The sequence below is a fragment of the Streptomyces sp. NPDC096013 genome (assembly GCF_044763565.1).
In the GTDB taxonomy this organism is placed as follows: domain Bacteria; phylum Actinomycetota; class Actinomycetes; order Streptomycetales; family Streptomycetaceae; genus Streptomyces.
Window position 1 is genome coordinate 169,979 of the sequence record NZ_JBIWGK010000012.1, and the last position, 114,976, is coordinate 284,954.

90 protein-coding genes and 11 pseudogenes (2 of these 101 cut by a window edge) are annotated in these 114,976 nt (G+C 68.4%); 41 read left to right on the forward strand and 60 right to left on the reverse strand.

From position 1 onward, the window contains the following. A protein-coding gene (locus ACIRB1_RS33830) for a RiPP maturation radical SAM C-methyltransferase (RefSeq protein ID WP_403468083.1) crosses the window boundary here: on the forward strand, positions 1-1,174 show its 3' portion. It extends 791 nt beyond the left edge of the window; only the last 1,174 of its 1,965 coding nucleotides appear in the window; its start codon lies off the left edge, out of view; its stop codon occupies positions 1,172-1,174. Continuing rightward, on the forward strand, positions 1,171-1,818 hold the full coding sequence (locus tag ACIRB1_RS33835; RefSeq protein WP_403468084.1) for a DUF5825 family protein: 648 nt from the start codon (positions 1,171-1,173) through the stop codon (positions 1,816-1,818). Before ACIRB1_RS33830 ends, ACIRB1_RS33835 begins: the two co-directional genes overlap by 4 nt. Here ACIRB1_RS33835 and ACIRB1_RS33840 read toward each other — a convergent pair. The 10 genes and pseudogenes from ACIRB1_RS33840 to ACIRB1_RS33885 all read right to left on the reverse strand — a co-directional run bounded on the left by ACIRB1_RS33840 (position 1,783) and on the right by ACIRB1_RS33885 (position 8,471). Further along, positions 1,783-2,550: a Stf0 family sulfotransferase gene (locus ACIRB1_RS33840; RefSeq protein WP_403468085.1), complete on the reverse strand. Its 768-nt coding sequence runs from the start codon at positions 2,548-2,550 to the stop codon at positions 1,783-1,785. The genes ACIRB1_RS33835 and ACIRB1_RS33840 overlap by 36 nt on opposite strands. A 127-nt stretch (positions 2,551-2,677) precedes the next feature. Continuing rightward, on the reverse strand, positions 2,678-2,983 hold the full coding sequence (locus ACIRB1_RS33845; protein WP_201106393.1) for a putative quinol monooxygenase: 306 nt from the start codon (positions 2,981-2,983) through the stop codon (positions 2,678-2,680). A gap of 329 nt (positions 2,984-3,312) precedes the next feature. Continuing rightward, positions 3,313-3,876, reverse strand: a complete 564-nt coding sequence (locus ACIRB1_RS33850) for a type 1 glutamine amidotransferase domain-containing protein (RefSeq protein ID WP_403468086.1) — start codon at positions 3,874-3,876, stop codon at positions 3,313-3,315. A 40-nt stretch (positions 3,877-3,916) separates the two neighbouring features. Beyond that, complete coding sequence (locus ACIRB1_RS33855) at positions 3,917-4,762, reverse strand: aldo/keto reductase (RefSeq protein ID WP_403468087.1); 846 nt, start codon at positions 4,760-4,762, stop codon at positions 3,917-3,919. Positions 4,763-4,807: 45 nt separating this feature from the next. Continuing rightward, positions 4,808-6,001, reverse strand: a complete 1,194-nt coding sequence (locus ACIRB1_RS33860) for an alcohol dehydrogenase catalytic domain-containing protein (RefSeq protein WP_403468088.1) — start codon at positions 5,999-6,001, stop codon at positions 4,808-4,810. A gap of 58 nt (positions 6,002-6,059) precedes the next feature. Beyond that, a pseudogene (locus ACIRB1_RS33865) lies at positions 6,060-6,185 on the reverse strand (DJ-1/PfpI family protein); the annotation flags it as partial. A 133-nt stretch (positions 6,186-6,318) separates the two neighbouring features. Beyond that, the gene (locus ACIRB1_RS33870) at positions 6,319-6,732 is read right to left on the reverse strand and encodes a heme-binding protein (RefSeq protein WP_403468089.1); all 414 of its coding nucleotides are present in this window, start codon (positions 6,730-6,732) and stop codon (positions 6,319-6,321) included. Positions 6,733-7,002: 270 nt separating this feature from the next. Then, a pseudogene (locus ACIRB1_RS33875) lies at positions 7,003-7,331 on the reverse strand (transposase); the annotation flags it as partial. Between the two features lie 276 nt (positions 7,332-7,607). After that, on the reverse strand, positions 7,608-7,928 hold the full coding sequence (locus ACIRB1_RS33880; RefSeq protein WP_403468090.1) for a hypothetical protein: 321 nt from the start codon (positions 7,926-7,928) through the stop codon (positions 7,608-7,610). A 258-nt stretch (positions 7,929-8,186) separates the two neighbouring features. Beyond that, positions 8,187-8,471, reverse strand: coding sequence for a hypothetical protein (locus tag ACIRB1_RS33885; RefSeq protein ID WP_403468091.1), 285 nt, complete (start codon positions 8,469-8,471; stop codon positions 8,187-8,189). A gap of 79 nt (positions 8,472-8,550) precedes the next feature. Here ACIRB1_RS33885 and ACIRB1_RS33890 point away from each other — a divergent pair, with 79 nt between their 5' ends. Continuing rightward, positions 8,551-8,868, forward strand: a complete 318-nt coding sequence (locus tag ACIRB1_RS33890; protein WP_403468092.1) for a histidine phosphatase family protein — start codon at positions 8,551-8,553, stop codon at positions 8,866-8,868. 323 nt (positions 8,869-9,191) lie between these two features. Here the strand turns inward: ACIRB1_RS33890 and ACIRB1_RS33895 are convergent. After that, positions 9,192-9,521: pseudogene (locus tag ACIRB1_RS33895) on the reverse strand (hydroxymethylbilane synthase); the annotation flags it as partial. Between the two features lie 239 nt (positions 9,522-9,760). On the opposite strand from ACIRB1_RS33895, the gene ACIRB1_RS33900 reads away from it, so the two are divergent. The 5 genes from ACIRB1_RS33900 (at position 9,761) to ACIRB1_RS33920 (ending at position 15,911) form a co-directional block, all read left to right on the forward strand. Next, on the forward strand, positions 9,761-10,900 hold the full coding sequence (locus ACIRB1_RS33900) for a TetR/AcrR family transcriptional regulator (protein ID WP_403468093.1): 1,140 nt from the start codon (positions 9,761-9,763) through the stop codon (positions 10,898-10,900). Positions 10,901-10,908: 8 nt separating this feature from the next. Next, positions 10,909-11,529 carry a transcriptional regulator gene (locus ACIRB1_RS33905; protein ID WP_403468094.1) on the forward strand — a complete coding sequence of 207 codons (621 nt, stop codon included), beginning with the start codon at positions 10,909-10,911 and terminating at the stop codon, positions 11,527-11,529. A gap of 45 nt (positions 11,530-11,574) precedes the next feature. Then, entirely contained in the window at positions 11,575-13,218 is a 1,644-nt protein-coding gene (locus tag ACIRB1_RS33910) for a pyruvate, phosphate dikinase (protein WP_403468095.1), read from the forward strand. A gap of 318 nt (positions 13,219-13,536) precedes the next feature. Next, positions 13,537-15,033, forward strand: coding sequence for a ricin-type beta-trefoil lectin domain protein (locus ACIRB1_RS33915; RefSeq protein WP_403468096.1), 1,497 nt, complete (start codon positions 13,537-13,539; stop codon positions 15,031-15,033). Positions 15,034-15,137: 104 nt separating this feature from the next. Then, positions 15,138-15,911: a DUF5995 family protein gene (locus tag ACIRB1_RS33920; protein ID WP_403468097.1), complete on the forward strand. Its 774-nt coding sequence runs from the start codon at positions 15,138-15,140 to the stop codon at positions 15,909-15,911. Positions 15,912-16,235: 324 nt separating this feature from the next. Here the strand turns inward: ACIRB1_RS33920 and ACIRB1_RS33925 are convergent, their stop codons facing one another. Then, on the reverse strand, positions 16,236-16,679 hold the full coding sequence (locus ACIRB1_RS33925) for a hypothetical protein (protein ID WP_403468098.1): 444 nt from the start codon (positions 16,677-16,679) through the stop codon (positions 16,236-16,238). A gap of 692 nt (positions 16,680-17,371) precedes the next feature. Here ACIRB1_RS33925 and ACIRB1_RS33930 point away from each other — a divergent pair. Beyond that, positions 17,372-17,539 carry a hypothetical protein gene (locus ACIRB1_RS33930; RefSeq protein ID WP_403468099.1) on the forward strand — a complete coding sequence of 56 codons (168 nt, stop codon included), beginning with the start codon at positions 17,372-17,374 and terminating at the stop codon, positions 17,537-17,539. Here the strand turns inward: ACIRB1_RS33930 and ACIRB1_RS33935 are convergent. Then, complete coding sequence (locus tag ACIRB1_RS33935; RefSeq protein ID WP_403468100.1) at positions 17,521-18,324, reverse strand: hypothetical protein; 804 nt, start codon at positions 18,322-18,324, stop codon at positions 17,521-17,523. The two genes, ACIRB1_RS33930 and ACIRB1_RS33935, sit on opposite strands and share 19 nt — an antisense overlap. Before the next feature lie 663 nt (positions 18,325-18,987). After that, the gene (locus ACIRB1_RS33940; protein ID WP_403468101.1) at positions 18,988-19,905 is read right to left on the reverse strand and encodes a ribosome-inactivating family protein; all 918 of its coding nucleotides are present in this window, start codon (positions 19,903-19,905) and stop codon (positions 18,988-18,990) included. Positions 19,906-20,141: 236 nt separating this feature from the next. Between ACIRB1_RS33940 and ACIRB1_RS33945 the strand changes: the two genes are divergently transcribed. Both ACIRB1_RS33945 and ACIRB1_RS33950 read left to right on the forward strand, forming a co-directional pair. Next, the gene (locus ACIRB1_RS33945; protein WP_403468102.1) at positions 20,142-23,885 is read left to right on the forward strand and encodes a hypothetical protein; all 3,744 of its coding nucleotides are present in this window, start codon (positions 20,142-20,144) and stop codon (positions 23,883-23,885) included. Positions 23,886-24,126: 241 nt separating this feature from the next. After that, positions 24,127-24,648, forward strand: a complete 522-nt coding sequence (locus ACIRB1_RS33950) for a hypothetical protein (RefSeq protein WP_403468103.1) — start codon at positions 24,127-24,129, stop codon at positions 24,646-24,648. A 293-nt stretch (positions 24,649-24,941) separates the two neighbouring features. On the opposite strand, the gene ACIRB1_RS33955 is transcribed toward ACIRB1_RS33950, so the two are convergent. Together ACIRB1_RS33955 and ACIRB1_RS33960 are read right to left on the reverse strand one after the other, a co-directional pair. Then, positions 24,942-26,537, reverse strand: coding sequence for a phospholipase D family protein (locus ACIRB1_RS33955; protein WP_403468104.1), 1,596 nt, complete (start codon positions 26,535-26,537; stop codon positions 24,942-24,944). A 974-nt stretch (positions 26,538-27,511) separates the two neighbouring features. Continuing rightward, the gene (locus tag ACIRB1_RS33960) at positions 27,512-27,937 is read right to left on the reverse strand and encodes a hypothetical protein (protein ID WP_403468105.1); all 426 of its coding nucleotides are present in this window, start codon (positions 27,935-27,937) and stop codon (positions 27,512-27,514) included. A 210-nt stretch (positions 27,938-28,147) separates the two neighbouring features. Here ACIRB1_RS33960 and ACIRB1_RS33965 point away from each other — a divergent pair. Further along, positions 28,148-28,696 (forward strand): annotated as a pseudogene (locus ACIRB1_RS33965) (IS5 family transposase); the annotation flags it as partial. Between the two features lie 169 nt (positions 28,697-28,865). Here ACIRB1_RS33965 and ACIRB1_RS33970 read toward each other — a convergent pair. From ACIRB1_RS33970 to ACIRB1_RS33980, 3 genes are all read right to left on the reverse strand, one after another. Further along, positions 28,866-29,945, reverse strand: a complete 1,080-nt coding sequence (locus ACIRB1_RS33970) for an LLM class flavin-dependent oxidoreductase (RefSeq protein WP_403468106.1) — start codon at positions 29,943-29,945, stop codon at positions 28,866-28,868. Then, positions 29,945-30,469 carry an SRPBCC family protein gene (locus ACIRB1_RS33975; protein WP_352182973.1) on the reverse strand — a complete coding sequence of 175 codons (525 nt, stop codon included), beginning with the start codon at positions 30,467-30,469 and terminating at the stop codon, positions 29,945-29,947. Before ACIRB1_RS33975 ends, ACIRB1_RS33970 begins: the two co-directional genes overlap by 1 nt. A gap of 107 nt (positions 30,470-30,576) precedes the next feature. Beyond that, a complete protein-coding gene (locus ACIRB1_RS33980) occupies positions 30,577-31,074 on the reverse strand; it encodes a winged helix-turn-helix transcriptional regulator (RefSeq protein WP_403468107.1) in 498 nt (165 codons plus the stop codon). A 292-nt stretch (positions 31,075-31,366) separates the two neighbouring features. Between ACIRB1_RS33980 and ACIRB1_RS33985 the strand changes: the two genes are divergently transcribed. Beyond that, on the forward strand, positions 31,367-31,483 hold the full coding sequence (locus tag ACIRB1_RS33985; protein WP_403468194.1) for a helix-turn-helix domain-containing protein: 117 nt from the start codon (positions 31,367-31,369) through the stop codon (positions 31,481-31,483). A gap of 192 nt (positions 31,484-31,675) precedes the next feature. Then, positions 31,676-32,059: a hypothetical protein gene (locus ACIRB1_RS33990; protein WP_403468108.1), complete on the forward strand. Its 384-nt coding sequence runs from the start codon at positions 31,676-31,678 to the stop codon at positions 32,057-32,059. Between the two features lie 414 nt (positions 32,060-32,473). Here ACIRB1_RS33990 and ACIRB1_RS33995 read toward each other — a convergent pair whose 3' ends face one another. The 3 genes from ACIRB1_RS33995 to ACIRB1_RS34005 all read right to left on the reverse strand — a co-directional run bounded on the left by ACIRB1_RS33995 (position 32,474) and on the right by ACIRB1_RS34005 (position 35,848). Next, complete coding sequence (locus tag ACIRB1_RS33995; RefSeq protein ID WP_403468109.1) at positions 32,474-32,965, reverse strand: hypothetical protein; 492 nt, start codon at positions 32,963-32,965, stop codon at positions 32,474-32,476. A 514-nt stretch (positions 32,966-33,479) separates the two neighbouring features. Then, positions 33,480-34,172 carry a response regulator gene (locus ACIRB1_RS34000; protein WP_403468110.1) on the reverse strand — a complete coding sequence of 231 codons (693 nt, stop codon included), beginning with the start codon at positions 34,170-34,172 and terminating at the stop codon, positions 33,480-33,482. Next, positions 34,166-35,848, reverse strand: a complete 1,683-nt coding sequence (locus ACIRB1_RS34005; RefSeq protein ID WP_403468111.1) for an ATP-binding protein — start codon at positions 35,846-35,848, stop codon at positions 34,166-34,168. Before ACIRB1_RS34005 ends, ACIRB1_RS34000 begins: the two co-directional genes overlap by 7 nt. Before the next feature lie 235 nt (positions 35,849-36,083). Here ACIRB1_RS34005 and ACIRB1_RS34010 point away from each other — a divergent pair, with 235 nt between their 5' ends. From ACIRB1_RS34010 to ACIRB1_RS34020, 3 genes are all read left to right on the forward strand, one after another. Next, entirely contained in the window at positions 36,084-36,944 is an 861-nt protein-coding gene (locus ACIRB1_RS34010) for an ABC transporter ATP-binding protein (RefSeq protein WP_403468112.1), read from the forward strand. Further along, positions 36,941-37,825 (forward strand): ABC transporter permease, encoded by an 885-nt coding sequence (locus ACIRB1_RS34015; protein WP_352182965.1) that lies wholly within the window; start codon positions 36,941-36,943, stop codon positions 37,823-37,825. Before ACIRB1_RS34010 ends, ACIRB1_RS34015 begins: the two co-directional genes overlap by 4 nt. 71 nt (positions 37,826-37,896) lie before the next feature. Continuing rightward, positions 37,897-38,991, forward strand: coding sequence for an ABC transporter substrate-binding protein (locus tag ACIRB1_RS34020; RefSeq protein WP_403468113.1), 1,095 nt, complete (start codon positions 37,897-37,899; stop codon positions 38,989-38,991). Between the two features lie 46 nt (positions 38,992-39,037). Here the strand turns inward: ACIRB1_RS34020 and ACIRB1_RS34025 are convergent. Further along, a pseudogene (locus ACIRB1_RS34025) lies at positions 39,038-39,580 on the reverse strand (transposase); the annotation flags it as partial. A 181-nt stretch (positions 39,581-39,761) separates the two neighbouring features. Between ACIRB1_RS34025 and ACIRB1_RS34030 the strand changes: the two are divergent. Further along, on the forward strand, positions 39,762-43,490 hold the full coding sequence (locus ACIRB1_RS34030; RefSeq protein ID WP_403468114.1) for a carboxypeptidase regulatory-like domain-containing protein: 3,729 nt from the start codon (positions 39,762-39,764) through the stop codon (positions 43,488-43,490). A 787-nt stretch (positions 43,491-44,277) separates the two neighbouring features. Here the strand turns inward: ACIRB1_RS34030 and ACIRB1_RS34035 are convergent. The 6 genes from ACIRB1_RS34035 to ACIRB1_RS34060 form a co-directional block, all read right to left on the reverse strand. Continuing rightward, positions 44,278-46,362, reverse strand: coding sequence for a beta-glucosidase (locus tag ACIRB1_RS34035; RefSeq protein WP_403468115.1), 2,085 nt, complete (start codon positions 46,360-46,362; stop codon positions 44,278-44,280). A 263-nt stretch (positions 46,363-46,625) separates the two neighbouring features. Next, a complete protein-coding gene (locus ACIRB1_RS34040) occupies positions 46,626-47,525 on the reverse strand; it encodes an AraC family transcriptional regulator (protein ID WP_403468116.1) in 900 nt (299 codons plus the stop codon). A gap of 158 nt (positions 47,526-47,683) precedes the next feature. Then, positions 47,684-50,275 (reverse strand): family 78 glycoside hydrolase catalytic domain, encoded by a 2,592-nt coding sequence (locus tag ACIRB1_RS34045; RefSeq protein ID WP_403468117.1) that lies wholly within the window; start codon positions 50,273-50,275, stop codon positions 47,684-47,686. Between the two features lie 53 nt (positions 50,276-50,328). After that, positions 50,329-51,228 carry a carbohydrate ABC transporter permease gene (locus tag ACIRB1_RS34050; RefSeq protein WP_403468118.1) on the reverse strand — a complete coding sequence of 300 codons (900 nt, stop codon included), beginning with the start codon at positions 51,226-51,228 and terminating at the stop codon, positions 50,329-50,331. 5 nt (positions 51,229-51,233) lie between these two features. Next, complete coding sequence (locus ACIRB1_RS34055; protein WP_403468119.1) at positions 51,234-52,118, reverse strand: carbohydrate ABC transporter permease; 885 nt, start codon at positions 52,116-52,118, stop codon at positions 51,234-51,236. 79 nt (positions 52,119-52,197) lie between these two features. Beyond that, on the reverse strand, positions 52,198-53,514 hold the full coding sequence (locus tag ACIRB1_RS34060; protein WP_403468120.1) for an ABC transporter substrate-binding protein: 1,317 nt from the start codon (positions 53,512-53,514) through the stop codon (positions 52,198-52,200). A gap of 243 nt (positions 53,515-53,757) precedes the next feature. Between ACIRB1_RS34060 and ACIRB1_RS34065 the strand changes: the two genes are divergently transcribed. The 5 genes from ACIRB1_RS34065 to ACIRB1_RS34085 all read left to right on the forward strand — a co-directional run bounded on the left by ACIRB1_RS34065 (position 53,758) and on the right by ACIRB1_RS34085 (position 56,128). Beyond that, entirely contained in the window at positions 53,758-54,798 is a 1,041-nt protein-coding gene (locus ACIRB1_RS34065) for a LacI family DNA-binding transcriptional regulator (RefSeq protein ID WP_403468121.1), read from the forward strand. 35 nt (positions 54,799-54,833) lie between these two features. After that, positions 54,834-55,169, forward strand: a complete 336-nt coding sequence (locus ACIRB1_RS34070) for a LacI family DNA-binding transcriptional regulator (protein ID WP_403468122.1) — start codon at positions 54,834-54,836, stop codon at positions 55,167-55,169. Between the two features lie 164 nt (positions 55,170-55,333). Beyond that, positions 55,334-55,747, forward strand: coding sequence for a substrate-binding domain-containing protein (locus ACIRB1_RS34075; protein ID WP_403468123.1), 414 nt, complete (start codon positions 55,334-55,336; stop codon positions 55,745-55,747). Further along, complete coding sequence (locus tag ACIRB1_RS34080) at positions 55,744-55,911, forward strand: hypothetical protein (protein WP_403468124.1); 168 nt, start codon at positions 55,744-55,746, stop codon at positions 55,909-55,911. The genes ACIRB1_RS34075 and ACIRB1_RS34080 overlap by 4 nt, the downstream gene beginning before the upstream one ends. Positions 55,912-55,945: 34 nt before the next feature. After that, a complete protein-coding gene (locus ACIRB1_RS34085; RefSeq protein ID WP_403468125.1) occupies positions 55,946-56,128 on the forward strand; it encodes a hypothetical protein in 183 nt (60 codons plus the stop codon). Positions 56,129-56,439: 311 nt separating this feature from the next. Here the strand turns inward: ACIRB1_RS34085 and ACIRB1_RS34090 are convergent, their stop codons facing one another. From ACIRB1_RS34090 to ACIRB1_RS34100, 3 genes are all read right to left on the reverse strand, one after another. Further along, positions 56,440-57,177 (reverse strand): YybH family protein, encoded by a 738-nt coding sequence (locus ACIRB1_RS34090; RefSeq protein WP_403468126.1) that lies wholly within the window; start codon positions 57,175-57,177, stop codon positions 56,440-56,442. 188 nt (positions 57,178-57,365) lie between these two features. Continuing rightward, positions 57,366-57,743 carry a fic family toxin-antitoxin system, toxin component gene (locus ACIRB1_RS34095; protein ID WP_403468127.1) on the reverse strand — a complete coding sequence of 126 codons (378 nt, stop codon included), beginning with the start codon at positions 57,741-57,743 and terminating at the stop codon, positions 57,366-57,368. Continuing rightward, a complete protein-coding gene (locus ACIRB1_RS34100) occupies positions 57,743-57,985 on the reverse strand; it encodes a hypothetical protein (RefSeq protein WP_403468128.1) in 243 nt (80 codons plus the stop codon). Before ACIRB1_RS34100 ends, ACIRB1_RS34095 begins: the two co-directional genes overlap by 1 nt. Positions 57,986-58,027: 42 nt before the next feature. On the opposite strand from ACIRB1_RS34100, the pseudogene ACIRB1_RS34105 reads away from it, so the two are divergent. The 4 genes and pseudogenes from ACIRB1_RS34105 to ACIRB1_RS34120 form a co-directional block, all read left to right on the forward strand. Further along, a pseudogene (locus ACIRB1_RS34105) lies at positions 58,028-58,183 on the forward strand (transposase); the annotation flags it as partial. A 69-nt stretch (positions 58,184-58,252) separates the two neighbouring features. Then, positions 58,253-58,849, forward strand: coding sequence for a hypothetical protein (locus ACIRB1_RS34110; RefSeq protein ID WP_403468129.1), 597 nt, complete (start codon positions 58,253-58,255; stop codon positions 58,847-58,849). A 536-nt stretch (positions 58,850-59,385) separates the two neighbouring features. After that, a complete protein-coding gene (locus ACIRB1_RS34115; protein ID WP_403468130.1) occupies positions 59,386-59,910 on the forward strand; it encodes an AAA family ATPase in 525 nt (174 codons plus the stop codon). Positions 59,911-60,070: 160 nt separating this feature from the next. Then, a complete protein-coding gene (locus ACIRB1_RS34120; protein WP_403468131.1) occupies positions 60,071-60,295 on the forward strand; it encodes a hypothetical protein in 225 nt (74 codons plus the stop codon). 29 nt (positions 60,296-60,324) lie between these two features. Here the strand turns inward: ACIRB1_RS34120 and ACIRB1_RS34125 are convergent, their stop codons facing one another. Beyond that, positions 60,325-61,662 (reverse strand): hypothetical protein, encoded by a 1,338-nt coding sequence (locus ACIRB1_RS34125; RefSeq protein WP_403468132.1) that lies wholly within the window; start codon positions 61,660-61,662, stop codon positions 60,325-60,327. Positions 61,663-61,832: 170 nt separating this feature from the next. On the opposite strand from ACIRB1_RS34125, the gene ACIRB1_RS34130 reads away from it, so the two are divergent. The 3 genes and pseudogenes from ACIRB1_RS34130 to ACIRB1_RS34140 all read left to right on the forward strand — a co-directional run bounded on the left by ACIRB1_RS34130 (position 61,833) and on the right by ACIRB1_RS34140 (position 63,270). Further along, positions 61,833-62,255, forward strand: coding sequence for a DUF6325 family protein (locus ACIRB1_RS34130; protein WP_403468195.1), 423 nt, complete (start codon positions 61,833-61,835; stop codon positions 62,253-62,255). Positions 62,256-62,310: 55 nt separating this feature from the next. Beyond that, positions 62,311-62,595 carry an SHOCT domain-containing protein gene (locus ACIRB1_RS34135; RefSeq protein ID WP_352182947.1) on the forward strand — a complete coding sequence of 95 codons (285 nt, stop codon included), beginning with the start codon at positions 62,311-62,313 and terminating at the stop codon, positions 62,593-62,595. 148 nt (positions 62,596-62,743) lie between these two features. Beyond that, positions 62,744-63,270: pseudogene (locus ACIRB1_RS34140) on the forward strand (hypothetical protein). A gap of 61 nt (positions 63,271-63,331) precedes the next feature. Here ACIRB1_RS34140 and ACIRB1_RS34145 read toward each other — a convergent pair. Beyond that, a pseudogene (locus ACIRB1_RS34145) lies at positions 63,332-64,632 on the reverse strand (DUF2252 domain-containing protein). 784 nt (positions 64,633-65,416) lie between these two features. Between ACIRB1_RS34145 and ACIRB1_RS34150 the strand changes: the two are divergent. After that, the gene (locus ACIRB1_RS34150; RefSeq protein ID WP_403468133.1) at positions 65,417-68,110 is read left to right on the forward strand and encodes a LuxR C-terminal-related transcriptional regulator; all 2,694 of its coding nucleotides are present in this window, start codon (positions 65,417-65,419) and stop codon (positions 68,108-68,110) included. A 113-nt stretch (positions 68,111-68,223) separates the two neighbouring features. Here the strand turns inward: ACIRB1_RS34150 and ACIRB1_RS34155 are convergent, their stop codons facing one another. Then, the gene (locus tag ACIRB1_RS34155; RefSeq protein WP_403468134.1) at positions 68,224-70,071 is read right to left on the reverse strand and encodes a glycoside hydrolase family 15 protein; all 1,848 of its coding nucleotides are present in this window, start codon (positions 70,069-70,071) and stop codon (positions 68,224-68,226) included. Between the two features lie 266 nt (positions 70,072-70,337). On the opposite strand from ACIRB1_RS34155, the gene ACIRB1_RS34160 reads away from it, so the two are divergent. The 3 genes from ACIRB1_RS34160 (at position 70,338) to ACIRB1_RS34170 (ending at position 72,100) form a co-directional block, all read left to right on the forward strand. Further along, positions 70,338-70,547, forward strand: coding sequence for a hypothetical protein (locus tag ACIRB1_RS34160; protein ID WP_352182943.1), 210 nt, complete (start codon positions 70,338-70,340; stop codon positions 70,545-70,547). A gap of 281 nt (positions 70,548-70,828) precedes the next feature. Beyond that, positions 70,829-71,491: an HdeD family acid-resistance protein gene (locus ACIRB1_RS34165; RefSeq protein WP_403468135.1), complete on the forward strand. Its 663-nt coding sequence runs from the start codon at positions 70,829-70,831 to the stop codon at positions 71,489-71,491. 144 nt (positions 71,492-71,635) lie between these two features. Continuing rightward, a complete protein-coding gene (locus ACIRB1_RS34170) occupies positions 71,636-72,100 on the forward strand; it encodes an SHOCT domain-containing protein (RefSeq protein WP_403468136.1) in 465 nt (154 codons plus the stop codon). A 437-nt stretch (positions 72,101-72,537) separates the two neighbouring features. Here the strand turns inward: ACIRB1_RS34170 and ACIRB1_RS34175 are convergent, their stop codons facing one another. Beyond that, a complete protein-coding gene (locus tag ACIRB1_RS34175) occupies positions 72,538-74,139 on the reverse strand; it encodes a helix-turn-helix domain-containing protein (RefSeq protein ID WP_403468137.1) in 1,602 nt (533 codons plus the stop codon). Positions 74,140-74,544: 405 nt separating this feature from the next. On the opposite strand from ACIRB1_RS34175, the gene ACIRB1_RS34180 reads away from it, so the two are divergent. Continuing rightward, positions 74,545-74,730: a hypothetical protein gene (locus ACIRB1_RS34180; protein WP_403468138.1), complete on the forward strand. Its 186-nt coding sequence runs from the start codon at positions 74,545-74,547 to the stop codon at positions 74,728-74,730. A 352-nt stretch (positions 74,731-75,082) separates the two neighbouring features. Then, positions 75,083-75,508, forward strand: coding sequence for a Pycsar system effector family protein (locus ACIRB1_RS34185; RefSeq protein ID WP_403468139.1), 426 nt, complete (start codon positions 75,083-75,085; stop codon positions 75,506-75,508). Positions 75,509-76,644: 1,136 nt separating this feature from the next. On the opposite strand, the gene ACIRB1_RS34190 is transcribed toward ACIRB1_RS34185, so the two are convergent. From ACIRB1_RS34190 to ACIRB1_RS34200, 3 genes and pseudogenes are all read right to left on the reverse strand, one after another. Next, positions 76,645-78,480, reverse strand: coding sequence for an arabinofuranosidase catalytic domain-containing protein (locus ACIRB1_RS34190; RefSeq protein ID WP_403468140.1), 1,836 nt, complete (start codon positions 78,478-78,480; stop codon positions 76,645-76,647). A gap of 212 nt (positions 78,481-78,692) precedes the next feature. Beyond that, on the reverse strand, positions 78,693-81,080 hold the full coding sequence (locus tag ACIRB1_RS34195; protein ID WP_403468141.1) for an RICIN domain-containing protein: 2,388 nt from the start codon (positions 81,078-81,080) through the stop codon (positions 78,693-78,695). 723 nt (positions 81,081-81,803) lie between these two features. Next, positions 81,804-82,203: pseudogene (locus ACIRB1_RS34200) on the reverse strand (hypothetical protein); the annotation flags it as partial. Between the two features lie 141 nt (positions 82,204-82,344). On the opposite strand from ACIRB1_RS34200, the gene ACIRB1_RS34205 reads away from it, so the two are divergent. Continuing rightward, entirely contained in the window at positions 82,345-83,610 is a 1,266-nt protein-coding gene (locus ACIRB1_RS34205) for a YncE family protein (RefSeq protein ID WP_403468142.1), read from the forward strand. A 72-nt stretch (positions 83,611-83,682) separates the two neighbouring features. Here the strand turns inward: ACIRB1_RS34205 and ACIRB1_RS34210 are convergent, their stop codons facing one another. The 17 genes and pseudogenes from ACIRB1_RS34210 to ACIRB1_RS34290 all read right to left on the reverse strand — a co-directional run bounded on the left by ACIRB1_RS34210 (position 83,683) and on the right by ACIRB1_RS34290 (position 106,828). Further along, the gene (locus tag ACIRB1_RS34210; RefSeq protein ID WP_403468143.1) at positions 83,683-84,039 is read right to left on the reverse strand and encodes a hypothetical protein; all 357 of its coding nucleotides are present in this window, start codon (positions 84,037-84,039) and stop codon (positions 83,683-83,685) included. Positions 84,040-84,110: 71 nt separating this feature from the next. Beyond that, positions 84,111-86,093, reverse strand: coding sequence for an alpha-L-fucosidase (locus tag ACIRB1_RS34215; RefSeq protein WP_403468144.1), 1,983 nt, complete (start codon positions 86,091-86,093; stop codon positions 84,111-84,113). Positions 86,094-86,143: 50 nt separating this feature from the next. Next, on the reverse strand, positions 86,144-88,549 hold the full coding sequence (locus ACIRB1_RS34220; RefSeq protein ID WP_403468145.1) for a ricin-type beta-trefoil lectin domain protein: 2,406 nt from the start codon (positions 88,547-88,549) through the stop codon (positions 86,144-86,146). 46 nt (positions 88,550-88,595) lie between these two features. Continuing rightward, on the reverse strand, positions 88,596-90,428 hold the full coding sequence (locus ACIRB1_RS34225; protein ID WP_403468146.1) for an RICIN domain-containing protein: 1,833 nt from the start codon (positions 90,426-90,428) through the stop codon (positions 88,596-88,598). A gap of 69 nt (positions 90,429-90,497) precedes the next feature. After that, positions 90,498-92,057, reverse strand: a complete 1,560-nt coding sequence (locus tag ACIRB1_RS34230; protein WP_403468147.1) for an arabinofuranosidase catalytic domain-containing protein — start codon at positions 92,055-92,057, stop codon at positions 90,498-90,500. Positions 92,058-92,096: 39 nt separating this feature from the next. Further along, the gene (locus ACIRB1_RS34235; RefSeq protein WP_403468148.1) at positions 92,097-93,728 is read right to left on the reverse strand and encodes a glycoside hydrolase family 27 protein; all 1,632 of its coding nucleotides are present in this window, start codon (positions 93,726-93,728) and stop codon (positions 92,097-92,099) included. A gap of 42 nt (positions 93,729-93,770) precedes the next feature. Further along, positions 93,771-94,736 (reverse strand): annotated as a pseudogene (locus tag ACIRB1_RS34240) (arabinofuranosidase catalytic domain-containing protein); the annotation flags it as partial. Between the two features lie 480 nt (positions 94,737-95,216). After that, a complete protein-coding gene (locus ACIRB1_RS34245; protein WP_403468149.1) occupies positions 95,217-96,686 on the reverse strand; it encodes an endo-1,4-beta-xylanase in 1,470 nt (489 codons plus the stop codon). A gap of 72 nt (positions 96,687-96,758) precedes the next feature. Beyond that, positions 96,759-97,898 carry a ricin-type beta-trefoil lectin domain protein gene (locus tag ACIRB1_RS34250; protein WP_403468150.1) on the reverse strand — a complete coding sequence of 380 codons (1,140 nt, stop codon included), beginning with the start codon at positions 97,896-97,898 and terminating at the stop codon, positions 96,759-96,761. A gap of 414 nt (positions 97,899-98,312) precedes the next feature. Beyond that, the gene (locus ACIRB1_RS34255; protein WP_403468151.1) at positions 98,313-99,911 is read right to left on the reverse strand and encodes an arabinofuranosidase catalytic domain-containing protein; all 1,599 of its coding nucleotides are present in this window, start codon (positions 99,909-99,911) and stop codon (positions 98,313-98,315) included. A 997-nt stretch (positions 99,912-100,908) separates the two neighbouring features. After that, positions 100,909-101,313: a type II toxin-antitoxin system PemK/MazF family toxin gene (locus tag ACIRB1_RS34260; RefSeq protein WP_403468152.1), complete on the reverse strand. Its 405-nt coding sequence runs from the start codon at positions 101,311-101,313 to the stop codon at positions 100,909-100,911. Between the two features lie 162 nt (positions 101,314-101,475). After that, positions 101,476-101,868 carry a hypothetical protein gene (locus ACIRB1_RS34265; RefSeq protein ID WP_403468153.1) on the reverse strand — a complete coding sequence of 131 codons (393 nt, stop codon included), beginning with the start codon at positions 101,866-101,868 and terminating at the stop codon, positions 101,476-101,478. A 508-nt stretch (positions 101,869-102,376) separates the two neighbouring features. Then, on the reverse strand, positions 102,377-102,499 hold the full coding sequence (locus ACIRB1_RS34270) for a hypothetical protein (protein WP_403468154.1): 123 nt from the start codon (positions 102,497-102,499) through the stop codon (positions 102,377-102,379). A 63-nt stretch (positions 102,500-102,562) separates the two neighbouring features. Continuing rightward, complete coding sequence (locus ACIRB1_RS34275) at positions 102,563-103,483, reverse strand: LysR family transcriptional regulator (RefSeq protein ID WP_403468155.1); 921 nt, start codon at positions 103,481-103,483, stop codon at positions 102,563-102,565. A gap of 477 nt (positions 103,484-103,960) precedes the next feature. Beyond that, positions 103,961-104,869 carry a PDR/VanB family oxidoreductase gene (locus tag ACIRB1_RS34280; RefSeq protein ID WP_403468156.1) on the reverse strand — a complete coding sequence of 303 codons (909 nt, stop codon included), beginning with the start codon at positions 104,867-104,869 and terminating at the stop codon, positions 103,961-103,963. A gap of 11 nt (positions 104,870-104,880) precedes the next feature. Further along, positions 104,881-105,543 (reverse strand): MSMEG_1061 family FMN-dependent PPOX-type flavoprotein, encoded by a 663-nt coding sequence (locus tag ACIRB1_RS34285; protein WP_403468157.1) that lies wholly within the window; start codon positions 105,541-105,543, stop codon positions 104,881-104,883. Between the two features lie 1,162 nt (positions 105,544-106,705). Further along, entirely contained in the window at positions 106,706-106,828 is a 123-nt protein-coding gene (locus ACIRB1_RS34290; RefSeq protein WP_403468158.1) for a hypothetical protein, read from the reverse strand. A 171-nt stretch (positions 106,829-106,999) separates the two neighbouring features. Between ACIRB1_RS34290 and ACIRB1_RS34295 the strand changes: the two genes are divergently transcribed. After that, positions 107,000-107,807 (forward strand): IS5 family transposase gene (locus ACIRB1_RS34295; protein WP_403468159.1). Its coding sequence is split into 2 segments (ribosomal slippage): positions 107,000-107,314 and positions 107,316-107,807, totalling 807 coding nucleotides; the frame shifts between segments, so codons are not numbered across the junction. A 132-nt stretch (positions 107,808-107,939) separates the two neighbouring features. Further along, positions 107,940-108,248: a putative quinol monooxygenase gene (locus ACIRB1_RS34300; protein ID WP_403468160.1), complete on the forward strand. Its 309-nt coding sequence runs from the start codon at positions 107,940-107,942 to the stop codon at positions 108,246-108,248. Between the two features lie 639 nt (positions 108,249-108,887). On the opposite strand, the gene ACIRB1_RS34305 is transcribed toward ACIRB1_RS34300, so the two are convergent. Both ACIRB1_RS34305 and ACIRB1_RS34310 read right to left on the reverse strand, forming a co-directional pair. Further along, on the reverse strand, positions 108,888-109,271 hold the full coding sequence (locus ACIRB1_RS34305) for a hypothetical protein (RefSeq protein WP_352182923.1): 384 nt from the start codon (positions 109,269-109,271) through the stop codon (positions 108,888-108,890). 198 nt (positions 109,272-109,469) lie between these two features. Further along, positions 109,470-109,862, reverse strand: a complete 393-nt coding sequence (locus ACIRB1_RS34310) for a hypothetical protein (RefSeq protein ID WP_403468161.1) — start codon at positions 109,860-109,862, stop codon at positions 109,470-109,472. Positions 109,863-110,444: 582 nt separating this feature from the next. Between ACIRB1_RS34310 and ACIRB1_RS34315 the strand changes: the two genes are divergently transcribed. Beyond that, positions 110,445-111,386 (forward strand): helix-turn-helix domain-containing protein, encoded by a 942-nt coding sequence (locus ACIRB1_RS34315; protein ID WP_403468162.1) that lies wholly within the window; start codon positions 110,445-110,447, stop codon positions 111,384-111,386. 639 nt (positions 111,387-112,025) lie between these two features. Here ACIRB1_RS34315 and ACIRB1_RS34320 read toward each other — a convergent pair. Beyond that, complete coding sequence (locus tag ACIRB1_RS34320; protein ID WP_403468163.1) at positions 112,026-112,736, reverse strand: N-acyl homoserine lactonase family protein; 711 nt, start codon at positions 112,734-112,736, stop codon at positions 112,026-112,028. A gap of 110 nt (positions 112,737-112,846) precedes the next feature. Next, positions 112,847-113,585, reverse strand: a pseudogene (locus ACIRB1_RS34325) (ATP-binding protein). A 1,210-nt stretch (positions 113,586-114,795) separates the two neighbouring features. On the opposite strand from ACIRB1_RS34325, the gene ACIRB1_RS34330 reads away from it, so the two are divergent. Beyond that, positions 114,796-114,976, forward strand: the start of a protein-coding gene (locus ACIRB1_RS34330; RefSeq protein WP_403468164.1) for a DUF4328 domain-containing protein. 422 nt of this gene lie beyond the right edge of the window; only the first 181 of its 603 coding nucleotides appear in the window; its start codon is at positions 114,796-114,798; its stop codon lies beyond the right edge, outside the window.

The following is a 114,976-nucleotide window of genomic DNA, read 5'->3' on the forward strand; positions in this document are numbered from 1 at the left end:
CTGGGTGGAACCACGACTCGTGGTGGAGGCCTCGCGCGGCTGCTGGTGGGGCGAGAAGCACCACTGCACCTTCTGCGGTCTCAACGGCTCGTTCATGGAGTTCCGCAGCAAGAACCCGCGGGATTTCGTGGAGGAGATCCTCAGCCTGGTCGAGCGCCATCGCGTGCTCGACGTCTGGGTCACCGACAACATCCTCGACATGGCCTACCTCAACTCCATGGCCCCGCTTCTCCAGGAGTCCGGGTACGACCTGCGATTGTGCTACGAGATCAAGTCAAACCTGCGGCGCGAGCAGCTGGCGACGCTGTACGCGGCGGGAGTCAGCTATGTGCAGCCCGGCGTGGAGAGCCTCAGCACCCGAGTGCTCAAGCTGATGGACAAGGGAGTGACCGGCTGCCAGAACGTACGGCTGCTGCGGGACGCGGAGACCGTCGGCGTCAACCTCAGCTGGAACTACCTCTACGGCTTCCCCGGCGAGACCGAACAGGACTACGACGCGATCGTCGACCAGCTGCCCGCGCTGCACCATCTCGGACCGCCGGCCAATTCCACCCGCCTGAAGGTCGAACGGTTCAGCCCCTACTTCGACCGGCCGGAACTGGGCTTCGACGATCTTCGGCCGGCCTCGCACTACCACCACATCTACGACCTGCCGGAGGCCGAACTCGCCGACCTGGTGTACATCTTCGACTCCGCAAACCAGGGCATCGCGGGCGCCTGTCTGGACCGGCTGCGCACGGCCGTCGCCGACTGGACACGGGCGTACCCGCGCAGCCGCCTGACCCACTGCGACCTCGGCACGCACATCGTCCTGGTCGACACCCGGCCGGGCTTCACCTGGCGGCTGCTCGACCTCACCGACCCGCTCGAAGTGACGGTGTTCCGGCTGCTCGACACACCGCACAGCCTGCCGGCCCTGCTGCGCAAGACCGCTGCCCGGCTCGCGGACACGCCGGAGTCGCCCGGAGAAGTGACCCAGGAGCGAGTCAGCGACCTGCTGACCCACTGGCTCCGCCTCGGCCTCGTCTTCGCCGAGGGCGGCCAGTACGTGCACGTCGCACCCACCGTGGCCAACCAGGACCTGCTGCGCCTCGACGGCGCAGGACTGCACGGGGACGACACGTCGCTGGTCCCCGCCCTGGCCGCCACCGGCGCGGCAGGAGACACCCGATGACGACGGAACTGACGCTGTGGAAGGACCGCGACCCAGCGGCCATGCGCCTGCCGGGCATCTACCACGGCACCCTCGACGCGCCGCCGGACAACCCGGTGCACGCCGTCGGACAACTCGCCGCCGAGGGCGTCCAGTTCGTCCGGGTGACCGAGCCCGTGGACCTCACGGATCCGGACGGCGCATCCGCGGTCGCCGTCCTCCTCCTCGTCCGGGAACTCACCGGCCACGGCATCGCGGTGGACTGGACACTCCGTACGGCCGAACCGGCCCAGTGGAAGGCGCTGAGCCATCTGTACCCTCCGGTGGCCGTCCTCCGCGGCTCCTCGGGAGAGGAGAACGACGCCGGCGTCGTCACCGCGTGGCGCGGCTCCTTCCACATCGCGAAGTGCGGTTACCGTCGCGGTCCCGGCTTCCTGGAGATCCGCGACCATCGCTGGGGCTCCCTCCGCCGCCTGGTCGTCAACGCCCCCCGCAGCACGGCTTTCCAGAGGCTGCTGGACGGCGTGCCAGCGGTGGCGTCGGCGTCGACGGAGCGGGTTCTGGATCGTCACCTGCGCGAGCACCTGGTCCATCGCGCCGGGCGTTACGTGTGGTGGACGCCCTACCGGCTACGGCGCTGGCCACTCAGCACGACCATCCCGTAGGAACCTCTCGACCCACTGTTCCGTCAGCTCGTCGGCCTGGCGCCTGATTCCCGGAGCCGGCAGCGACGCGGGCGCGCTGACGCCGAGGAAGTCCAGACAGCCGCGCAGTCCCGCTTCGTAGTCGGTGACGAGGTCCTCGTAGACGACGGTGTGCGGGGTGACTCCGTGCCGCCTGAAGTAGTCCTCCCAGACCGCGGCGTCGCGGTCGAGCATCCGCAGATGCCGGCGGATGTCCTCATAGCCGTACCGGGCAGCGGCACGCGCGCGCCCCTCCGGCAGAAAGGTCCCGTCAAGGATCCAGACGCCGGTCTGCTCGGCCATCGTGTACGACACGGCCTGCCGTAACCGGTCCTTGCGTTGGATCCAGATGTACCGGGGTGCTTGGAGGATGTCGTACGGGTCGGCCTCCAGGCTTCCGAGGTGGCCCGCGTGGATCCGCAGCCCGAAGACGCCATTGGGGCTGGTCCTGCATGCCATCAGCCGCCGCACATAGCTCGCTGCCAACTTCTGCGGATCGTCGGAGTCGAACCCCCACCGCTCGAAGTAGTCCAGCACGAAGGCGTCGGCGAAGTAGTCCTCGGCGAAGCCGGCCAGCCCGGTGTGCCACAGGGCACGCCCGAGCATGTTGCTGCCGCACCGGGGCGTCGACGCGAGCACATAGCGGACCGGCGGCAGTCCGGTGAAGTGAGGGAAGTCGAACTCCGGGCCGTTGATCCGATAGCGCAGCACCATGGGAACACCTTCGCGCCCGGCACCGGTCGTTGTCATCGGTGTTGCCGGGTGCTCGTCCCCCGGCCGTGTGGCCATAGGGGCGGAGGCGGACGCGCGGGCCGGCCGGCCGCCCGGCCGCAGACGGTCTTCAGGGGAGTTTGTGGGCCAGGACGTCGAGTTGCTGGACGGAAGGCGGTTGGGCGAACAGTTCGCCGGCTCGTTCCGTCAGGGCACTGCCCAACCGGCCTGCGAGGTGTGTCTGACGTGCGTCGTCGTCGGGAAAGGCGTCGAAGATCGCGAAGGTGGACGCGTTCAGGCGCACGGCGAACCACGCGATGGTTCCGGGCTCCTCCTGCACGAGGGCAAGGCCCTCACGAAGAAAGGCGGCGACTTCTTCCTCCTTGCCAGGCAGCGCCTCGACCTGTACGTGCAGCGCGACGTTGATGTCGGCCATGATGGGACTCCTTTCCGGTGCCCAGCCGCTCGAGACGGCCCGGACACTGCTGTGACCGGTTGGGATCGAACGGGTCCCCGACCCCACTGATGCTGCTTTCGTTTCTTTTTTGTCACTTTGCCCGGATGGGTGTGCCTGATGGATGTGCAAGACATCGTCCCGTCCGTGCCGAGCCCCCACGTGTCCCCGCCGATGGCGGGTGCCGCCTGCCGGGCTGAAGCGCTCAGTGATGTTCAGAGTGACGGGCCTGTGGGGAGTGCGGCGCGCGACCACGTGCCGCCTGTGTCCCGCCGATGACGAGAGGGAACCCGTGGGCCTAATCCACCGGATCAGCTGGGCGCGGGGTGGTGTGCCCGCGCGAACTGTTCCACGATGGCGGCGCAGAAGGCGGGCAAGTCGGCGGGACTGCGGCTCGTGACCAGTTGCCCGTCGACGACCACCTCTTGGTCGACGACCTCCGCGCCGGCGTTGCGCAGATCGGTGCGGATACTGGGCCAGGACGTCAGGCGGCGGCCGCGCACAGCGTCGGCTTCCACCAGGGTCCACGGGCCGTGGCAGAGCGATGCGACCGGTTTCCCGCTGGCCATGAAGTTCTTGACGAACTGCACAGCGTCGCGGTCCATCCGCAACTGGTCGGGGTTCATGGTGCCGCCGGGCAGGAGCAGAGCGTGGTAGTCGTCGGCGGAGGCGTCGGCGACCATGCGGTCCACGGGGAAAGTTCCGGCCGCGTTCAAGTCGAACTGGCGGGCCTGGATCTCGCCGGGGTGGAGCGAGACAATCTCGGTCTTCGCGCCTGCGCCCTGCAGCGCACCACGCGGTTGGTCGAGTTCCACGCGCTCTACGCCGTCGGTGGCCAGAATCCCCACCAACATCCCCCGGAGTTCCTGTGTCATGGTTCGGCTCCCTTCACGCTTGCTGGTTGTGAGGTGACTTTCAGAGCACCTCCAGCGGCGTGGGGCCGCCGGGCGGTCGGAACGCCTTGTCCAGAGCGTCGAGCGCCTCGGAATGAAGATGGAGGTCCATTGCGCCGCGGATCTCCCGAATGTGGTCGGGTGATCCGGAACGCGGGATCGCGGCTGCCCCTTGTGCCAGCACCCAGGCGAGTGCCACCTGGGCCGGCGTGGCTCCCAGGGATCGGGCCACGGCACCCAGGCCTTCGGCCTTCAGCAGCCGGCCCTGCTCGATCGGGGAGTAGGCCATGACCGCCACCCCGGCCTCGCGGCACCAGGGGAGCAGGTCCCACTCGACGCCGCGCCGGGAGAGGTTGTACAGCACCTGGTCGACAGCGACCGCGTCGCCGCCGGGGAGGGCGGTCAGCTCGACCATGTCGTCGACGTCCAGATTGCTCACGCCCCAGTAACGGATCTTCCCGGCGTCCATGAGGTCAGTGAAGCCCGCAAGGGTCTCCTCGAGTGGCCACCGTCCCCGCCAGTGCAGCAGGTAGAGGTCCAGTTGTTCCGTGCGGAGGCGGCGTAGGCTGTCCTCGCAGGCGGCGACGGTGCCCTGCCGGTCGGCATGGCCGGGCAGCACCTTGCTGACGAGGAAAATCTCCTCCCGGCGTCCCCGGAGGGCCTCACCTACGAGCTCCTCGGCTGCGCCGTCGCCATACATCTCCGCCGTGTCCACGACGGTCATGCCCAGGTCCACACCCAGCCGCAGTGCGGCGATCTCCTGTTGACGCCGGGCCGGTTCCTCGCCCAGGTACCAGGTGCCCTGACCCAGCGCCGCGATCTCCTCACCGGAGGGGAGCGCAAGCTTTCTGGCCGATTCCGCGGACATCTTTGGCCTCCCGTCTGTAGTGCTGGTGGCCGCGCGCGTGCAAACTCAGGCGGGAATGAGCCCGTGTGGGTCGATGATGAACTTTTCGGACACTCCCGTGTCGAAGGTCGCGTAGGCGTCGGGGGCGTCGTCGAGGTTGATCACCTTCGTGTTGAGCATGGCGCTCAAGTAGGGCATGCGGTCCCACAGGATCGCCATCATCAGCTCGCGGTTGTAGTGCATGATCGGTGCCTGCCCGGCGGCGATCCGCGGCGACTTGATCCAGGCCTTGCCGAAGTCGATCGGGTACGTTCCCTCTTGCTCGGCCTTCGACTTCGCGAGCGGGTCGGGGCCGTAGACGCCGATGACTCCGGTGGCTCCGCCCGCGCGGGTGGCGTCGATCACCTGGTTGAGGGCGTAGGCCGGGTCCATGTCGTCGGCCTCGCGGCCGATGCCGTGCGCCTCGGTGCCGACGTAGTCGACTGCGCAGTCGACCATGGGTTCGCCCAGGATGGCCTCGATCTGGTCGGTGAGCGCTGCGTCCTGGTTCAGGTCGATCGTCTCGCAGCCGTTCTTCTTCAGCAGCTCCAGGCGGTCCTTGTTGTAGTCGCCGACGATGATGCAGGACGCCCCGAGGAGGCGTGCTGCTGCTGCGCCGCAGCGGCCGACGGGGCCGGCGCCGGCGAGGTACACGGTCGAGCCCGGTTTGGCACCGGCCTCCATGAGACCGTGGAACGCGGTGGGCAGGATGTCCGAGAGCAGCGCGAGGTCACGGATCTTCGCCATGGCCTGGTCCCTGTCCGGGAAGGTCAGGAGCTGGAAGTCGGCGTAGGGGACGAACAGGTACTCGGCCTGGCCGCCGGTCCAGTCACCCAGGTTGAAGCCGTACGCTCCGCAGGCCACCTTGGGGTTCGTGGTCTCGCAGACGTCGGTCCGGCGTGCCCTGCAGTTGCGGCATCGTCCGCAGGCGACGTTGAACGGGACGGAGACGAGGTCGCCCTCGCCGAGAAACTCGACGTCGGGTCCGACCTCGATGACCTCCCCGGTCATCTCGTGCCCCATCACCATGCCCTGGGGCACCGGGAAGGACCCGCGGTAGATATGCAGGTCGCTCCCGCAGATGTTGGTGGCGACGATTCTGAGGATGACTCCGTGCGGGGCCTTCTTCCCGTTCGGCATCTGGAGCTTCGGGAAGTCGAGGGACTCGACGCGCATGTCCTTCGGGTTCTGGAAGGTGACGGCGCGGTTGCTGCTTGCCATGACGATCTCCTCTGCTGATCCACGGGGACTCGGTCGTGGGAGTGCCGGATGTCATTTCGAAGGCGGGGAGGTCCTGCGGGCTGCGGCCGGAGAGCAGCCGGCGGTCGATCACGACCTCCTCGTCGACGATCTCGGCGCCGGCGTTGCGCAGGTCAGTACGAATGCCGGGCCAAGAGGTGAGGCGGCTGTGCCGGTACCGGACGTCATGTATGCGGACCTGGTAGTCGTCCAGCCCGGTTTGTTCTTGGCGAACGGAAAGTCTCCAACGAGCGGCCGCGCTGATGGCTCCGCTGATCACGGCATGGCGGGGCCAGTCCTCAGAAGGCCTTCGCCGCAGCCTCGGCCACGGTCTGGTCCTGCTCACCGCTGCCGCCGCTGACGCCCACGGCGCCGACGATCCGGTCGCCCTGCCGCAGCGGAACACCGCCCGCGAAGATCATGACGCGTCCGTTGTTGGATGCGTTGATCCCGAAGAACTGGTCACCGGGGCCCGCGTTGGCGGCCAGGTCGGCGGTACTGATGTCGAAGGCCCGGGACGTGAAGGCCTTGCTGATGGAGATGTCGACGCTCCCGATCCAAGCCTCGTCCATCCGGATGTGTGCGACGAGGTTGCCGCCGACGTCGACAACAGCGATGTTGCTCGGCGAGCCGATCTCGTCGGCCTTGGCCTCCCCCGCAGCGACGACTCTCCGGGCGTCCTCCAGGGACACGGACTCCGTCTTGATGGTCACGGCAAGGTTCTTTCTGCTGTGGGTACGCGACTGTACTCACAGCCTGGTGCACTCCGACCCTGCACGCCTCCGCCTACCGGGCCGAACCTCGCGTGCTCCGGTGCGCACGGCAGGACCACCCCGAGGAGCGATCCAAGCACCCGTGGCTGCGCAATGGATCCCCAGCCCGGGTAGCCAGGCAGGGCCCCGGGAAGGTTTCGGAGTGGACGACCGCGAGCTACCGATCCGCACCCTGCGCGATGTGGACTTCCCAGCCGACGGGAGCGAGTCACGGTGGTACTTGTCGTGGTCGTACCCGCGATCAGCCAGGACAACATCCGGCCGCCGACGTGGCCGGCCGCGCTTGCCCCGCACGGACGGCACGGCCTGAAGCAGCGGGATGAGCTGGGGGACGTCGTTGCGGTTGCCGCCGGTCAGGGTGACCGCGAGCGGGACGCCGGTGGCATCGGTGATCAAGTGATGCTTGCCGCCGCTTCCGCCCCGGTCAACAGGGCTTCGTCCCGTCTTGGAGCCCCTTTTGACGCGCGGATGTGGGAGCCGTCGACGGCGGCTCGGGAGAAGTCCAGGGGGTCCGCGCTGCGAAGCCTGGCGAGGAGAACAAGGAGTCCCACGTTCATGCGAGGCTCTGGTCGTTGCTTCCGGCCGTCTCCATCCGCAGGCGATTGCTCATCGTCAAACGCGTTGCGCGTCTCGCGAATCCGCGACACACCTACGGACGAGGCAGCTGGTCAATTCCGGGCACCGACGGTTGGCGTAGGACCGGGCCGAAGAGATCGATGACGCCTGACCACTCCATGATCGGACGGCGACGGCCGTGGCCGCGCACCCGCCGTCGGCCCCAGGGGCGCGCGGCGGGTTGGACCGCCTCCTGCAAGTCAGGCGATCTCGGAGTCGATGCCGGTGATCACTGCGGGACCGAGCGGCACGTCTTCCGCGTCGAGTCCGGCCTCCCGCAGCGCGGTGTCCGCGAGCCTCCGGGCCTCGCGCTCCGCGTCGGCGTTGGTGTCCGCCTCCACGGTGAGCCGGAGGGCGAAGGTGTTGTCGTCGTTGACGGAGAGCACGTCCAGGTCCTCGGCACTGCCCATCCTCGTGCCGTGCGGATCCGCGGGCCGCAGCGCCCGCCCAAGCCGCTGCCTCGCCGCGTCGTCGACGCCCGCCGTGAAGGTGCCGGGCACGGTGATCACGTAGGTGGTCATGAGAATCCTTCCGTCGGGTGCAACATCGCATACCCCACATCACGACGAGGATGACGATCTCCCGCCGAAGGGCGAAACGTTGGCGGTCGCGGGACGCGTGATGAGAGGCGAACCTCGCCGCCGCCCGCCACTCTCATACACGGGAGGGACGTGGTCCCTCGACCCCACGCGAAGATCACGCTAAGCAGTCAGACAAGCACGATCGACAGGTCCGCGCCGTAAATCATCCGAACCGGTGCCAGGGGAAGCGCGGTTGGCCTACGGCAGCTCGGCGAGCCAGAACTCGTACCCGGCGTCGCAGTTGATCTGGCCCTTGGTGTGGTCGATGGACGGTTCGGAGCCGTCGGTGGAGTTGGCGTCTCCGCGCCAATCTCCAGCTTGAGCAGCTGGAGGTTCGCACCGTAGCCCGGCTTGGACAGGTAGTCCGGGATCTGCGACTACTGGGCGGGCGGATAGTCGCGCAGCACACGGGAGGTGAACAGTTCGGCGAGGAGCGACGCACCTCCGCCTCCCCGCACTCTCCCGGCGCGGGCTCATCCCCATAGGTACTGGAATGTTGATAACATCCAGATGCTATTGTCATTTTAAATGGGAATCGCCCTGCTGGGGGAAGGGGTCTGGGATGGCGGCTCAGCGGCTGTATGTGGTCAGACATGGTGCGGCGGACGCGTTCGGCGCGCTGACCGACGTCGGACAGCGACAGACGCACCTTCTCGCGGAGCGCCTGTCCCGGCTGCCGGTCGCCGCCGTGTGGCACTCGCCGCTGCCCCGGGCCGTGCGGTCGGCTCAGCTCATCGGCGAGCGTCTGCGCGATGTGCCGGTGCAGGAGGCGGCCGAGCTGGTCGACCACGTTCCTCATGTGCCGGCGGCGTGGGCGCCGATCTTCGACGGGTACGACCCCTCCAAGCAGCCGAGGGAGAACGCCTCGCGGACGCGCTGACCAAGCGGTTCGCATGCCCCGCGCAGACCGAGACGCACGAGGTCCTGGTCACCCACGCCTATCAAGTGGCCTGGCTGGTCCGGCACGCGCTGGACGCGCCGCGGGGCAGGTGGCTGGGGATGAGCTACGGGAACGCGGCGGTGACGGCGATCGAGTAATACGACGGCGCGGCACCGACGCTGCTGCTGTACAACGACATGAGCCATCGGCCGTCGGACCTTCGCTGGACGGGGTTCGGGCCCGGCATCCGGCCCTGAGCACGCGTGCCGGGCGGGTGGACGGGTGGCGGCGTCTGGCAGCAGGCGTTGCCTGTTCCGCGCCGTTCACCTGTGGGCGATGCCGTCGATCAGGTCCCGTGCCCCCTGGCGGAGCAGTGCAACGCCGACCGACGTGCCCAGCACCTCGGGCTCCAGAGGGCCTGCCCACTCGTGGGCGCGCAGCACTGTCTTGCCGTCGGCGCTGAAGACGCAGGCCCGCAGGGAGAGAGCGCCGTCCCGGGCCACCCGGGCGGACCCGGCGATCGGGCTGTTGCAGTGGCCTCGGAGGACGTTCAGCAGCATCCGCTCGGCGGTCACCTCCCGTTGTGTGGCTGGATCGCCGAGGGCGCCCGCGGCCTCGATCCGCTCGGTGTGGTCCCCGCGGCACTGCAGGGCTCCCAGCACCTCCTGAGTACGGCAGGGATTCATCGAGAAAAGACCTGGAGGGCACCCTCAGAAGCTTCCCGGCAATACGCCGTTCGCGCACTGAACCGGTTTCACCCGGTCCGCCCCGCGCTCCGGGCGGACCGGGCGGTGCCCTCTACCCGCACGGAACTCGGATGGGCACATCATCGGGATGGTCTCTGTATCCTTCCTGTGCAGACGCCGACAGCGACAGGACCAGGAAGGGGCGGATGATGGTCCGGTTGACCCGGGCCCAGCAGCAGGAGCGCACACGCGCGACCGTGCTGGCTGCGGCGAGGACGGAGTTCACCGAGCGCGGATACGGCGCGGCGAAGGTCGACGCGATCGCCGAGCGCGCGGAGCTGACCCGTGGCGCGGTGTACTCGAACTTCCCGAGCAAGCGCGCCCTCTATCTCGCAGTCCTGCTCGACATGGTCGAGCACGGCGACACCGACGGGACCGAACGCGCGGTCCCACCCTCCCCTCCCCCGACTCTCACCGAGGCGCTCCGCTCATTCGCCCGCAGCTGGCTGGAGCAGCAGCCCCTGGCCGGTGGCGGACCCGCTTTCGGCACGGTGCAGCCGCGCTCCTTGGCCGGTGTGCTCGACGAGGAACCGATCCGCACCGCGTTCGGCCAGGTGACCCGGCTGGAGGCACTGCTGCTGGCGCTCACCCTGGAGTCGCTGGCCCCGGAGCAGACCCGGCCCGCGCGGCAGGTACGGCGGGCCGAGCTGGTCCTGAGACTGCTGGACGGACCCGGCGCGTCGGTGGACCCGGCGCTCGTGTTCGGCGACCCCTTCGACGTCGCCGAGGCCTGCGCGCACCTGGGCGCACTCGCCCTCGCGGACACCTGGGACCCGCCGCACCTGCCCTACATCCCGCCGGCCCAGGTCTGCCGGGAGCCGTGGGCACCGCCGGAGCATCTGCGTGACCTGATCACCGGCCGGCCGGTCGGATTCGACGAGGACGGAGTGATCGTGGTCCTCGGCAGCCACCGTCTGGACGCCGCCGAGGAGAGCGTCCGCGCCGCCGGGGACGGAGACCGGGTCACCGTGGCCGTGGCGACGGCCGATCCGGCCGAGATCGGACGCCTCGTGCAGCTCCGGATCAGTGACTTCACCCGGTGCCTGCGTCGCGTGTTCACCCCGGACACCTGGCCGCGCCTCCAGCTCGTCCTCGACGATCGCGGCCTGCTGGCCTCGGCCGTCGGCGTACCCGGTGCCGACGACACCGCCGAACACGCGGTGCGCGTCCGGCAGGGCCTGCTCGTCGCCCGAGCCCATGGCCAGGGTGCCGCACACGCCGCGGCGACCGTCGGCCGCACCACCTCGGACATCTCCCACACCGCACCGGATGGGGCCGCACCATGACCCAGCCCATGTCATCCCACCCGACCAGCACCGACCTCCTGGTGCTCCATGCCCTGCGCTGCACCGGCTTCTCGGGCCCCGCCGCGGTGTCCGCGGTGACCGGGCTCTCCGTGTCCGACGTGGAGTCGGAGCTGATCGACCTCGCCGTGGCCAGACTCGTCACCCGCACCCCGGGCGACTTCGGCGGCTGGGGCCTCACGGACGCCGGCCGGGCCGCGGACGCGGAGCGGATCGCCGACGAGCTGGACACGGCCGGCGCCCGAACGGCCGTGACCGCGGCGTTCGATCGGTTCCTCGTGCTCAATCCCGAGCTGCTTGACCTCTGCACGGCCTGGCAGCTGCGCCCCGCCGACGGCGCCATGACGATGAACGACCACAGCGACCGCGCCTACGACGACCGGATCCTGGGCCGGTTCAGTGAATTCCACCGGCGCGCCAAGCCCGTCTGCACGGATTTGTCCGCCGCCCTGCTCCGCTTCCAGGGCTATCCGCTCCGACTCGCCGCCGCGCTCGCCCGCGCCAAAGCGGGTGAGCTGGAGTACGTGACGGACAGCACCACCTCGTATCACACGGTGTGGTTCCAGCTCCACGAAGACCTGCTGGCCACGCTCGGTATCCCGCGCCATTGAACCCCTCTGCCGAACCAGCAACAGCGACGCGAAGATGGCAATGCGATGACCTGGATTCACCCGCTTTCGGCCGAGGTCGAGGAATCGGTTGAGGTTCTCGGAGGCAAGGCCCACGGCCTTGTCGTGCTCCAGCGCCTCGGACTGCCCGTGCCCCCGGGGTTCGTCATCAGCACGGCGGCCTGCCGCGCCTACTTCCAGGCCGGGCAGTTGCCGGGCGGCCTCGCCTCCGAACTGACGGCTGCCGTCGCCGGCCTCGAAGCCGTCACGCACCGCAGACTCGGCGGACCCGAGCGCCCGTTGACGGTGTCCGTCCGCTCCGGTGCAGGCGTGTCGATGCCCGGCATGATGAGCACGGTCCTCAATCTCGGCCTCACCCCCGAGGCCGCCACCGCACTGGCCGACGAGACGGGCGACCCGCGGTTCGCACTCGACTCCCGGTTGCGCTTCCTGACCAGTTTCGCCTCCGAGGTCCTGGGCGTCGGCCAGGAGAGCCTCAGGTTCGCAGACCGTGCGACCGCAGGGCCGGACACCGACGCGAGCCGTCTCGCCGAGGTGATCGAAGAGGTCGAGCAGCTCGTCCGGGAGCGGAGCGGCGAGCCCGTACCCGAGGACGCAACGCGGCAGTTGGAACTCGCGATCGCGGCCGTGTTCTCCTCGTGGCACACACCGCGTGCGAAGACCTACCGCGAGTTGCACGGCATCCCTGACGACCTCGGCACGGCCGTGACCGTACAGGCGATGGTGTACGGGAACCGCGACCGGCACAGCGGGACGGGAGTGGCGTTCAGCCGCGATCCCAACACCGGTGAGCAGGTCCCGTTCGGTGAGGTTCTGTTCGGCCGCCAGGGCGAGGACGTCGTCTCGGGCCGGTCCCTGACCGGGCCCCTGCACGAACTGGCCGACCGGGAACCGGGCGTGTGGGCCGGCCTGTTGGACGCCCTGGACCGACTTGAAGGGCACTACCGCGACGCGTGCTACGTGGAGTTCACCTTCGAGGCGGGCAAGTTGTGGGTCCTCCAGGTGCGCCCCGGGCGGTTCGTGGGACGCGCCGCGGTCCGGGTCGCGGTCGACCTCGCCGACGCGGGCGCGATCGGGCGCGACGAAGCGCTCCTGCGGGTTTCCCCACAGCATCTCCAGCATGTGCGGACGCCGCGCATCGCGGTGGGCGACGCGTCGGACGTCCTCACCCGCGGGCTGGGGGCGTCTCCCGGTGTCGCCGTCGGCAGGGTCGCGACCACGGCCGACAACGCGGCGCGGCTGGCCGCGCAGGGGCCGGTCGTCCTGCTGCGCCCGGAGACCTCACCGCTCGACATGCACGGCCTGGCCGCGGCCGCGGGAGTCGTCACCGCTCGCGGCGGGCCGACCAGTCACGCGGCCGTGGTGGCGCGGGCGATGGGGAAGCCCGCCGTGGTGGGGGCCGCGAGCCTCGTCGTCGACGACGCCGCGGCCTGCGTCCGGGTAGGCGGCCGTTCGCTGCCCGAGGGCACCCTCATCGCCATCGACGGCACAAGCGGGGAGGTCGTTGTCGGTGATCCTCGCATCGTTGTGGCCACGACCGACCCGCATCTGCACCAACTGCTCGGCTGGGCCGACGAGATCGCGGGCGACGCCACGGACCGCGACGAGACACAACGCCTCGCCTCGGCACGGGCCGTCCTCCTCCGGCGTCAAGATCCGGCCCGCACCTGACGAACCCACCCCCGCGTCACTCCACGACCCACCCGTTCTTCCGCACCAGATCGATGACACACGCCCTGACGTCCCTGAGCTGACCGGCCGTCAGTCTCTCCACACCGTCCATCAGGGCTTCGGTGAGACAGACGCAATCACCAGGATGCCGATTGCGGGGACTTGGTAGTTGACACAAGTACGCCCCGCTCAGGCGTTCCCTGGCCTGAGGCTGACTGGGTTACCCGCAGAAACCTCTTTCCCCACCGGCCCCCTTCCACCACTATGGTCACCCGACAAACTGGCCGGTACGTCAGCACGGGTGCGAGGAGGCGGTGCATGGTTCACTCCGAGGAGTACGGCGGCACACACGCCCATGCGTCCGACGCACGCCTCACGGAACTGCTGCGCGCCGACACGTCCAGGCTCTACCCGGCCCTCCAAGAACTCCGCGCCCGGCACCAGCCGTCCGTCCTGTCCTACGCCCGCCTGTGCACCACGAGTGAGCCCGCGGCACGGCAGCTGGCGGCGCAGGCGTTCACGCTCGCGGCCCGTGAGACGGCACGCGGCGTGGATCCGGGGGTTCCCTGGCGCCACCAACTCCTGCTCCTGGCAGGGCGGGTGGCCCAGTCCTGGTCCCTGGACGACCGCTCGGCCGGCCTCGACGCCGGCCTCCTCCTGCTTCTCAGCACGGCGGCCCCGAGGCCCACCATGCTCCCGGCCTTCCAGTCCCTCCCCTCCCGCACACAGGGCCTGGTCTGGTACGGCGTCGTCGAGCAGGAACCGCCGACTGTGACCGCCATCTTCCTGGGCCTCACCCACGAGGACGTCGTCCACGGCACCGAACAGGCCCTCCAGGCCATGGCCCAGGCCTGTCTGAAGTCCCGTCTGGCCGCGTCCGACGATCCGCGCTGCGGGGACTTCCGACGCCTGATCGAGGAGTCGGTGCGTCCCGACACCCCTCGGGACAGCGCCGACCTGCACGCCCACATGGCGCACTGTGCCCACTGCACGGGCGCCTACGAGGAACTGACGGCACTGCGGGACGCGCCGCGGGCGACGCTGGCAGAGGGCCTGCTGCCTTGGGCGGGATCGTCGTACGTGCTGCGGAACCGTTCGGAGACGGCGGGCAACCCCCTGGGAGCTCCCACGACTCGGTCGCCCTCCCGCCGGCTGGTGCTGGCCTCGGCGGCGCTGGGTGTGGCGCTGGCGCCGATGCTGTTCTTCCTGCTGCTGCCGGGGGACGCGCCGCGCCCCGGGGCGGCGGCGGGCACGGTGGCGGTGCCGTCGGCTCCCACGGAAGTCACGGTGACGGCGACGATCCCGGTGACGCAGTCGCCGACGCCTCCCAAGTCGCACCCCCCGAAGCGGAGTTCAAAGCCGACCAGGTCCGCAGGCCCCACGCCGACTCCCTCCCCCTCCCCCACCGCTCACGCGCCCAACGGCACGTATGCGCAGGTGGTGAACGTCTCCACGGGCCGGTGCCTGGACATCCGGGACGGTGACCTGACGGAGGGCACGGATGTGATCACGGCCCCCTGCACCTCGTCGGCCACCCAACTGTGGCGGGTCGATGCGGCACGCGGGGTCGTGCAGTCGTCCGCCGACTCGGACCTGTGCCTGGACAGCCGGGGGTCGGTGGAGAAGGGGGTCGGTGTCTGGGAGTGCGACTCGGTGGACGGCGGCCACGGGGACAACCTGAGGTTCACGGTGGACTCCGACGGCGTGATCCGCCCGGCGATCGCGATCGAGACGGGGGTGACACCGGAGGGGGCCGAGGGGGTGTCGCTGGTGCCGTTGAGCGGGGGCGCGGAGCAGCGGTGGCGGGCGGGGTGAGGGCAACCGCCGTCGGACGCGGCCTGGCGTGAGGCCTGCCGGAACGGCCGGTACCGGTGACACTGAACAGTCCGAAGTGTGGTTCCGGCAAAGGGGAGTTGGGCATGACGGCACAGAACATCGACGAGGTCGTGGACGGGCTTGCCGAGATCGTGCGGGAAGCGACCCGCACCGGTGACAGGATCGGGTACTTCGCGGCCCTGTACCGGCAGGTGACCGTCGAAATCCGTACGGCCATCCATGAGGGGCAGTTCGAGGACGGTGCCCGCATGGACCGCTTCGACACGCTCTTCGGGAACCGTTACTTCGCGGCGCACGACGCCTGGCGCCGCGACCGGAGCGGGCCGCGCTGCTGGCGCGAGACGTTCGGCCTGCTCGACGACTCGGACACCGTGATCGTCCAGCACCTGATACTCGGCGTGAACGCGCACATCAACCTCGACCTGGCCGTCGCCGCCGCGGGGACGGACCCCGGCCGGGACATCCAGGCGCTGCGGCACGACTTCCTGCTGATCAACGACATCCTGGCGCGGGTGGTGCTGGCGGTACAGGACTCGGTCGACGCCGTGTCACCGCTCCTTTCCCTGCTGGACCGGGTCGGCGGCCGCACCGACGAGCAGATCCTCGACTTCAGCATCGTGCAGTCCCGCGCGGAGGCCTGGCACAACGCGGTCCTTCTGGCCGGCCAGCGTGAACAGGACCGCGAGACCATCATCGACCGCCTGGACATCCGGGCCGCGGTCCTGGCCCGGCTGATAGCCCGCCCGACCGCCTTGGTCCGCCCGGCCCTGGAATTGATCCGCCACACCGAGAGCGACGACGTGGCGAGGGTCATCGCCCATCTGGACAACGCGGTACGGGGGACGACGGCGGCTTGAGGGCGCCCCCGTTGAGCCCTTTCGTACGGGGCTTCCAGTCCGGACACGGACCACGGGACGCTCGGGGCCATGACGATGGGTCCGCGAACTGAAGCGACACTTTGGCCCCGTACAGCTGCGAGATCTTCCCTACTCCGGCAGAAGCCGTGTAGCCGACCACGGCCATGATCAGCATCACCCATCCCGGCTGCCCACCACGCTCCACGCCGTCAACCGGCGTAGCGAGCTGACCGGCTGGACCAAAATGTTCGCAATCAGGCGAGACAGCAACTCGGTTTCTCACCCAGCTTTTGGGGGCAGCGGTTCGGCCCTGGGCAAGGGAATTCAGGCCACCGGGATCGCTGTGAAGCGATTGCGAAGCTCGACGCTGGGGTGCGCTTCGATCACATAGTCGCCAGCCCTTTGGTCGTTGGACAGGAACAGGAAACGGCTGTAGGTGGGGTTGAGGAACATAAAGGACCCGGGTTCCGGTTCGAGCGGGATGAAGCTGTTGCGGGGCTCGTCGCGGTAGGGGTGCCCCTCAACGATGTTGTCTCCCTCTGCGTCGTCGTTGGAGACGAAGAGGTAGTAGCCGGTCGCAGGGTTGTAGAGGCGGACGCCGCCATTGCCGTCGCTCTGTGCCTCGAACCGGTTACGGAATTCGCCAGCCGGGGGGTGAGCTTCCACGACCTTGTCCGGGCCCTCCAAGTCGTTGGAAACGAAGAGGAACTGCCCATTGTGCTGGTCGCTGTGGAGCAGGATCTGCGTTGGAGCCATCGGGAGAGACATGGCCACGACTCCTTCTCATCAAGGTGCGCGACAGATCGGGTGGGAGGGCTCGATGCGCGAAAGGGCAGCTATCCGGGCCGCGGTGACATGTGCGCCAGCGATCCACCTGAGCCAAGTGCGCGGTGTTACAAGCGCGTTGACTCGCTCGCTTTTCCGTGGTCGGGCCTGGGGCGCCATGTTCTCGGCGTTCGAGGCCCCGCTCGCGAACGGGTTGTATTGTCGCGACGCGTGCGTTCGACACAGCGCACGCGTCGCCAACCGCTGAGGCTGCTCCGTCGATCGCAATACGGCACGACGCTCAACTGTGCTCATCGGCCTACGGGGTGGGAGTCACGCGCCGCGTTCAACGCCCCGCCGAACGCCCCTTCAGCATCACTTCACCCTCTTTCATCCATTAGGCCACCACGGGACACATCTCGCAACAGCGGATGCACTGATGGAGCGCCACCCAAGCGGCGCTAGAGCAAACGAACTGCCCGCAAAACGCCACGACTTGAAACACAGATGCCGTGAGCGGGGACTCACACGCGCCCAGTTGGCCTCCGACATCTCCTAAAGACCGATGGAATATCTTCAGGCATGTTTTTGACTTCGCGCTTGCCCGGGGGCAGTTCCTGGGCCGTTCGGCCAGACTCTCCCCGGCGACGATCACGCGGCTGGCCCAGCGGTGGCAGGCCGACCACGCCGCATTCATGGACCGCCACCTCGCCCACATCGACTCCGCGTACGAGGAACTGGTCGCGCTCAAGGACGGCTACCGCGAATCGGCCGAGTCCTGGGCGGACCTGCTGCACGACTGCGCCCGGCCAGTACTCGATGCGTGCGGGCTCGGTGTCGCGCGTCAGCGATGGCCGACGTAGGCGACGAGTCCACCGACAGTCAGACCCACTGCGCATCCGTAACGGAAGCATTCGTTGCGCATGCCCGGCGTGTACTGCTCGTCGGTCATCCCGTACGGGAAGCGGACCCCCAGATCCACGCCGCACAGGCATACGACATATCCGTGACGCAGGGCGGCAGCCTCCCACTCGGGGTCGTGCGGCACCCAAGTCCGGGAGTAGATGTTCCCGTCGGGCGTCCGCAGTTCCAGCCGGGAGTAGGTGTGTCCGAAATCCTGCCACGGTCCTGGCTGGTCATCGGCCATCTCGTGCAGTTCCCAGCCAGGGATCGAGTGCAGGTCGGCGTAGCCGGGCGGCCTGCGTCTCATACCGAAGTAGACCTCGTCGGGATCGCGTCGCGGTGGTTCCCGCATTCGCAGCTCGTCGAATATGGTGGGCCGCTTCTCGTCGGGGCAGCCCCCGTCATCGTCGGAACGTGGCGTTTCGGGCAGGCGCAGATCGGAGAACTCGGGCGGCAGGCGCCTCATGCCGAACAGAATGGCGCCTTCGATCTGCGGCTCTTTGGGTACGTCGGCGAGCGAGGCAGCCTCCGGTACGGCGTACTTGATCCCGTAGCCGCGCACTCTCAGCGAATGCCTGAACTCGAAGAGGGCGGCGGGCATGTGACGTGTCTGTGTGTGGTGGAGGGTGACGGTGCCTTCCGCGGTCTCCAGACCCATCAGGACGGCCTCGAGCCCCAGCGCGGGGTCGTCGCTGAACAGGATGTGCCCATGGTCGTCCACATCTTCGAACTGACGTCTGCTCATGTCCCGCAGCCCTCCGGTTGGTTACCGTTCCGCATCTGCACTACTGGACGCCGATCCTTCAACAATCCTATTGAAGGATCGTTGAACAATCCAGACTCTGGGGCAAATGAGCTGCCAGGCAGCGGTTTGATCGAGAGCGGGAGCCAGGTTGACCGCGGAGGAAGTGCGCAGAGGCGGGACAGGCATGGGGCGTCAGGTACCGGCGGGCGCCGCAAGCACCGGCGCGGCGTTGGCGCTGTAGGCGACCACCGTCTGATCGCGCGCACAGCCTTCGTCACGCACACCCAGTGACATGGCCAAGTCCGCCGACCTGGTCGTGGCCCTGTTGGGCAAGTGGCGCCGCTGAGCTGCGCAGGTGCCTGTGTTCACCGTCTTCGCGCCGTCCGCCGTGGCCCTGCGATTCGGCGCGAGCGGGGCGAAGGCCGTCGTGGCCGACGCGGACCAGCGGGGCAAGCTCGCGCCCGGAGAGGACATGCCCGACGATCAGCACAGATGGTGTGGTGGGCCGCCACGATCAGGCTGTCCCGGCGCCCGGCCGGCGACGCCCCGCGCCGGCGACCGGTGCGGGGCGCGGACGATGGAGTCGTCGGCGAGGTGGGCACCTCCATGGGGGGGGCGTCGTCCGACACCCACCCCGCCCGGCGCGGTTGAGGGCTCGCCGTGTCACAGAGAGTGGTGAAGAGCCACTGCCAACTGAGCGTCGATGGCCGACAGCGTCCAGAGGGTGCCGTCGCCTATCCGGTAATTCGGGTGGGTGCCGTTCTGGGTCGCGTTCTGGGCGGCCCTGGAGATGCCGTCCCAGTTGTTCTCGAATTCAATGCCGGTCACATCGATGTTGCTGCCGCTCGACCCGTTGCTGCTGACCCTCGACGACGTGCCCGGGTACCACTTCTGGCTGCCTCTGATTGCCTGGCTGATGCGGTAGGAGATGAAGTCGAAGCGGGCGCCTTCGGCGAGGGCCTGGGTGAGGATCAACAGGGACCGCGCCTCGTTCCGGCCGGCTGCCGTGCTGTTAGGGCTGCCCAGGTCACTGATCGCGCCCTGGATGGTGCCCATGGAGATGCCCAGGCTGTCCCGACCGACACCGGCCGCTCTCTCCATGTCGTTGTAGTTGACCCATTCGAGGTTCCGGTGACGCGCACCGCCGTAGGTCGTGGGCCCTGTGTTCAGCCGGTAGTACGTGTCCGTGCCGTCATTGCGCCAGCCGACGACGTACAGGTTCCTCGCGTTGATCACCAGGGTGACCTGGCTGCCACCCATGGCCAGGGTGACGGGGAAGTAGTCGTCCACTGCCCTGGTCAAGATGATGTTGCCGTAGAGGTGGGTGCCCCTGAGCCGACCGCGGATGTCGTTGATGATGGCGTCGTAGCGGTTGGCGAAGTCCTTGTGGACGCCGACGGTCATGTCGTAGCTCATGCCGTCGGTCGGAACGTCCTTGCCCGCCAGCTGGACCTGCGCTCCCAGGGAGGACGGGTGGTTGCCTGACGTGAGCCCGCTCACGCCGGTGACGGCGACAGCGACGAGCGCGGCCGACGCGACGGCCGTGGTGGACAGGTTACGGATGGCTTGGATGCGGGACATGGCGCTGTTCTCTCCAGGTGTTCAGTGTGCCGGGATCCGGCCTTGCCTCATTGAGATTCGCCACCGGAGAGTTGGCAGGCACCTCCCTTCCGTCACACAAATCAACCCCGTCGGAGCCGAAGGATCGATCGGATTCACCTGGCCGTCACCCGGGGGCAATTCAGACGTCGTCGGGCCACTCGTATGGTCATCGCTCCTGATGTCTCTTTTCGCCAGGTGCATGGAGGTACGAGCGCATGGGGCGTCCGGAGAGACCCCTGGACCCGACGGCCGGTCCGGTGCAGCGGCTCGCCTGCGAGCTGCGGGAGCTGCGCAGGGACGCGGGCAGTCCCTCCTACCGGACGATGGAGAGGACGGCGGGGTTCTCGTCGGCAACGTTGTCCGAAGCCGCCAGGGGCAAGCGACTGCCCTCGCTCGCCGTCGTCCTCGGATATGCGCGCGCCTGCGCGGGCGACCCCGGCGAGTGGGAAAGCCGGTGGAAGGAGGCCGAGGCGGAGCTGGACCGAGCCCCCACCGAACTTCCCGAGGACGCTCCGTCCCCATATCGCGGCCTCACCCGGTTCGAGCCGTCCGACCGCCATCTGTTCTTCGGGCGGGACCAAAAGGTGACCGAGGTCAGTGACCTCTTGTGCCGGCAACGGTTCGCCGTGCTGTTCGGCCCCTCGGGGAGCGGGAAGTCGTCCCTGCTGCGGGCCGGCCTGATCCCCCGGCTGCAAGAGATGAGCGCGGAGCGCGACCACCCCGTGAAGCTGCGGATCATGACCCCCGGGCCCACACCCGCCACGACTTACGGACACCTCTTCACCCCGGCCGAGGACGAGCCGGAGAGCTGGGTCGTCGTGGACCAGTTCGAGGAGGTCTTCACCCTCTGCCGCGACCCGCATCAGCGCTCGCGCTTCATCGATCTGCTGCTCGCCGCCCGCGACCCTGGCAACAGAGTGCTGGTGCTGGTCGCCGTACGCGCCGACTTCTATGCCCGCTGCGCCGAGCACAGGGGCCTGGCGGACGCCCTGCGAGGTGCCGCGCTGCTGCTGGGACCGATGGCGGCCGACGAACTGCGGCAGGCGGTGGTCGGCCCGGCCCAGGCGGTCGGCTGTCTCGTCGAACGGACACTGACCGCCCGTCTGATCGACGAGGTCCACGGCGAACCCGGCGCCCTGCCAATGCTCTCGCACGCCCTGCTGGAGACCTGGCGGCGTCGCAGGGGACGGACGCTCATGCTCGCCGCCTACGAGGCCGCAGGCGGGGTGCGCGGCGCGATCGCGGCGACCGCCGAGAAGGTGTACGCCGGCCTGTCGCCGGAGCAGGCCCGCACCGCACGGCACCTGATGCTGCGGATGGTCGAGCCAGGCCAGGGCACCCCCGACACCCGCCGCCCCCTCGCCCACTCCGAACTGGAGGAGTGGGCGACCCTGGACGCGACGGTCGTGGTGGAACGGCTGACCCGTGCCCGGCTGCTGACCGCCGACGAGGACGGCGTCCAACTCGCTCACGAGGCACTCATCACGTGCTGGCCCCGGCTGCACGAGTGGATCGAGCAGGACCGCGAAAGGCTGCGCCACCACCGGATGCTCGCGGACGCGGCCCGCACCTGGCTGGAGCACGACTGCGACCCCGGCGCGCTGTACCGAGGCACCCGGCTGACCCGCGCCGAGGAGCTGTTCCCCGGCCACGAGCGGGACCAGGCGCTGACCGTGTCGGAGCGGACGTTCCTCACCCGCGCGCTCGAGGCCCGCGCGTCGGAACGCCGGGCAGCCGCTCGCGCCGGCCGCAGGTACCGCTTCCTGACCGTGTCACTGTCCGCCGTCCTGGCGGTGGCCCTCATGACGGGCTTCGCCGTCTGGCGCGAGTACGACGACAACCGGACCCAGCGCACCCAGAACACGGCCCGCCACGTGGCCGACGTCGCCGACGCACTGCGCACCACCGACCCGCGTGCCGCGCTGCTGCTGGGCGTGGCCGCCTGGCGGACGGCCGCACTTCCTGAGACCCACCGGGCCCTGCTCGGCTCCCTCGCCCAGCCGGAGACGGATGCCTTCACCGACCCCGAACCCGGTGACGACTCCGATCGCTTCCTCGCCGACTCCGGCCGTACGCTGCTCAGCGTCGAGGGCCGCACCTGGCGCACCTGGAACGTGACCAGCCACCGGCACATCGCGTCGGGGCGGCTCCCCGCCGGACAGACGGCGGTCGCGGTAAGTGAGGACGCACGTGTGCTGGCGCTCTCGGCGAGCGACGGTGTACGGCTGTGGGACACGGCCACCGGAGCATGGACCGGCGACCCGGCGCATCCGGAGAAGCCCTACTCCATCGTCGACTTCACCGGTGCCGGCTATCTGGTGACCTCCGTGGACGGCGACGACCGGGTACTGCTGCGTTCCGTCCGGGACGGCCGTCTGCTGTTCACCGCACGGTCGCCCAGCGGCGACGTGGCCGCGGGCCGGGGTCCCGGCGGTCCGCTGATGGTGGCCTGCTCCTCCGCCTCGGCCGCACCACGGGTGTGGGACACCGCCCGCCATAGCGCAATGTCCGGAGACTGGACGAAGGCAACGGACGTCTGCGGAGACGACGAGGCCCCGCCGGTGCTGGCCTCCGGGCGGCTGGCCGCGTTCACCGCGAACGGCGTCCGCGTCTGGGACATCCGGACGGGACACCAAGTGGCCGAGCTCTCCCAGCCGGGCGTGGACTACGCCTCCTTCAGCAAGGAAGGAGACTTTCTGGCGACGGCCGACAGCACGGAGATCACGGTGTGGCGGCTGTCCTCCCCCGACGCCCCCGTTTTCCGTCACGCCCTCGACGGCCAGCACCTGTACCGGGGCCTGTACTGGGATCCCGGCCACCCGACCCTGCGCTACCTCGAAGGCGGCGCCGTCCACACACTCGACCTCACCCGGACCGTCACCCCCGCCTGGCTCGGGCACCCCCTGGACGAGGCACTGCTCAGCCCGGACGGCCGTTCCCTGGCCACCGCCGAACGCGTCGGCGGCAACTACCGCTTCCAGCTCCGTGACACCCGGGACGGCCACGTCGTACGGACGCTGCCGTCTTCTCCTCTCCCCGTCTCCCGTGATCCCGCACGCCCGGTCGACCCGAGCGACACCACACCCCTGATGGCGTTCGACCCGGACAGCGGCACACTCGCCTACGGCATCTACGCCGCCGGCTACGAGGCCGCCCCCCAGCTGATCACGCTCTGGGACGTGTCCCACCACCGCGTGCGTACCACCCTGGACCTTGCGACCGGCGACTCCGCCGGGGCCGTCATCGGCCTGGCCCTCGACTCCGGCGGCCTCAGGCTGTATGGCGTCCGCACGCCCGCCGTCGGCGAGCTGCGCGACGAGGTGTGGGACACCGCGCGCCACCGACCGGTCTTGACCCTTCCCGGTCTGGCCAGCGGCAACCTGGCCGTGCGCCCCGACGGCCGGCTCCTGGTCGGTGACAACCGCCTCGCGCGGCTCCCTGGCGGCTCCGTCACCGGACGCAATCTCGTCCAGGGAGACCAGGTCGGCGCCTTCGCCTTCGACACCGATGGCTCCCTGCTGGCCGTGGGCGACCAGACCGGCAGGGTCGCGCTGTGGGACGGGGACGTGCAACACCGGGCCGGCATGCTGCGCAACGCATTCCCCGCCGTGCACGACACCACCCCCGAGGCGGTCAGCGCGCTGGCCCTGAGCCCGGACGGCCGCATCCTCGCCGTCGGCGGCGACGCGGGCAGCCTCCAGCTGTGGGACGTGGCCGCCCGGCAACCCCTGGGCGGACCGCTGACCACGTCGGGCGAACGTCTCGACTCGCTCGCCTTCGGCCCGGACGGCACGACCCTGTACGCGGGCAGCGCGCATGTCCCGCTCCAGCGGTACGTGGTCGATCCCGAGCAGGTCGTGGCACAGGTGTGCGCGCGGGCGGGTGGCAGCGGGCTGACGCGGGCGCAGTGGCGGACCTACCTTCCAGACGCCCCGTACCGGAGGGTGTGCGGGGGTTGATGTCCCTGCCGAAGGATTGACAGCCCTGATGAAACGGGTGGTCGGTCAACTCCTGGGCTCCAAGGATCGTCCTGTCGCTGCTTCGACCGACCCGATGGGAGAAAGCCCCCATGCGCCTGAAGAAGACCGGCCGCAGAAAACTGGCCGTCCTCACCTCCGCCCTCGCCGTCCTCCTGATCCCGTTCTCTGCCGGATCGGCCAGTGCCAAACCAGCCCCGGCTGGGGTGACGACCGGCCGGACGTGGTCTGGGACTGCAACCACGGCAAGGCCAAGTGCTGGTACCACGAGGTCAACGCGTGGACCGCGCTGGGCAAGCGCCGGGAGGTGGGAAACCCGATCTACAACTGCTCGGGCAGTCAGACCGTCGACCAGACCCTCACCTGGCGCACCGACCGCACCACGTCGTACTCCTTCGAGCAGTCGACGTCGGTGGAGGTCTCCGCCGGCCTCGCGCAAGAGATCGAGGCGGGCATGTCCACCAGCTCGACCCAGACCGAGACCTGGCAGGTGGGGACAACCCTCAGCGCCAGCCAGTCGCTCGAGAGCCACATCGGTCCTGGTGAGGCCGGCGGTTGGTGGTTCGCGCCGTACTGGCGGCACTCGCAGGGCTGGATCGAGGCCCACTACGGCAAGCGCAACCACGGCCACTACTACTGGTACTACCCGGGCCAGGGCTCCACGGGCGTTCAGACCACCACGCCGGTGAGGCTGTCGGACGGCCAGATGAAGGGGAAGTGGTACTGGGCCACCTGGAAGTGCTGAACGCAGTTCCGATAGGTCGCCGCCTCCCGTTGTTTCCTCCTGTTTTCTTCTGGAATACGGACTTCGCCATGCGGAGTCGGGTTGCGCCAGGAGAAGGTGGACGCGCCGGTGAGGCGGCGGCGGGTCATCCCTCCCGAGGCCGCGAGAATGACGCAATGCCTTTGAGCCGCTTGTCAGAGCCCGCCGACCGCACGGTAATTGCCGCGCAATACGGCGTGACTTCACAAGGAGCGCTCTGCGCTTCGGTTCACCCACCGCTGACGTCCTCAATGGTCAGGGGCAGAAGAGGGCGTTCAGTACGAGTCGGTACGGCGCAGCGCCAGGGGGCGGCCGTCGGGGTCGGCGAGCAGGCGGTAGAAGGGGGTGACCAGGGCCGTCATGGCGGGCGACAGTCGCGGGGTGCGGTAGGTGCGCAGACGGCCGGGAGGCCGGGGGCCCTGGCGTCCGCCGTCGTACCACGCGTCCAGCGCGGCGGCCGACTCCGCGAAGGCGCGGAACGCCTTCACCGGGTCGCACAGCTCCGACGGGTCTGCGCGGTCCAGATGCTCGCAGGCCAGTTCGAGTCGCAGGTCGCGGGCGTAGGCGCGGGCTCCGTCGCCGAGGCCTCCAGGGTCGCGTGGCTCACGAGGGTCGAGCGCCTCGTCCACGACGGCGCAGCTCAACTCGGAATCGTGCGTCCAGGAGCGGCGGTTGACGTTGTCCGATCCGACAGAGGACCACACGTCGTCGATGACGCAGACTTTCGCGTGGACGTACACGGGAGTGCCGGCATGGTTCTCCGGTGCGTAGACGGCGACCCGGTCACCGCCCGCGCGGCGCAGCAGGTTCAGTGCGCTGATCCGCCCGACGAGGTTCATCGCCTGCGTCATCCGCCCGTCCTCGTCGGGCTGGGCCGGGATGACCGCGATGAGTCGGAGCTCGGGGTGAGCGGCCAGCGCCTCGGCGAAGCACCTGACGACCTGGGCCGACCACAGGTACTGGTCCTCCAGGTAGACAAGAGAGCGGGCCCGGCGCAGGACCTTTCGGTAGGCGCGGGCGATGCTGCGCTCGCCGTGCGGGGCGAAGTCGTAGCCGTGGATACGGGATGGGTAGGTGCGCAGTAGTTGCACGGCGTGTGTGCCGCAGGGCTCCGGGTCGTCCAGCTGTGGGGGAAGCGGGTCTGCTGTGGTGTCCTCATGGTGCATGAGCTCTCGCAGCCGTCCCAGCGGGCTGCGGCTGAGCGGGGCCGGGTCCTCCCAGCGTTCGCGGAAGGTGGCTTCGACATCGCCGACGGCAGGGCCGTGGATCGCGAGTTGGACGTCGTGCCAGGGCGGGCGCGGCCCGTAGGCCGCGGCGAACGGCTGGCTGAGCGGGTCGCCGTGGTGTGTGGTGTCGTCGCGACGGCTGTGGCACAGGTCGATGCCGCCGACGAAGGCGACGTCCTGCTCGGGCCGTCCCGGGTGACGCAGTATGACGGCCTTCTGGTGGTGCGAGCCGCCGGGGCGCACCCGCATGTCGAGCAGGCATTCCCCGCCCGCCGCTCTGATCTCATCACCCAGGTGACGGTTCTCGCGTTCGCTGAACTGGAAGCGGTCCAGGTGAGAACGCCAGATCAACCCCTTGACGATGACTCCGCGTTCGGCCGCCGCACACAGCACCTTTCCGATCTCGCTGCCGGGGCCGTCGAGCCGTTCGTCGGGATCGCCGCGCCAGTCGGTGAACAGCAGCAGGTCGCCGGGCTGTTGGGCGCGGACGGCCTTGAGCAGTTCACCGAAGTACACCGCGCCGTGAACGAGGGGTCGTACCTGATTCCCCGTCGACCACGCCGCTCCCCCGGGTCGGCGGCTCTCCAGACGGGTCGCGGGGTTGCCTCGCTCGCCGGGCGCGAGCAGCCAGTCGGCCAGTCTCATGGCCCCTCCCAGGGACAGCGCCCGGCACAGCAGGCACGTCCATCAGTCATCTGTGTCCGGGCGGCCATCAGAAGCACCGGGCTGGACATCCCGGCACCATGGTTCCGTGGTGTCCGCGACGCGGAGAATCCCGTCCCTACAGGGATACGGCCATAGCGTCTGGACATATCCCACGAGTAGCCCGGGCAGACGTGCTGAAACCTCGCCTCTCCGGCACGGGGCCACTGCTGCGCAGACGATGCCGACGCGGCGACGCGAAGCCACCGGAGAGAAAAGTGGCCGATCAAGAGCCACGGCCCCATAAGAATCCGTGCGCCGGCCGGATGCCCCCGGCCGACCCATGTCCCGCTGATTCGGTCGAGGCGATGATGAGGCGTTCGTTGATCGTCAGCTGTGCTGCGGGCAGGGTGTTTCATCCGCATGGACATGGCGGCTTTTCGGCGCGGTGGTCGGCGCGCGTAGGCCTGCGGCGAGCGGTCTTCACCGAGTGGCGTGCCCACACCGGCGTGTATCGCCTCCGGCCTCCCGGAAGCCCGGGCCTGCCCTGCCGGGTCGCCCGGCAGGAATCCGATCGGGATCGGAACTGCCCATGACCATCAACCCTCTCCCACCTGGGGGTGCGACAGCCTCCACCTGTCCGCGCTGCTCCTGGCGGTCGCGGCCGGCCGCCGGCCTTTCCGCGCAGAGCGAGGCGTGGGCGAGCGCTCTGGGAAGGGCAGCCCCCGTCTACACCGTCATCGCCACCGGCAACCGTGACCACAGGAGCTGACCATGCCTCGGACGAACCTCTCCGCCCTCGTACGAGCCCTCATTGCCGCGGTCGGTCAGGGCGGATTCACCATCACACAGACCCAGTTGGACCGGTGGCAGCGTGGTCGGGCTGCTGGTGTCTAGTCGGTAGCCGGGTCATCGATGTCTACTGGCATCGACTCCTCACGCCGTCTGCCAATTCGTCCGAGCAGCTTCGTGGGCGGTCAGGCGGGCGACGGAACGAGAGTCGTGGCCACGGACCGCTTGCGAAGTCCATCCGCCAGGTGCGCCATTTCCACGGACGTGCCGACCACGCCGGCTCCGCTGAGCTCGGCGGCCATCAGCCGGGCTCCGCCCAGCGACAAGCGGTGCATCTCGCGCAGAGCGCGCAACACGGGAACGAGACTGACTTCCTCGGTCGCCAGGCGAAGCCGAGTCGCCCCGTGCTCGGCCAGCAGTGCCTGCCTGATCTCTTGGGGTGCGGGGCCTGCGCCCGTCTCGCACCACGCGTTGGGACAGGCTTGGCATCGCCCTTCAATGCCCCAGCACAGCTGGCCCCGTTCGATGAACTGACCGAGATCGCGGACCAGCACGCCACCGCAGGCCACGCAGGTCGAGGTGACCTTCCCTCCCTGGGTGACGGTGATCATCGATATTTCTTCCCCCCGTGTCGTCCTGCCTGATACTGCCGCCAGCATTGCAGCCCGGCGACTGGGTTATCAGCGGATCAGGGTTCGGCACCGGGGCGTCCTGCGGCGAGTGAATACGGCGGGGGCGGTCCGGGGTAGCACCGTCCATCACGGAGGAGGGCCCAAAGGACTCGACGCGGCGGCGCGCGAGGGCGAGCACGGCCTGAGGATGGCGCTTACGGGGTGTTGCGGAAGCTCGGCTTACGGGGGCACGGCCACCTCGCCTGCGACGGACGTGGACGGCCCGTCGCCATCCTGCTGACCCCCGGCCACTGCCACGACAACATCTGCGTACGCCCCCTCCTGGAACGGATCCGAGTCCCAAGCGCTGACCTCGGCCGCCCCCGCTGCCGACCCGTCCAGGTCGTAACCGACAAGGCCTACAACTCCCGCGGCTTCCGCGCCTGCCTACGCAAACGCGGCATCACCCGCACCATCCCGGAGAAGAAGGACCAGCAGCGACACCGGCACGACCGCGGCCATCGTTGCGGACGGCCACAGGCACTCGACCACCACATCTACCGCCGACGCAACGTAGTTGAGCGCTGCTTCGACCGCCTCAAGGGCTTCCGCGGCATCGCCACCAGATACGACAGGACCGCCACCTCCTGCGAAGCAGCGTTCGCCCTGGCGCCATTCCTGCTCGGGGCAAGCTCCCTTCGAAGACGGACCTTCGTTCCGCATCCGCAAGGAAGTCGTGCGCGACGGAGCTCGCAATGATCCGCATGAACGTCGGGGACCGGTCGCGTACCGGTTCCGCCCTCCCTCGCGCACCGGCCACAGCAGCACGTGAACAGCGCTGTGGCCCTGCGGACGGAGGATTCCGCAGGGCCACGTCAGTCTCGTTCCGTCCCGTCCGTCTGTGGGCTGCACGGAACTTACGCTCGGCTCAACGCGGAACCGCGGGCTGCGACCGGGCCGCTTCGTCGTCTACTTCACGGACCAGGTCGATGGCCCTGCCGAGGGTGCTGAGCCGGGCGTCCAGGGTCTCGCCGGCGGGGTAAAAGCGGACGACGTCGACTCCGGCGTCGCGCCACACTCTCAGCCGGTCCCGCACCATGTCCTCGGTGCCGATCAGCGTGGTGGCCAGCACCATGTCGTCGGTGACCAGGCCGGCCGCGCCGTCGCGATCCCCGGCCTGCCAGCGCTGTCGGACCTCGGCCGCGACCTCGGCCCAACCCTGACGGCTATAGGCGTTGTTGTAGAAGTTCGTCTTCTCGGTGCCCATTCCGCCGAGGCTGAACGCCAGTTCCTTCTTGCGGCCGGCCACCATCGTGCCCAGGGCGTCCTCGTCCTCGGCGAAAGCCACCTCGGCACCCTGGCAGATGTCGAAGTCGGCGCGGCTGCGGCCGGCCGCGGCGAGACCTGCGTCCAGGTGGTCGAAGTACGCCTCCTTGGCGCCCTCGGGAACGAAACTGGTGCCGAGCCAGCCGTCGGCGATCTCCCCGGTCAGGTGGAGCATCTTCGGCGAGAGGGTCGCCAGGTAGATCGGGATGTCATGTTCCGCACGCATCGACAGCCGCATGGGCTTTGCCTGCCCGCCTGGTAGCGGAATCTGGAACTCCCGCCCGGAGTACGAGATCTTCTCGCCCGTGAAAGCCTCCCGCACGATTTCGACCGTCTCGCGCATCCGGGACAGCGGCCGGGCGAACGGCACGCCATGCAGGCCCTCGATCACCTGGGGCCCGGACGGGCCCAGCCCCAGCCGGAAGCGTCCCTCAGAGAGGTTGGACAGGGTGATCGCGGCCCGGGCGATGGCCATCGGTGTGCGGGTGGCCAGCTGAATGATTGCGGAACCGAGCAGTATGCGTTCGGTCTTGGCGGCGAGGTAGCCCAGGGGCGACAGCGCCTCCGCTCCCCATGCCTCCGCGACCCAGCAGATGTCCATGCCCAGCTTCTCCGCCTCCACGACGAAGTCGACCGTCTCCGGCCAGTTCGCGGACGCCTCGACGGTGGTCGACGTACGCATCACACACGCGCCTTTCCGGGCTCTTCTGCCAGCTTCTTGATCGCCTCGAGGGTGATCCCGATGTTGCTCTCGAACTCGCGCATGCGCACGAAGACGATCTTCTGCTCCTTCTCCGGCATCCGGTCGATGGCGACAGACAGACCCGAGCGGCCCGGCCCCATCTGCATCCACTGCCGCAGCAGCGTGCCACCGTCTTGCGGCTCCAGCGTGAACCGCCAGATCGCTGACGGGAACTGTGGATCCTGCACCGCCCACGCGAACACCCTCGGGGGTTCGTACTCGACGATGTGGGACGTGGTGGCCCACTCGCCGAACGCATCGTGCTTGCTCCGCCCCACGAAGCGGGCCCCCAGCCCGGGCCCCGCCTGTCCGTCGAGCCACTCCACCGACTGCAACTCGGAACTCAGGCGCGGCATCAGTTCGATGTCGGACACCAGCTCCCAGACGCATTCCGGCGGGGCAGCGATCCAGATCGGCACCTCCACCGTCGGCTTGTCCGCGTAGCACGCGCCCGTCCACTCCACGCCGGCCTCCTCATCGGTAGGACAGGCTCGCAACCAGTCCTGACCTCCAAAGTTGTGTAGATAGACTCACTTGTCAAGCATGTACGGCGCATTGGCGGGCCCCTCGATCAGCCGGCGAAACGCTCCTTGACGTCCGGTCGCTCGGCCAGGCGGGGTGGATACCCCGGCCCCATTCTCGGATGGGTGTTCTCGGCGGTCATCGGTTCGCCGCAGGCCGCGCACACCACCTCTGCGTGACTCTCCTGGCCGCAGACCTCGTGGTAGTTCGTCACGGGCGGACCCGCCTCACCGGACAGCCAGCGATCCCCCCACCGGTTCATCACCAGCAGCACGCCGTAGAAGTCGCGACCTTTCTCGGTGAGGACGTAGTCGTGGCGCACCGGCTCGGTCTGGTACGGCTGCTTCTCGAGCAGCCCGTCGTCAACGAGCCGCCGCAAGCGGTCCGTCAGCGTATTGCGCGCAATGCCCAGCGACGCCTGGAACGCTTCGAACCGCTTGATCCCGTAGAAGGCCTCCCGCAGCACCAGCGGCGTCCACCAGTCGCCGAGCAGATCCATGGTGCGGGCGATCGAGCAGGGCCAGTGTGCAAAGGATGTGCGCCTCATGCTCGCACCATACGGTGAGTCTCATACAGAAACCCAGCAGGCGGCGTGGGGTTTTACACGCTTGTGAAGACGTCGCCAACGGCTCGGCACCGGCCCGAGGACCGCGTCGCTCGCCTCCGCCAGCGCAGTCCGGGCAACCGCCTCGGCATCGGCCCGAACGGCGTCGAAGGCTTGTGCCGCCCACTGGACGAGCAGCCCTGCGGCCTCTCACGCCGCAATCGAGGTCGCCCGTACCGCCTTCGGGCCGCTGCTCGGCCTCCCCGAGGCAGGACAAGCAGCCTTGTTGGGCACCTTGGACAGCTGGTTCGCCACCGGCGGCTCGACCATACAAGCCGCAGAGCAACTGCACTGTCACCGCACTACCGTCCTGCACCGGCGCAAAAGGATCACCGAACTGACGGGCCGATGACCCGACACGTCGGCTCCCTCCCTACGCGGCCGAGTCCCCAACTTGCCCAAGGTGCACAGGCTCAGCCCCGTGAACGGGGTCATCCAAAACAGCTCCGCCACCGTGTCCACACCAACCATCCGGCGATCATTTCAATTGCCGATGCCCCTCCCCACGGCTGATCCTGGGCACCTGGCAAGTGAGGGTGACGACATGGGACTGATGCTCTTCCCAGGTGACGACGACGTGGCGAGCCCAGACGTCTCCTGGTCCTACACCGGCTTCAACATGTTCAGGACCTGGTTGGCCCAGGCGGAAGGGTTCACGCTCGCCGAGATGGACGGCTTCGGCGGAGACCGCCAGTGGGCCGGCGTATCCACCGCGCTGCTGCCACTACTCCACCATCCAGACGACGACGGCCCCGACCTCACACCTGCTCAATGCACGGCGATGCTGCCCACGCTGAAAGCGATTCTCGACCGACATCACCCCGACGACATCGGCCCTGCCCTCCAAGGGCACATCGAAGACATCAGCCAGTTGGTCACCGTCCTGCGGATCTGCGTGGACAAGGACGTCGACCTCATCTTCGGGTAGCGCCAGGAGTGCGGCTCGGCCCGTTACTCAGAGGGTTGTTGACTGCGCGGGGGAATCCGCGCGAGCTCGTGTGGATGAGGGTGACGGCGTCGTCGGTGAACAGCTGGTCGCTGTGGCCGGCGAGTTTCTTCGTCCTGCGCAGGGCGGGTTGGCCCACGAGCGGTGAGGCTCCGGCAAGGTCCGGCTTCGGGGCGCCGGGCCTTGCCGCTCCTGCGATTGACTGACGAGCCGCGGCCGGATCAGCAATCCGGCGCCATAGGGCTCGAGTTCGATTGGCACGGTCCCTTGGCTACCCGAGGAATGGGCGGCCGCCGCTTGCACGAGGTTGCCACGTTGATACCCCACGGCTGCCCGAGAGCGGTCCGGTGGCTCCGCCGGTGCGGGCGACGGAGGCCGAGGTGCGATGTGCTGCTGTCAGCTCAGGCCGAGGTCGGCGAGGGCTGTGGTCCAGTCGGACTTGATGTGGGTGCGGGCCTGGGACAGGGTGATGGTGCCCGCACACACCGCCTTCTTGAGTTTGGTCTCGACTGTGTCCTTGTTGCCCGCGGTCTTCGTTCCGGCATAGGGCTCGGGCCAGAGGTTCTGCGCGCTCGTGGGGTCGCCGCCGAGTTCGAGGGGGATGAAGTGGTCCTCCTCGTAGGAGGAGGTGCTGGTGTCGGCGTAGCCGTACTGGACGATCTGCACCTTCTTCAGCGCGGTGGTGTACGAGCTGGAGGGGCGGACGGTCGCGGTCCAGCCGGACACGCAGATCGTGGTGTCGATGGTGGACTGGGTCACGTCCGGGTTGTAGACGCCGGGCTGGCAGGTGGGGTCGGGCAGCGGCAGGTATGCCTGGCTGCAGGTCAGGGCGTGGGCGCTGCCGGTGCTGAAGAGGAGACCGGCGGCGGTGAGGGCGAAGGTGGTCATGGCCGCACAGGCGGAACGCTGTATTCGGGGCATGAGGGGGTTCCCGACGGTTGGCCCGGTGGAGGAGTCCGGGCGGTTGTGTGCATGACAGCACCGCCGGGTCTATGCGAGTAGATTTCTTTGCCTCGCTTGACCCCTCTTGCCCAACATTTTGACGCGAGCATGCCTGGAAAGTGTCAAGCCATGGGTGCGGATTGGTGAGCGGGCAGGCCAACACCCCTCCGCTGAAGTCGAGTTGGCGCGCCGAGAACGTCCCGAAAATCCTGGAATCACGCCCGCTCAAGAGCCGGGCCCTGCCGTGCGCCGGCCCGGCTCGCCAAGACGCCGCTTCAGTGGCCGCCAGAGCCGTTACGTCGCAACCGGCATGTTCCGCACCGAACCCCTCTACGCCGGCGCGCCCAGGATGCCGGACCTCGCGTCAGCGACCGAGCACCATGGGGATTCATCAGCCCCCCACAGATGATCCCCAGTAGCAGAACGAGACACAGGGGCAGTCCTGAACCACACCGCCCGGTCAGTGGGCGATGCGGTAGCGGTGCTCGGGGCGGCCGGTGGCGCCGTAGCGGAGTTCGAGGCGGACCATGCCCTCCTTGACCAGGTAGGAGAGGTACCGCTGGGCGGTGGCGCGGGACACGCCGGTGAGCTCGGCCGCCTCGGCCGCCGAGACGGGGCCGTGAGCGTTGCGCAGGGCTTGGTGCAGCAGCGTGAGGGTGGGAGCGGAGTGGCCTTTGGCCGGGATGCGGGGCACGGCGGGCGGCCGGGCGGCGCTGAAGAGGGCGTCCACGTCGGCCTGGTCGGTTTCGGGGACCGTTCCGAGGGCGTCCATACGGTGCTGGAGCTCGCGGTAGGCGGTGAGGCGCTCGGCGAGATCGGGCGCACCGAAGGGTTTGACCAGGTATCCGACGGCGCCGAGCTTCATCGCGACCCGCACCGAGGTGATGTCCCGGTCGGCGGTGATCATGATGGCGTCGGGACGGTCGCCGCCCTCGTCCCCACTGAGCTGCCGTAGCACGTCGAGTCCGCTGCCGTCCGGCAGGAAGATGTCGAGCAGCAGCAGGTCCGGGTGGAAGGTACGCACCGCGGTCAGCGCGTCGGCCACGGTCGCCGTCTGGCCGACCACCTCGAAGTCCCTGACGCGGGACACGTAGTCACAGTGGATGCGGCTCACTCGGAAGTCGTCTTCCACCACCAGAGTCCGGATCACCATCGACCGCCTCCCTCCGTACCGGCCGCCACCGGCGGAGCCGTAGTGAACAAGGCCGTCTGTCGGTCGGGGGCGGTGTCGGGCACCGGCAACGTCATGGTGAAGACCGCACCCGGCCCCTCGCTGACCGTGATCGTGCCGCCGTGCCGCTGCACCAGCCGGTGGACGAGGGCCAGACCCAGGCCGCGTCGGGCGGTGCCCCGTTCCGGACGGGTCGACCAGCCGTCCTCGAAGATCGACTCGGCGGTGCCCGCCTGGATGCCCGGACCGGTGTCGGCCACCTGGACCCGCACCACGTCGACGGCCTCGATCAGCGACAGGCGCACTTCGGGACCGCCCGGCCGGGCCGGGCCGGTCGCGGACGCGTCGATCGCGTTGTCCAGCAGGTTGCCGACGATGGTCAGCAGCCGGCGCAGGTGCGGCGGGTCCGCACTGAGGGCGGAGTCGTCGCTGAGGACGATTCGCACCCCGCGTTCCGCGGCCACCGTGGTCTTGGCCACGATCAGTCCCACGAGCAGCGGGTTGCCGATCCGTTCGCGTACGGATTCGGTCAGCGCCTGCTCGGCGCCGGCCGTCTCTACGGCGAACTCGTAGGCGGCTTCGTGGTCACCGATGTCCAGCAGCCCGGCGACGGTGTGCATGCGGTTGGTGAACTCGTGCTGCTGGGCGCGCAACGCGTCGGTGAGCCCGCGCACCGAGTCCAGTTCGCGCAGCAGCCCGATCAGCTCGGTGCGATCGCGCACGGTGACCACGGCGCCCAGTTCTCGGCCGTGCAGGGCCACCGGCATCCGGTTGACGGCCAGGCAGTGGTCGTCGGTGAGCACGCTGATGTCGCCGCCCTCCAGGGTTCCGTCCAGGGCGCGGCGCAGCCGCCCGTCCGGCAGCACCTCCTCCAGCGTGCTGCCGAGCGCGGTGCCCAGGCCGAGCAGGTTGCGGGCCTCGTCGTTGACCACCGTGATCCTGCCATCCGGGTCGAAGGCGATGACGCCCTCGCGGATGCCGTGCAGCATCGCCTCCCGGTCCTGCAGCAGGCCGGCGATCTCCTCCAGTTCCAGCCCGAATGTGGTCCGCTTGAGGCGCCTGGCCAGCAGGAACGCGGCCGCCGAGCCGAGCGCGACGGCGATGGCGCTGTACAGGCCGAAGGTGGGCAGTTCGCGCCACAGTTCACCCAGCACGTAGTGCTCGGGGATGCCCGCGGACACCTCGCCGACCAGCGCGCCGCTGGGCCCGTACAGCGGTGCCTTGCCGTTTGCGGAACGCCCGGTCGCGCCCTGGTCGGTGCCGACGTGCGCCTTGCCGTCCAGCACCACGACCTGATCGCCCGTCGGTTCGCCGATCAGTGCCGGGTCCGGGTGGGAGTGACGGATACCGTGCAGGTCGAGCACGACCACATACGACGCGCCCGACGCCCTGCGGATGCGCTGGGCCACGGTCTGCACCACGTCGCCACCGCCGCCGTACTCCATGGCACGCTGGATCTGGGGGTCGGCGGCCGTGGTCCGGGCGATGTCCAGTGCCCGCTGCTCGTAGGCACGGTCGATCTCGTCGCGCTGCGCGAAAGCGAACAGCACGAAACCGATCAGCCCGGTCAGCGCCAGAATGAACAGCTGATTGGCCAGGATCCGCGCGGAGAGCCGCCCCTTCCCGCTGCGGCCGATCGGGATACGGATGGAGGTCACGGGTGTCTCTTGCCTGTCGTACGACTACCGGGCGCGGCCCCTTCGCCGTACCCGTGGTGGCGTGATTGTGCTCCCGCCACGCCCATTCTGCCCACCCCTGGTCGGCTGAGCAGAACGCGCAAAACCCCGGTTAACACGGCTAACGCGAGATACGGCTGAAACAGCGACGTAACACTCGGTGCGCCCTAGCGTCTGCCTTCCTCGACCTCCGAGGTCAGGAAGGAGACAGCCCAAGATGGCTTCGCGACACGATGCAGCGGTGAGCCCGGTCGCCGACAAGGTCGGCCAGGACAGCGCGCGAGTGGAGATTTCCGGACTCACCAAACGATTTCTGACGCCTGCGGGTGAGGTGTTCACGGCGCTGCAGGACGTTTCGTTCACCGTGGAGCCCGGCCAGTTCTGCGCGGTGGTGGGCCCGACCGGCTGCGGCAAGTCGACGACGCTGAGCCTGGTGTCCGGACTCGACCGGCCCAGCGAGGGCTCGGTCAGGGTCGGCGGCCGTGAGGTGGACGGTGTCACCGACGGCGTCAGCTTCATGTTCCAGGCCGACGCGCTGCTGCCCTGGAAAACCGTCCTGGGCAACGTGCTGATGGGCCCCGTCTTCCGCGGTGTGCCCAAGCAGAAGGCACAGGCTTCGGCGCGCGACTGGCTGCGCCGGGTAGGCCTGACCGGCTTCGAGGACCGCTACCCGCACCAGCTCTCCGGCGGCATGCGCAAACGCGTGGCGATGGCCGCGGCGCTGATCAACGAACCTCGCATCCTGATCATGGACGAGCCCTTCGGCGCCCTGGACGTACAGACCAAGGCGATCATGTCGACCGAACTGCTCGGCTTGTGGGAGCAGATCCGGCCGTCGGTCATCTTCATCACCCACGACCTCGACGAGGCCGTCGCGCTCGCGGACCGGGTCGTCGTCATGACCTCCGGCCCCGGGTCGGTCAAGGCGGTCTTCGACATCGACCTGCCGCGCCCCCGCGGCTCGGTCCAGGAGATCCGTTTCCAGCCCCGCTTCATCGAACTCCAGCACCAGATCTGGGAGTCGCTGCGCGAGGAGGTGGAGCGCGCCTACGCACGCACCGCAGGAGGTAAGCCATGAGCAGCACGACGTCCGCCCTCTCCCCCGCTCCGGCCAAGGGCAGCGCACAGGTCACGGCCGCGGCCGCCGCCAAGCGCGCCGTCCGGCGCCGCATCGCCCTGGTGTGGGCCGGCCGCATCGGCCTCGCAATCTTCGTCATCGGCGGCTGGCAGGCATTCACCACCTGGGGCATCGTCGACCCCTTCTTCTTCGGACAGCCCTCCGGCATCGCCAAGCGGCTGGTCGACCTCTTCCAGCACGGCACCGAGTTCGGATCCTTCTACGCCAACATCTGGACGACGATCCAGGAGGCGCTCGTCGGCTTCGCCCTCGGGTCCGTCACCGGAGTGGTCTTCGGTGTCGCGCTCGGCCAGAGCCGCTTCCTCGCCGACGTACTCGGCCCCTACATCAAGATGGTCAACGCGATCCCGCGGATCGTCCTCGGCTCGATCTTCATCGTCGCGTTCGGCATCGGCGTACTGCCGAAGATCCTGCTCGCCGCGGTACTGGTGTTCTTCATCGTCTTCTTCAACGCCTTCCAGGGCGTCCGTGAGGTCGACCGCAACATCCTTGCCAACGCCAAGGTGCTCGGCGCCTCGCAGATGCAGATCATCCGGCACGTCATCGTGCCCTCCGCGCTCACCTGGATCATCGCCAGCCTGCACAGCGCCTTCGGCTTCGCCATCGTCGGCGCGCTGGTCGGCGAGGTGCTCGGCGCCCAGAGCGGGCTGGGCCTGGTCATCAAGACCGCTCAGAACAACTTCGACCCCAACGGCGTGTTCGCGACGATGCTCGTCATCTCCGTCATCGTGCTCGGCGCCGAGTGGCTGATCGGCAAGCTCGAACACCGGCTGCTGTCCTGGCGCCCGCCTGCCCCCTCCGAGGCATCGAACGCCCTCTGACCCCCGTCGCTCACCCTCCTCGCTTTCCCTCCCCTCCCCTGTTCCACCTCAGAAAAGGAATGTGGCCAGCCATGTCCAGACGACCCGTCGCCGTCGCCGCGTCCGTCCTCACCGTCCTCGTCCTCGGTACGGTCAGCGCCTGCTCCGGCAGTTCCAGCAGCACCACCGCCAGCAGCGGCTCAGGCTCCACGCCGACCGTGAAGATCATGGTGGGCGGCCTCGACAAGCAGATCTACCTGCCCTACCAACTCGCGCAGAACCTCGGCTTCTACAAGAAGTACGGCGTCAACGTCCAGCTGAGCACCGAGCAGGACGGCGGTGTCGGCGCCGAGGAAGCCATGGCCTCGGGGCAGGTGGACATGGCGGGCGCCTGGTACAACCACACCATCGAGTTCCAGGCCAAGGGCAAGGCCGTCGAGGACGTCGTCCAGCTGTCCGGTGCGCCCGGTGAGCGCGAGATGTGCACCAAGAAGTCGGGTGTCACCTCGGGTGCCGATTTCAAGGGAAAGACTCTCGGCGTCACCGACCTGGGGTCGGGCACCGACACGCTCACCCAGTTCCTGGCCGCCAAGCAGAACGTCAAGACCAGCCAGTTCCACCGGATCGCGGTCGGCGCGGGCTCCACGGCCATCGCCGCGCTACAGAAGGGCAAGGTCGACTGTGTCATGACGACGCAGCCGACGGTCGCCGCGATCCAGAAGAAGGGCGTCGGCGCCTCCGCGATCGACCTCGCCACCACACAGGGCGCTACGGCGGCGATGGGCGGCGCCTATCCCGCCGCGAGCGTGCTCGCCCGCACCGACTGGGTGAACTCGCACAAGGACGCGACGCAGAAGGTCGTCGACGCGCTCGTCGCCACCATGCACTGGATCAACACCCACAGCGCGGCGGACATCGCGAACAAGCTGCCGGCGTCGTTCGTGTCAAACCAGCTGGTGACCAAGGCCGACTACGTCCAGGCCCTGACCGAGGACAAGGGCCAGTTCCTCCCGGACGGCATCATGCCGGCCGGCGGTCCGAAGACCTCTCTGGCGACGGAGAAGCTGGTCGGCAACGTGAAGGGTTCAGTGGACCTCAGCAAGACGTTCACCAACGACTTCGCCATTCAGGCCAACAAGACCGAGGGCTTCAAAACCACCACGACCCCGGCGGGACCTAACGGCTGACCCCCCGCCACACATGAAGCAGCCCGGGTGCCGGCCACCCGGGCAACGCTTCCTCGGCGGGCAGGTCGGTGATGACGTAGACGGTCTCACTGGACCATTTTCCGCCCCACTGCACGAGCCCCGGTTCGTGACGGCCGTGGCCCAAGGCGTCGTCGCGGTCGAACACGGGGATCTTCCTCCAGAGCAGTACGTGGAATCGAAGAGCCTGGCCGCGCTGGTAGTTCTTGATGGTCAGCAGGTAGTGAGCGCCGCGTCAGCGCAGGTAGGCAGCGTGGTCGCGGTGGCCGTGCAGGGCATCGGCGGTCACGACCACCTCCGTGAGATTCGCATCGTCGATCTGGTCGAGGAGTTGTGCGCACTCGGGGATTTCGTTGGCCTTCGCGCCGATCTCGCGGGAGGCGAGAGTGACACCGTCGGCGTGCCGGACGGCGGACAGGGCGAAGGCCTGGCTACCGTCCGGGCGCCTCGCGCCGCACAGGCACTTGCCGTCCACAGCGATCACCCGCCGCCGCAGCCGGACCAGCTCTACGTGGCCGTCCGGCCGGTGGGCCCGGCGCTGCTCACGCCCGATGCCGCCGTCGGGCATCACGCTGCCGCGCTCTTCGCCGACAGCTTCGCGCTCACTCCGTGAGGGCCGGCCGGGCACCCGACGACGCCCCCATCGGTCAATCGATCAAACAGGAGCGCACAATTTCACACACTTGACATGTCCATGGCCTATTCTCCGCTTGATCGCCTTCTTCTACCCACGAAGGTCTGAGAGGACCCGGTTGATCAAGGTAGGACTGTTCCATAACCGGCAGACGGCGTTAACCGCCCTGTTCGTCCTCCTGATGACACTGGCCTGGGCACTCCCCCAGACCGCCACCGCCACCACCAAAGCGACCATCACCAAAGCCGCCGCCGACACCGCCTCGCCCGTGCCGACACATCCCCTCTGCGCAAGACCCGACAAGCCCAACGAGATGGCCTGCTTCGCGGTCGCCCGCGACGATGTCCTGCAGACCGGTAAAGGCCTCCAACCCCTGCTGGCCCCCGCCGGGTTGGGCCCCGCCGACCTCCAGAGCGCCTACGACCTGCCGTCCGACGCGGCCGGGTCCGGGGTCACGGTGGCCATCGTCGACGCCTTCGACAACCCGAACGCCGAGGCCGACCTGGCCGTCTACCGCCCCCAGTTCGGCCTGGCGCCCTGCACCACCGCCAACGGCTGTTTCCGCAAGAGCGACCAGCGCGGCGGCACCGACTACCCCCAGCCCGACGCGGGCTGGGCCGGCGAGATAGCCCTCGACCTCGACATGGTCAGCGCCGCCTGCCCGCTCTGCCACATCCTGCTGGTCGAGGCGGACGACCCGTCCATCGACAACCTCGGCGAGACCGAGAACACGGCAGTCGCGCTCGGCGCCACGTACGTCTCCAACAGCTGGGGCGGGAGCGAGAGCGCGATCGGCGACCTGCCCGGCGACGCCTACTACAGGCACCCGGGCGTGGCAATCACCTTCAGCACCGGTGACCTCGGCTACGGCACCAGCTACCCGGCCTCGCTGCCGTACGTCACGGCGGTCGGCGGGACCTCGCTGAGCCGGGACAGCGGAACGCCCCGGGGCTGGACCGAGTCCGCGTGGACCGGAGCGGGCAGCGGCTGCTCGGCCTACTACCCCAAACCGTCCTTCCAGACCGACCGGGGCTGCGCCGGCCGTGCCGTCGCGGACGTGTCGGCCGTCGCCGACCCGGCGACCGGGGTCAGCGTCTACAACACGTACGAGGACCGCGGCTGGGGCGTCTACGGCGGCACCAGCGCGTCCGCCCCCATCATCGCCGCCACCTACGCGCTCGCCGGAACACCGGGCGCGAAGACCTACCCCAACGCCTACCCGTACGCCCGCACCGGCGCCCCCTACGACCCGCCGAACGGCGCTCTGAACGACGTGACCTCCGGCACCAACGGCACCTGCGCCAGCGCCGACCTGTGCACCGCGGGCTCCGGCTGGGACGGACCCACCGGCCTCGGCACCCCGAACGGCACCGCCGCCTTCACCACCGGCCCGTACGGCACGCTGACCGGCAAGGTCACCGACCCCAACACCGGCGACCCGGTCGCCGGGGCGCGGATCACGGCCGGCGCGAACGCCACGACGACCGGCGCCGACGGCACCTACGACATGACACTCCCAGCGGGAACATACGACGTGACGGCCGCGAAGTTCGGCTACGGCAGCACCGGGCCGACAGCCGTCGAAGTCGGCGACGGCGCAAGCGCAACCCGGGACTTCACCCTCACCACCCAGCCCCTCGTCACCGTCAGCGGGCAGATACGGGACGGCTCCGGACACGGCTGGCCGCTCTCCGCGGGCATCCAGGTCACCGACGAGCCGTCCACCCGGACGTACACCGACCCGGCGACCGGCCGCTACACCCTCACACTGCCCGCCAACAGCACCTACACCCTCCAGGTGGACCCGGTCTACGCCGGCTACCAAGTCACCACGGCCGAACTGACGGTGGGCGCCAAGGCCGGCCGCAAGGACTTCGACGTTTCGGTCGACGCCGCCACCTGTGTGGCGCCCGGCTACCGGCAGTCTTTCAGCGAGGGCACCGAGACCTTCGACGGCACGGGAGCGCCTGACGGCTGGAACGTCACCGGCAGCGGCCACACCTGGCGCTTCGACGACCCGGGCGGGCGGGGCAACCTCACCGGCGGCTCGGGCGGCTTCGCCATCGCCGACAGCGCCTACTTCGCAGACGGCCAGCGCACCTCCCTGGTCTCCCCGGTCCTCGATCTGACCGGTCAGGACACGCCCGCGATCCGCTTCGACACCTTCTACAGGAAGTTCTCCGACGCCTCCAAGGCCGACGTCGACCTCAGCGTCGACGGCGGCACGACCTGGTCCACGGTCTGGCACCGCGACACCGTCTCCGCCGGCCCGGGAACCCAGAGCGTCGCCCTCCCGGCCGCAGCCGGGCAGTCCGCCGTCCGGGCGCGGTTCCGCTACACCGGCGACAACGCCTACTACTGGCAGGTCGACGACGTCGCCTTCGGCGGCATGACCTGCGCGCCGGTACCGGGCGCGTTGCTCTACGGGACGGTCACGGACGGCAACACAGGCCGACAGGTGAGCGGTGCGACGGTGAGCGGCAAGGCCGGCGCCACAGTGACCACGGCGGGCGACGGTACATACGTACGCTTCGTGCCGCGGACAGGCCGTCAGCAGGTCGCGGTGAGCGCCGAGCACTACACCACGACAACGAAGAAAGTGACCTTCAAAGCCAACCACGCCACCCGCCTCGACGCGGTGCTGCGCGCCGGACGGCTGACGATCAGCCCGGCGGCGGTCGACAAGACCGTACGCAAGGGGAGGACCGCCACCGCCCAGGTCACCCTGCGCAACACCGGCTCGGCCCCGCTCGCCGTCAGCCTCACCGAGCGGTCCGGGGACATCCCGACAGCGACGACCGCCGACGCCACAGCCCCGCAGTACGTCCCCGGCGACTACAGCCCCGACCGGCTGACGAAGGCGAAATCCACGGCCACGAAGACATCCACGGATGTGACCTCCGCCACCTCGGCCTGGACATCGGTCACCGACTACCCCACCCCCGTGATGGACAACGCCGTCGCCACCGGCCCGGACGGCCGCGTCTACTCGGTCGGCGGCACCGACGGCACCTCCATCCTGTCCGGCGGCTACGTCTACGATCCCGTCATCGCCGCTTGGACGGCGATCCCCGGCGGTCCCGCCACCCCCCGCGAGGCACCCCAGTCCGCTTTCCTGAACGGCAAGTTGTACATCACCGGCGGCTGGACGGCGGACGGCACCACCGTGACCACCACCGACGTCTACGACCCGCAGCACCACACCTGGTCCACCGCCGCCCCGGCACCCGCCGGGTACGCCGCATCGGCCTCCGCCACGCTCGACGGCAAGTGGTACCTGGTCGGCGGCTGCGGATCGGGCTACTGCAGCGGCACCACCGCCATGCGGGTCTACGACCCGGCCACCGACACCTGGGCCGCCACCACCCCCTACCCCGAAGCCATCTCCTGGCTCGGCTGCGGCGCCGTCGCGAGCACACTGTACTGCGCCGGCGGCACCACCGCGATCGAGGGCACGCGGCACGGCTACGCGTACGACCCGGCCACCGCCGCCTGGACCCCGATCACCGACCTGCCCACCGACCTGTGGGCCTCGGCCGCCACCACCGCCGACGGCCGCTTCCTCCTCTCCGGCGGGGTCAGCGATCTTCTCTCCGCCGTCACCAGCGTGGGCTACGCCTACGACCCGGCCGCCCGCACCTGGACAGCCCTGCCCGCCGCCGCCACGCCCCTCTACCGGGCCGGCGGCGCCTGCGGGTTCTACCGGGTCGGCGGTGCGCCGAGCGTCTACGACGCCCGTAGGAACGTCGAGAAGTTGCCGGGCCTCACAGCTGTGTCCCGGCAACCGACGTCCGCTGGCTCTCCGCCAAACCCGTCACTCACAAGCTCGCCCCAGGCCAGCAACTGACGATCGCCGTCCGGCTGGACGCGGGCGTGAGGGCGGTGGACGTGGCCGGGACCTACACGGCCGCACTCGCGGTCCGCACGGACACGCCGTACACATACCCGGTAGTGCCGGTGCGGATGACCGTACGGAACGGGTAGGTAAAGCCGAGACCGCGGACGAGGAAGGCGCCGAACGTCAGTGTGCGGATCGCCGCCAGGCATCGATGGGGATGTCCTTCGCGACCTGGCCGGATCGGCTCACCGGCGCCTCAGCGGTAGCCACGACGACTCCCACGGGAACGGCGCAGGTGAGGGCTGCGCGGCAGAAGAGGCAGGGTGCAGCCGACGCGGAAGACAGCGCCCTCCTCCTCGGGACGGGGCCGGCTCCGTCCCGAGGCGGGGGAACGAGACCGGGCGCGCCGCTTCGGGAAGTGAGTGAAGGGCGCCTCCCAGCCGATCCGGACCGGGCCGGGGGGCAGAGCCCGGCCCGGTAGGTTAGGCGCATGACGGCCGGCTGGCGCCGGATCTCCTACGGCCGCCAAGCCGCTGGAGCCAGCTCCGTTGGGGGGCTTGTTCGGTTGGTGTGCTGGCCAGTGCACGGTAGAGCCCGAGTGCGCAAGGGCTTCTTGAGCACGGCCGCACACGCCAGCACCAGACTCGTGCGCGGGTGCCCGCGAGTACGACCCAGCCAACGGTCGCTTTCTCTCCGTGGATCCCGTCATAGCCGGTCCTTCGTGCTGGTCAACGAGTCGGTCCCGACGCCGGCACCCGTGGATCTGAGACCGTTCAGATCCACGGGCCGGAGGCGGCTATCGAAGTGTGGTGGTCTTCTTCAGGGGCAGGTCGGCCGAGGATGAGCCGGCTTCGAGGGTGTAGGTGCCCGAGGGGGTGGTCCAGGCATCCTTGTGGGAGTTCCAGATCGACAGCGGGTGGTCGGACGCGCTGCGGGCGATGGTGACCTTGACCTTCTTGTGCTGTCCCGGGCGCAACTCGACCTCCTGGAACGCGGCCAGTCGTTTGCCCGGCTCACCTGCGGCCTTGGGAAGCGTCACGTAGACCTGGCCGGTGTCGGTGCCGGCACGTCGGCCGGTGTTGGTGACCTCGTAGCTGACCTCGATCCCCTGCTTCGTGGCCTGCACGCTCAGGTCGCGGTAGGAGAAGGACGTGTACGACAGGCCGTAGCCGAACGCGTACAGCGGCGCGATGTCGTTCTCTTCGTACCACTTGTAGCCGACCGCGAGGCCCTCGGTGTAGTTCACCTGCCGGATGCTGGTGTCCCCGGCCGGCCGGGTGGTGCTGCCGTCGGCGAAGACGCCCGGGTACTGCGCGCTGCTCTGCGTGGGCAGGTCCGCGAGAGACTTGGGGAAGGTCATCGGGAGCCGGCCGGAGGGGTTGTCGTCGCCCCACAGCAGTCGCGCGATCGCGGTGCCCTGCTGTTCTCCGGGGTACCAGGCCTCGAGGATGCCCTTGACGTCCTTCTGCCACGGCATCAGCGCGGCGGTGCCCGTCTCCAGGACCGCGATCGTGTTGTGGTTGGCGCCGCCGACCGCCGAGATCAGGGCGTCGCCGTTGCCGTCCAGGTTCAGGTTCGTGCGGTCGGAGCCCTCGCCCATCTTGCTGTAGCCGAAGACGATGGCGACGTCGGCCTTGGCGGCAGTCGCCGCGGCCGCGGCCGGGTCGGAGCCGTTGTCGTAGATGACGCTCGCCCCGGTCTTCGCGGCGCGGGCCGTGATGGCGTCCAGTGGCGCCACCGGCGGTGTGGTGCAGGAGCCTGCGCCGAATCCGGACATTCCGCAGACCGTGGCGGCGCTGACGCCGTTGGTCGGGGTGTTGGATGCCGTTTGGCCGATGACGGCGATCGTCTTGGCCTTCGACGACAGTGGCAGGACATTGCCGTCGTTCTTCAGCAGGACCGAGCCTTCGGTCGCGATCTGTTGTGCGACCTGCTTGTGAGCCGCCGTGGACACGTTGTCCTCGGGGGTGGTCGGCAGCGGGTGGTCGAAGAGGCCGTTCTTGATGTAGGCCTTCACCACCCGGTAGGCCGCTTCGTCGATCTGCTTGCGGGTGATCTGGCCGGCGCTCAGGGCGGCCTTGAGCTTGTCGGGCGTGTAGTAGAGGGGCCGGTTGAGTTCCTGGTCGAGGCCCGCCTTGAGGGAGGGCGTGGTGGAGTGGACCGCGCCGAAGTCGGAGACCACGTAACCGTCGAAGCCGAGCTGCTTCTTGAGGTTGCCGGTCAGCAACGGGTTCTCACATGCGTAGGTGCCGTTGATCTGGTTGTAGGAGCACATGACGCCACCCGGAGAGCTGCCGTCGATGGCGACCTCGAAGGGGAGGTCGTACACCTCCCGCAGCGTGCGTTCGTCGACGTTCGAGGAGCTCGTCTGCCGGTCGAGTTCCTGCTCGTTGCCGATGTAGTGCTTGAGGACCGCCATGGTGGGCCGGTCCGGATTCCCCTTCTGCAACCCGTTGGTCTGGGCAGCGGCGAGCGTGCCGCCCAGCAGGGAGTCCTCGCCCAGGTATTCGGGGGTGCGGCCGGCCAACGGCGTGCGCCCGCTGGAGACACCCGGGCCGAGGACGACATTCTTGCCCTTGCGGAACGCCTCATCGCCCTGGGCCTTGCCCTTGTCGTAGGCAAGGTTGGTGTTCCAGCTGGCCGCCAGCCCGATCTGGGCAGGGAACCCGGTGACTCCGGTCGAGCCGCGTACCGTGTCCGGGCCGTCGGTGTAGGTCACCTTCGGGGTGCAGGGAAGCTGGGCGGGGTAGGTCACTCCGCTGAACGTCGTGTTCGCCGGCTGGTTCGCGGGCTGTTCTCCCAGCCACCGCAGCTCCTGGTCCAGGGAGCTGGCCTTGAGGAGGAGTTGGGCCCGCTGGCCGGCGCTCATGGCGGTGTTCATCCATGGGCACTCCGCCGGGTACGCCTGTGTGTCCCCGTGCGCTGCCGCGGCCGGCATCTGCAGGAGACCTCCGCACAGGGCCAGTACAGCTGCCGGGAGTATCAGGGGTACCCGTCTGCGGGCTGATCCACGTGGGCGATGCATCTGCGGCTCCTTCGCGTGCAGGGTGGCCGGCAGGCCGCCGACTCACTGCGAGGAAGAATGCATTGACACTAAGTCGGATAGTTAGCCTAGGTTTGCCCTGAACTAGCATGAAATTGACATCAGTTTCGTCGACGCTGCTCGGCACGCGGACCCCGCGGGGAGGGGACGCCGAGTCCCTGCCGGTACTCCGACGGTGTGAGACCGAAGTGGGCCTTGAAACGGCGTGCGAAGTAGTTCTGGTCACTCCACCCGACGTGTTCGGCGATCTCCGCGATGGTGGCGTCGGTACGGGCGAGGAGTTCGGCCGCCTGCTCCGCACGCCGACGGGCCAGGTAGGCCATGGGCGGCAGCCCCGTGTGGTCCTTGAAGAGGCGTGAGAGGTAACTCGGGGTCAGCCGCAGGACATCGGCCAGATCCGTGAGGGTCCAATCACGCGTCGTCTGGGTGTCCAGGATGCGCAGGGCATCGGCCACCGCGGGATGAGTGAGAGGGTCGACCGGTCTCTCGGCGGTGTCGTTCGCGGCCCTGGCCAGTATGCCGAGCAGCAGCAACAGCCGTGCGACGAGGTCGGAGCCGTGGGCCGTATCAGTCCTGTTGTGCAGCAGGGCTACTTCGTCCAAGTGCGCGACGGCGCCTTGCAGATCGGACTTGTGCAGGTGAACCGGGTGCTCTGCCGGCTGGTCCGTGAAGAGGCGGTTGAGGCTTGGATCGAGGAGGCACCAGGACAGCTCACGCCGGAGCAGGGGTGGCGCGAAGCAGCAGTGGTAGACGTTCAGCGACTGGCAGCCTCGCGCGGTGTGCACGGTGCCCGGCGGGAGCAATATCACAGTCCCCCGGTGCAGGTGGGTGTCCCCTTGCGAGGTGTGCAGCAACCCGCTGCCGTGCAAGGTGAAAACGATCTCGAAGAAGCTGTGAGCGTGCGGAGCGGAGTCGCCGGTGTAGACCTGCCGTACCGCGCGCGCGAACGTGCCGGGCGGCAGGTGCAGGTCTCGTGCTTTCGTGGAGGGGCGATCACTCATGCGGTGGATTCCCTCGTTGCGACGACACGGTTGAGGGCGGCGCCGGGACGGGTCAGGACGCCCCGGCGCCGCTCCTGCGTCCCGGCCCGCTCTGAAGCCCTCTCGCAGCGGCTTCGGACGCCGACCGAGCAGGGCCCGGTAAGTGCCCGGGCCGAGTCTCATGCGGCAAGCTGGTCGAGTTCGGTGGTGTCCAGGCGGTGGTCGCCCGCGCCGAGGACGACCGGTGTGCACCGGGGTAGTTCGACGACGGCTTCGCAGCCGGCGGGGACGGTCAGCTCGACGAGCATGCCGGTCGCGTTCTGTTCCCAGGAGATGGCGGCGACGCCGTAGGGCGTCTCGTGGCGTGCCCGGGCCCAGGTGATGCCGCCGCCCGGGCGCGGGCGGAACCGCAGCTTTCGGAAGCCGGGCTCCATGGCCTCGATTCCGGCGACGACGCGGTGCATCCAGTCGGCCACCGCGCCCAGGGCGTAGTGGTTGAAGGATGTCATTCCACCGGGGTTGAGGGATCCGTCGGGGCGGAGGCCGTCCCAGCGTTCCCAGATGGTGGTGGCTCCCATGGTGACCGGGTAGAGCCACGAGGGGCATTCGGTCTGGGTCAGCAGGCGGTACGCGACGTCGACGTGTCCGCTGTCGGTGAGGGCGTCACAGATCAGGGGGGTGCCCACGAAGCCTGTCGCGATCCGCGCGCCGTCCTCCAGCACCAGTTCGGCCAGCCGGTCTCCCGCGCGGGCGCGTTGCTCGGGATCGTCCAGCAGTCCGAAAACAAGGGCGAGGGCGTAGGCGGTGGGGGTGTCGCTGGTCATCCGTCCGTCGGGCAGGACGTAACGGTCGCGGAAGGCGCTGGCGACTTCGTCGGCGAGTCCGCTGTAGCGGTCGGCGGCCTCGTTGTCGCCCAACTCGGCTGCTGACAGGGCGAGATGGCGGGCGGACCAGGCGAAGTAGCCGGTGGCGACCAGGTAGCGGTCCGTACGGGAGGCCGCCGGGTCCTCAGGCGGAGCGATGGGGTCGAGCCAGTCCCCCAGTTGGTACCCGCTGTCCCACAGCCGGTCCGGGCCCGCGAGGCGTGCCATGAGGTCCACCCATGCCCGGGCCATCGGGAAGTGGCGGCTCAGCAGGTTCAGGTCCCCGGATCTTCGGTAGAGCACCCAGGGAGTGAGCGTGGCGACGTCGCCCCAGGCGGCGCCGGGCTGGATGGGAGTCCATTGGGGGCCGCCGGGGATGACAGGCACGTACCAGGGCACGGTGCCGTCGGGGAGTTGTTCCGCGGCGACGTCGCGCAGCCAGGAGTCGAGCATGCCGGTGCAGTCGTAGAGGAAACTCGCCGTGGGGGCGAAGACCTGGATGTCGCCGGTCCAGCCGAGGCGTTCGTCGCGCTGGGGGCAGTCGGTGGGGATGTCGACGAAGTTGCCGCGCATGCTCCAGACGACGTTCTCGTGGAGCCGGTTGACCAGCGGGTTGCTGCACTCGAACCAGCCGGTGCGGCGCATGTCGGTGTGGTAGACCCGGGCTTCGACGGCCGTCTCGTCGAGTTCGCCCGGCCATCCGGTGACTTCCGCGTACCGGAAGCCGTGGAGGGTGAACCGCGGTTCCCAGGTGAAGAGGCCGCCGGGCAGGATCACGGTGTCGGTGGCGGTGGCCGCGCGCAGTGGCCGGGTGGCGAGTTCGCCGTCCTGGAGGATCTCGGCATGGCGCAGGGTCACGGTCGTGCCCGCCGGCCCGTCGACGGTGATCCGCAGCCGGCCCACCAGGTTCTGTCCGAAGTCGATCAGATGACGCCCGTCGGCCTTGGCGGTCACCGAGGCGGGGTGGAGGATCTGTGTGCAGCGGACCGCGGGTCCTGTCGGCGCGGTGAAGGTGCTGGGATCGCGGTGGTGCACGGTGACGGGTGTCCAGGGGCCGGTGGTGTCCTGGCCGGGTATGGACCAGGCGGCGTCGTCCAGGCGGGCGTCGAAGGTCTCTCCCTCGTACAGGCCGCTGAACACGATGGGGCTGGGAGCGGCCTGCCAGGTGGAGTCGGTGGCGACGGTGGTGGTGGAGCCGTCGTCGTGGAGGACCTCCAGTTGCGCGATCAGCGACTGGTCGGTGCCGTAGAGGTTGCGGTAGCCGCCGTCGAAGCCGATGTGGCCGCGGTACCAGCCGTCACCGAGCCAGGCCCCGATCCTGTTGGCGCCCTGGACGACGTGGTCGGTGACGTCGTAGGTGTAGTAGCGCAGGCGCTCGCCGTAGACGGTCCAGCCCGGGGACAGGATGTCGTCGCCGGTGCGGCGGCCGTTGATCTCGGCTTCGTAGAGGCCGTGGGCCGTGATGTAGAGCCGGGCTCGGGTGACGGGACGGCGGAGTGTGAAGTCGCGTCTCACCCGGGCGGGCCGCCTGTCGGTGTCCGGGTTCTCCGGCCAGGCCGCGGCAACCGGGAGGGCGCTCCAGTCGGACGGGTGGAGAAGTCCGGCTTCCACGGAGGCGGACGCGCTCCATCCCGAGGGTCCGGAGCGGCCCGGTGTCCACACCCGCACACGGACGTCGGCCCGTTCGCGGGACGTGAGGGGCCGGAACGGCCAGGGAACGAAGTTCTGGCCGGAGTCGGCGACATGCCCGGTGGTCTCGGTGACGCCGGCGCGTTCGATCTCGATCTCGTAGCCGGTCTGGGCCACGGCACCGGACGGCAGCGTCCAGGACAGGCGGGGTGCATCGACGCCGATGCCGAGGCCGTTGTGCAGGTGCTCGAAAGTGACCAGGGCAGGCTGAGGGGACACAGGTGGGGGCCTTCCATGGGTGCGGGGGTGGGCTGCTGGTGGCGGGGCGTCGGTCAGCCCTTGACGGCTCCGGAAGTGAGGCCCTTCATGACCTTCTGGTTGAGGAAGAGGTAGATCACCAGGGTGCCGAAGACGTTGATGCAGATCGCGGCGAACAGCGGGCCGTACTGGGTGGCTCCGAAGTCGCCGGTGAAGTTGAGCAGTCCGACCTGGATGGTGCGCAGGTCCTGGTTGTTGGTGAAGGTCAGCGCGATGAGCAGGTCATTCCAGAGGAAGAAGAACTGCACCAGGCCGACGGTCAGGATCGCGTTGCGCACCATGGGGAGACTGATGGTCCAGAAGGCACGCAGGATGCCGGCGCCGTCGATGGTGGCCGCCTCGAACAGCTCCCGCGGAACGGACTTGTAATAGGTGGCCATCATGAACACCGTCAGGGGCAGACCGGTGCCGGTGTAAGTGAGGATGAGCGGCCACAGGGTGCCCGACAGCCCTGCTTGGAAGTAGATCGTGAACAGTGGCAGCAGGATCATCTGGGCGGGCACCATCATTCCCGCGAGGAAGATCAGCAGGGTGAGGTTGCGGCCCTTCCACACCATGATCTGCAGGGCGAATCCGGCGGCGGCGCCGAGCAGCAGAATCAGCGCGAGAGCGGGCAGTACCGCAAGGAGACTGTTGCGGATGTACAGGCCGATATTGCCGGTGGTCCACGCCTCGCTGTAGTTGCTCCACTCCCAGTGAGTGGGCAGGCTCCAGGTCGACTTGTTCAGGTAGTCGTCGTTGGACTTCAGCGAGGTGAAGAACATCCACAGCAGCGGATACACCTCGATCACGAGGAGCAAGGCCACGACGGCCTTGGCCCAGAGGCGGGAGCGGCGGCGCCCGGAGCGGGAGCTCGCACGTCCGGGGCCTGCTGCGGAGGTGCCGGACGTCTTCGCGGGAGTGTCGATGGCCATGGGGTTCAGCTCTCCGTGAGGTCGCGCCGCGAGACGCGGAAGACGACCAGCGTCACCAGCAGGCACACGACGGTCAGCAGCAGCGCGATGGTGCTGCCGTAGCCGTAGTCGCCGTAGGTGAACGACGTCTGGAACATGTACAGGGTCAGGGGTGTGGTGCCGCTTCCCGGGCCGCCGTTGGTGAGGGCGACGATGGAGTCGAATGCCTTCAGCGTTCCGTTGATGCTGAAGATCAGTGACGACATCAGCACCGGGAAGGACATCGGCAGGACGATGTGACGGATGAGGCGCAGACCGGAAGCTCCGTCGAGGCGGGCGGACTCGAGGACTTCTTCGGGGATGTCGACAAGGCCGGCGAACAGCAGGACGGCGTAGAAGCCCATGGAGCGCCAGATGTCCATGATGATCAGGACCCAGAAGGCGTGCCCGGTGCTGCTGAACCAGTCGATGGAGTCCAGACCGACCGCGTTGAGCAGGGAGTTGACCGGCCCGGTCTGAGGTGCGACCTGGAAGAACTTCTGGAACAGCAGACCCACTGCGACGGTGGGCAGTACGACGGGGAAGAACACCAGCGTGCGGACCAGCGCGGAAGCCTTCTTGAGGAAGAACACGTAGAGCAGTGCCAGGAGGTAGCCGGCGACGACCTGGCCGGCCGTCACGACGACCGCGTACTTCAGTGTGAACCACAGGGCGTCACGGACGGCGTGATCGGTGAACAGGTGGTGGAAGTTGTCCAGCCCGTTTCCGGTGAAGCCGTCGATGGTGTTGCCCTTGGTGAAGGAGTAGCCCAGCGACCACACCATGGGCAGCAGCATGACCAGTGAGTAGACGAGCAGGGCGGGACCCAGGAGGATCAGGACGGCCTTGCGGTCGCCTAGTACGCGATGCATGGATGAAATCCAGTTCTCGAAAAGACGAAGCGTGATGGTGCCGGCGGGCTGCCCAGGTTTCCCTGAGCAGCCGGCCGGTCTACTGAGCCGACAGAGCGTCCTGGACGGTCCGCATGAACTTCTCGGGGCTCGTGCTGCCGCTGACCAGCCCGGCGGCATTGCTCTGGCTCACGGTGGTGGCCTTGGTGCTGAACAGCGCCTCGAACCAGAGCACGTTCTGCTTCGAGGAGCTGATCGTGTCGCGGACCTGGGTGGTCACCTCGTTGGCCGCCGGAACCTGGGTGTTGACCTTGAAGCCGGAGATCGAGCCCTGGTCCTTGAGCGCGGTGCTGCCGTAGCCCTTGGCGATGCAGGACACCCAGTTGCCGGTCTTCTTGTCGAAGGTCTTCGCGTTCAGGGTGATTCCGAGGCCGACGTTGGAGGGGTACTGATCGATGGAGCCCTTGCCGCCGGAGACTGCGGGGAAGGGCATGAAGCCGACGTTCTGCGCGCCGATCTTGTCCTGCTTGGTGTCCGCGATGTTCGCCAGAGCCCAGCTGCCCATGTAGAACATGCCTGCCTTGCCGGACAGGAACTGGTTCATCGCTGTGTCGTAGTCGATCGATCCGACGCCCTTGCCGAAGTAGCCCTTCTTGCCGAGGTCGGCGATCTCCTGCGCGGCCTTGACGTACTGCGGGTCGGTCAGCTTGGCCTTGCCGTCGGCGACGTCCTTCAGTGCGTCGGGGCCGAGGTCGCGGTAGAGGTAGTTGCTGAGCAGCCGGGTGATGGGCCAGCCCTGCTGGCCGGAGGCGGAGAACGGCTGAATGCCCTTCGCTTCCAGTTGCGCCGCTGCGGCGACGAGTTCGTCCCACGTCCCGGGCACCGCGATGCCGTTGTCGCTGAAGATCTTCTTGTTGTAGAAGATGCCCTCGATGTTGTATTCGTACGGCAGCACTTCGAGCTTGCCGCCGTAGAGGGCCTTGATAGTGGAGACGGCTCCTGGCTCGAGCTGGTCGTAGACACCGAGCTTCTTCATCTGCGACTCGAGGTCGGCGATCTTCCCCGACTTTGCGAGCTTCTGCGTCAGCGCGGGGGCGTTGCCTGCGGCGAACTGGACCGGCAGGGCGTTCTGGCCGGCCAGGAGCTGCAACTTCTGATCCAGGCTCGCCTGCGGAACGCTCTCCACCTTCAGCGGCAGCGCGTCATTCGCCGACTTGCAGGCACCCTTGGACAGCGTCGTCAGGGCCGTCTTGACGGTGGTGTTCTCCGTGACACTCAGGTAGCTGAAGTTCTTCGGCGCAGAGGCCGAACCACCACCGGTACCTCCGCAGGCGGAGACAAGGACGGCCATCGCGGCGGCGCCTGCCGTCACGCACGCGAAGCGGGCCCTTCTGGCAGCAGACGATTCGGTGTTCACAAGCATGGCTCCCTGTCATCGTTGAACGGAGACTGTCGGCGAAGGCCGGTAGACGAAGTCGAGAACCCCGAGGAGCTTTTGTATAACGTTCTCTACTCCGGACGCGCACCACAGTGCACGCCGTCTTCAGGCGCGTCAAGACTTCAAGCCGTAACTTCGTCGAAAACCCGCCTACACCTAGCGGATCAGCGCATCTATCGTGTAGACCGTTATCTCCTGGAGAGAGGCTGAGGGGCACATCGCATGCAACAGGACTCACCGCGCAAGAAACGCGTCACGATCACGGACGTCGCCCGGCATGCGGGCGTGTCCACGGCAGCGGTGTCCAAAGTGATGCGCAACGCCTACGGGGTCAGCGCGGCCATGCAGGAGAAGGTCCGCGCCTCCATCACCGAACTCGACTACCGGCCACACGCCGCAGCACGTGGCATGCGCGGCCGGACCTACACCATCGGTGTCCTGCTCGACAACATCCGCAACACGTTCTTCGCCGACATCCTCGACGGGGTGAGCGGCGAACTCCGCGACAGCGAGTACACCGTCCTGATCGGCGCCGCGGGCTTCGGTGCCGAGGCCCAGAGCAAAACAATCAGGGCCATGGCCGACCGGCAGATGGACGGCATGATCCTCATCGCTCCGAGCGTGGCCCGCGCCGAGGCCATGGCCCTGGCCGAGACCACGCCGACCGTGGTCATCGGCCATCACGACTCTTCGGACCTGCATGACTCCGTGGTCGACGCGGACGGGGCAGGCGCCGCTCTCGTGGTCGATCATCTCGTCGAGCTCGGTCACCGCGACATCGCCCTCGTCTCGGCATCCGGTACCCGCACCAGCAGGTGGGCCCTCACCCCGGAAATCGTCCTGACCAACGGCTACGCCGAAGCCATGTCACTCCACGGCCTGGCGGACCGAACACGGATCTGCCGGACCAACTACTCCGACGAAGGCGGCTACAAGGCCGGCATGAGCCTGCTGGGCAGCGAGAATCGCCCGACGGCAATCATGACCGGTGCGGACGTCGCCGCACTCGGTGTCTGGCGCGCCGCCCACGAACTGGGGCTGCGTGTGCCCGAGGACGTCTCCATCGTCGGCTACAACAACACCGCGGTCGCCGATCTCGCCACCGTGCAGCTCACCAGCGTCGACCAAGCCGGTCACGACATGGGGGCGAACGCCGCCAGACTCCTGATCGAACGAGTCGAGGGCAAGCGGGACCGCGCCGTGCAGACCAGCATGTCGCCGCGGCTCGTCGTCCGCAGTAGCACGTCGGCCCCTCGCGCCTGAGCGCCGTGGCAGACCGTCCGCAACGCCGCGTCACGATGACCGACGTCGCGCGGGAGGCCGGAGTGTTCTTGGTGGCGGTCTCCCCCGTGCTCGACCAGCCGCACATCGTGGCGGCGCCCACCCGACAGCGCGTCCAGTCCGCCATCGACCGGATCAGCTTCGTGCGCAGCAAGCATGCCCCTGTGCTGAAAGACGGCTCGTCACTCCTCATCGCCATTCTCGTACCCGATCTCACCAACCCCTTCTACGTCGCCCTCGTTCGAGCAGCAGTGCAAAAGGCTCATCGAACCTGGCCGGGAATCCTCGTGTGCAACGAGAACGCGGAGGTCGAAGAGAGGTCCCGCAGTCTTGCGCTTCGGGACGAACACTAGGTCAGGGGCCGTACTCCACACGTCCGTATCCGTCGCCTTCGTCAGCGGTCCCGATCGCGTTCCTCAACTCGCCGCTCGTCGCGGTGGAGCCCTCCCAGCGGTCGCAGGGGCTGATTCCGGCGACACCCGTCCCCAGGATCTGCCGGTACCTGAACTGACTCTGGATGCAGGCCGAGCTGCCGGCAGCCGCCTCCTGGAACTCAACCCGACACCGACCGCGTTCTTTTGCGTCAACGACCTTGGCGCTCGGTGTGCTGCAGGCCCTGTATGAAGGAGGCCGGCGTGTCCCCCGTGACACAGCCCTCGTGGGATACGACGACATTGCCTACGCTGCGTCCGTCGCAGTCCCCCTGACCTCGATCCATCGTCCCGCCGACGCGATGGGCGAACTCGCGTTACGACTGCTCATCGCCAAGACAGGGGCCCACGGCCAACCCCATCACCACCAGCAGATCGTCCTGCGTCCCGAACCCCTCGTGCGTAGTTCGACCCTCGCCCCGCAGAACCACTCTGCTTCTGCGAGAGCCGCAGTCCGTTCCCCTCGGGGCGGGCGAGCGGACGGCGGACTCCTCTCGTGAGCACCGCGCGACGGCGTCTGCCCACGGACCCGAGCACCTCCAGGACCCCGCCCGAGGACGGGCCGCCGTCGCTGCTGCTGCCCGCCGAACGCGCCCACAGGAGCCAGGCCGTCGGCGATGTGAAGGCCTGCGGACACTCGGACCGGGCAACCCCCACGGCATGAGTCCAAAAGTGGTGCGCGCGTGTTCTCTATGAGCATGTCTGCGCATCACGCCGAGGTGCCGGGGATGGTGGCTGAGCCCGCCGAATCATTGCCGGGCACAGGACCGGGCACTGTGGAAATGCTCATCGGCGCTGCGGAATCGGCGTTCATTCGCACCGAGGTTCGCGACGTGAACAACCCCATGGCGGCGCTCAGCAACTGGATCACCCTGGCCTGAACTGCGTACGGTTGAGCGTTCGTTCATCTGCTGAACGGCTCTGATGAGCGTTCGTTCGGTCGTAGGTTGCTCGTAGGGTCAGGGACGAGGTGCCCCAGCTGCGTCTAGTCGCCGTTGTGGTCGACAGGGGCGGGCCCCAGCCGTGCCGGGAGTTCAGCGGGCCGTTGTGGGTGGCCGTCGGCGAAGTCGACGGTGGTGTTCTGTGAGGCCGCCTGCCGGTCGCGGCACAGGCGGCGGATGCATCGGGCGAGGGCTCGCCCGCACCAGGGCGAACACGAACAACGAAATGAAGTGACCGGTCCTGGGACAGTTCAGGAACTCAGATGCTCGTGCAGCATTTTCCACCGACCGTCCCGCCGCACGATCACGTTGGTGCCCCGCCCGTGCCCGGAACGTCGTTCGCCACCGACGACACCGGTCCAGGCGAACTGATACCGGCACACCGCAATGTCGACGCCGAGCACGGGCCACTCCAGGTCCCGGACCTCATACACCTCGTCGAGGATGGTCGCGAAGGTCTTCTCGACCGCGGAACGGATCTCCTCGACCCCTCGGTATGAGCCGTCCGAGAACCAGTAGACGGCGTCCTCGGCCAGGAAGGGCACGACGCGCTCGATGGCGTGGCTGTTGTTCGCCTGCTCGTACTCGCCCATGAACGAAGCGAGTTCAGATTCCAAGCCCGCCTGATCCGTCACGGCGACCAACCTGCCGACATTGCCGCACCACCGCCATGTTCCCTTGTCCACTTGCTCTGTGGTCCCATTTTCGACCCGCCACTGGCCACCACAAGACACCCGGTCCTCACCAACATTCCACGAACTGCCGCCGAGTTGGAGCCGCCCCGACTGGGTGGAGGCGTACTCCGGGGGCAGACGGCCAGGGTCCTTGGAGGGACCGATACGGATGTTGATGTGGGCGGTATGGGGGCCGAGGGCCTGTTCACGGTAGTCGGCCCGGAAACGGGCGCCGCAGGCACGGGCGGACGCGACCTCGCCGATGACGATCTCCGGCAGAGGCCACACATCGTCGATCGCGAACCGGTCGAGCACGGTTAATGGGTGTGATGTTGCAAGTCGAGGCGGACGGTTTCCACCGTCGTAGGGGCAGTCGCCGGGAAGTGCGCTCCCCGGGCTCGAGCGGTTCGACGTAGTCCATGCGAGCCACCGGCACTTGGCCGTCTTCCAGCATCAGATCCTGGATGCCAGGACGGTTCGTTACGACCGGCTGTTGCCGTAGGTCAGCTGGTGAGGGGCCAGGTGCGCAGGAGCGCGGCGATCCTGGTGGTGGTGCAGGCGGGGTCGCGGAGCAGGTCGCGCAGGCCGAGTGCGTCCTCGCGGGCGGGTTTGACCTGGATCCCGGATGCTTCGAGGTACATCACGCCAGTCGCCGCGGCGACGGCCATGTTGGAGCGCTCCAGCCACCGGCAGCGGCCGAGGATGTGGACCAGGGCCGCGGCGCGGGCGTAGGGGCCGTCGTAGACGGCCTGTTCCAGGAGTTCAGCCTTGTGGCAGGCGACGGCGGCGACGGGCACGCCGTAGTCATCGGGGGCAGGGTCTGCGGCGCCCGCCAGTTCGGCGACCTGGAGGATCCAGGGGACGTCGATGTGCAGTTCCATTACGCGGCGTGGGCTCCCCGCGTGCCACGGCCAGCGTCCTGGCCCTCGGCCTCGTCGAAGAGGTCCTGGTGCTCGTCGAGGAAACGGGCCGCAGCATCCAGGCCACGCCGGCGGAGGCCGTCGGTGTCCTCGATGACGAGGCGGGCGATGTACTCGCCGAGGTCCATGCCGCGGTCCCTGGCTCGGGCCTGTGCAAGTTCCTTGACGTCGGTGTCGACGCGAACGCCGAGTTGAGTCTTCACCCCCACATGGTAACAGCTGTTACCAATCTGGTGCGGTGAGTCCGGCACGGCCCTCATCGCTGGATCGTCGAGAGAACACTGTCCTGGCTCGCCAGATGCCGACGTCTGCACCGCCGCTACGAGCGGAAGGCCGAGCACTTCCTCGCGTTCGTCGACATAGCCGCTGCCCTCATCGGCTCCCGCCGACTCAGCAGCTGAGCCGACCTCAGCCTGCTGTGTCAGTGGCAACCCATAGGGTGCGCGCATCATCTCCAAGGAGGAAGTCCCGTGGGCTTTTCCGGTCACCTGGTCTTTGCTCGCAGCAAGCGTCCGCTGCTGGAAGCACCCGTGTTCGACGGCATCCATCAGGAACTTAAGGACACCGTGCAGGCGTGGTGCCCCCGACCGGGCGGTTGGCAGACCCTTCAGTTCGACCACGGACTCTGGGAGAACGAGTCTCTGTCCACCCTGGTCGGATGGACTACCGCACCTGCCTGCGTCGCGGACGTCGCCGACAGCGACATCGCTCGCCTGACTGGGCTGGGAACCGACGGTCAGCGTTGGCGGGCGTGGCTCAACCTCGACAACGCGGCGACACTCCTCACCGAGGAGCCCGAGAACCTGGAGGACGTGAGCCTTTGGGTAGGCACACCCGAGTTCACCGAGGCAGTGACGCACAAGCGCGCGGAACTCGACGCGGATGTACCGGCCGCCGCTGAAGAAGCCCTCCTCTGGGCCGCAACGGCTGGAATACCGACCACAGCGCAGCAGCCCCGGATCGAAGAGCTGCTGCGCTCGCAGGAGACCTTTGTGGAAGACCTCTTCAGGGAACTGCTGGACGAGTTGGGCTTTCCCCGGGCTGCCCAACTCCTTCCAGAGCCGTAAGAAGCGACCCCACGTCTAAGCTGAACCCCGCCGGACACGGGCGGGGATATGGCTGTTCGACTCGGCCGGCTTCTTCCCGAGGGACGCCGAAGGTCAACGGTCAGAGGTCGGGCGGTCAGAGCCGGGACATCACCAGCGGATGCTACGGAACGACGCACAGGCAGCGGACGACCGGGAACTTCCGCCAGAAGATGGCGGCACCTTCGACTAGCACACTCGGTGACACCACGACTGACCGCACCGAGGAATACGCGGGATCATCCGATGTGCCCAACCGCGCTGCGTCACCGTATGTGAACCGTTGTCCCACTGTGGCCTCCCGGCGATGCGAGGCACTGGGAATCGAGCGTGACGACCCCGCCGTCCAGCCCGGGAAGTTCGCCGCCTGGTTTCACAGGCGAGGCGTCCAACTTGTCATACAGGCCGAGTCAGCAGTCCTTCTGTCACCAGAATCAAAAATCGAAAACCTGCGGCTCTCTACCCATAATTTCTACTCTGCCCGTCCGTGCGGCCCCCACGACGCTAGCGTCAACGACATGATCGTATGGCTCAACGGCACCCATGGCGTAGGCAAGACGACGACCAGCGCGCTCGTCCAGCAACTCCTCCCGGACTCGCGGGTGTTCGACGCCGAGAAGGTCGGCGAGACGCTCATGGACATCAAGCCGGGGCTGCCCGTAACGGACAACTTCCAGCACTGGCCGCCATGGCGGCTCCTCGTAGTCGAGACCGCCCGACGCGTCCTCGACTACACCGGCGGCACTCTGGTGATGCCCATGACCGTCCTGGTCGAGCGGTACTGGCGTGAGATCAGCGCGGGCCTTGCCGAGCACGATATTCCGGTCCGGCACTTCGTCCTCCACGCAGACCAGGACACCCTCCGCGCGCGCATCGCGGGCGACAGCGTTCTCGGCCCCAACTCCCCGTTCCGTCTCCGATACCTCGAGCCCTACGCCAAGGCGGCCCGCACATGGCTGCACGCCGAAGCCGAGGTCGTCGACACCACGCCCCTCACCCCCGCCCAGGCCGCCCAACACATCGCAGAGGCCGTCAAGACCTGAGACGACCTCCCGACGCCACACGTGGCAGGTGACAACAAGACTGCCTATGCGACGACTACCGCGCTTCGGCTCAACCGCGTCGTGCTGCATGCAGCCGGTATAGATCTTTTGGCCTGCTGCACGAGAAGCACCCTTATCCCGCCTGGTCCATGCGCATGGTGTGCTGCACAGCGGAACCCGTCGTGCGGCAGACCACGGGCACGACCACGACCACGGGCACCAGCGGCTACAGCACCGTCCCGGCCAACGCACGCTGGTCACCGGTCAGGGCGTAGCAGCGGGCAGAGCGTCCCTTCTCGAACGCCTCGCCGATCTCGCCATCGGGTGGAAGCACCTCGACGGATACCGGACCCTCATCTCACGCATGCGCGCGGACCACCTCTGAACCCGCGAACGGAGCTTGCTGGTGATACGTCAGGGCGTGGTGGTGGCCCGGGAGTCGGTGGCTGCCGGTGCGGGTCCGGTGTCCAGGAATTCTCGGATCGCGAAGCCCGCCAGCACGATGACCGCGGTCCACACAACGACCATCGTGGTCGGGTAAGTCCAGGTGAACAGGACGATCGCGGCGACCACCACGATCGCGGCCCCGATCCACCGCTTGAAGCGGTGCACGAACCGCCCGACCGCACCCAGTCGAAGTCCTCCGGAGACCGCGACGTCACGTACGGCGCCGATGCTCCTGCGGCAGCTCGCGCGGACGAGGACGGCGATCCGGGACGGGCCGCTCAGGAAAGCGCCGACGGCGGTGACGAGAGCTACGGCGCCGAGCGCCCGTACCCCGGCACGCAGGAACTTGATCAGGGCGTCGTACACCGCTCCGGCGGCGGGCGGGGAGGCGCCGGGGGGCAGATGGTCGAGGTACACGTCACGGAAGACGGTGAGCATGATGCCGAGGAACAGCATGGCCGCGAACACCGCCAGCGCGGCTCCGATCAGCGCGTGCCGGCGGTTGAACCCGGTGTAGACCCCCGCGGCGGCGACCAGCAGGGCGATGAGGGGCAGCCAGTTGCCCATGATCTGGAGCACCCTCATGTATGTCTTGATCTTGCCGATGTCCTTCGACTCGAACACCACGAAGTTCGTGTGGACATCCGGGATCTTCGCGGCCACGCCGAGGCCGGCTTTGACCAACCGATCCTTGACCCTGGCCACGATGGGTGCCACGTCGATGGCCACCTGGTTGTTCTGGAGCGAGGCCGCGCCATCGGCTCTGCCCGTCAGGGCCTTCTCGACGGCCGAGTGCGCTCTGCGGTTGCCTTCCACCCAGACCGTCTCGAAGGCAGTGCTGGTGACGACCCGCTCCACGGTCCCGCTGACCAGCTGCTTCAGACCGCTCGTGATCGGCGCCCGCAGATTGCCGACCAGCTGGGCTGCCTTCGGCGGGACGCCCTTCTCCGCCACGGTGTCCTGAAGCTGCTTGACCAGCGTGTCCACGTCGATCTGTGCCAGTACCTGGTCGGTGACCCGCCGGGCAACCGCCCTCTGCACATCGGGATGGGATGCCAGCGGCCCCACCGTGGCGACGTAGCGGTCCGTGTCCCGCACGACGCTGTTCGCCCAGACGGCGACGACGGACAGCAGCGACAGCAGGGCCGCGAGGAGAATCAGCAGCACGGAGCCCGTGGACCGGAACGGGTGATGCCGGGCCGCCTGCGGGCGTGCGCCACTCTCGAGGGCACCCACGCGGTGCCGCAGTTCATCCAGTTCGCTGCGCTCCTGGCTCGAGAGCGGCTCGTCACCTGTGTGGGCCATGGGCACCAGCAGAGCGATGCGATGCCACCGGCGCGACCGGGGTGGGCCCGACGAGTGAACTTGGCACGACATGCGACCGGCGCTGTCCGGTGATGCAGTGGCAGGGGGGCAACGAGTTCAGAGGTGACGCCGTGAGCGACGCATTCGATGAAGTCGACGCATCTGGCGAGATGGGACCTATCGACTATCTGGTCGTCGAGTTCCCCGGCAACCGAATGACCGGCGAGGGCCTCCCCCTCCTGGTCGATCTGGTGGACCGCGGCCTCATCCGGATCCTCGATCTGACCTTCATCCGGAAGGACGCCGACGGCTCCGTGACCGGCCTGGAGATCGGGGATCTTACCGACGACGGGCAGCTCGACCTGGCCGTCTTCGAAGGGGTGTCCTCCGGCCTGCTGGGCCAGGACGACCTCGAAGAAGCAGCCGCCGCTCTGGAACCCGGCAACTCCGCCGGCGTTCTGATCTACGAGAACCTATGGGCCGCCCCGTTCGCTGCCGCCCTGCATCGCGGCGGTGCCGAGCTGGTTGCCTCCGGACGCATTCCCGCGCCTGCCGTTCTGGCCGCGCTCGACGCGACCGAGATCGCTCCCTGACCACCAACGAACATCGCTCCCCGACGAACAACGAGAAGCGAGAAGGGAGATCGCCATGCCGGGACTTCTCCGAGGGGTCGCCCGCACGGCCGTCGTCGCCGGAACGGCGACCGCCGTGTCGAACCGTGTGTCCCGCCGACAGCAGGGGCGGTGGGCGGCCCAGCAGGAGTATCAGGCGCCCGCACCGCAGTCCGCGCCTCCCGTCGATCGGAACGCTCCGCCAGCCACCGATATGACCAGCAGGATCGAACAGCTGAAACAGCTGGGCGACCTCAAGGCCCAGGGCATTCTCACCGAAGCGGAGTTCGAGGACCAGAAGCGCAAGCTCCTCGCTCCCTGACCCGCGCCACAGTGCGTTCTCGGGGTGCTCGGCGTCGGACGGTGGCCCCATGACGTGAGCCACATGGCGCGTACTTCGGATGCGCTGCGAAGAGAGGCGGACCGTTCGCCGGCCACGCTCCGAGCGGCTCCACCGGAGGGAGCCGCAGGTGGCCAGAACCAGGACCGGCCCGACCACGGCCCGCAGTACGCACCGGACCGGGCACCACTCCCGGCCGAACTACACGGGCGGGGTCTACGGATCCATGCTCGCGGCCTCCGTGGTGATCGGCGCCGGCTCCCTGGGCTCTTTCCCCCGCACCGAGCTGGTGCTGCTGCTGTTGCTCACCGGCGTGGTGTTCTGGATCGCGCATGTGCATGCCCAGCTGTTCGGGGCGCGCCTGGCGCAGCGAGCGCTGGACCGCCGGATCGTGCTGGACGTCTGCCGTGACGAGTGGCCGATCGTCAACGCCGCCGTCCGCCGGCCGCCGCGGTGGCCATCAGCCCGCTCCTGAGCCTGGATGTGCGCGGTGCCGTCTGGCTGGCTCTCTGCGTCGCCGTGGCCGGCCAGGTGGGCTGGTCCGTGGCCGCGGCACGGAGCGCCGGTGCTTCGTGGCGGCTCGTGGCCGCTACGGCATCGGTCAACCTGGCGCTCGGCCTGCTGATCATTTCCTTCAAGATCGTTCTGAAGCACTGACCCGTGGCGCTGCGGGCACACCGGCAGGCCGTAAAGGGCACGCGGGCGGGCCGTAAGCGGCTCAGAGCCGCTCCGCTGTGATCCGGCCGGTACGGCAGGCGGCCCCCAGTGCCTCGTAGTCCCGCTCGTTCTGATCGGCGTAGGACTGGGCGAATTCGGTGAGCGCGCGGTCGAAGCGATCGCTGCCGCCCAGGTAGGCGGCGATGGCGACGGGATCGCCCGAGCGGGCGTGGGCCCGCGCCAGGGACGCCCCGCACAACCGGCCGAAGAGGGCCAGCAGAGCCGGACTCATGCTCTCCGGCCTTGCGATGCCCTTACAGTCCCACAGCTGCCGCACGTAGAAGTCGCGGTCCTGCCCGTCGAAGTCCGTGACGCGCGTCCAGCCCAGGAAGATGTCGCCGGAGGTCTGCATCAGGCGCTGACCGTCCACCACCCGACGGCCCTGGTTGTCGTAGCGTTCGCCGTCCGTCTGAACGGCCAGCACCGACTCCCGGGCCTCCTTGGCCTGCAACAGAAGGGGATCGTCGTCGTCCCTCCCGAGCAGAAGCAGGATCCAGCAGCGGGTGCCGACGCTTCCGACGCCCACCACCTTGCGGGCCATGTCCGCCAGACGGTAGTGACGCAGCAGTTGGCGGCGTTCGGACGGCAGGGTCCGTGCGTAACCGGCCACGAGGCTCTGGAGCTCCTTCTCCCGCCCGGCCTCGGACGGGTCCGTCGGCGCCAGCTGCCCGAGCGGAGTGATCAGCGGCGGGTCCGGTGCGATGCGCCGGCCCTCGGCCGTGACCCGGGTGAGCTTCGCGAAAGCCCGGAGATGGGTACGCGTGCGGGCCCGCTCCGCTGCCCGGGATGTACGGCGCAGGACCCCCTCGTTCATCGAGGAGGCCAGCAGCTGCCGCACTCGGTCGGCGTCGTCCTGCGCGTACCAGATGTCCAGGGTGCGCGTACCGGCGAAGGTGTGCATCCGCTCCCGGTACGCCTCCACGCAGGCGCGCTCGGCCTTGTACTGCTCCTTGCGCGAGAAGCCGTTCGCCCGGCCCGCCGTCACGAAGCTCGACACCAGTCGCTCGTCCCATTCGAAGGGCCCGGGCAGGGTCTCGTCGAAGTCGTTGATGTCGAAGACGAGACGACGCTCCGGCGAGGCCAGCAGTCGGAAGTTGAGCAGATGGACGTCCCCGCAGAGCTGCACCCGAAACCCAGTGTTCGGGAGAGGTGCCAGGTCTGCTGCCCCACCGGATCGGGCCGCCGCTGATCCGCCTCGAACCAGCCGTGACGCGAACGCGACGCGCGCTTGCGTGCCCTCCTGCCGTGGGCCGCTCGGTCGGTCAGTGGCAGGGACGCGGTGAAGTTGCTCGGTACGGTCATGGTCCGGCCTCCCGGTCAGGGGTTCCGACGTCGGATGCCGCACACGACTCCGCCGACGGCCCGCCGCGCTGACGGAGCGGCCGCGCCAGGACGGGGCTCGCCGGCACCCGTGCGGCAACGCCCACGGGCAGCAGCCCTCCCGCCCTCCGCGCCGTCGTCGGCGGGTGCCCGGTCCGCGACCGTGCCCTGCTGTCTCCGAAGTCGGCGCTACTGAAGGTGATCAGCGTCAAGTGCGGGGCGTCCGTACTGGTCAGCGGCTCGCTGTCCGGGGGCAGCGGCCCAACAGGTGGTAGGCACCGGCGAAGAAAGGCAGGAAGAGCGCCGGCGTCGCCGCCGGGTCTCGACGGCCTTCGGACCCTCGCCGTAACCCACACGGTGCTCGTTGCCGCGCACCTCGTCGCCGCTATCTGCCCGCTCCCCGGCCGCCGCCCAAGGGCGGGGGCGGAGCGGTCGGCGGCGCCGGTGTCAGCCTGGACCGGACCGGGTGCGGTCCGCCCTTGCGGTGCTCGGGTCGTTCATCTCGTGTGCCTTGGTTCTCGCTGGTTCCGCGCGGGGTTCCGTACGGCCGGATGGCCGAGGGAACAGGGTGCCCGGGAATCCCCACCTCACCGCCACGGCGGCGTCTGCGGATCACCCGTGGTGGGTGACCTGAGAGCCACGACCCAAGCGGGACAGCGGAGCGGTCGCGCCCCCGCGCGCGGGAGCAGGAACACTGGGATGCTGGATGCTGGACGAAAGAGCGCTGCCCATGACCCGACTTTGACGGACAGTGGTGGTGAGCGCCGTGGCGGATGCCGACGAGCGTGCTCAAGGAACGGCCGGTCACACTGCTCTGTGCGTCGATCCTCTGGGGGACCCGTTTCTCCGCACACGGATCGCGCTGCCGTCGAGGTCGGCGACATATCTGCGGCGGCAGAGGCTCGTCCGGCACCTGGACCAGGCTCTTCAGACGCCTCTGACCCTGGTCAACGGATCGGCCGGCGCGGGAAAGACCCTGCTGGCCGCCGACTGGGCCGCCGGACTGCGGCAGCCGGTCGCCTGGCTCACCGCCGAGGAGGGCGACGGCCGTCCCGGTGTGTTCTGGGCTTACCTCCTCCAGGCTCTGCGCGCGTGCGGTGTGTCGGCCTCCGGTGCCATCGGGCTTCCGAGCGAGGCGACCAGGGTGGACCACAGGCTGCTGGCGACTCTCGCCGCCGAACTGAACGAACGTGACCAGCCCGTGGTCGTCGTACTCGACGAATACGACCGGGTGACCGCCCCCGAGGTGGCTGAGCAGCTGGAATTCGTCCTGCACCACGCCGGCACCGGCCTGCGCCTGGTCCTCGTCAGCCGGACGGACCCCCTGCTGCCGCTGCATCGCTACCGGACGGCCGGCAAGCTGACGGAGATCCGCGCGGCGGAGCTGGCCTTCACCCCCGAGGAGGCCGTCGCCCTGTTGGAGCTGCACGGTCTGGGCCTGCCGGTCCACGCCGCGCGCGCCTTGGTGGACCGCACCCGGGGCTGGGCTGCCGGCCTGCGTCTGTGCGCCCTGGCCGCGAGGGAGAGCGCCGACCCGGAGGTGTATCTCAAGGAGTTCGAGGCGGGCAGCAGTACGGTCGCGGACTTCCTGCTGGCCGAGGTGCTCAAGCGGCAGAAGGAGGAGGCGCAGGACCTCCTGTTGCGCGTCAGCGTCCTACAGCGTTTCTGCCCCGATCTGGCGAACGCGCTGACCGGACGGGCCGACGCCGAACCCATTCTCGTCGGACTGCACCGCGCGAACGCGTTCGTCGAGCACCTCGGGCACTCCTGGTACCGGCTCCACCCGCTGTTCGGGGAGATACTCCGGGCCCATCTGCGGGTGCGCCTGCCCGGGCTGGAGCCCGCACTCCACCGGCGGGCCGCGCAGTGGCTGCTCAGCTGCGGATCCCTCCCGGAGACACTGGCTCACGGCGCGGCCTCGGGCGACTGGGGTTTCACCGCCGACGCCCTCATCGACGACCTGGCGATCGGACAGCTCTTCACCGGTCTGCGCTCGGGTGAACTGGACCAGTTGTTCGCCGGGATGGACCTCAAGGCCGCCGGCCCCGCGACGGACCTCGTCCGGGCGGCCCGCGAACTGTCCCGGTGCGATGTCGAGCGCGGCCTGTCGCACCTGCACCACGCCGAGGAGCAGGTGGCCGCAGCACCCGTCGGGGCGGCCGCGAAACTGAGCTGTGCGCTGCTGGAGGCACTGGCCGCCCGGCTGACCGGTTCTCCCGAGCGGGCCGAGAAGGCCGCGGAGTCGGCCGATGAACTCCAGCGGGAGGTCCCCGGACAGCTCCTGGACAAGCATCCCGAAGTCACCGCGCTCCTGCTGACCCATCTGGGCTCCACACTCCTGTGGGCCGGGCGCTTCGAGGATGCGCGGGCCGCCCTGACCACGGTGGCCGACACTCCTGGCGGACCGTCCACCGTGCTCCCCCGCGAGGAGTCGATGGGGCACTTGGCACTGATCGACTACCTGAACGGCTGGATCGGCCGGGCGGAGCGCAAGGCCCTGGCGGGGGTCTCGGAGGCGGGGCGACCCGGTTCGTCCCAGCCGTGCGCAGACGGCTCGGCCGCGGGCACGGGCATCGGACTGCTGGTGCTCGCCGCCGTGGCAGTCGACCGCGATGAGCTGGACCGGGCCCAGGCTCTCCTCCACGAGATCGTTCTGCTCTCCTCCACGGCACACGATCCGGTGATGGCCGCGGGACATGCCATGGCCAGGGCTCGTCTGCTGCTGGCCCGGGGCAACGCACGTACGGCTGTCGAGGCGGCGGACCCGGGCGTTCGCGCCGTTGTGCCCTCACCCTGGGCAATGAGCCATGAGGCGCTGGTCGCTTCCGCCGCGCATTTGGCCGAAGGGCGGCCGGACAGAGCCGCCGAGGTGCTCCAGGGCGTGTCCGGTGACCAACCGGCATGTGCGGTGGAAGCCGCGCGTGCTCTGCTCGCCGCGGGCCGTCCGGGAGCGGCGGTCGACCTGCTCGACAGCATCGCGCCCCGGGCCCAGACCGGTCCAGCGGTGTCGGTTCGGGCCGGCCTGGTCCGAGCCCAGGTCGCGGACGGGGCGGGGGACGCGGCCACCGCCCGCCGGCTCGTCGAGCAGGCACTCCTCAGTGCCCGGCGCGAGCGGCTTCGGAGACCGTTCCTCGATGCCCGACCGTGGATCAGCTCCCTCCTGTCCACCGAGCCACTCCGCGAGCTGGCCGAGGGCTGGCTCACGCCTGGTCCGTCACGACCGGGTGAGCCGACCGCGGTCGACGAGCGGCCTCTCTCGCTCGTCGCGGAGGAGTTGAGCCGACGCGAGCACGACGTCCTGGAGCGGCTGGCCGGGATGATGTCGACCGAGGAGATAGCCGCCGACCTCTACGTGTCGGTGAATACGGTGAAGACCCACCTCAAGAGCGTCTACCGGAAGCTCGCGGTGAACCGGCGCAACGAAGCGGTGCGTCGCGCGCGCGACCTCAGGCTGCTGTGAACCCGCCGGCGGGGATCATAAGCGCCGCCATGATCAGCAGGTAAATCGTGATGCCGGGGTTTCTGCTCGGTCATGCTCCCTCCGCGCCTCGCGTCCTGTCGTACCGCTGACGGTCAAGCCGCCGCGGCTTCCGCCTTGTCGAGTTCCTCGTCGAGCGCGATCGCGGCGTCGATGAGTGCCAGGTGGGTGAACGCCTGGGGGAAATTGCCGAGTTGCTCGCCGGACGGCCCGATCTCCTCGGCGAAGAGGCCGACGTGGTTGGCGTAGGTGAGCATCTTGTCGAAGGCATAGCGGGCCTGGTCGAGGCGGCCGGACTTGGCGAGAGCCTGGACGTACAGGAAGGTGCACAGGTTGAAGGTGCCCTCGGAGCCCTTCAGTCCGTCGGGTGAGGCCGCCGGGTCGTAGCGGTAGACGAGGCTGTCGCTGACGAGTTCCTCGTCCATGGCGTCGAGGGTGGTCAGCCAGTCGGGGTCGTTGGGGGCGAGGAACCCGACGCGGGGCATGAGCAGCAGGGAGGCGTCGAGGACGTCCGTGTCGTAGTGCTGGACGAAGGCGCGGCGCTTCTCGCTCCAGCCGCGGTCCGTTATCTGCTGGAAGACGGTGTCGCGGGTGGCGCCCCAGCGCGCGAGGTCGGCGGGGCGGGAGTGGGTGGTGGCGAGCCTGACGCCGCGGTCGAACGCCACCCAGGTCATGAGGCGGCTGTAGGTGAAGTCCTGCCGGCCGCCGCGGGTCTCCCAGATGCCCTCGTCGGCGCGGTCCCAGTGTTCGGCGAACCAGTCCAGTAGGTCGGCGAAGACCTTCCAGCCGCGGATGCCGCCGATGTCCTCGGCCTGGGCGATGGCGTAGGCGGCCTCGCCGTAGATGTCGAGCTGGATCTGGTCGGCGGCCTCGTTTCCGGCTCTGACCGGTGCGGAACGGCGGTATCCCTCGAGGTGGCCGAGGATCTCCTCGCTCAGGTGGGGTTCGCCGTCGACGCGGTACATGATCTGGAGCGGCTCGCCGGAGGCGGACGCGCCGGCATCGAGGCGTTCGCGGAGCCAGCGGCGGAAGGCGTTGGCCTCGTCGGTGAAACCGAGGTCGATCAGTGCGCGGACCGAGAGCGATGCGTCCCGGATCCAGGTGTAGCGGTAGTCCCAGTTGCGTTCGCCGCCGATCTGCTCGGGCAGGCCCATGGTGGCGGCGGCGATCGGGGCACCGGTGGGGGCGTAGGTGAGGAGTTTGAGAGTGATCGCGGAGCGGACGACCATCTCGTGCCACCGGCCGCGGTAGCGGCAGGAGCGCAGCCAGGTCAGCCAGAACGCGCGACAGGCGTGGAAGGCCGCGGTGATCGCCTCGATGTCGGGAGCCGGGCCGCCGGGGCGCCCGCTGCGGGCGGCGGCGTCGCCGCTCTCGCTGGTGAGGACGATCGCGACCTGTTGGCCGGCGTGCAGGGTGAACCGGGCGGTGACGTCGCTGCCGTCCGGGTGGAGTTCGACCGGGGCGGTGGCCTGTAGGTGCAGGTCTGTGCCGGGGCCGTGGAAGACGAAGGAACCGTCGTCGACGCGGTCCAGGGAGTGCTCGGCCCGGCCGTAGTCGAAGCGCGGCCGGCAGATCAGTTCGAACGGCAGGCTGCCTCGCACCACACGGGCCACCCGGACCAGACGGTGCGAGGCGGACGGGGTCGTCGAGGGGTCCGGCTCCATGAAGTCGATGACCTCGCCGACGCCGTCCGGGGCCATGTAGCGGGTCACCAGGATGGCCGTGTCCGCGAGGTAGAGCTGGCGTACGGTGACCTCCTCCTCGACGTCGGCGGTCAGTCGGCAGTGGCCGCCGCGGTCGCTGTCGAGCAGGGAGGCGAACAGGCTGGGAGAGTCGAACCTCGGTGTGCACCACCAGTCGACGGTCCCGTCGGCGGCGATCAGCGCCGCGGTCTGCAGGTCGCCGACGAGCCCGTGATCGGCGATCGGGGGGTAGTCGTCCATGGCATCTCCTCGTGTTGCGGGGCACGAGCGTCTGGACCGCGGCTCGACCCGGTACCGCGACCGGGGGCTCAGGAGCCCGGGAGCCCGCACGCCCGTCGGGCGTGGTCCGAGAACCTGGCCCGCACCGTCGGACACCACACGGAATCACACGTGCACCAGGCGGCGGATCACCTGTACCGGGTGAGGTCCGGCCAGGCAGAGAGGTGCACGATCTCAGGGAAGGGCGCCGTCCGTCTGCCCCCACGCCGCCCGCGGGAGAACAGCCCATGCGCTACGAGATTCGCGTCGAGGGACACATGTCGGAAACGCTGACCAAAGCCTTCCCGGAGTTGGGCCACGTGGTGATGTCCGGCCAGACGGTCCTGTACGGCCCCGTCGTGGACGAAGGGCACCTCTACGGCCTGCTGGCCCGCTTCCAGTCGCTGGGACTGCGTGTCCTGGAGATGCGGCAGCTTCCGGAAGGCCGGGCCGACTGACAATTCCCCCGATCGGTCCGTCCGATCGGCCTCGGGGGGCAGCTCAGCTCGTGGCTCCTGGTTCCGACTGCCGCACGTGTGTGTTCGTCGCAGGCTCGGCGAACACATCCACTTCCCTCTCATCCGACCCCCATCCCATCGCCACGAAGGTGCCGCCCGATCACCCGCCGTGGGTGACCCGGCGGCCAGGTGGCACGCGGGATGCTGAGGCACCCGGGGTTCCCACGCACCGCCCCGTCGGGGGTCCTGGAGCGACCCGTCCGATCGTGCGAGGAGGAGCCATGACCATGTCGCGTGATCCGGCGTCGTCGGCCGAACCGGAACCCCCTGCCGACGGGGCGGACCCCCGCCCGGTGAGTGATGCCGCGGACGTACTGGCGCAACTGGGCCGTTCGTGGACCTGGATCCTGGGCTCAGCGGTCGCGACGGTGGTGCCGGGCGTCTTGGTGCTGGTCTGGCCGGACGAGACCCTGCACGTCCTGTCCGTCCTCATCGGCCTGTACCTGCTGGTGACCGGGGCGTTCCGGTTCGTGGCCTGTTTCGGCCGGGAGGAGCGCGGCGAACGGCTCCCGGGGCTCCTGCTGGCCGTGCTGTACGTCCTGGCCGGGGTGCTGTGCCTGCGGAAGCCGCTCCAGACCATCGTCGCGCTGTCCTTGATCGTCGGCGTCGTCTGGCTGGTGTCCGGCATCCTCACCCTCTACACGGCCCTCGCCGACAAGGACCTGCCGCACCGCGGCGTCCTCCTGGGCGTCGCGGTGCTCGGCATCGTCGCGGGGATCGTGGTGCTCGCCCTGCCGGCTGAATCGGCCCACGCCCTGACCCGGCTGCTCGGCCTGTGGCTCGTCCTGCTCGGTCTGGCCGAAGCGGCGGTCGCCCTCGCATGGCGGGCCGCGCTCCGAAGGACGCGCGGCCCGGGCTCGTACCGCCCCGACACGACGACCTGACAACCGGCGAACCGGCACGGCCGGGCGGACCGGGCGGCGGCCAGCACGATCACCCGCGAAGGGTGAGGTACACGACCCCGGCCCGTGCGCACCCTGAAGCGAGCACAACGGCGGCCGGGCAAGTGCCCGGAATGGAGGAAAGACATGAGCACGCAGACATACCTTGCGTACGACTACCCCATGCTGAGCGTCTTCTGGAGCATGCTCCTGTTCTTCCTGTGGATCATGTGGTTCGTCCTGCTCTTCCGGATCGTCGTCGACATCTTCCGTGACGATTCGATGAATGGGTGGGCGAAAGCCGGGTGGCTGGTGTTCACCATCCTCCTGCCGTTCCTGGGCGTCTTCGTCTACGTGATCGCCCGCGGCAAGAACATGGGCCGTCGAGAGATAGCGCAGGCCCGAGCACAGCAGGAAGCCTTCGACGCCCGCGTCAGGCAGGCCGCGGGCGACCAGGGGCAACGCAGCAGCGCGGAAGAGCTCGCCACCCTGTCCGAGATCCGCGCTCGCGGCGACATCACGGACGAGGAGTTCAACAGGGCGAAGGAACTGGTCCTGACCGACCACGGACCGGCCACCGGCTCGGCTTCCTCCTCCGCCTACGGACGCTGAGTACGCGCGGGACGACCCGACAAGGGGTACCGGCATGACGACGCGACGAAGCAGGAGTGGGCCGGGGCCTGACCGCCATCGCGAGCGTCATGTCGGCTTCGAGGAGAGCAGCTCCTCGAAGCCGCAGCGCTTGCAAGTGCCCGTCTGTAGACGCTGATCAGTGGTAGCGCGGGCGGGGCGTTCAGCGCCAGTCTGTAGCTGGTCCCGCTGGTGGTGCTACCTGAGTTCAACAGCGTACGAGCGGGCTGTTCCGGGGGCGGAATATGTGGTGCCCTGCGGTGGGCCCTGCTGCTGACGGGGTTCCTGCACGGTGGGGGGCACACCTACGGCGGTGCGGTGTTGAAGGGGGAACAACATGCATGACGCTGGCGCGAGCTTCACTCCGACTGATCGCCGGGGGTTCCAGCGGCTTGAGGCGTCCGGGCCGACGCCGCAGTTCACCGCTGGGCGCTGTCGCGGACGTGATGTTCCAAGTTGGTCCACCAGCCCGAAAGGGCTCGGGTCGGCGTGCCCCGAGTCTGGGGCTCGGCCATCAGGCGGGTGAGGAGCTCAAGTTCGTCACCCATGGCGAAGGCATATACGAGGCGCTTGAGCACCTCGCGCTGGTCGGTTGTGCCGTGCGCGGCGTGGACGTGCTGGTGGAACACGGCACGCCAGTAGGTTTCCGGGCTGCGGCCCCCGATGTGTCCCAGTGCGTGGACGGCCGCCAGCGCGACCGCCCGGGGAACACCCCGTGCGAGAGTGAGGCCCTCGACGACGGCGCGCTGGTCGGGTCCTCCAAGAACGCGCAGTGCGTACAGTATCGGGATGGCGCGGTCTCCGGTGCGCAGGACCCCGACCCGGCGCAGGTCGGCGGCCAGCGCGGAGGCGATCTGAGATTCGTAGGGGCTGGCGCGCAGCATCATCGCCGTGTACAGCCGGACGTCGGCCACCGGGTGGTGGAGGAGATCGTCGATCAGAGTGCCCAGGATGGTTGCTGCCGGTCCAGGTCCTGGGTCGTCGAGGCGGCCCAGAACGCGGGAGACGGAGGTCACCGCGGTGTCCGGGTCGGTCAGCGAGCCGTGCGTCACGATGGCGTTGAGGGTTGAGCCGCGGTTGGATACCGAAGTGGTGAGGCGCGCGCGGTGAGCGGCGGACAGCGGCAATCGGTGCAGGAGTACCGCTGCGGCTTCTACTGCGGCAGGCGGCAGGGAGAGGTGCGGGCCGGCCAGGATACCGTCCACCACGTCCACCAGGGTCTGTGTCTGCTCGGTGGTGAAGTGGTGCTTGCGGGTCTTGCGCGCGGCGGCGAGCAGGGCTCCGTAGCGGGTGTCGGCGGTCGTGGGGTCTGTGAGTTGACTCAGTACGGCCCGGCCGGCGTCTGGATGCGGGCTGCCGTCCAGCGCGCACACCGTCTCGATCAGCCCGACGTGTTCGGGTTGCTGCGCGACGGCTGCGCACACGGCGATGGCCTCGGGTCCCCACAGCGGATCGGCCAGCAGCCTGTTGAGGGCTTCGAAGCGGCGCATCCAGGCGGCGCCGCCCGCTACCACGGTCTCCTCAAGCAGCCGATGCACGACCGCGTGACGGACGCGGCCCGGAAAGATCTGTCCGCCTTCGTAGGCAGCCCATCGGGTCAGGTCATCCCAGTCGTTGCCGGTGAGGACTCCTCCGTCCAGGATCCGGGCGAGCAGGTCCTCCACGCGAGGCCCGGGGTTCGGGGATGGGTTGTTGCTTCGGTCCGAGCGCAAGAACGCCGCCGCCGTCATACCTCCCTCGTGGCGGGCTATGGTCTGGATCGGCGCCAGCAGGTGGCAGGCGCTCAGACCGAGCACATCCTCGTAGCGGCGGACAGCTGAGGCCGGCACCGGGACCAAGCCGTTCTCCCAGCGCGACAGGGAACTGGGAGAGATACCGGTAGCGTGCCGACGGTCCTCGCAATAGGCGTGGGCAAAGCCCGCCAGCCGCCGCAACGCGGGATCGGCATGGCACAGCCGGTGGGACCGCAACAGCCAGCCGGCCCGTACCTGCCATGGTGTCCAGCCGATGGCCGCAGGCACGGCCGAGACCGTATGCGTCATGTTCGCCCCCAGCTGTGCCTACCCAAAGTCACTCCACTTTGGACCTGCTGCCCCCGTGGCGGCGAGAGCGATTCTGGACACGGCGGACACGCCGGGCATCACGACGAGACCCGAAGAATGCGCTCTAGCAGAGAAAAGAAGCGACCGCAATCGCCGTTGCACGGGCGTCGGAGGCGTGGGACACGGCGGCCAGTAGGCGGTCGGCCCGCCTACAAAAGGAACTACACGATGAGCCCGCCCAGAGGAACAGAGGTCAACATGCTGAAGCTCCCGCGCGTCCGTCGGGCTGTGGCAGCTGCCGCAGCCATCGCCGCCTTGAGTGGTACAGGGGTGGCCCTTGCCTCGCCCGCTCAGGCCAGTGGCGCCTCAACCAGCGGTGCGTCCGTGTACTCGGACCAGTGGAAGAACGGCTACCGAGGGTATGTGTCCGGGGGCGTGGTCCTGATCTGCTGGGCCGATGGCGCGTGGTCCAACGGGACCAACCGCTGGTTCGCCGTCTACTACGGCTCCGGCTCGGGATATATCAACGCCAACCTCGTGAGCGGTCAGTACACCGTTAGCGCGTGCTGAAGCACCGTGCATGACGGTCCATGAGCAGGCGGCAGCACGCGTCGGGGGTAGGCGTGCTGCCGCCGCCCGCTCGGGCCAGTGGGGGCGCTGGGCGCTCCCCTCGGACGGGTGAGTGCCTGATCCTGCTGCCTTCGTGACAAAGAGAAGCGTATGCCTCTCGATCTCACGAGAGTCGGCTTGCCGTGGTCTCCGCTGAGTGCGTCTGGAGGCGGATCTTGACTGCGTAGTCGACGCGCCACGGCGAGAAGCGGGGTGGAGCGCAGTCGTCGTAAAGCACACCTCAGCTGCTTCAAGGCCATGGAGGGGCCGGATGTCGCAACAGCCACCAGACCGCACTGATCAAAACCTGAGCATGGCCGACAACATGCTGGGTCGGGAACTCATGCGGCATGACACGAAGGCCAGCCTCCTCATCGCAATCGACGGGGGGATCTTGGCCCTGGTCGCGACAATCACTCGTAGCGAAGACCTGGGTTGGGAGGTATGCCTGCCAGGGACGTTCGGGCTCGCCGTTTTGGCGGCATCCATACTGATCTTGCTTCTCTCCATCAGGCCAGCCTTAGCTGGCCGGGCCGGAGAAGGATGGGAACTATGGGCCGATTTGGACCGCGAGACCATCATGGCTCATATGAGGACGGATCGGAGCCCAGAGCGTGTCCTCTTCCTCTCGCGGATCGTCCGCCGCAAGTTTCAGCAACTGCAGATCGCCGTTGACCTCCTGATTGGCGGTTTGCTCCTCTTGGCCGTCGCCACGTTCATAGCAGCAGTGAGGCGCTGAGGTAAGTCGCAGCTACGCGCCGACGGCGCGGCAGGAAGCGCGCTGGCGCTGCCCCGCCTTCCCTCCGACTCCTCGCACCGAACCGGTCGAACTTGCCAGCTCAATATGGGCAACGCGGCCCGCAGCATCGCATCTGGCCTCGGTGACCTCGTCTCCAAACGCCTGAGAGAGCGTTCCGTCAGGTGGGGAGCCGTCCGGGGCTTTCCGGGTGGTGTGAGATCAACGAACCCGCCACACGCAGCGCCCGAGGACCGCCTGCGTATCAGGTCCGGGGCCGAGGTCCACCGACCGAATGCCGACCCGTAACTCCTTCCCTATCGCTCAACTCGGCTCGCCCGCGCCGAACCGATCGGCGGAGCTCAAAACGCCTCGCGGCCGCAGCCCCTCCCCCGTCAGCGACACAGCGCTCGAAGACGTCCGGTACGCGCTGCCGGACCTTGCTCGACGACTTCCCGCCCGTACGGATGCGGGAGAGCGGCTATTCGTCATGGCCGAACTCGTGCGGCTGGGCAGCGAGTTGGCGCTGTGCTGACCACGGTGCATGGCTGGGCGGAGGGCATGTGGTCGGCCCGGTACCTCGAACCCGCCGCCCCGGACACCGAACATAGATAGACAGCTCCTCGCTTTTGACCATCACCCAGCCCGTTACCAATCCCCGAGGCCATCAGCGCCGAGAAGCGGCCTCGGCGGCATGGACGTTGTCCCGTCAGCTGATGGTTCTGCTGGATGCTGAGCAGTCGACTGCGGCGGGGGTTGGTGAAGCCGGTGAGCCGGTATGGCTCCTGCCCGAAGAGGAGAAGAGGAGGGGAACCCGAAGTCGGCCCTTGTCCCGGCCGCGCGTTGGACGGTTTGGAGGTCGACGCCGACCGGCGGCATCGGCACAAGGTCCGCCGCCGATCGGTGCCTGGAGCCCTCGTAGGCGACTGACGTGTGCCCATGCTCGCGGTCGGCGTCGACAGCGATCGTTGGAGCACCGTGGATTGTCGTGGTCCTAGCCCCCTGCCGCGATGGCCTCCCATCCAGTCGAGAGCCAACAACTCCGGTCCAGAGCGAAGGCACTGTACGTCGCTGGGATCATGAACCACTGATCGGATGCAGGACCTTCGAGCCCCTCCACTCCTGACAGCCTCGCCTGCTCAGTCCAGTGTGAACTTCTGGGCGGCGGCGCCGTTGCAGTCCCAGATCTGAAGCCGCGTCCCGTTGGCCGTGGCGCCGCTCGGCGAGTCCAGGCAGCGACCCGACTGCGGATTGAGCAGCGACCCGTCCGCCTGCTGGACCCACTTCTGACCACCCACACCGTTGCAGTCCCACAGCTCGACCTTCGTCCCGTTGGCCGTGCCATTTCCAACGATGTCAAGGCACCTGCCGAGCGTCGACAGCGAGCTGTCGGAGCGGTGGTACCAGTGCTGGTCGACCGCCCAGGACTGGCAGTCCCAGAGCTGTACGGCCGCGCCGTTACCACCGGTGTCGTCGGCGTCGACGTCGACGCATTTGCCGCCGGGACCGATCGCCGGGGCGCCGCCGTTCACCGCGAACTTCTGCGCGGCGGAGCCGTTGCAGTCCCAGATCTGAAGCCGCGTCCCGTTGGCCGTCGCACCGCTCGGCGAGTCCAGGCAGCGACCCGACTGCGGATTGAGCAGCGACCCGTCCGCCTGCTGGACCCACCTCTGACCACCCACACCATTGCAGTCCCACAGCTCGACCTTCGCCCCGTTGGCCGTGCCATTTCCAACGATGTCAAGGCACCTGCCGATGGTGCTGAGGGAGCCGTCGGCGTTGTGCTGCCAGTGCTGGTCCTCGGCGTAGGTCTGGCAGTCCCAGAGCTGTACGGCGGTGCCGTTGCCACCGGTGTCGTCCGCTGCGGTGTCGACGCACTTGCCGCCGGGTCCGGTGATCGTCCCCTGGGGGCCGTTGGGCACGTCCGTCTCGCCGGAGTAGCCGACGGAGACGATGTTGGCCTGTACGGCGTTCTCGGCGGCGTCCGTCGGATAGCCGGCGACCATGACTCCCTCGAAGAAGGTGCCACGGTTGCGGTTGCTGTTGTCGCCGCCGATGCCCAGGATGATGCCACCTTCCTGCTGCATGGGCTGGTACCCGCCACGGGTGGGCAGGGCTCCGTCCCACCAGGTCGACAGCGCGCCGGATTGCGAGTTGCCGCCCTTGAGCGCGTATCTGGTCTGGCCGTTGTTCTTCAGGACGGCCGTCACGTAGGCGCTGTTGTTGCCCAGGTTGGCGGTGTTGGAGCCGTTGTTCCCCTGGAACATGCCGTTCTCCATGTCGGCCTCGACCCAGGGCCCCGAGCCGGTGCACGGCGCGAAGTAGCACGTCGTCGCGATGCTCACGGCATCCATGTGACCGTTGCCGGTGTCGGCCGGTGTGCTCTCCGCGTTTCCGTAGTCGAAGCAGCAGTCGGAGCCCACGTGCGTGCCGCTGGCCACCATGTAGGCGCCCTCCGGCTGGCCGTTGACCGCGATACCAGAGGCCACACCGGTGTAGCGGTAGCCCACGCCCGGTGAGATCCAGATGCCGTACACCTTGTGCCCGCCCGCGGTCACCGCGATCTCGCCGGCGTCAGCGCCACGGTCCACGCCACCCGCGGTGCCTGCCGGGCCGGGGGTGAGGTCGTTGTGCCGTGACGTCTGGTCGTAGACCTTGGAGATGCGGCAGGTCGTGTTCTGGCAGAAGGTGTCCTGCCGGCCTGCGTCGGCGTAGCCGCCCTGGGCCAGCATGCCGATGTCCGCCGTGCCTCCGTCGGAGGCACGGGTGACCTGGTAGAGCGGGCCGTTGTACGACGACAGCAGGGCGCGTGTGGTGCTGTGCGCGGCGACGCAGGGGGTGCCGGCGGCTCCGTAGATGTCGCACGGCAGTGAGCCCGCCGCCTGCGACGTCGTGGGAAGGCCGACGACGAACGCGAGGACTAGCCCGAGAGTGGCGGCTGCCGCGGCCAGGCATCTCGCCGCCCTCCGGGGCACGCGGGGACCTCGCCTTGGGTCCGTCCAGCCGATCAAGCGCCAAAGCGATGCATACATGACAAACCGTCTCCTTTGTCGAATGGTTCGAATGGTTCGAATGGTTCGAATGAGGGTGGTTTTCGTTAAGTCGGAGTCGGGCGTCCGTCGCTGCACCCGGGCGTCACCGTGACCAGCAGCTCCGGTACGCCCTGGAAGGGTGATCCGTCATCCGCTCACGCCAGCCGCCACAGGTGGTCGTCAGTCCCGTTGTCGTCGAACTGCACCACCTGTGCGCTGTTCTGAGTGGACATCCCGTCGACACCCAGAACCTTTCCGCTGTGCCGGTTGCGCACCAGGAACCACCCGTCGCCCTTGTCGATCAGACTCCACAGGTGGTCGTCGGTCCCGTTGTCCTCGTACTGGACGACGTGTGCGCTGTTCTGGGTCGACATTCCGTCGACACCCAGGACCTTGCCGCTCTGGCCGTTGCGCACCAAGTACCAGCCGTCGCCCTTGTCGACGAGTTGCCACGCGTGGTCCCCGGTACCGGTGTTGTCGAACTGCACGACCCTCGCGCTGTTCGCCGTTGACATGCCGTCAACGGCCAGCACCTTCCCGCTGTTCTTGTTGAGGATGCGCCGGTACGGCGGCTCCGGGAGCCACGCGTTGCCGTCCGGAGATGCTGTCGGGAACGACGTGATCCGCAGCCGGGCCGCGCCCATCGGGACGAGCGTGACGTGCTCCACGGCCCCGGTTGCCCGCGCCGGGCTCTGCTGGAGGGGGGCGACCACGTGTTCGTTGTCGGCGATCCACTCCGGGACACGGCGCGCCTGGGCGGTGAGCGTGAGCGGGGTGGTGTCGTGTGTGAAGGGATTCGCCGCGACCGGACCATCGGCGCGGCTCAGCGCGAAGGTCGTGTCGGGTACGAGGCCGTAGTTCCAGGGTGTCGTGGCGTGCACCTCGTACTCGGGGAAGGTGTCATCGCCCGCGTAGCGTACGTACTGTTCGCCGATACGCAGCCCGTAGACCAGCGGTCCGCGGGTCACGCTGACGGCGCCGCGGTTGGTGGACCAGGTGCGGACGGCGGTGCGCTGCGGGAGGGTGAGGGTGACGCGGTCGCCGTCTTTCCAGGTCCGCTCCACACGGACGAACGCGGGTCCGTCCTGGGCCGGAACCGGCTGCCCGTTGACTCGCAGTTGAGGACCTGCGCACCAGCCCGGCACTCGTAGCAGCAGCGGGAACGAGACCGGCTGTGGCGCGGACAGGGTCAGGGTGACGGTCTCGTCGAAGGGGTAGTCCGTGTCTTCGGTGATCGTGACTTCGGTGCCGGAGGCGACAGTTGCGCGAACACTGCTCGGCGCGTACATCGCTGCGGCGAGCCCGCCGTCCGGGGTGGCCAGCCACAACTCCTCGCTGAAGTAGGGCCATCCCATTCCATAGTTGTGGGGGCAACAGCGGTACTGGTCGACGCCGAGCTGGTACGACTGCATGGCGAAGCCGTTCTGGAACTGGCCCTGGGTCTTGGAAACGTTATCCAGGTCCACACTGTTGCCACTGGTGATGTAGTGGACGGCCCTGCCGTTGGGGTCCAAGGCGGCGGGCAGCATGTTGAACGCCAACTCCTCGCAGCGGTCCGCCCATACGGCGTCGCCGGTGATGCGGGTCAGCAACTCGTGGCTGGCCATGAACTCGACGATGCCGCAGGTCTCGAACCCCTGCCGCGGGTCTCCGAAGCCTGGTCTGATGTTCTCGTCACCGGCGATTCCACCCCCGGGGAACTGACCGTATCCGCCCAGGACTTGATCGTACGTACGGTAAGTGGCCTGGATCAGGTCGGCGGAACCCGAGCGCTGCGCGTACTGCGCCGGTTCGCGGAAGCCCTGTGCGATGTTGACGTTGTGCGCCGTGGGAAGAGAGCTGGTCCAGTCGGCACCCCACGCGTGCATCTTGTCGACGAGATCGAGCAGGAACGCCTCGCCCGTGCGGCGGTGCAGCCACACAGCAATGTCCATTCCGTCGCCCCAGCGCAACGAGACCCAGCTGGTGTCGAACGCGCCCCGCCCCTGGGCGTTCATGAAGCGAAGGAACCGGACGAGGAAGGGCACGATCCGCTGATCACCCGTGTGTTCCTCGTACGTACGCAGCGCCTGGAGCAGCGGCAGTAACGGCCAGAAATCAGGGCCGCCGTTCAGGGAGGTCCGTAGTGACCGCGGTCCGAAGAAGCCGTCGTCCTGCTGCGTGGCGAGGACCGCGTCGATCCAGAGTCGGGCCTGGTCAAGGGCGGCGGCGTCACCGGTAGCGATGGCGAGGGGGACGTATCCCCGCAGCCAGTACGGGAGTTCTTCCCAACCGTCACGGTCGGGGTGTGCCCAACCGCTGGTCGTGAGGTCGAGGAAGTGGGAGCGCGTGGCGTACTGGCCGCACAATCCCGCCAGTTGCAGGCGCAGTTGGCCGGCGAGCCAGCCTCGAGGGGCGATGCTTCCGGGCCGTAGCCGAGTCAAAGTATCTGCGGCGAGGCCGCCGGCGGCGGCGGCCGGCGCTGCCGGGAGTGCGGCACCCAAGGCCAAGGAACCGACAGCGAGGCCTCCGGTTTGCAGGAAGTGGCGTCGGGCGAGCGGCATACGGCTTCTCCTGTGGGGGGTGCGGGCGGGGGGGGAGATCTGGCTTCGGGCGCTGGCGTGCCGGTGGCCCGTCGCTGGGGCGGCGGAGGGGCTTGCAAGCTCGCATCAGTGCCATCGGAGATTCAGAGGCTGTCGGTCGGATTCTCATCTCTCACAGGGTTGACAACGTTGTCCTGCTTCCCGGGGAGGCCGATCGACACGCGGCAGCGCGGCGGGCCGCCGCGCCCCGCAGCCCTCGGGCGGAGATTGAGATCTCGTTGAACGCAAGGGCCTTCGAACCTCAAGTCGTGGTCTTGGCGCTCCGTCAACACCACTGACCTAAAGGCCAGTTCGCGGCCAGAGTCAACCTCGACCGGATCGTCGGCGGCCGCCTTCACGCCAGCGCCCGCCGCGCATCCCGCGAAAGGGAACGGAGGGGAGCGCCGGCTGAGGGACTTCATACCCACGAATCCTCCTTGGCTCAGGAAGGGCGGCGGCTCACCGCACTCACTCTGTACAACGTTGCAAAGAGCGGCAGTTGACATCAGAGCACGACTTCCGGCCCATGGCCAGGAACATGACAAGACCGCGCGCGGAGCAGCCGTCGGGACGCCCACCCGTAACTCCTTGGCCACGCCGAGCTCGGCTCGCCCCGGGCGAAACCCTGGGCCGCGTCGGCCAGGCGCAGGGCCTCACCGACAGGGTGGAGAGCCGGTGGACAGTGGTCGGCACCATCGTGATCTAGACGAAGGTGATCCCGATGCGGTGCGGGTCGGTGGCGACGTCGGTCGTGGTGACGCGCCCGGCCGGCGGCAGGCTCCGCGCGCGTCGGTGAAATCGGCCGGCACCGGTTCCTCGGCCCAGTCGTTGATCTGCCGAGGCGCGCCGCCCGGACCTCCTCCAGGGTGCGGAACTCCTCGTAGAACTGGCGCGTCGACAGACCGACCGCCTCGCTGGGGGGCTCGACCGTGATCCCGCGGTAGCCGGGCCCGCCGACGAACAGCGGCAGCGCCGCGTCCAGGACTCTTCCCCAGCGCTCGGCCTGGCGCTATTCGGTCGACTTGCCGCCGTGACGGCCGCTCGGCGCTCCCGGGGCTACCCGCCGCTGGCCCTCCCCCGTCGGCCCGTGCCACTCCGCCGCCAATTTTGTCGTGCACGGAGTCTTGTGGCGTAGGGCACCTCGAACTTACTTTCCAGTAAGTCACTCTGAACGCAACGGTGTTCAGAATCGGGCGGCTCTTCCGCCCTGCCCCCACGCCTTCAGCCAGCCAGAGGAGAGAGCAACATGCCTGCCTTCAGATCGAGGCACCTTTGCTCCGTAGCCGCCGCCCTCGCCCTGACCGTCGCCGCCCCGGCGACGGCGGCCACCGCCGCTTCCACCACCGCCGACGCCTCGACCGCCGCTGCCCTGCGCGAGGTCCTCTTCGTCGGCAACAACTGGGATGGCACCGCCGACGTAGTCAAGTCCAGCGGTGACTTCGCCAAGGTCGGCCGGATCAACGTGATCCCCGACAAGGCCGCCCGGATGGCGGAGATCAACGCTGACCCGATCAAGTGGATCTACTTCATGGCCATCCGCAACGGGGTCGGCGAGGGCCACGACCAGTTCGCGGACGACATGTACACCACGCCGGACGGCGCCTCGGTGGTCGTCTCGCGACCGAGCTTCGCCGACGTCGTCTCCATCGACCTGGCCACCGGAAACATCAACTGGCGTTTCCCGGTGTCCGGTTACCGTTCGGACCACATGGCCGTCTCACCCGACGGGAAGAGGGTCGCGGTCTCGGCGTCGACCGCGAACACCGTGCACGTCCTGGACATCGTCACCGGTCAGCAGCTCGGGTCGTTCAAGACCGGCGACAAGCCGCACGAGAACATCTTCACCAAGGACGGCAAGTACATCTACAACATGGCGATCGGCGACGTGAACACCTCGTTGGACGCCCCGTGGCAGGACTTCACCAAGGGCGACCGGCACATCACCGTTGTCGACGCGACCACCTACAAGCAGGTCAAGATCATCGACATGCGACAGCGGCTGGACGCCATCGGACTCACCGACTACTCGGACGCCGTGCGCCCGGCGGTGTTCTCGCCGGACGAGTCAAAGCTGTACTTCCAGGTCTCGTTCTTCAACGGCTTCTTCGAGTACGACCTCGCTTCGGACCAGATCACCCGGACGAAGACCCTCCCGAAGAACCCGGCGACCAGCGACGACCGCACCACGTTCGTCAACGACTCGCGCCACCACGGCCTCTCGATGAGCCCGGACGGGGCCAAGCTGTGCGTGGCCGGCACGATGGACGACTACGCGACGGTGGTCGACCGGGCCACGTTCCAGGAGGGCCCGCTGGTCAGCGCCTCCAAGCCCTACTGGGCCACGGTCAGCGGCGACGGCAAGGACTGCGTCATCTCCGAGAGCGGCGCCGACCAGATCACCGCCATCGATTTCGCCACCGGACAGAAGGTCCTCTCAGTGCCGGTGGGCGACCATCCGCAGCGGATCCGGCTCGGCCATGTAGCGGCGAACTGGACCGGCACCGGCAGCTGACGACCGCCCGGCACGACAGGACACGCCAGGGCGCGGTGCGGGCGGGCGACGGTGACCGTCGTCCGCCCGGACTCACGCGGGAAGAGTCCGGGCGTGGCCGGGCTTCGGTCCGGCCAACTCCCGCAGTTCGCCGGGGTGTTCCTCCCGGCGGCCGGGCTGTGGGACGTGGATCTTCAGCGGCTCGGCGAGCAACGCCTTTACGCTCATGGCCGGATGGGGCGAAGAGCACGAGACCGAGAGGTCCAACTGGCCCGTACGGCAGAGGTGTTGGGCGTCCGCACCAGGGGCGGTGGTGCCGTGGAGGCCGTCGACGCGGACCCGGCCCTCGGCGGACCGGACCAGACGGATGAGGGTACAGCCGGCCCGGGGACCGGGATCGACGCCTGCGACGGCCTGGACCGCGACCGCGGGGCGGCCCAGACCCGTCATTAAGAGTGGTGTGCGTTTCACGCGCGCTCCTTCTTCCGTGGTCGAGGGAGGGGCTTCGGTCGCGCGACGGTTCACACTCCGGTGATGGTCCACTCGTTGTTGGTACTGGAGTTCGGCGCCCACATCACCGTGCTCGAGCCCACCGTGGAGCTGCCGCTCCCGTCCAGGGCGGTGCCGGTGCCGCGGTTGACGATCTGGTGGCGGTTGTCGCCGAGGCTGTTCAGCGACCACTGCTGGTTGTTGCCGCCGTTCCACGCCTCCTGACGGGCGGGAGCGCCGTTGACGGCGTTGCCCCAGCTGTCGGCGGCCATGCCGTTGGCGCGGTTCATGATCCGGTAGTAGCCGTTCCCGAGGTCGATCAACTGCCACTGCAGATTGGCGCTGCCGTCGTAGTTCCACTGCTTGAGGTTGGAGCCGGAGGCGACGTTGCCCCCGCTGTCGAGCACCAGTCCGCTGGTCACGTTGGCGATCTTCACCCAGGTCGTGGAACCGCCCGGTGCGCCGAGGACAGGGATGTCACCGGAGAAGGTGAGCTTGACCGTGTACGCCAGGGCGGTGAACGGCGGGTTCGTCGAGGGCATGGTCAGGTGCAGGCCGGAGGCGTCCTGGGTTGGTGCGGGCAGGTTGACGTAGGTGCCGACGGCGTTGTTCAGCAGCTGCGCGCCGGTCAGGGTGCTGAGGTTGATCTGGCTGGAGTTCAGCGTGGTGACGGTCATGGTGGCGCCCTGCCAGCCCAGCGCGGTCGCGTAGAGGACCTTGTTGTCCTGGCTGCGGGTGAAGCGGACGTCCTGCGGTTTGCCGGCCACCGGTCCGCTGAAGGAGCCGCCGCCCATCTTGGTGGGGCCCTCGCCGTAACTGGACCAGGAGCGGGTGCCGTAGACCGCCTCTCCGAAGCGGCCCAGCCAGTCCCCCATGGCGAGCAGGATCGACTGCTGTGCGGAGGGGATGGTGCCGTCGGCCATGGGGGCGATGTTCAGCAGCATGGTGCCGCCCTTGCTGACCCGGTCGATCAGGGAGTGCAGCAGCGCCTGCGTCGAGTAGTAGCCGATGCCCACCGTGTAGCACCAACTGGAGGAGGAGATGCTGTCGTCGGTCAGCCAGTAAGGCGTGAGCAGTCCTGCCGGGCCGCCGCGCTCGAAGTCGAAGACCTCGCCCTTGTTGTCGAGGCCGTCCTTGTAGGTCGCGGCCACGTCCTTGTTCCAGGCGACCGCCTGGTTGTAGTAGTGCGCGAGGAACTGCAGCCGGTAGGACTCCTGCACCAGGTTCAGGTCGAAGTCCTGCCAGAGCAGGTCGGGCTGGTAACCGTCGATGACCTCGACCAGCTTGTCGTACCAGAGCTTGTTCTCGGCCGCCGAGCCCTGTTGTCCGTAGAGGATGCGCAAGGCCGGGTCGGACTGGGACGGCACGTGGTCGTAGTAGCCGTTGAAGTGGTAGGCGTGGTGGAGGGAGGCCATGAACTTCAGGCCCTGGGCGCGGATGGCCTGGGCGTGCAGGGCGACCAGGTCCAGCCGGGGGCCGTGCTGGACGGAGTTCCATGGGTTGGCGCGGCTGTTCCACATCGAGAAGCCGTCGTGGTGCTCGGCGACCGGGCCGGCGAACCTGGCGCCCGCGGACCTGAACAGCCGGGCCCAGGCGTCGGGGTCCCAACTGCCGCCCTGGGAGGCCGGTCTGGGCGCGAACTGCACGAAGGTGCCGGCCTTGTCGCGGCCGCCGTCGATGAAGTTGTGGTAGGGCCACACCGAGGGGTCCCCGTAGGTGGCGATGTGATGCTGGTTCTCGCTGGAGCCGCCGATGTACATGTTGCGCGGATACCACTCATTGCCGAAGGCGGGGACGCTGAAGGCGCCCCAGTGGTAGTAGATGCCGAACTTGGCGTCCTTGAACCAGGCCGGGGACGGAGGGTGCTGGTCCACGGAGGACCAACTCGCGGTGTAGCTCGCGGGGCCGTCGGTCGCGGCTGCCTGAGGTGCGAACCGCAGCAGTCCGACGGCCGTGGCCGCGGCGCTCGCCGCGAGCATGCGGCGCCGGCTGATCGGGCGGGGGGAGGAGGTCATGCCGGTCCTTCCAGGTCCGTTGGCAGGGTGGCGTTCTCGGCCGGTACCGGTTACTCGCGCGACCACCTCTGATTGCCGGCCCCGGTGCAGGTCCACAGCTCCAGCAGGGTGCCGTTGGCCGTTCCCGCGCCGGTGGCGTCCAGGCACAGGCCGGCCTGGGCGCCGGTGATCGTGCCGTCGGCGTTGAGCGTCCACTTCTGGTTGCTGCCGCCGGTGCACCCGGAGATGTCGACCTTGGTGCCGGGGCTGGTGGCGCTGCCCGCCGCGTCCAGGCAGGCATTGCCGTAGACCCGGATCTCACCGGCCGGTGTGCTGGTCCACTGCTGGTTGCTGCCGCCGTTGCAGTCCCACAGCTCCACCTGCGTTCCGGAGGTCTGCGACTGGTTGGGCACGTCCACGCACCGGCCGGAGGCGGTCCCGACGATGGGGCCGGTCGTGCCGCCTCCGCCGCCGCTGCCGGGGGTGAGGGACAGGTTGTCGAACTGTGCCGTCTCGCCCTGGCCGGTCGCGTAGCCGACCTGTCCGCCGGCCCAGGTGCGGTCGTTGGCGGAGCCGACCGTGGCACCGTCGACGACGGCGCTGATGGTGGTCCCGGAGAAGCTGAGCGCGAGCGTGTGCCACCGGTTGGTGCCCAGTGCCGTGGTGGTGCCGTGCGCGAGGGTGGAGACGGTGCCGTTGGTGCCCGAGTTCAGGATCGACCAGGCACCGGTGTCACTCACCCGCAGGTGGTAGGCGTTGAGCCCGCCCGTGCTGCTGTAGTCCTGGCCGTTCGCGCGGCCGATCAGCTCGGCGTATCCCGGCTGTTCGAGCAGCACGTCGGAGGAGACGGTGTAGTTGCTCCAGCCCACGTCGCCGAGCAGGGCGTGCGGATCGGACAGGGCGTCCCAGGTGATCGGCTTCTGGGGACTCATCTGGCGCACGCACTTGCCGCTGCGGCCGCCACCACAGGCCGTCACCTCGAAGGCGCCCTGCCAGTCCATGAGGTACTTCGCCTCGGTGCCGGTGGCGTAACCGTCGAAGGTGTCGCTGTACGGCAGGCTCATGGCGCCCTGGGCGGGGCCGCTGGCGGTGCCCTTGCCCTGCCCGGTCGTGGTGGTCAGGGTGTAGACGCGATGGGGCTGCACGGTCAGGCTGAAGCCTCCGCCGGAGGGGGTGACGTCGGTGGTGTGCACGAAGTAGTCGGCCGGGTTGGATGAGTTCACGTCGGTCGACCAGACGTGGACGGTGCCGCCGGACAGGCCTCCGGCGACGGTGAAGTTCAGGGTCTGGGCGCTGCCGGCGTCCATCGTCTCGATGACGGTGGAGTAGTCAGAGCCGTTCGGGGACTTCAGCGAAACGTAGCTGCCGTTGTTCCGGTTGCCGCCGAGGTAGCCGCTGGAGGAGTCGAGGTACTTCCAGCCCGGGGCGGTGAACTGGCTGGTGTGCGCCATGACCCAGGTGTTCTTGCCGATCGCGTAGTGGCCGGACCAGGGCTGGGAGGCGAGAGCGAGGCCCATGGTGGGATACGGCAGGTTGGGCGTGATCGCCGCGACCACCGGCCAGTTGAGATACGCGGTCATCCGGCCGTCGATGTATCCGCGGTTGATGCCGCGGGCCATGGCGGGTGCTCCCCCGTTGTAGTCGTCCGAGCCGTTCTCGCTGGCCCACAGGGGCTTGCCGGAGGACGTGGCGGCCGACGGCACCGAGCAGTTGGCCTGGGACGAGCGGTAACCGCAGGGGTAGTGCGTGCCGATGACGCTCACCGCGGCGGCGAACGCCGAGTTGGAGTTGACGTCGTTGGCCACGGTCCAGTCCGAGTCGGCCGCGACGATCCTGACGCTGCCGTAGCCGTTGGAGTCGAGCGCGCTGCGCAGTTGCTCGTACCAGGAGACGTTGTAGCCGCGCTCGTTCCAGCCGCCGAGGTAGTCGATGGCGAGGCCGTGCTGTTTGGCGCAGCCCAGCCAGGAGACCAGGTAGTTGACCATATCGGTGGACCAGAAGTTCCCGCCGCCGATCCAGCCCGGCGCGCCCCAGGCGAGCCCGTAGAGCTTGATGCCCGGGTTGCGGGCCTTGGCCTGCTCCATGAGCCACCATTCGTAGCCCCGGTCGCAGTTCAGGTCGGAACGGGTGTGCTGGTGGCTCGGCTCGGCACCGGAGGTGGAGTTGGTGTCCCCGCCGATCTCGGCCTTGAGGATCTGCAGGGAGGCCCCGTAGCCGGGCTTGAAGAGGTAGTCGAGGATCTGGCCGCGCTGGGGCTCGGGGTAGTCGATCAGGAGTCTGCTGTTGCCGCCGCCTCCGCTGATCGCGCCGACGCCGTCGAAGGTCCGTCCGCCGGAGGCCCCGTTGATGGTGATCGAGGTAGCGGCGTGGGCCGGGGCGGCGACGGTGCCGACGAGGCCGCCGACGGCCAGGAGGAGGCCCGTGAGCACGGCGGTCGAGGCGCGCAGGCGCCGCAGCAGCCGTCCGATTGCTGACACGGTGGGTTCCTTTCGCAGGTCGGTGGGGTCCGCGTCGGGTGCGGTATCAGCGGACGACGAAGTCCTGGTTGGTGCCCGGCGCGTTCTTGCACTGCCACTGGTCCAGTTGCTGTCCCGGGGTGCTGCCGGCGCCGTAGACGTCCAGGCACAGGCCGCTGTTGCGGTTCTGGAAGGTGTACGAGCCGTCGGACTGGCGCACGGGCAGCCAGAGGGCGTTCGCGACGGGGCCGGGGGCCTGCTGCACGATGTCCGGGGTGCCGACCGACGTGGAACTACCCGCGACCGCCACGTCCTGGCCTGAGTGCTGGGCGCGCAGTTCGCCGTAGCCGTCGGAGGCCGCAACGAACAGGAACCGTTGGTTGTCCTGCCCGTTGCAGGTCCACTGGTCGAAAACGGTGCCCGCGGCGGTGGAGTTGCCGTAGACGTCCAGGCACAGGTTGTCGTCGGAGACGACGAGTTGGTGGTAGCCGTCCGGGAACCCCGTGCCGCCGGAGGAGGCCGGGGTCAGGTAGACGGCGAACGCGTCGTGCGAGCCCTGGAAGGTGAGCGGCACTGTGAGCGAGCCACCGGATGCGCTCACGTTCTGGTCGTACACGGTCTGCGGCGCACTCAGCGGGGCTTGGTCGGGGATGCGGTGCACGGTGACATGGACGTTGCCCGCGTTCGTCAGCCAGGGCACGGAGGAGAGCCCGTCGAAGGTCACGGACGCGGCGCCGGTGTACCCGTTGGAGTCGCCGACGAGCGCCACGGCGCGTTCGGCGGCGGAGTCCTCGGAGGCGGCTACGGTCGTGGAGCCGACCTGGCCGGAGGTGCCGACGAGGGTTCCCGTCATGTCGGCGTAGTCCCGCAGCGCCCACCAGTTGCCGGTCGGCTGCCAGGTGCCCCCGCTCTGGGTGAGCACGCCCGTCAGGTTCGGGGTGGTGCAGCACACCCAGTTGCCGCGCATGGCGTTGGTGTACCCGGACTGCGCGAACCGGGCGAGGTACCAGGCCGTCACCCCGGCGGTCTGCCGGTCGGCGGGCTGGTACTCGTTCGAGGACAGGGGCAGTGGGCCGATGCCCGCCGCGCCGAGGGCGTTGCGCAGGCTCTGGGCGACGGTGACGGGGTCGTCCACGTCGCCCTCGTTGTGATTGCTGATCATGTCGGGGACGGTGCCGGCTGCTTTCACGTGGGCGAGCCAGGTCTGCCACTCCCCCGGGTTGCGCTGCGGGGTGAAGGCGAGGGACGGCCCCACGATCTGCGCCCCGGGGGCGATGCGCCGGATCTCCCGGTAGGCGGTGTCCCACATCTGGAAGTACTGGGCGCTGTTGACACCCCGGGTCCAGAACACGGAGATGTCCGGCTCGTTCCAGATGTCGTAGGCGAACGTGAGCCCCGACGTCTGCAGGGCCCCCACCGTGGCGTCGATGAAGCTGATCCAGTTGGAGCAGTCGCCGTTGTCGCACGGGTATCTGGTGTTCGAGGGCTGGCCGCCGTTCGCGCCGTAGATGTCGCTGACCAGCACCTGGTACTGCGCGTGGTACGGCGGCCGGGTGAGCCGCCGGGCCTGCGCGGTGATCGAGTCGAGGTCGGCCCGGGTCGCCGGCCCGTACTGGTAGCCGTCCTTGATCCAGCCGCCGGAGAACCATCCGCCGCCGCGGAACGCGTTGATGCCCAGCGGCTGGAGGAACTGGTCGACGGGCTGGGTGCCGTCCTGGCTGATGCCGTAGAGGAACCCTTCCCCCACGCCGGTGGACGGTCCCCGGGTCGCGGCCAGGTCGACGCTCAGCGACGTGCCCGAGGCGGCCCGGCTCGGGGCCGTCGTCAGCAGCGCCAGCACGAGTGTCAGGACGATGCCGGTCACCAGGGCCGCAAGGCCGGGTCTCGCTGTCATCCTCATCCGATCCTCCTGAGTCGGGGCGGCGGCGGGATGCCGCCGCCCCGGAGTCGGGCGCGGTGGCTCACCGGGTCAGCTGAGCGTCCATTTCTGGTTGGACTGGCCGTTGCAGGTCCACAGCTGTACGGGGGTTCCGTTGGCGGTGGCGGCACCCGAGACGTCCAGGCAGAGCCCGGACTGGGCGCTGGTGACGGTGCCGTCGGTGTGGAGCGTCCACTGCTGGTTGCTCTGGCCGTTGCAGGTCCAGGTGATGACCTTCGTGCCGGGGCTGGCGCCCTGCTCGGAGGCGTCCAGGCACAGGCGACTGCCTCCGAGGGAGACGCTCAGCTCACCCGAGGCGGTCTGCGACCAGGTCTGGTTGGCACCGCCGGAGCAGTCCCGGATCTGCGTCTGGGTGCCCGGTGTCGTCGAACTGCCCGGCACCTCCAGGCACTTGCCCGCGCCCACCGCGTGCAGCGCGCCGGTGGTGCCGCCCCCGCCGCCGGACGTCCCGTACCCGGCGGCGGTGATGCCGGCCTGCACGGCGTTCTCGGTGCCGTCGGAGGGGTAACCCGCCGTCATCGCGCCCTCGAAGAACTCGCCCTGTCCCGAGACGCTGTTGTCGCCGCCGGTGCCGAGGAGGACGGAGCTGTCGACCTTCATCGGTGAGTAGCCGTTGGGAAGGGGGCCGGAGAAGGTAGTGGTCAGTCCACCGCCTGCACCGTCGCCGTACTTGAGGGTGAAGTTGCTGGTGCCGTTGTTCTTCAGCCACGCGCTGACGAACGGGTGGTGCACGCCCTGGTTGTTCGGGTCCTTGTTGGAGCCGGGGTTGGTGTGGAACATGCCGTTCTCCAGGTCGGCCTCGACCCATGGGCCGCTGCCGGTGCAGCCGCCGAACCAGCAGGCGTTGCCCCAGTAGATGGCGTTCATGGTGGCGTTGCCGGTGTCGGTGTGGGAGTTCTCGCCGCTGCCGTAGTCGAAGCAGCACCACTGGTCGGTGAAGTTCGACGAGGTCACCATGTAGATGCCTTCGGGCTGGGAGCCGGTGGCGACGCCGCTCGCGTGGTCGATGCGGTAACCGACACCGGGGGTGACCTTGACGCCGAAGACCTGGTGGCCGCCCGCGGTTACCGGCAGGGCCATGGCGTCGGCTCCCACGTCGGATCCGTTGGGGCCGGGTCCCTTCCAGTAGCCGCCCCAGGAGATCGGCAGGTCGTTGTGGCGGGTGGTCTGGTCGTAGATCTTCGTGATCGTGCACGACGTGTCGGCGCAGAACGACACCTGGGAGGCGGCGTCGGCGTACCCGCCCGGGGCGAGCAGACCGATGTCGCGGTAGGCGTGATCGGAGGACCGCTGGATCTGGTACAGCGGTCCGTCGTACGCCGCGAAGAGCGCCCTGGTCGTGGCGTGGGCCGTCACGCACGGCGTTCCGCCGGCGGCATAGATGTCGCACGGCAGCGACGCGGCGGCCGCGGGGGCCGAGTCGTGTGCGGCGATGGTGGTGCCGGTCGGCGGGGGCGTGGCGAAGGCCGGGGTGCCCCACGCGGCGAGGGCCATCGCCAGGGCGATCAGGAACGAGGCGATCGGGAACGGGGCGACCAGGAACGCGGCCGGGAAGCGCCTTCGCCGGTGGTCGGCTGTTGATCCGGGCAAGGAGTCCTCCTCCGTGGCGGTGCCGAGGGGCAGGGGGAGTCAGCCCAGCGTCCACTGCTGGCCGCTGCTCCCGTTGCAGGTCCACAGCTCGGCGAGGGTTCCGTCAGCCGTGGCCCCGCCGGTGACGTCCAGGCACAGGCCGGACTGGACGCCGGTGATCGTGCCGTTGGAGTTCAGCGTCCACTGCTGGTTGCCCTGGCCGTTGCACTGCCAGATCTCCACCTTCGTCCCTGGCGTGGTCTGGTTGTTGTATGCGTCCAGGCACATCTGTCCGCTGCCGGAGTAGACAGTGAGCTGACTCGAGGTGGAGTGCGTCCAGGTCTGGTTGGTGCCGCCGTTGCAGGTCCAGATCTCCACCTGGGTCCCGGCGGTGGTGGTGGAGTTGGGTACGTCCAGACACTTGCCCGCGCCGATCGCGTGCACCGGACCGGTCACGCTGGTGCCGCCACCGCCGCTGGTACCGCCCGAGACGAGGTACATCACCGTGCCGTGGGCCGGTACCGAGGCGCTGATGGTGCCGGAGGTCGTCGAGGACGCGCCCGACCACAGGTCGGTGAGGGTGTAGGAGGACGCCCCGGTCTTCCCGATGGCGGCCGCGGTGGTGGTGATGGTCGCCGTGGAGCCCGTCTCGTTGAACAGCGCGACCGACACGTCCCCGTTGGCGAGCGGCTTGGCCAGCACGTCCAGGCCGCCGGCGGACGACACCATGGTGCCCTGCCTGCCGAGGGAGTCCTGGTCGACCGCGATCACCCGGGAGTTGGTCAGCGTGGACAGAGTGGAGGCGCTCGCCTGGGGGATGTTGGTGCCGGCGATGAGCGGCGCGGCCATCTCCGCCCAGAGGCTGAACTCGCTGCGGTTCTCGGTCGCCGTCATCGAGCCGTTGCCGACCTCCAGCATGTCCGGGTCGTTCCAGTGGCCGGGTCCGGCGTAGGAGGCCAGCCCCACGTTGCTGTGGAAGATCGACAGCATGCTGGCGAAGGTCGGGCTGATGTCTCCCGTGGTGCGCCAGCTGTTGCCCACACCGGCGCCCCAGGTCCACACGTTCTCCTGGCCCCAGTTGCACAGGCTGTACAGGATCGGCCGGCCGGTGGCCGCGAGCGCGTCCCGCATCGCGGTGTACCGGGTCTGTGCCGGCACGCCGGTGTTGTTGCAGTTGTCGTACTTCAGGTAGTCCACGCCCCACGACGCGAACGACTGCGCGTCGGTGCTCTCGTGGCCGAGGCTGCCCGGGTATCCGGCGCAGGTCGCGGTGCCCGCGTCCTCGTAGATGCCCAGCTTCAGGCCCAGCGAGTGGACGTAGTCGGCGGTGCCCTTGATGCCGTCGGGGAACTTCGCCGGGTCCGGCACCAGGTGACCGCCGGAGTCGCGGCTGTGGGTCATCCAGCAGTCGTCGATGTTGACGTACGAATAGCCCGCCGCCTGCATGCCGTTGGTGTGCATCGCCTGGGCGGTGGACTTGATCAGCGCCTCGGATACGTCGCAGCCGTAGGCGTTCCAGTCGTTGAAGCCCATCTGCGGGGTCGGCGCGAGTCCGTTGCCGAGGGCGGCTGCGGGTGATGCCGCACCGAAGGCGATCAGGGGCGCGGCCACCGCGAGCAGCACGGCGGAGAGGGTGAGCGCCAGGGTTCTGCGCAGGGATGGCAGCAGGGACAGCGGATTGGTCGTGGGCATGGGGCATCTACTCCTGGACCGGTCGGGGAAACTGACGGGCGTTCAGCGATAGTCGGCGGCGGTGACGTTGGCCTGCACCGCGTTGTCGGTCGCGTCGGAGGGATAGCCTGCGACGACGGCTCCCTCGTAGAAGGTGCCGGCGCTCAGGTTGGCGCCGCCGCCGGGCTTGCAGCAGTCGCCGCCGCTGCCCAGGACGATGGCCCCTTGTTTCCTCATGGGGCTGTAGCCGCCGGGCAGCGCGCCGTCCCACAGGGTGGTCAGGCCGCCCGACTGGGCGTTGCCACCCTTGAGGGCGAACCTGGTGGTGCCGTTGTTCTTCAGCATCGCCGTGACGAACTTGCCGGCGAACGCCCGCTGGTTGGGGTTCCAGGACGTGCTGCCGCCTGGGTACAGCCCCCATTCGAGGTCGGCCTGCACCCAGGGACCGGTTCCCGAACAGCCGCCGAACCAGCACTCGGTGCCGAAGTTGATCGCGTCCATCGCCCCGGCCGCGTCGGCTTTCCTGGTCGTCTCGCTGTTGCCGTAGTCGAAGCAGCAGCCGCCGTTGACGTGGGTGCCGCTGGTCACCATGTACGCCCCCTCGGGTGCCGCACCGGTCGGCACGCCCGTCAGGTGGCCGTCCCGCCAATAGCTGTTCCCGGGGTTGATGTACAGCGAGTACGCCTTGGTGCCCCCGGCGGTCAGCGACTCGGACGTCGCCTTCGCGGGGCTGCTCTGACTCGATCCCGGGACCTGGGCCGAGCCCTGGTACCACAGGTCGTTTCCGTGTCCTGACTGGTCGCGGACGACCGTGATCACGCAACTGGTGCCCGCGCAGAAGGCGTCCTGGGCCGCGGCGTCGGCGAAGCCGCCGGGTGCCTGCACGCCGATGTCCCGGGTCGCGCTGTCCGAGGCTCGCCTCACCTGGTACAGAGGGCCGTTGTACGAGCGGTACAGGGCACGCACCGTGCTGTGCGCGGCGACGCACGGGGTAGCGCCTGCGGCGTAGATGTCGCACGGACCGGACCCCTGGGACGCCGAACTCACCGGAGGTGCCCCCGACGCCGGCGCCGAATATGTCGGCCCGGTCGCCAGTAACACGGCCAGCAGTCCCGTCACCATCACGGCGGCCGCCGCGGACAGACGGGACGCATGAGCGGTGGGGCGGCAGGGCGGAGCGGATGGAGGCTGCATTCTGTGTCCTCGCATGGGCGGGGGAAGGGGACGGTGAGTGCCGTGCCTGTCCGAGAAGGTGCGCAAGGGGTGTCGACCGCTCCCGTCAGCGTGCCCGAGAGCACTCACAGGGAACACCCATACATCCCATGTCGGATAGTGATCCCACAGGCTCAATTCCCTGTCAATAGAAGGCACTTGACCATTCACCGCTTGATACATCCCATGTCTGGCTCATGATGGGACCGTATGAGGGCATGCCTGAACCCACGCCCGGCGACCGCTGCGGTACCGAGCGCGGGTTGTCTCCTTCCGGCCTACCTCGCGCCGATCACCTCACCCGAGATTCCAGTGCTGATGGGCGCCGCCGTTGGCGTCCCACACCTGGACGGGACTTCCGTTGGCGGTCTGTCCTGCGGGCACTTCCAGCGCCCTGCCGGAGGCGACGTTGGTCAGGGTGTACGAGCCGTCGCCGTTCCGGCTCGCCCTCCAGTGCTGGTTGGCACCGCCGTTGGCGTCCCAGATCTCCATCCGTGTGCCGTTGCCCGTCTGACCGCCCGGCTCGTCGAGAACCCGCCCGCTGCCGACATTCGTCAGCGTGAACGAACCGTCGGTGTTCTGGCTCGCCCGCCACTGCTGGTTCGCGGCGCCGTTGGCGTCCCAGACCTGCACGGTCGTGCCGTTGGCCGTCTGCCCGCCCGGCACGTCCAGCGCCCGGCCCGCGGCAAGGTCGGTCAAGGAGTACACCGTCCCCGGAACGATGCCACCCGGGTTGCCGCCCCCACCGCCGCCCAGGGCGCTCAGGACCGAGCCGTAGGCCGGCTTCTTGTTGCCTCCGCCGTCGAACAGCAGGGGGCTGTCCCCGCTCCGCCAGGAGTCGCTGTCCCGGATGCCCCAGACGGTGATGCCGGTGCAGCGGGCCACGTTCATACAGGCTTTGACGGTGTTCGCGTACGCCGTGGGCGGTGCCTGCGCGATGTCCAGTTCGGTGATCTGTACGTCGACGCCGAGCGCGGCGAAGTTCGACAGGGTGGTCTGGAAGCTCGACGGCGGGCCGCCGGTGCCGAAGTGGGACTGGAAGCCGACGCAGTCGATGGGCACGCCACGGGACTTGAAGTCACGCACCATGGCGTAGACACCCTGAGTCTTGGCGTCCGACCAGTTCTCGATGTTGTAGTCGTTGTAGCAGAGCTTGGCCGACGGGTCGGCGGCCCGGGCGGTGCGGAAGGCCCCTTCGATGAAGCCGTTGCCCAGCACGTTCTGGAACACCGAGCTGCGGTGCTGGCTGCTGCCGTCCGCGAACGCCTCGTTGACCACGTCCCAGGCGTAGATCTTGCCCTTGAAGTGGGTCATCTCGGTGGTGATGTGGTTGTCCATCACCGTGCGCAGGGTGTTCGCGTCGGTGATGGAACCGACCCAGCCGGGCAGTTGGGAGTGCCAGACGAGGGTGTGGCCGCGCAACCGCTGTCCGTGGGCGGTGGCATGGTTGACGATCTGGTCGGCCGGGCCGAAGTTGAAGTTGCCGCGGGAGGTTTCGGTGGTGTCCCACTTCATCTCGTTCTCGGGCGTGATCATGTTGAACTCGCGGTCCAGGATCCCCGAGTAGGTCGCGTCACCGAGCTTCCCGGCGGCCACGGCCGTGCCGAAGTAGCGGCCGCTGTCGGCCGCTGCCGCGCCCAGCGTGCCGGAGGCTGCGTGCGCGGCGGGGTTGGCAGGGCCGGCCAGAGCCAGTGCCGTGCCGGCTGTCAGTACGGCTGCCAGGGCCAGGATCTTGCGCGGACGGGGCTCTTCGTTGAGCCAGGACATGAGGAATCGGCCTCCTTGCGTGGGGGTGGTACCGGACGGTGTCGGTGCCCCGGCCGGTTAGGGCGACTGGGCCTAGATGACGGGCAGCGCGGTCCACTGCTGGTTGGCGCCGCCGTTGCAGTCCCACAGGACCAGTTGCGTTCCGTCGGTGGTGGACGAGCCGGGGTCGTCGAGGCAGCGGCCGGAAGCAGGGTTGCGGTAGCCGCCGTTGTACGCCTGCCATTGCTGGTTGCCGCCGCCGTTGCAGTCCCAGATCTCGATCTTCGTGCCGTTGGCGGTACCGCGGCCCGTTGCGTCGAGGCACTTGCCGAGCGCCCGCAGGGTGCCGTCGGAGAGCGCGGACCACCGCTGTCCGGTGGAGCCGTTGCATGCCGCGATGTCCGCGGCGGTCCCGTTGACGGTGTTGCCGTTGTCGACGTCGAGGCACTTGCCCGCGATGCCGGAGCGCACCTCACCGCCCGCCGATGCCGGCGGCCTGATCCAGCCGGCCGCGTCCGCAGCCTGGACCCCGGCGTTGAAGGCGTCCGCCATCTTGCGGAAGCCGTTGTCGTTGGGGTGCAGTGCGTCGGAGAGATCCGCGGTGGTCAGAGCGTTCATGTCCACCAGGCGTACGTGTTTGCCGGCGGCCTGCTCGGCCTGCACGATTCCGGGGAGCTTGGCGTTGAACGCGGGACGGACGGCCTCCTCGGTACCGCTGGTGGAGACGATCACGGTGCCGACGAGGACGGTCGCGTCGGGGGCGTCTCGGGTGATCTGGTCGATGAGCGCGCGGAGCCGGTCGGGGGCTGTCGGGACCTGGTAGCCGCCGTTCAGGTCATTGGTGCCGATCTCCAGGGTGACCACGTTGGGGCGGTAACCAGCCAGCACGGCGTCGGCGATGCCGGCGATCTGGTCGATCCGCCAGCCGGAGTGGCCTTCGTTGTCCGGGTCGGACATGGTGCCGTTGCGGCCCGAGCCGACGAAGTCCAGAGCATGCCCCTCGGCCGACAGCTGGTCCGCCAGGAAACCGCGGTAGCTGTTCCCGGACGGGCTGCCAACACCCCAGGTGATCGAGTCGCCCAACGGCATCAGCCGCAGGGGGGCGGGCGCGGCGGCGGCGCCTTCGGCGGAGGGCTGCGCTCCGGTGACGGTGGCGGATGCCGCGGGTGTTGCCGCGCCGATGGCGAGCGCTGCCGTCAGCGCGGCGGCAAGGGATACCAAGCACTTCTTCATGAGCGTTCCTCACTGGTGCGGGACAGTGGGTGGGGAGAACGAGCACACGAATCGAGCGGTCAGCGGGGATCAAGTCCCGGTGGGTGCCGGCTGCGCTCCCGCAGGACCATGGGTGCACCTGTCGGCCGGGCTGCGGGCGCCGCCGTAGACGCCCAGGCTCTTGCGGCCTCCGTAGCGGGAGCCGAAGACCAGCGGCACGGACGACCAGTAGGTCCCACCGGACGGACCACGGCGTCCGAATCGGCCGACAGCCGGTGCGCGGGGCCGCGCCTGGTCGATCCCGGCGACCGGCTGCTCGGCGGTGACGTTCCGCCAGGCGCTACACCCAGGGCCCACCCGGGGGCCGGTGTCCGCATCCCGTGACGAGTGGCCCGCGGCCGGTGGTGGGCCGGCCGCAGACCGGAGCCCTTCAGATCAGTTGAGGCTCCAACGCTGGTTGGAGCCGCCGTTGCACGGCCAGAGTTCTGCCAAGGCGCCGTTGGCAGTGGAAGCGCCGGTGACGTCGAGGCACAGCCCGGACTGGACACCGGTGACGGTACCGTCCGCGTTCACCTGCCACTGCTGGTTGGCACCCCCGTTGCACGGCCAGGTCACCACCTTGGTGCCGGCGGACGTCTGGTTGTCGTACGCGTCCAGACACATCTGGCTGCTGCCGCTGTAGACGGTCAGCTGGCCCGAGGAGGTGCGGGTCCACGTCTGGTTGGCGGCGCCGCTGCAGTCCCAGATCTGCAGTTGTGTACCGGCCGTGGTGGAGGAGTTCGGCACGTCCAGGCATTTGCCTGCTCCCACCGCGTGCAGTGCGCCGGTACTCGTTCCGCCCCCTGCGGAGTTGCCGTACCCGACCGCGGTGATGTTGGCCTGGACCGCGTTCTCGGTGGCGTCCGACGGGTAGCCAGACGTCATCACGCCTTCGTAGAAGGTGCCTTGGGCACCCTTGCTGTTGTCGCCGCCCGTGCCCAGGATGATGGCGCCCTGCTTGCGCATCGGGTTGTATCCCGAAACGTTGGGACGTACTCCGTCGTAGAACGTGGACAGGCCGCCTGACTGCGCGTTGCCACCACGGACCGCCCAGTGGTTCGGGCCACCCTTGATGATGGCGGTCGTGTAGCGGTAGTTGATAGTGGGGTCGTTGGCGTTGTAGTGCTGGTTCACCCCGGAGAAGAGCCCGTTCTCCAGGTCGGCCATGATCCACGGACCGTTGCCCGAACCGTAGCCCCACACCTTGATGTTGCCGAAGTAGATGGCCTCCATCGTGCCGTTGCCGTCGTCGTTGCTGTCCGTCTCGGCGTTGCCGTAGTCGAAGCAGCAGCCGCCGTTGTAGTGCGTGCCGTCGAAGATCGCGTACATGCCCTCGGCGTTGTCCCCGGTGGCGATCCCGTTCGTGTGGTTGTTCCGGTAACCCGTACCGGGTGCCACGAAGACGCCGTAGGCCTTGTGTCCGCCCACCGTGGTGGGCGCGGCGGTTGCGTTCGCGAGGTTGTCGGGGCCGCCCGCCGCACCGCCGCCGGGTGCCTGGGTGAGGTTGTTGCTGCGGCCGGACTGGTCGTAGATGACCGTGATCAGGCAGGACGTCCCCGAGCAGAACGAGTCCTGGGCGGCGGCGTCGGCGTACCCGCCCGCGCTCAAAACCCCGATGTCACGGGTGGAGTTGTCGGAGGCGCGCCGGACCTGGTACAGCGGCCCGTTGTACGAGGCGTACAGCGCTCGTGTGGTGCTGTGCGCCGCCACACAGGGCGTGCCGCCTGCCGCGTAGATGTCACAGGGTCCGGACGTGGCGGCCCGAGCTGTGCCGGCCGTGGCCGTCGCGCCGGCGAGAGCGCCGACGACGAGCGCGGCTGCGGACCCCGCCCGGGCGAACGTCTTCCACCGGGAACGGGCCGAGCCCGCCGACGGAGGGAGATGTGTCCGAGGCGACGCGTTTCGGGGCGTGCCGCGGTGGCGTACCGCCGCGAGTAACCGCTCGACGCTGTCGCGCCTGGGCAGCAGACGGCGTCTTGTACGTGTGGTTCCCATCTGGACTCCCTACCGTGCCGGTGCAACCCGGTCGGGTTGCGGTGGTGGCGGTGACACATGCCGAAGCACCTCAACATGCCGTTGTGCGGTGGGATTGCCGGGACACATCGGGGATGACGGCGTGAAAGGTCTCGCAGGGTGGCAAGGGTGGGGAGACCCTTCCTGCGGTGCTTGGTGCGGAATCGATTCGACTGCTGATTGCCGCGGTTCGCAAGCTCTTGGGAAGCACGAAAAGTTGCGATGGAACGGGCCCGGACCGCGGCCCGACCTCCTGCCGCCATGGCGCTGGGGCCCCGCGAGTGCCGCCGACGGCCGGCCACCGAACCTACGGATGACCCCTTATCAGGTCACTGAACAGGGATGTCTCCGACTGCACCCGGATGACGGAGCACCGGAGCGAAGGCCACCCGCCGAAGCAGATCCCCCTGGACGAGGATGGGCACCGTTTGCGCTTCGCAGTACGCGACTGGCCTGCGCAACGCCGGACGTAACCTCCCGTCGAACCGCTTGCGTCGAATCGGTTCGCCCGGAGCTCGTAACGTCGTGAGACGGGAAACGGGCCCGCACCCCCACCCCGATGAAGGGGAGATCGCACTTTCTGCCGCTGTCCGAAACTGTGCGACTTCTCCGTCGTCTGTTGCTGGGCCGCCGCGCATTTCAACGGTCAGCCACAGGCTCCGTGCGACATAAACATCTTCCGGGACCACCCGAGGTGCATCCCGGCGAGCCGTCCGCCCGTCGCGTGGGATGTGCGGCCTCGGCTGTCGCCATCTTCAGGGGGCCACCGGACATGTACTCGTGCGATGCCTGCCGCGCGGTATCAGGATGCGCGCGTCTCCTGCTCGCCGTCGATGCGTACGCGGCGGCAGCGCGGCTGGATCTCGCGCCTCCCCACCAGCAAGCAAGGACACGTCAAGCGCTGAGAGGGGTGAGGTGGTGGAGGTACTCAGAGGGGCCGGCCGTCGGCCCTCGACAAGGTCGTGCTGGGCAGCGTCCGCTACTCAAGTCCACCGAGACGGCGGGCATCCTTGATCTCGCGGAGCCTGGCAGCCGTCATCGGGGTCCACTCCCTCATCTGGCCAGCGGTATGGAGGGCGGCCCCAACCTCGCTGAGCTTCGCGGATGACAACACGCCCGCTCGCTCGATCAGGTCGTCCCGGGCGACAGTCGTCAGCCACGTGCAAGGAGTAAAGCCTGGGCGCTGGAACGCGAACCGCAACACGCCTTCGAAGGGCAGCCCTTCCCGGGCACCGATCGCCACCTCAACGCCCAGGTCGCTGATGTCGACGCCCGCCGGAGCAACGACCTGCATGACCTTGAAGCCGGATGACTCGTCGTCCGACAACAGCACAACCGGGCGTCGCTCGTCGAAGTCGACCCACCAGACTTCCCCGCGTTGCATGTGTCCTCCTGGTACGAGTCGGCGGGCGGATGCTGCATGCCCGAGCGGGACACCGGATGCGGCCCCGTCTCCGCACGTCGTGACCAAGGGGGTGGTGAAGACGGGTACGGCCACCGGTGGTCATCAGCGTGTGAAGACTGAAAATCATGCGGTATCCGGGGGTCACAGCGTAGACCGTGCCCACCGACGGGAGGCGTTCGAGGTCGTGATGCGCCGGATATCAGGCCGGTTCGCGCTGAAGAGCAATGCCTCCGATCCGACGCTGATCTCCACCCAGGACTCGTCCACGCTGCCCGGGATGGGTGATGCCAGATCGAACAGCACGGACCAGCGGCCCATCTCGAGGTAGGCGGCTCCGTCGTCGGTCAGGTGAAGGCGGCGCCGCATGGTCACTCGGTTGGCTTCCTGCCGCAGTTCCGGCTCGGTGACAGCGGCAGCGGCAGGCCGGGTGTTCTGACCCCAGTGGATGTCCTCGTCGACGGTCCATTCGATGAGGTGCCGGCCGTCGGCTTCCTGCGGGGTCTGCGGCAGTCTCTCTGTGCGGACGAACATCACCTCATCATCCGTGACGTCACGTCCCGGGACCGCGGAGTTGTTAGGTGACCGAGGGGAAGCGGCGGTGAGCCAGTCCCGGTGGGCGCCCGCGAGGTCGTCGTAGCGGCGTGTGCCGCATTCGATGCAGGAGATCAGGGCCGGCCGGACGCCGAAGTGCTCGGCGACGGTGGTCAGGGTGATGTTCTTGGCCTGGCGTGCCGACCGCAGGTCGGAGATGTCCGGGACGCTGACCAGTGTGGTGAGGTAGCGGAAGATCTAGCGGGCGGTCGAGCACTTGAGGAGGCGGATGATCTCCTCCTTCGTGCGTACGGCGACGGTCTGCCGGGCGACACAGTCGCGGGTGCGTGCGTCGCTGGCATGCGGACGAGAGCGATGCGGGAAAGGGCGGCGTTGGCTCCACGGTCACCGCCGCGGGAATTCGGCCGGGGTGCCGCAGCAACAGCCGCGCCAGACAGTACGGTGGGTCTGACGGCCCCCGGCGCGGCGGCGGCCTATTTGGTCCGGCGGCTCACTTCGTTTCCCCTGCGGCGCGGTCCCAGGTGGCGTCGCGCGGCAGGCGCAGTCCGTTGAGACCGTCGATGACGTACTGGGCCTCAAGTTCCAGTCGAGGTACGCGTACCCACCTCGTCATCGGCGCTCCGCAATGAGCAAGGAAAGTAGCGACAAGTGTTAACGCCCAGGAGCAGCCACCGAGTCACCTCTCACCGGTGTTATTGACGGTGCTGGTCATGATGTGGCGGGTGCGTTCGCGCAACAACTGATGTGTGCGGTCGTGGTGGTTACGGGGGTGCCATGCCATGCCGATGGTCAGGTGCGGAAGTGTCAGAGGGATTGGGAAGGTTCGCAGGTCGAGCGTGTCCAACATCGGCCGTGCCAGCCCTGCCGGTGCCACGCTGACGACATCGGTCTGACGAGCCAGGAACAGTGCGGTCGCGACACTGGGGACTACGGCGACCACGCGGCGACTCAGGCCCAGCTCGGCGAGCTGTTCGTCGATCGGGCCGTGGGCTCGGCCTCGCCGCGACACGACGATGTGATCGGCCTCAGCGAAGTGTCGCGGTGTGACTGTCTTCTCCTCCGCCAGTGGATGGTCCGGCCGTACGACGCCGATCAGAGTCTCCGTGAGGAGTGTCTCCGAGTGGATCTCAGGATCATGTGGGCGCACAATCCCGATCTCCACATCGACCAGCCCTTCGCGGAGGGCCGGGGTGTCCTCGATGGCCTCCGGCCGCAAGCGCAGCGAGATGCCGGGCGCCTGGGCCCGTAGATCATCGAGGAGGGGCGGGATGAAGGTGGTGGAGAGCATGTCGTTGACCTGTAGGTCGAACGTGCACACAGCGGTGCTGGGATCGGCGGTGCTGGACGGTCCGAACAGCGCTCGTGCCCGGAGGGCGACCGCGTGGACCTCTCCGCGCAGTTCCAGCGCGCGGGGTGTGGGTACGAGGTTACGCCCGGCACGTACAAGGAGCGGGTCGCCGAACGCGCGGCGCAACCGGGTCAGGGTTCGACTCATTGCAGGTGGCGAGGTGTGCAGGCGTTCCGCGGCCTTCGTCACGCTGTTTTCGGCGAGGAGCGCGTCCAACGCCTCGATCAAGCTCAGAGAGGGGTGGTCCATTCCTGGATTATCACTGTCGAAACGTCTCTCCATGACGACGACTACCTCAGCCTGAGCCGCGACCACTGCGGGCAAGCGATCACACGCACAGAAGTCCCCGACCGGGAGCATTGCTCGGCAGAGTCGAGCAGCGGGAACGGGACCGACAAGGGCACTCGTCCGACCGCATCACCGCCGCACACGCCCCTGCCGATCGCAAAACACCGCAGGCGACTGACCCGCGGGATACATCGCCAAGACCGACTGCCCGACACCTGCCGCGCCATCGCCGGCCTCGTCTCCGACCGCGCCGCCAGCATCTGAAGGTCGCCGTGAGCAGCGCCAACACACCTCACCCGCGTTCACACACCAACTCGCTGGTTGCCAAGGGCGCATGGACGGTCATGGGACATCCCCTCCAGGGATGGTCGGCGACCATGATGTTCGACTGTGCACCGTGATGCGAGGGGACGGCTGTGAGTCACCAGTTCGTCAGGTTCAGAGGTTGATGGTGAGGGTGGGTGACAACGCCCGTGAGACGCAGCAGTACATACGGCCCGAAGGTGGGCCGATGTTGTCGCGGTGTTCCGGCTCCCCGTCGACGAGCATGATCTCGCAGCTGCCGCAGAGGCCCTCACGGCACCCGGACGGTATGCGGAATCCCGCGTAGTTCAACACGTCCAGCATGGAGTCCTCAGCACCGACCTGGACGGTCCGTGCTGATCGGGCGCAGTGCACCTCAAAGGGCGCGTTGGGCGCGAACTCCCTGACGGCCGGCTGGAAACGCTCAAATCGCAGCCGCTCAGCTGGGAAGACTGTCGCGACCTCTTCGAGCATCGTCGTCGGGCCGCAGCAGTACACGAGCGCCTCAGGACCCAATGCCGCCGCTTCCGTGGCAAGGTCGGGCCTGCCTTGCGTATCGCTGGTGTGGATGCGCAACCGGCTCCCGTGCGCGGCTCGCAGGTCGTCGACGAACGGCATGGTGGACAGGGACCTGCCCGCGTACAGGAGCTTCGCCGTGGCTCCCATCTCGACCGCTGCCGTCAGCATCGGCAGGAGGGGGGTGATGCCGATCCCGCCGGCGATAAACAGGTACTCCGGCGCGGACAGCAGGGGAAAGTTGTTGCGGGGCACCGAGACGTCGAGAGTGTGGCCGCTATTGAGGAACAGGTGGATGTACTCGGAGCCGCCTCGGCTGAGCCGGTCGTGACGGACGGCGACACGATAGGTGTCGCGGTCGGTTGGGTCCCCGCACAACGAGTACTGCCGGGTCAGCCAGTTGGGCAGGGCCAGGTCGATGTGGGCGCCCGGTTCCCACGAGGCCAACGGGCCGTCAATGCCGCGCAGGAGGAGTGAGACCACTCCTTCTGCGACCGGCTCCACCCTTTCGAGTAGCGTTCGTTGCATGGTGGGCCGCCTCAGTACAGATGCCGGTAGTCGTTTTTGAGCATTTCGTCCAGCACCGTCGGATCGGCGTCGACGCCCATCTGGTCGCGGGCGATCTCACCCATCGACGGCAGTTCCTCGGCCAGGGCTTGAGCGGCTGGATCCCAAAGCCGGGAGCGGATCAGCGCACGTCCGCAGTGGAAGAAGGCCTCGATCACGTCTACGACGATCGCCAGCGCGGCGTCTTTCCCCTCGGTCCGCATCCGGGCAAGCACGTCGGGTTCGTCGGTGGGGTAGGCACGGCCGTTGATGCGAAGCACCTCCCGCATTCCGGGGACGACGAACATCAGCCCAATCCCGTCGTTCCCCGCGAGGTTGCGGAACGAGTCGGCGAGGTTGTTGCCTGGCCGGTCGGGAATGGCAAGCGTGCGCTCGTCGAGGACTTTCACGAATCCCGGATAGTCGCCGCGCGGCGAGCTGTCGGGTAGCCCCGTGGCGTCCGATGTCGCCATGGACAGGAAGGGCGAATGGGCGATGAAACGGCGGCAGTGTTGGTCGAGACGGTCGTGTATCTTGCGTTTGATCAAGTCTTCTGGTTCTCCGATCCGCGCGCGGACTTCCGCATAGGAGATCCGGCGCGGGCGGATGCCGGGGGCCGCATGGCCGAGTGTGATGTGTCGGTCGTGAGCAATCATTCGGGATGCTTCCTGTTCGGCTTTTCTAAATACCGCAGCCGTGACTCGGATTTGTCGGCGACGTCGAGTGGGCGTGTCAACGTGGTGTCCTTCACCTAGGTGAGCGTCCACCCCAGGGGGCAGCCCTGAGGAACTAAAAGCGCACGTCGAGGGGCATGCTCAGCTCCGCATTCCAGCCCCTGATCATCAGGATCGAACTCCAGGGTCTCGAGCAGCGGCCCGGCTGGATCGTGGAGGTACATCTCTCGGGCGAGCCGAGACTTCACACCTACTCACCGATGCCGAGATCATCGAATATCACAGCGCGTTCGACCAAAGTCTGAGCAAGGCCCCTGCGACGCGGATCTTTTGCGCGCACACACCGATCTCCCTCTCCAACCCGGCAGGGCCCAGCGCAAGCGCCCCGTCGACCTTCCCGCGATGCCGCCGCAGATCAGGACCGCACACAGCACCATCCGCACCTGGCTGTGCGGTCGAACAAGCACGTGCCTTCGACCTTAGAGAAGTGGAGCCGATTCACACCAGTGCAATCTTGATACAGACTCATTCCGACTCTGATAATCCAAGGAGCGTCGCGTCTACCTAAATCCACCCAAGGCGCTGGAGGGGCGGGACCCGCACTCCGAGCGACGTGCGCCGCGACGTCCCTCCGCTGCCGATATACGCCAGGCAAGGCGCCTTGAAATGCATCGCTAGGATTTCGCCGCCTTCGCCCTGCGCCTCTGCTCAGTGTCTTTTCCGGAGATCGCGAGCGCGTCGATGCATGAAAGCAGGGCCTCTTGGTGGTTCAGGGGCGCGATCCCAACCGAGTGGGACGTCTCGCCGACTCACAGTGGACTATCGGGAACCGGCTGCACTCAATCCGCGGCACCGCCTTTCACAAGGGGCACCTCAAAGATCCGCACCGGTCGAGGGCAGGAGAACATAACAACCCTGCGCAAACAGGCACATCAACGCGCTCCGGAAGGACGGCCACACCAACATCCCGGCTGCCGTCTGCCACGTCTCCCGCGCCAGCATGAGAAGGCACCGCAGGCGAAGAAGCACCGAAACATCCAACGACCCGAAAACTCATGCAGCCCGCCTTACGTGCCGCACATGCGGCGGCGCCCCTTCCCAAGCCTGCCCGGGATCTCCCGAGAGTGCGGTTGGCCATGAAGGCTCACTCGTACGCAACGGACCGCGCGAGGTACAGGTCAAGGGCGTAGCGGAGGCCGGTATGGCCCAGTAACCGCACCGACCTGCGCACCGCCGACGCCGAGGTCGTCGTCGAGGAGGTCGTCATCGACGGACAACTCACCTCCAGCTGCGGCCCCCGACGACTCCCGGCCTTCTGCGCGACCGTCGCCGAACGGTTCGCCAAAACCCCGCAGCCCTCCTAAGAGCTCGTAACACGATCTTGTAGAGGTGTCCTGGTCAGGCGTGACCGATGTGATGATTCAGCCGTTCGTGATGTGTGAGCACTCGGCCGTGGATCGTGGACGACGACTTGTGGGCGTTGGTCGAGCCGTTGCTGCCGCCCTGGCCGCAGAAGACGCCGGGCCCGCGGCCGGTGGACGACCGGCTGTGTCTGCAGGGGATCCTGTACGTGCTCCACAACGACATAGCCTGGCAACTCCTTCCGCTGGAGCTGGGCTTCGGCTCGGGTCAGACCTGCCGGCGCAGGCTGGAGCGGTGGCAGCAGGCCGGGGTCTTCGACCAGCTGCACCGCATTCTGCTGGCCGAACTGAACGCGGCAGGCGAACTCGACTGGTCCCGCGCGTGCGTGGACGGCTCCCACATCCGCGCGAAAAAGGGGAGCCGACACCGGTCCGTCCCCGGTCGACCGGCGGAAGACAGGCAGCAAACACCATCTGATCTGCGACGGACGCGGCACCCCGCTCAAGGGCATCACCACCGCTGCCAACGTCAACGACGTCACCCAGACCCTCGCTCTCGTCGACAGTGTCCCGCCCGTGGCCGGACGGCCCGGCCGTCCGCGCCGGCGCCCGGACTCTCTCCTCGGCGACAAGGGCTACGACTCCAACCCCAACAGGCACGAGCTGCGCAAACGGCGGATCCTGCCGGTCATCTCGCGCAAGGGCGCCCCGAACATCAAGGGCCTGGGCAAACTCCGCTACGTCGTCGAGCAGACCTTCGCCCTGCTTCATCAGTTCAAGCGCCTCGCTGTCCGCTGGGAACGCCGAACCGAACTCCACGACGCCTTCATCTCGCTGGCCTGCAGCCTCATCTGCTGGAGACGCCTCAAGAAGGCCCGACCATGATCGTGTTACGAGCTCTAAGGTCCTGACATCGATGGCGTATCTACTCCATGGTGGCGGCGAGCACGCCGTCCGACTTGCCCACGCCGCAGACCGCCCGGGGCTGGGCTGAGAACCAAAAGGAAAGGACACATCATGACCCGTGACGTGAGCGTCGCACTGCTGGTACGCATCGAAGCTATACCAGGACGGGAGCAGGACGTTGCCGACTTCCTGCGCCAGGGGCTCTCGCTCGTCCAGCAGGAGCCCGAGACCGTACGCTGGTTCGGCATTCGCTTCGGACCCTCCTCGTTCGGCGTCTTTGACGCCTTCCCGGACGAGTCCGGCCGCCAAGCACACCTCAACGGCAAGGTTGCGCAAGCCCTTCAGAAGAACACCGGCACGCTGTTCGAGCAGCCCACCATCGAGCAGATCGAAGTGCTCGTCGAGAACGGGCCGGAGTGAGTTCCGGACCTGAATTCGACCCCATCTCGACGGGCCCGTAGCGCAGTACGCACAGCACAGCTTGCAACTCGGCCTGGACTGCGAGTCCGGCACGGATCTCTCCCATGTGGTCGTGCTCCGCGCGAACGGCGATGCGTAGCTGCTCGGCGATCGCTTGACTGTCGAGTCCCTCCGCCAGCAGCGCCAAGTTGAGTGCTCGAATCGGCGCTGTCGGGGCGTAGGGCGGGGTCCTTGGCCAGAAGGCGGCCGACCAGCCGCTCCACCACGACGGGAGCGTCCGGGTGCATGGTGCGCAGCAGAGCGGGCGGCTCTTTGAGGTACTGGTTGATCGGTTGCCAGGACATGCCGGTGAAGGGCCGGTGACCGCTTCGAAGGGCACGCATCGGAGCGCCTACAGGCCGGAGCGGTGGTCCACAATGCCCCGGGCAGCACGGGGGCGCCTTCTAGGCCCGGGTACCGATCAGGACGCCGGTGGCAAGCGCCCCGCCAGAAGTGCCGCAGATGTGGCCCGGCCGCGCGGGATCTCAACGCCGTACGCCCGGCTGGGAGTTACCCAGCCGGGCGTCGGCGGTCAGGGACGTCGGGTACGGAACCGGCGCGACACGCCGGCCGGACTTCGTGGCCCCCGAGCGGGAGTGCCTAGCACTCCGGCAGGACCTGCTGGTCGTGGTGCCAGCCCCAGGAGTCGAGGTTCACGTCGCTGACGTACACGCCCCCGTTGCCGGTGTCGTCATCGGTCAGCAACCAGATGTCGTCGTAGTGACCGTTGTTGGAGTACCAGGTGCCGTGGACCCAGCAGTAGAAGTAGCTGGTGCCGGCGTACAAGGTGCCCGCGTGCGACGAGGTGTACGGGTCGGGAGTCCAGTGGGTCCACTGGTCGATGACGGTGGTCAGGTTGTAGGTGGAGGCGGATGCGGGCGTGTGCGGCGCCTTCGGTGCCGCCACCGCTTGAGAGCCGGAGGCCAGGAGTCCCGCCGTGGCCAGAACCGCGAGCACAGCGGATGTGAAAGGACGTGGACGCATGAATTTTCTCCCCTTGTGTGTGCCGCCGGGTGGTGCCGTGGCGGCCGTTCGCACCGGGTGGTCGATCCCGGTGAACTCAGCACGGGTCCCGTCAGGAGGGACCGCGTGACGTTCTCGAAGCCTGTCGGAACGTGCCGCCAGGCCGAGCAAGTACGTGAGCAGGTACGTGAGTGATCCGGGCGGTGCGTGGGTGGCTCGTCAGCACTGGGCGCCGGGTGGCAGGCCTGCGTACTTGCCGCCTTCGAAGTAGACGGCGCTGACATAGCCGTCGGCGAAGACGATCCAGATGTTGCTGGTGATCCCGCGGGCGTACACCGTCTCACCCAAGACCCAGCAGTAGGCCTCGTATGCCCTGCCCCCGATGAGCGTGGCCACGTAAGTGCCTTTGTTCCGGGGGAGGTTGACGACGTCGGCGTCCTCGTACGGCGTGACGGCGTACCCTGCCGCGACGCTCGTCGGCAGCGGCGCTGTCGCGGTCACCGGCCCGGCGATTGTGGCCGTCTGGGCATGGCCGACGCCGGTGGTGGCGGCGAGCAGGCCCGCTGTGGCGAAGAGGCCGACGAGTGCGGAGCGTACAGCGTGCTTGTTCATCAACTTCCCTTCCGGTGCTCGCAGGCATCGGGCCGGCTCCGACCCGCCCGGGCACTGGGCCGGGGCTTCGTGCGGTGCGCGTGCAAGTGCAAGTACGTGGTCAAGTCCGGTGTGCCTGCCGGCGCCCTGGTGTGAGCGTGGACGACGCGGAGTCCGGAACGGCTTACGGATTTGGCCCACGGTCGGGCAGGTCCTGGTCTTCCGCACCGACCAATGGAACACTTGTACGAAGTAGCAAACGTGGCGAAGGAGCATGAAAGTGATCGAACCTATCAGCGACTCCGGCGCGGACACGAGCGGTCCGACCGCATCCCTGATGCAGACCCTCAGTCGGCACGCATGTCCACGGCCTCTCGTCGATGTCGGTCCGTCCACGCGTAGCAAGGCACGCGCGCCTTCTCCAGCGAGCTGTGCACGACGAATCCCCCCTGCGGAACCGTGCTGTGCCTCGCTCATTGACGACCGTAGGCGCACGCCGCGATGCAAGGGCACCATCGCGCGCACCATGGGTCACCAGTTCGCGCACCGTGCGCCTCGCGGGAGTCAGGGGCTTGTTCCCTCGGGGGCCGGGGGTGGACGGGCATGACACACCGTGAGGATTCCGGTTCCCGCTCGGCCCGATTACGAGGAACCGAGTCGTTCGAGACGGTCGCCTCAGCCTTGTTCGCTCCGCTACGGGTGAGCGATCCCGGGCCCCAGGAATTCGATGCCGTGGTCGACCACACCGCCATCGGCCCCGTGGTCGTCGCCCGTATCCAGGCCACCGCCGCAACGGTGACTCGGGACAACCGCAGCATCACCTCCACCGACGTGGAATGGATGCACTTCAACCTCCACCACCACGGCCCTCTCACCGCAGCCCAGGACGACCGGACCGCGACCGTGAAACCCGGCGAACTGTACGCGTGTGACAACACCCGGCCCTACCGGCTCATCGGTACCGACCCCAGCGACATGACCGTGCTCTGCATCCCTCGGGCGAGTCTGGGCAGGCACGCGGACTCCGTAAGCCGGCGGACGGCACTGCCCATCCCCACCCAGGACGGGATCGGCGGTCTCCTCGACCACGCGCTGTCCGCGGTCGATGACAGCCTCCCCCAACACAGCGCGGCACGTACGCATTTGGCCGACGCCCTCATCGCGCTCCTCCTCGCCGCTTTCGCCGACACCACGCCCGAGCGGATCTCCATCGCCAGCGATCTCACCGACCGCATCCGCGCCTACGCACTGGCCCACCTCGACGACCCCTGCCTCAGCGCGGAACACGTCGCTCGCCGGCACCACGTTTCCGTCCGGCACCTGCACACCCTCTTCAAGGACAGCGACCTCACCTTCGCCGCCTGGATCCGGCATGAACGTCTGCTACGAATCCGTAGAGATCTCCTCGATCCCTCCTCCGCGCACATTCCCGCGGCCGCGATCGCGGCACAGTGGGGAATCCACGACCCCAAACACCTCGGCCGGGCCCTGAAACGAGAGTTCGGCACCACCGTCAGCGACCTGCGCCGCGAGCAGAAGAACTGAACGGCCGTGCTCCTGCGGCGAGGTGGCGGCCGTACGGAAGGTCCCTCGCAGGAGCAAGACGATCACGAATGCCGCGACGCGAATCCGGCCCGACGCGATCCGCATCCTGCTGGATCTGCTCCTGGCGGGAAGGCGCATGCCCCTGGTGTCGCTCGCTCCCCCGTCGGGCGAACACGCGTGCCGGGGCGGACAGGCGCCGTTCCCCGTCGCCTACCCGCCTCTCGACAATCCGGCTGCGCCGCGCACAGCCCGGAACCCGCATCGACTCCCCTACAATCACCCCCGTAGCAGCGGAACTTGGGCGTCACAGTGTGTGATGCTGACCAGGGAAAACGGGTGAGGGGCGAGTGCCCTTGGCGGACCGCTACCACTTGTGAAACTCCCGCACCCGAATGAGGAAATGGACGCCGAGCGCCCCCGCCGGATGGAACCACGCCTTCTCCGGTCTCACCGGCTACAAGTATGGTAATTCATCGACATATAGCACCAGTTGAGTCAGAGGGTGCGTAGGGATGCTCGATTTTTTGGCTTTGTAGGTGGAAAAGACACCGCTTCGGATGGGCAGCCGACATTCGCCGGCGTCGACGATGAACGTTATCGCCCACTAGGGCGATGCTGCTTGGAGTCGTCTGACCTTTCCTAGAAGGTGCTCTGCGACGGTTCCCAGACCGAGCAGTCGTGGGCGAAGAGAACGCGTCGTGGGTCGAAGTCGGCGAGTCGGTCCAGCCAGGGCTGGTAGGCGGGAAGCGGCTGCTCCACTCCGTGAAGTGCCGCTTGGCGGGCCAGGTGGTCGGATGCGAAGTGGGAGGCGAAGTCGTGTGCCTGGCCGGCGAGGACCACTGTGCCGTCGGCTTGCCGGAGGACCAGTGACTGATGCCCTCGGGTGTGCCCCGGTGTCGGAATGATCCAGACGCCCGGCCAGATTTCAGTCTCACCGTCAAGTTCCTCGTAGGACGCGGTGGGGAAGTCGATCAGTTCGTCGAAGGTGTAGTCGCCGTTGCGGGCAGTGGCCAGCTCGACGTCCTGGACCAGGATGGGCTTGCCGCCCAGGAGAGGGTTCCCACCGCAGTGGTCGAAGTGAAGGTGGCAGTTCGCGACGAGGGAGACGTCGTCAAGAGCGACTCCGGCTGCGGAAAGGGCATCCTCCAGGGCCCGGCGTCGGGGCCGGTAATGGGCTTCGGTCTCGGGGTCTGCCTTGCCGATGCCGGTGTCGAAGAGGATCAGCCCGTGATCGTGCTGCACCAGGTAGGCGAGCACAGGTTCCACCCGCGGCTGCGGGCCGCCGGTCTCCGAAGCGGGCCGGATGAAATATCCCAGATCGAGCCGGCGCACTGCCATATTCATCCCCATGCCGCCAGCCTGGCAGGTTCAGGTGCTCCGGTCGGCCAGTCTGCCGACAGCAGAACCACCACCGATGTCATCCGTCCTCGGCCGCAAGGCGTGCGAATCACATACCGGGTTCAGCCTGCGACGGAGTCCTGAGCAGCGGCACGGGCCTGGGTGATGGCGAGGCAATACGATTCGGTGCCGGTTCGGAGCAGGTTGCCGCCGAAGGTCAGCCGGTCGACGATGGCCGCGCAGAACCTCGGGCCGGTGAAGGTCTTGGTCCAGCCGCTGAAACCCTCGTTCGAGGCGATGGCGGCGCTGTTCTTCTCCTCGCGCCCCGTCAGAACTTGGAACAGTAGCTGAGGGCCACTGCGGTCCAGTTCCAGGTAGCCCAATTCCTCGGTGCACAAAAGATCGACACGCCCGCGGCCGTGGCGGGAGATGGTCTTGGTCAGCGCCTTGTCGTCCGCGGCCTCGACCAGCGCGTTGACGAGCCTGGTCGCGAGCGTGTGCCTGACCCGGTAGCAGGCCATCGCGGCTTCGGTGGCCAGCGCGATCAGCAGGTGCGCCTTGCAGGTGCCCGAGTCGTCGAGCCGATCAGGCAGAGCGGCACGCACTTCTTACCCCAGTCGCAGCTCGCCAGGGTATGGATGACCGCCGGATCGACGGTGGGGTTCGCGTCGATGTCGAACGCGCGCACGGGCTTCTCCCTGCGGAAGGCGGCGGTCTTGATCCGACGCCCCGATCGGCGGCGGGCCCGGTCGTCGCACTCCGCCATCAGCGGTTCCGGGAGGAACCCGCGATACGACATCTGATCCCGAGCCGCGGCCTCGGCCAGCTCAGGGAACTGGGCCCGGAGGACAGCCGGAGCATCCGGCATGCCTGGTCAGCCGCAGCATCGGCGGCCCGTTCGGTCAGCCCGCGGCGGCGCTTGGCATTGCGGCAACTCTTCCTCGGCAGGGAAACGGCCGACCGCCTCGGTCGCAACAGCTGGTCGTAGGCCCCGACCGGCGGCAGTGTCCGGATGTCCGCCGGCAGGTGGGCCAGGCGGCGCTCGGTCAGGAACGTCACGGCGGCCTCGCCAGGCTCCGGCGCGGCCGGCGGGGCCGGTGCGTCGTCAGCTTCGGCCGCCTTGCGAACTGCCAGCGCGATGGCAACCGAGCTCGGCGCCCCGGCCCGCAGCGCGGCGGCGAGCCCGGCCACCAGGTGCTCGTGGGGAAGACGCCGGCCCCAGCAGCAGGACCTCGATCAACGGCCGGGTGCCGTCGCGGCCGCCGTGCGCCTTGCAGGCCGCCGCCCAGCACACGTCGTGGACGGGGGCTGAACTCGCCTGCCAAGCGGGCCTGTTCCTGCGCGGTCGCGCCGGGGAGCGCACCGGGCTTGCGTTCCAGCATCCTCGAATACGGCGACAGAACCGTGGACCAAGACGATGCCGAGGTCACTGCCGAAACCCGCCACGTCAGAGTCCACCCTTGGGTTCCCGCCGAACCCACGGTTTCGCCCAGCTGACACACACGGACTGACCCGCGTGTTCCCACCGAACCGACGTCGGTTTCCCTGAACCCGCGGGTCCGCGGGTTCAGGGATTGGTAGGCGCGCATGGTCAGGAGTCAGGTATTCGCCAGAGGTGTCGGTCAATCGTCACCGTGCGTCGGTGCTCTTCGGCATGATGATTGCTATGGACACCGAAATACTGGTAGACGTCTGGCAACGGCTTCTCGCCGATCCTGACAAGTCATGGGTGCTGTTCGAGCATGGCACTTGCGTCGTGCTGACCGCTCCAGATGGGGAACTTAGCGACGGTGATCGCCAGGGGCATATCGGCTCCACGCCTTGTACCCGTGGGTCCACATCGAGAGTGATGGCCGTGGCATGGTTTCGCGGGGTGGCGCCTGGGCGGGGACTGCCTTACGGACATCGGCGTGCTGCCCGCAGCAGGTTCCTGTGCACTTACGGTCATCTGCCGTCGTGCACCCCACGACCGAGGGCCCGAAAGTCGTCCGCGCGCCGCGAGTAGGCCCTATGATCACTCCGCCGCAGCGTCCGCTGCGGCCGCACACGCCTCCGAGACAGGCCGAGGACCATGACGAGCACCGCCCGCAAAGCTCCCTGGATCCTTGCCCGCTCCGCGCAGGCGGCGATAGCGGCCGCCGCCGTGGCGGACGTGTTCCGCGCGGCGGCAGTCCGGGATGAGTACCTGCACCACACGGATGCGTCCCTGCACAGGTCGGGCTTCATCTCCATGGTCTTCTTCTATCTGATTG

Excerpts from the sequence above, each read along its gene's own strand:
- ACIRB1_RS33835 (WP_403468084.1), top strand. The coding sequence starts at position 1,171 with ATGACGACGGAACTGACGCTGTGGAAGGACCGCGACCCAGCGGCCATG.
- ACIRB1_RS33840 (WP_403468085.1), bottom strand. The coding sequence starts at position 2,550 with ATGGTGCTGCGCTATCGGATCAACGGCCCGGAGTTCGACTTCCCTCAC.
- ACIRB1_RS33845 (WP_201106393.1), bottom strand. The coding sequence starts at position 2,983 with ATGGCCGACATCAACGTCGCGCTGCACGTACAGGTCGAGGCGCTGCCT.
- ACIRB1_RS33850 (WP_403468086.1), bottom strand. The coding sequence starts at position 3,876 with ATGACACAGGAACTCCGGGGGATGTTGGTGGGGATTCTGGCCACCGAC.
- ACIRB1_RS33855 (WP_403468087.1), bottom strand. The coding sequence starts at position 4,762 with ATGTCCGCGGAATCGGCCAGAAAGCTTGCGCTCCCCTCCGGTGAGGAG.
- ACIRB1_RS33860 (WP_403468088.1), bottom strand. The coding sequence starts at position 6,001 with ATGGCAAGCAGCAACCGCGCCGTCACCTTCCAGAACCCGAAGGACATG.
- ACIRB1_RS33880 (WP_403468090.1), bottom strand. The coding sequence starts at position 7,928 with ATGACCACCTACGTGATCACCGTGCCCGGCACCTTCACGGCGGGCGTC.
- ACIRB1_RS33885 (WP_403468091.1), bottom strand. The coding sequence starts at position 8,471 with ATGGGGATGAGCCCGCGCCGGGAGAGTGCGGGGAGGCGGAGGTGCGTC.
- ACIRB1_RS33890 (WP_403468092.1), top strand. The coding sequence starts at position 8,551 with ATGGCGGCTCAGCGGCTGTATGTGGTCAGACATGGTGCGGCGGACGCG.
- ACIRB1_RS33900 (WP_403468093.1), top strand. The coding sequence starts at position 9,761 with ATGATGGTCCGGTTGACCCGGGCCCAGCAGCAGGAGCGCACACGCGCG.
- ACIRB1_RS33905 (WP_403468094.1), top strand. The coding sequence starts at position 10,909 with ATGTCATCCCACCCGACCAGCACCGACCTCCTGGTGCTCCATGCCCTG.
- ACIRB1_RS33910 (WP_403468095.1), top strand. The coding sequence starts at position 11,575 with ATGACCTGGATTCACCCGCTTTCGGCCGAGGTCGAGGAATCGGTTGAG.
- ACIRB1_RS33915 (WP_403468096.1), top strand. The coding sequence starts at position 13,537 with ATGGTTCACTCCGAGGAGTACGGCGGCACACACGCCCATGCGTCCGAC.
- ACIRB1_RS33920 (WP_403468097.1), top strand. The coding sequence starts at position 15,138 with ATGACGGCACAGAACATCGACGAGGTCGTGGACGGGCTTGCCGAGATC.
- ACIRB1_RS33925 (WP_403468098.1), bottom strand. The coding sequence starts at position 16,679 with ATGTCTCTCCCGATGGCTCCAACGCAGATCCTGCTCCACAGCGACCAG.
- ACIRB1_RS33930 (WP_403468099.1), top strand. The coding sequence starts at position 17,372 with ATGGACCGCCACCTCGCCCACATCGACTCCGCGTACGAGGAACTGGTC.
- ACIRB1_RS33935 (WP_403468100.1), bottom strand. The coding sequence starts at position 18,324 with ATGAGCAGACGTCAGTTCGAAGATGTGGACGACCATGGGCACATCCTG.
- ACIRB1_RS33940 (WP_403468101.1), bottom strand. The coding sequence starts at position 19,905 with ATGTCCCGCATCCAAGCCATCCGTAACCTGTCCACCACGGCCGTCGCG.
- ACIRB1_RS33945 (WP_403468102.1), top strand. The coding sequence starts at position 20,142 with ATGGGGCGTCCGGAGAGACCCCTGGACCCGACGGCCGGTCCGGTGCAG.
- ACIRB1_RS33955 (WP_403468104.1), bottom strand. The coding sequence starts at position 26,537 with ATGAGACTGGCCGACTGGCTGCTCGCGCCCGGCGAGCGAGGCAACCCC.
- ACIRB1_RS33960 (WP_403468105.1), bottom strand. The coding sequence starts at position 27,937 with ATGATCACCGTCACCCAGGGAGGGAAGGTCACCTCGACCTGCGTGGCC.
- ACIRB1_RS33970 (WP_403468106.1), bottom strand. The coding sequence starts at position 29,945 with ATGCGTACGTCGACCACCGTCGAGGCGTCCGCGAACTGGCCGGAGACG.
- ACIRB1_RS33980 (WP_403468107.1), bottom strand. The coding sequence starts at position 31,074 with ATGAGGCGCACATCCTTTGCACACTGGCCCTGCTCGATCGCCCGCACC.
- ACIRB1_RS33990 (WP_403468108.1), top strand. The coding sequence starts at position 31,676 with ATGGGACTGATGCTCTTCCCAGGTGACGACGACGTGGCGAGCCCAGAC.
- ACIRB1_RS33995 (WP_403468109.1), bottom strand. The coding sequence starts at position 32,965 with ATGACCACCTTCGCCCTCACCGCCGCCGGTCTCCTCTTCAGCACCGGC.
- ACIRB1_RS34000 (WP_403468110.1), bottom strand. The coding sequence starts at position 34,172 with ATGGTGATCCGGACTCTGGTGGTGGAAGACGACTTCCGAGTGAGCCGC.
- ACIRB1_RS34010 (WP_403468112.1), top strand. The coding sequence starts at position 36,084 with ATGGCTTCGCGACACGATGCAGCGGTGAGCCCGGTCGCCGACAAGGTC.
- ACIRB1_RS34015 (WP_352182965.1), top strand. The coding sequence starts at position 36,941 with ATGAGCAGCACGACGTCCGCCCTCTCCCCCGCTCCGGCCAAGGGCAGC.
- ACIRB1_RS34020 (WP_403468113.1), top strand. The coding sequence starts at position 37,897 with ATGTCCAGACGACCCGTCGCCGTCGCCGCGTCCGTCCTCACCGTCCTC.
- ACIRB1_RS34035 (WP_403468115.1), bottom strand. The coding sequence starts at position 46,362 with ATGAACACCGCCATGAGCGCCGGCCAGCGGGCCCAACTCCTCCTCAAG.
- ACIRB1_RS34040 (WP_403468116.1), bottom strand. The coding sequence starts at position 47,525 with ATGAGTGATCGCCCCTCCACGAAAGCACGAGACCTGCACCTGCCGCCC.
- ACIRB1_RS34050 (WP_403468118.1), bottom strand. The coding sequence starts at position 51,228 with ATGGCCATCGACACTCCCGCGAAGACGTCCGGCACCTCCGCAGCAGGC.
- ACIRB1_RS34055 (WP_403468119.1), bottom strand. The coding sequence starts at position 52,118 with ATGCATCGCGTACTAGGCGACCGCAAGGCCGTCCTGATCCTCCTGGGT.
- ACIRB1_RS34065 (WP_403468121.1), top strand. The coding sequence starts at position 53,758 with ATGCAACAGGACTCACCGCGCAAGAAACGCGTCACGATCACGGACGTC.
- ACIRB1_RS34070 (WP_403468122.1), top strand. The coding sequence starts at position 54,834 with ATGACCGACGTCGCGCGGGAGGCCGGAGTGTTCTTGGTGGCGGTCTCC.
- ACIRB1_RS34075 (WP_403468123.1), top strand. The coding sequence starts at position 55,334 with ATGCAGGCCGAGCTGCCGGCAGCCGCCTCCTGGAACTCAACCCGACAC.
- ACIRB1_RS34085 (WP_403468125.1), top strand. The coding sequence starts at position 55,946 with ATGTCTGCGCATCACGCCGAGGTGCCGGGGATGGTGGCTGAGCCCGCC.
- ACIRB1_RS34095 (WP_403468127.1), bottom strand. The coding sequence starts at position 57,743 with ATGGAACTGCACATCGACGTCCCCTGGATCCTCCAGGTCGCCGAACTG.
- ACIRB1_RS34115 (WP_403468130.1), top strand. The coding sequence starts at position 59,386 with ATGATCGTATGGCTCAACGGCACCCATGGCGTAGGCAAGACGACGACC.
- ACIRB1_RS34125 (WP_403468132.1), bottom strand. The coding sequence starts at position 61,662 with ATGGCCCACACAGGTGACGAGCCGCTCTCGAGCCAGGAGCGCAGCGAA.
- ACIRB1_RS34130 (WP_403468195.1), top strand. The coding sequence starts at position 61,833 with ATGGGACCTATCGACTATCTGGTCGTCGAGTTCCCCGGCAACCGAATG.
- ACIRB1_RS34135 (WP_352182947.1), top strand. The coding sequence starts at position 62,311 with ATGCCGGGACTTCTCCGAGGGGTCGCCCGCACGGCCGTCGTCGCCGGA.
- ACIRB1_RS34155 (WP_403468134.1), bottom strand. The coding sequence starts at position 70,071 with ATGGACGACTACCCCCCGATCGCCGATCACGGGCTCGTCGGCGACCTG.
- ACIRB1_RS34160 (WP_352182943.1), top strand. The coding sequence starts at position 70,338 with ATGCGCTACGAGATTCGCGTCGAGGGACACATGTCGGAAACGCTGACC.
- ACIRB1_RS34165 (WP_403468135.1), top strand. The coding sequence starts at position 70,829 with ATGACCATGTCGCGTGATCCGGCGTCGTCGGCCGAACCGGAACCCCCT.
- ACIRB1_RS34170 (WP_403468136.1), top strand. The coding sequence starts at position 71,636 with ATGAGCACGCAGACATACCTTGCGTACGACTACCCCATGCTGAGCGTC.
- ACIRB1_RS34185 (WP_403468139.1), top strand. The coding sequence starts at position 75,083 with ATGGCCGACAACATGCTGGGTCGGGAACTCATGCGGCATGACACGAAG.
- ACIRB1_RS34195 (WP_403468141.1), bottom strand. The coding sequence starts at position 81,080 with ATGCCGCTCGCCCGACGCCACTTCCTGCAAACCGGAGGCCTCGCTGTC.
- ACIRB1_RS34205 (WP_403468142.1), top strand. The coding sequence starts at position 82,345 with ATGCCTGCCTTCAGATCGAGGCACCTTTGCTCCGTAGCCGCCGCCCTC.
- ACIRB1_RS34210 (WP_403468143.1), bottom strand. The coding sequence starts at position 84,039 with ATGACGGGTCTGGGCCGCCCCGCGGTCGCGGTCCAGGCCGTCGCAGGC.
- ACIRB1_RS34215 (WP_403468144.1), bottom strand. The coding sequence starts at position 86,093 with ATGACCTCCTCCCCCCGCCCGATCAGCCGGCGCCGCATGCTCGCGGCG.
- ACIRB1_RS34225 (WP_403468146.1), bottom strand. The coding sequence starts at position 90,428 with ATGAGGATGACAGCGAGACCCGGCCTTGCGGCCCTGGTGACCGGCATC.
- ACIRB1_RS34235 (WP_403468148.1), bottom strand. The coding sequence starts at position 93,728 with ATGCCCACGACCAATCCGCTGTCCCTGCTGCCATCCCTGCGCAGAACC.
- ACIRB1_RS34245 (WP_403468149.1), bottom strand. The coding sequence starts at position 96,686 with ATGTCCTGGCTCAACGAAGAGCCCCGTCCGCGCAAGATCCTGGCCCTG.
- ACIRB1_RS34250 (WP_403468150.1), bottom strand. The coding sequence starts at position 97,898 with ATGAAGAAGTGCTTGGTATCCCTTGCCGCCGCGCTGACGGCAGCGCTC.
- ACIRB1_RS34255 (WP_403468151.1), bottom strand. The coding sequence starts at position 99,911 with ATGGGAACCACACGTACAAGACGCCGTCTGCTGCCCAGGCGCGACAGC.
- ACIRB1_RS34260 (WP_403468152.1), bottom strand. The coding sequence starts at position 101,313 with ATGCAACGCGGGGAAGTCTGGTGGGTCGACTTCGACGAGCGACGCCCG.
- ACIRB1_RS34270 (WP_403468154.1), bottom strand. The coding sequence starts at position 102,499 with ATGACGAGGTGGGTACGCGTACCTCGACTGGAACTTGAGGCCCAGTAC.
- ACIRB1_RS34275 (WP_403468155.1), bottom strand. The coding sequence starts at position 103,483 with ATGGACCACCCCTCTCTGAGCTTGATCGAGGCGTTGGACGCGCTCCTC.
- ACIRB1_RS34280 (WP_403468156.1), bottom strand. The coding sequence starts at position 104,869 with ATGCAACGAACGCTACTCGAAAGGGTGGAGCCGGTCGCAGAAGGAGTG.
- ACIRB1_RS34285 (WP_403468157.1), bottom strand. The coding sequence starts at position 105,543 with ATGATTGCTCACGACCGACACATCACACTCGGCCATGCGGCCCCCGGC.
- ACIRB1_RS34290 (WP_403468158.1), bottom strand. The coding sequence starts at position 106,828 with ATGACGACCTCCTCGACGACGACCTCGGCGTCGGCGGTGCGCAGGTCG.
- ACIRB1_RS34300 (WP_403468160.1), top strand. The coding sequence starts at position 107,940 with ATGACCCGTGACGTGAGCGTCGCACTGCTGGTACGCATCGAAGCTATA.
- ACIRB1_RS34305 (WP_352182923.1), bottom strand. The coding sequence starts at position 109,271 with ATGCGTCCACGTCCTTTCACATCCGCTGTGCTCGCGGTTCTGGCCACG.
- ACIRB1_RS34310 (WP_403468161.1), bottom strand. The coding sequence starts at position 109,862 with ATGAACAAGCACGCTGTACGCTCCGCACTCGTCGGCCTCTTCGCCACA.
- ACIRB1_RS34315 (WP_403468162.1), top strand. The coding sequence starts at position 110,445 with ATGACACACCGTGAGGATTCCGGTTCCCGCTCGGCCCGATTACGAGGA.
- ACIRB1_RS34320 (WP_403468163.1), bottom strand. The coding sequence starts at position 112,736 with ATGGGGATGAATATGGCAGTGCGCCGGCTCGATCTGGGATATTTCATC.